Annotated in this window: 112 protein-coding genes and 7 tRNA genes (1 of these 119 cut by a window edge); 78 read left to right on the top strand and 41 right to left on the bottom strand. The window is 61.0% G+C overall.

Going from position 1 to position 112,438, the window contains the following annotated elements; translation table 11 throughout:
* Positions 1-211: 211 nt before the first annotated feature.
* The 5 genes from NPS46_RS07965 to NPS46_RS07945 all read left to right on the top strand — a co-directional run bounded on the left by NPS46_RS07965 (position 212) and on the right by NPS46_RS07945 (position 8,474).
* Positions 212-916, top strand: coding sequence for a response regulator transcription factor (locus NPS46_RS07965; protein ID WP_274105898.1), 705 nt, complete (start codon positions 212-214; stop codon positions 914-916).
* Between the two features lie 41 nt (positions 917-957).
* Complete coding sequence (locus NPS46_RS07960) at positions 958-3,324, top strand: ATP-binding protein (protein ID WP_274105896.1); 2,367 nt, start codon at positions 958-960, stop codon at positions 3,322-3,324.
* A 301-nt stretch (positions 3,325-3,625) separates the two neighbouring features.
* The gene (locus NPS46_RS07955; RefSeq protein ID WP_337994237.1) at positions 3,626-5,839 is read left to right on the top strand and encodes a type I secretion system permease/ATPase; all 2,214 of its coding nucleotides are present in this window, start codon (positions 3,626-3,628) and stop codon (positions 5,837-5,839) included.
* Positions 5,836-7,083: an HlyD family efflux transporter periplasmic adaptor subunit gene (locus tag NPS46_RS07950; RefSeq protein WP_274105893.1), complete on the top strand. Its 1,248-nt coding sequence runs from the start codon at positions 5,836-5,838 to the stop codon at positions 7,081-7,083. The genes NPS46_RS07955 and NPS46_RS07950 overlap by 4 nt, the downstream gene beginning before the upstream one ends.
* 2 nt (positions 7,084-7,085) lie before the next feature.
* A complete protein-coding gene (locus NPS46_RS07945; RefSeq protein WP_274105891.1) occupies positions 7,086-8,474 on the top strand; it encodes a TolC family protein in 1,389 nt (462 codons plus the stop codon).
* A 34-nt stretch (positions 8,475-8,508) separates the two neighbouring features.
* Here the strand turns inward: NPS46_RS07945 and NPS46_RS07940 are convergent, their stop codons facing one another.
* From NPS46_RS07940 to sctN, 10 genes are all read right to left on the bottom strand, one after another.
* The gene (locus NPS46_RS07940) at positions 8,509-12,093 is read right to left on the bottom strand and encodes an Ig-like domain-containing protein (protein ID WP_274105890.1); all 3,585 of its coding nucleotides are present in this window, start codon (positions 12,091-12,093) and stop codon (positions 8,509-8,511) included.
* A 450-nt stretch (positions 12,094-12,543) separates the two neighbouring features.
* Positions 12,544-12,858: a hypothetical protein gene (locus NPS46_RS07935; RefSeq protein ID WP_274105888.1), complete on the bottom strand. Its 315-nt coding sequence runs from the start codon at positions 12,856-12,858 to the stop codon at positions 12,544-12,546.
* Positions 12,859-12,898: 40 nt separating this feature from the next.
* Positions 12,899-13,951, bottom strand: coding sequence for a type III secretion system export apparatus subunit SctU (sctU, locus tag NPS46_RS07930; RefSeq protein WP_274105886.1), 1,053 nt, complete (start codon positions 13,949-13,951; stop codon positions 12,899-12,901).
* Complete coding sequence (gene sctT, locus NPS46_RS07925) at positions 13,948-14,736, bottom strand: type III secretion system export apparatus subunit SctT (RefSeq protein WP_274105884.1); 789 nt, start codon at positions 14,734-14,736, stop codon at positions 13,948-13,950. Before sctT ends, sctU begins: the two co-directional genes overlap by 4 nt.
* The gene (gene sctS / locus NPS46_RS07920; RefSeq protein WP_274105882.1) at positions 14,733-14,999 is read right to left on the bottom strand and encodes a type III secretion system export apparatus subunit SctS; all 267 of its coding nucleotides are present in this window, start codon (positions 14,997-14,999) and stop codon (positions 14,733-14,735) included. The genes sctT and sctS overlap by 4 nt, the downstream gene beginning before the upstream one ends.
* A gap of 2 nt (positions 15,000-15,001) precedes the next feature.
* Complete coding sequence (sctR, locus tag NPS46_RS07915) at positions 15,002-15,655, bottom strand: type III secretion system export apparatus subunit SctR (protein WP_274105880.1); 654 nt, start codon at positions 15,653-15,655, stop codon at positions 15,002-15,004.
* Positions 15,652-16,578, bottom strand: coding sequence for a type III secretion system cytoplasmic ring protein SctQ (sctQ, locus tag NPS46_RS07910; protein ID WP_274105878.1), 927 nt, complete (start codon positions 16,576-16,578; stop codon positions 15,652-15,654). Before sctQ ends, sctR begins: the two co-directional genes overlap by 4 nt.
* Positions 16,575-17,531, bottom strand: coding sequence for a type III secretion system needle length determinant (locus NPS46_RS07905; protein ID WP_274105876.1), 957 nt, complete (start codon positions 17,529-17,531; stop codon positions 16,575-16,577). The genes sctQ and NPS46_RS07905 overlap by 4 nt, the downstream gene beginning before the upstream one ends.
* On the bottom strand, positions 17,528-17,995 hold the full coding sequence (gene sctO, locus NPS46_RS07900) for a type III secretion system stalk subunit SctO (protein WP_274105873.1): 468 nt from the start codon (positions 17,993-17,995) through the stop codon (positions 17,528-17,530). The genes NPS46_RS07905 and sctO overlap by 4 nt, the downstream gene beginning before the upstream one ends.
* Positions 17,986-19,314, bottom strand: a complete 1,329-nt coding sequence (sctN, locus tag NPS46_RS07895) for a type III secretion system ATPase SctN (RefSeq protein WP_274105871.1) — start codon at positions 19,312-19,314, stop codon at positions 17,986-17,988. Before sctN ends, sctO begins: the two co-directional genes overlap by 10 nt.
* Before the next feature lie 91 nt (positions 19,315-19,405).
* Here sctN and sctW point away from each other — a divergent pair, with 91 nt between their 5' ends.
* The 26 genes from sctW (at position 19,406) to NPS46_RS07765 (ending at position 37,701) form a co-directional block, all read left to right on the top strand.
* Complete coding sequence (gene sctW, locus NPS46_RS07890) at positions 19,406-20,341, top strand: type III secretion system gatekeeper subunit SctW (RefSeq protein WP_337994236.1); 936 nt, start codon at positions 19,406-19,408, stop codon at positions 20,339-20,341.
* Positions 20,322-20,597, top strand: coding sequence for a TyeA family type III secretion system gatekeeper subunit (locus NPS46_RS07885; RefSeq protein WP_274105869.1), 276 nt, complete (start codon positions 20,322-20,324; stop codon positions 20,595-20,597). Before sctW ends, NPS46_RS07885 begins: the two co-directional genes overlap by 20 nt.
* 9 nt (positions 20,598-20,606) lie before the next feature.
* Positions 20,607-20,975 carry a type III secretion chaperone SycN gene (sycN, locus tag NPS46_RS07880; RefSeq protein WP_274105867.1) on the top strand — a complete coding sequence of 123 codons (369 nt, stop codon included), beginning with the start codon at positions 20,607-20,609 and terminating at the stop codon, positions 20,973-20,975.
* Entirely contained in the window at positions 20,972-21,337 is a 366-nt protein-coding gene (locus tag NPS46_RS07875; protein ID WP_274105866.1) for a YscX family type III secretion protein, read from the top strand. The genes sycN and NPS46_RS07875 overlap by 4 nt, the downstream gene beginning before the upstream one ends.
* 4 nt (positions 21,338-21,341) lie before the next feature.
* On the top strand, positions 21,342-21,683 hold the full coding sequence (locus NPS46_RS07870; RefSeq protein ID WP_274105863.1) for a tetratricopeptide repeat protein: 342 nt from the start codon (positions 21,342-21,344) through the stop codon (positions 21,681-21,683).
* Positions 21,667-23,787 carry a type III secretion system export apparatus subunit SctV gene (sctV, locus tag NPS46_RS07865; RefSeq protein WP_274105862.1) on the top strand — a complete coding sequence of 707 codons (2,121 nt, stop codon included), beginning with the start codon at positions 21,667-21,669 and terminating at the stop codon, positions 23,785-23,787. Before NPS46_RS07870 ends, sctV begins: the two co-directional genes overlap by 17 nt.
* Entirely contained in the window at positions 23,784-24,218 is a 435-nt protein-coding gene (locus tag NPS46_RS07860; protein WP_274105861.1) for an LcrR family type III secretion system chaperone, read from the top strand. The genes sctV and NPS46_RS07860 overlap by 4 nt, the downstream gene beginning before the upstream one ends.
* 36 nt (positions 24,219-24,254) lie before the next feature.
* On the top strand, positions 24,255-24,539 hold the full coding sequence (locus tag NPS46_RS07855; protein WP_274105860.1) for a hypothetical protein: 285 nt from the start codon (positions 24,255-24,257) through the stop codon (positions 24,537-24,539).
* 11 nt (positions 24,540-24,550) lie between these two features.
* On the top strand, positions 24,551-25,492 hold the full coding sequence (locus NPS46_RS07850; protein WP_274105859.1) for a virulence-associated V antigen: 942 nt from the start codon (positions 24,551-24,553) through the stop codon (positions 25,490-25,492).
* Positions 25,493-25,501: 9 nt separating this feature from the next.
* Positions 25,502-26,002 carry a SycD/LcrH family type III secretion system chaperone gene (locus tag NPS46_RS07845; protein WP_274105858.1) on the top strand — a complete coding sequence of 167 codons (501 nt, stop codon included), beginning with the start codon at positions 25,502-25,504 and terminating at the stop codon, positions 26,000-26,002.
* Positions 25,986-27,137: a type III secretion system translocon subunit SctE gene (gene sctE / locus NPS46_RS07840; protein WP_274105857.1), complete on the top strand. Its 1,152-nt coding sequence runs from the start codon at positions 25,986-25,988 to the stop codon at positions 27,135-27,137. Before NPS46_RS07845 ends, sctE begins: the two co-directional genes overlap by 17 nt.
* A 13-nt stretch (positions 27,138-27,150) precedes the next feature.
* Positions 27,151-27,939 (top strand): YopD family type III secretion system translocon subunit, encoded by a 789-nt coding sequence (locus NPS46_RS07835; RefSeq protein ID WP_274105856.1) that lies wholly within the window; start codon positions 27,151-27,153, stop codon positions 27,937-27,939.
* Between the two features lie 54 nt (positions 27,940-27,993).
* Positions 27,994-28,407, top strand: coding sequence for a YscW family type III secretion system pilotin (locus tag NPS46_RS07830; RefSeq protein WP_274105855.1), 414 nt, complete (start codon positions 27,994-27,996; stop codon positions 28,405-28,407).
* Between the two features lie 293 nt (positions 28,408-28,700).
* The gene (locus NPS46_RS07825) at positions 28,701-29,516 is read left to right on the top strand and encodes a helix-turn-helix transcriptional regulator (protein ID WP_274105854.1); all 816 of its coding nucleotides are present in this window, start codon (positions 28,701-28,703) and stop codon (positions 29,514-29,516) included.
* A gap of 105 nt (positions 29,517-29,621) precedes the next feature.
* Positions 29,622-30,455, top strand: a complete 834-nt coding sequence (locus tag NPS46_RS07820; RefSeq protein WP_274105853.1) for a T3SS regulon anti-activator ExsD domain-containing protein — start codon at positions 29,622-29,624, stop codon at positions 30,453-30,455.
* A gap of 22 nt (positions 30,456-30,477) precedes the next feature.
* Positions 30,478-30,903 carry a YscB family type III secretion system chaperone gene (locus NPS46_RS07815; RefSeq protein WP_274105852.1) on the top strand — a complete coding sequence of 142 codons (426 nt, stop codon included), beginning with the start codon at positions 30,478-30,480 and terminating at the stop codon, positions 30,901-30,903.
* A gap of 8 nt (positions 30,904-30,911) precedes the next feature.
* Positions 30,912-32,687: a type III secretion system outer membrane ring subunit SctC gene (gene sctC / locus NPS46_RS07810; protein WP_425312711.1), complete on the top strand. Its 1,776-nt coding sequence runs from the start codon at positions 30,912-30,914 to the stop codon at positions 32,685-32,687.
* Positions 32,684-33,988: a type III secretion system inner membrane ring subunit SctD gene (sctD, locus tag NPS46_RS07805; protein WP_274105850.1), complete on the top strand. Its 1,305-nt coding sequence runs from the start codon at positions 32,684-32,686 to the stop codon at positions 33,986-33,988. The genes sctC and sctD overlap by 4 nt, the downstream gene beginning before the upstream one ends.
* Positions 33,969-34,154: an EscE/YscE/SsaE family type III secretion system needle protein co-chaperone gene (locus NPS46_RS07800; RefSeq protein ID WP_274105849.1), complete on the top strand. Its 186-nt coding sequence runs from the start codon at positions 33,969-33,971 to the stop codon at positions 34,152-34,154. The genes sctD and NPS46_RS07800 overlap by 20 nt, the downstream gene beginning before the upstream one ends.
* A 2-nt stretch (positions 34,155-34,156) precedes the next feature.
* Positions 34,157-34,408 carry a type III secretion system needle filament subunit SctF gene (gene sctF / locus NPS46_RS07795; RefSeq protein ID WP_274105848.1) on the top strand — a complete coding sequence of 84 codons (252 nt, stop codon included), beginning with the start codon at positions 34,157-34,159 and terminating at the stop codon, positions 34,406-34,408.
* Positions 34,405-34,752, top strand: a complete 348-nt coding sequence (locus NPS46_RS07790; protein WP_274105847.1) for a YscG family type III secretion system chaperone — start codon at positions 34,405-34,407, stop codon at positions 34,750-34,752. Before sctF ends, NPS46_RS07790 begins: the two co-directional genes overlap by 4 nt.
* Complete coding sequence (locus NPS46_RS07785) at positions 34,749-35,330, top strand: YopR family T3SS polymerization control protein (RefSeq protein WP_274105846.1); 582 nt, start codon at positions 34,749-34,751, stop codon at positions 35,328-35,330. Before NPS46_RS07790 ends, NPS46_RS07785 begins: the two co-directional genes overlap by 4 nt.
* A gap of 38 nt (positions 35,331-35,368) precedes the next feature.
* Positions 35,369-35,677, top strand: a complete 309-nt coding sequence (gene sctI, locus NPS46_RS07780; protein ID WP_425312710.1) for a type III secretion system inner rod subunit SctI — start codon at positions 35,369-35,371, stop codon at positions 35,675-35,677.
* Positions 35,678-35,684: 7 nt separating this feature from the next.
* Positions 35,685-36,422, top strand: coding sequence for a type III secretion system inner membrane ring lipoprotein SctJ (gene sctJ, locus NPS46_RS07775; RefSeq protein WP_274105845.1), 738 nt, complete (start codon positions 35,685-35,687; stop codon positions 36,420-36,422).
* Positions 36,422-37,048, top strand: a complete 627-nt coding sequence (locus NPS46_RS07770; protein WP_274105844.1) for a SctK family type III secretion system sorting platform protein — start codon at positions 36,422-36,424, stop codon at positions 37,046-37,048. Before sctJ ends, NPS46_RS07770 begins: the two co-directional genes overlap by 1 nt.
* Entirely contained in the window at positions 37,027-37,701 is a 675-nt protein-coding gene (locus NPS46_RS07765; RefSeq protein ID WP_274105842.1) for an HrpE/YscL family type III secretion apparatus protein, read from the top strand. The genes NPS46_RS07770 and NPS46_RS07765 overlap by 22 nt, the downstream gene beginning before the upstream one ends.
* Positions 37,702-37,715: 14 nt before the next feature.
* Here NPS46_RS07765 and NPS46_RS07760 read toward each other — a convergent pair whose 3' ends face one another.
* The gene (locus tag NPS46_RS07760; protein WP_274105841.1) at positions 37,716-37,904 is read right to left on the bottom strand and encodes a carbon storage regulator; all 189 of its coding nucleotides are present in this window, start codon (positions 37,902-37,904) and stop codon (positions 37,716-37,718) included.
* Between the two features lie 538 nt (positions 37,905-38,442).
* Here NPS46_RS07760 and gbpA point away from each other — a divergent pair.
* The 16 genes from gbpA to NPS46_RS07680 all read left to right on the top strand — a co-directional run bounded on the left by gbpA (position 38,443) and on the right by NPS46_RS07680 (position 52,532).
* Positions 38,443-39,927 (top strand): N-acetylglucosamine-binding protein GbpA, encoded by a 1,485-nt coding sequence (gene gbpA / locus NPS46_RS07755; RefSeq protein WP_274105840.1) that lies wholly within the window; start codon positions 38,443-38,445, stop codon positions 39,925-39,927.
* 112 nt (positions 39,928-40,039) lie between these two features.
* Positions 40,040-40,579 carry a cytochrome b gene (locus NPS46_RS07750; protein WP_274105839.1) on the top strand — a complete coding sequence of 180 codons (540 nt, stop codon included), beginning with the start codon at positions 40,040-40,042 and terminating at the stop codon, positions 40,577-40,579.
* Positions 40,580-40,682: 103 nt separating this feature from the next.
* A complete protein-coding gene (locus tag NPS46_RS07745) occupies positions 40,683-41,153 on the top strand; it encodes a type II secretion system protein N (protein ID WP_274105838.1) in 471 nt (156 codons plus the stop codon).
* Positions 41,154-43,064, top strand: a complete 1,911-nt coding sequence (gspD, locus tag NPS46_RS07740; protein ID WP_274105837.1) for a type II secretion system secretin GspD — start codon at positions 41,154-41,156, stop codon at positions 43,062-43,064.
* Positions 43,061-44,542, top strand: coding sequence for a type II secretion system ATPase GspE (gene gspE, locus NPS46_RS07735; RefSeq protein WP_274105836.1), 1,482 nt, complete (start codon positions 43,061-43,063; stop codon positions 44,540-44,542). The genes gspD and gspE overlap by 4 nt, the downstream gene beginning before the upstream one ends.
* A gap of 2 nt (positions 44,543-44,544) precedes the next feature.
* Positions 44,545-45,756 (top strand): type II secretion system inner membrane protein GspF, encoded by a 1,212-nt coding sequence (gspF, locus tag NPS46_RS07730; RefSeq protein WP_274105835.1) that lies wholly within the window; start codon positions 44,545-44,547, stop codon positions 45,754-45,756.
* Positions 45,757-45,759: 3 nt separating this feature from the next.
* Positions 45,760-46,212 (top strand): type II secretion system major pseudopilin GspG, encoded by a 453-nt coding sequence (gene gspG / locus NPS46_RS07725; RefSeq protein ID WP_274105834.1) that lies wholly within the window; start codon positions 45,760-45,762, stop codon positions 46,210-46,212.
* Between the two features lie 6 nt (positions 46,213-46,218).
* Positions 46,219-46,686, top strand: coding sequence for a type II secretion system minor pseudopilin GspH (gspH, locus tag NPS46_RS07720; RefSeq protein WP_274105833.1), 468 nt, complete (start codon positions 46,219-46,221; stop codon positions 46,684-46,686).
* On the top strand, positions 46,676-47,056 hold the full coding sequence (gspI, locus tag NPS46_RS07715; RefSeq protein WP_274105832.1) for a type II secretion system minor pseudopilin GspI: 381 nt from the start codon (positions 46,676-46,678) through the stop codon (positions 47,054-47,056). The genes gspH and gspI overlap by 11 nt, the downstream gene beginning before the upstream one ends.
* On the top strand, positions 47,053-47,616 hold the full coding sequence (gene gspJ / locus NPS46_RS07710; protein WP_274105831.1) for a type II secretion system minor pseudopilin GspJ: 564 nt from the start codon (positions 47,053-47,055) through the stop codon (positions 47,614-47,616). The genes gspI and gspJ overlap by 4 nt, the downstream gene beginning before the upstream one ends.
* Positions 47,616-48,482: a type II secretion system minor pseudopilin GspK gene (gene gspK, locus NPS46_RS07705; protein WP_274105830.1), complete on the top strand. Its 867-nt coding sequence runs from the start codon at positions 47,616-47,618 to the stop codon at positions 48,480-48,482. The genes gspJ and gspK overlap by 1 nt, the downstream gene beginning before the upstream one ends.
* On the top strand, positions 48,479-49,597 hold the full coding sequence (gene gspL / locus NPS46_RS07700) for a type II secretion system protein GspL (RefSeq protein ID WP_274105829.1): 1,119 nt from the start codon (positions 48,479-48,481) through the stop codon (positions 49,595-49,597). Before gspK ends, gspL begins: the two co-directional genes overlap by 4 nt.
* Complete coding sequence (gspM, locus tag NPS46_RS07695; protein ID WP_274105828.1) at positions 49,597-50,061, top strand: type II secretion system protein GspM; 465 nt, start codon at positions 49,597-49,599, stop codon at positions 50,059-50,061. The genes gspL and gspM overlap by 1 nt, the downstream gene beginning before the upstream one ends.
* 90 nt (positions 50,062-50,151) lie before the next feature.
* The gene (locus tag NPS46_RS07690) at positions 50,152-50,601 is read left to right on the top strand and encodes a CesT family type III secretion system chaperone (protein ID WP_274105827.1); all 450 of its coding nucleotides are present in this window, start codon (positions 50,152-50,154) and stop codon (positions 50,599-50,601) included.
* Positions 50,598-51,761 carry a hypothetical protein gene (locus NPS46_RS07685; protein ID WP_274105826.1) on the top strand — a complete coding sequence of 388 codons (1,164 nt, stop codon included), beginning with the start codon at positions 50,598-50,600 and terminating at the stop codon, positions 51,759-51,761. The genes NPS46_RS07690 and NPS46_RS07685 overlap by 4 nt, the downstream gene beginning before the upstream one ends.
* A 123-nt stretch (positions 51,762-51,884) precedes the next feature.
* Positions 51,885-52,532, top strand: a complete 648-nt coding sequence (locus tag NPS46_RS07680; RefSeq protein ID WP_274105825.1) for a hypothetical protein — start codon at positions 51,885-51,887, stop codon at positions 52,530-52,532.
* Between the two features lie 54 nt (positions 52,533-52,586).
* Here NPS46_RS07680 and NPS46_RS07675 read toward each other — a convergent pair whose 3' ends face one another.
* From NPS46_RS07675 to NPS46_RS07665, 3 genes are all read right to left on the bottom strand, one after another.
* A complete protein-coding gene (locus NPS46_RS07675; RefSeq protein ID WP_274105824.1) occupies positions 52,587-55,481 on the bottom strand; it encodes an autotransporter outer membrane beta-barrel domain-containing protein in 2,895 nt (964 codons plus the stop codon).
* Between the two features lie 643 nt (positions 55,482-56,124).
* On the bottom strand, positions 56,125-57,066 hold the full coding sequence (locus NPS46_RS07670) for a 2-hydroxyacid dehydrogenase (RefSeq protein ID WP_274105823.1): 942 nt from the start codon (positions 57,064-57,066) through the stop codon (positions 56,125-56,127).
* 35 nt (positions 57,067-57,101) lie between these two features.
* A complete protein-coding gene (locus NPS46_RS07665; protein WP_274105822.1) occupies positions 57,102-58,097 on the bottom strand; it encodes a GlxA family transcriptional regulator in 996 nt (331 codons plus the stop codon).
* Positions 58,098-58,213: 116 nt separating this feature from the next.
* On the opposite strand from NPS46_RS07665, the gene NPS46_RS07660 reads away from it, so the two are divergent.
* Positions 58,214-58,759, top strand: coding sequence for a cysteine hydrolase family protein (locus NPS46_RS07660; protein ID WP_274105821.1), 546 nt, complete (start codon positions 58,214-58,216; stop codon positions 58,757-58,759).
* 21 nt (positions 58,760-58,780) lie between these two features.
* On the opposite strand, the gene NPS46_RS07655 is transcribed toward NPS46_RS07660, so the two are convergent.
* Both NPS46_RS07655 and NPS46_RS07650 read right to left on the bottom strand, forming a co-directional pair.
* Positions 58,781-60,271, bottom strand: coding sequence for an MDR family MFS transporter (locus NPS46_RS07655; RefSeq protein WP_274106045.1), 1,491 nt, complete (start codon positions 60,269-60,271; stop codon positions 58,781-58,783).
* A gap of 49 nt (positions 60,272-60,320) precedes the next feature.
* Positions 60,321-61,376: an HlyD family secretion protein gene (locus NPS46_RS07650; RefSeq protein ID WP_274105820.1), complete on the bottom strand. Its 1,056-nt coding sequence runs from the start codon at positions 61,374-61,376 to the stop codon at positions 60,321-60,323.
* A 238-nt stretch (positions 61,377-61,614) separates the two neighbouring features.
* Between NPS46_RS07650 and gltX the strand changes: the two genes are divergently transcribed.
* The 10 genes from gltX to NPS46_RS07600 all read left to right on the top strand — a co-directional run bounded on the left by gltX (position 61,615) and on the right by NPS46_RS07600 (position 67,515).
* Positions 61,615-63,096, top strand: a complete 1,482-nt coding sequence (gltX, locus tag NPS46_RS07645; RefSeq protein ID WP_274105819.1) for a glutamate--tRNA ligase — start codon at positions 61,615-61,617, stop codon at positions 63,094-63,096.
* A gap of 243 nt (positions 63,097-63,339) precedes the next feature.
* Positions 63,340-63,415 (top strand) — tRNA-Ala (locus tag NPS46_RS07640).
* Positions 63,416-63,495: 80 nt separating this feature from the next.
* Positions 63,496-63,571 (top strand) — tRNA-Glu (locus tag NPS46_RS07635).
* Between the two features lie 53 nt (positions 63,572-63,624).
* Positions 63,625-63,700: transfer RNA gene (locus NPS46_RS07630), tRNA-Ala, on the top strand.
* 74 nt (positions 63,701-63,774) lie between these two features.
* Positions 63,775-63,850 (top strand) — tRNA-Glu (locus NPS46_RS07625).
* Between the two features lie 188 nt (positions 63,851-64,038).
* Positions 64,039-64,578: a TetR/AcrR family transcriptional regulator gene (locus tag NPS46_RS07620; RefSeq protein ID WP_274105818.1), complete on the top strand. Its 540-nt coding sequence runs from the start codon at positions 64,039-64,041 to the stop codon at positions 64,576-64,578.
* Between the two features lie 26 nt (positions 64,579-64,604).
* A complete protein-coding gene (locus NPS46_RS07615; protein ID WP_274105817.1) occupies positions 64,605-65,438 on the top strand; it encodes an alpha/beta fold hydrolase in 834 nt (277 codons plus the stop codon).
* Between the two features lie 50 nt (positions 65,439-65,488).
* Positions 65,489-65,929, top strand: coding sequence for an acyl-CoA thioesterase (locus NPS46_RS07610; RefSeq protein ID WP_274105816.1), 441 nt, complete (start codon positions 65,489-65,491; stop codon positions 65,927-65,929).
* Between the two features lie 62 nt (positions 65,930-65,991).
* Positions 65,992-66,951, top strand: a complete 960-nt coding sequence (locus NPS46_RS07605) for a tRNA dihydrouridine synthase (RefSeq protein ID WP_274105815.1) — start codon at positions 65,992-65,994, stop codon at positions 66,949-66,951.
* Positions 66,952-67,065: 114 nt separating this feature from the next.
* Positions 67,066-67,515: an Hsp20 family protein gene (locus NPS46_RS07600; protein ID WP_274105814.1), complete on the top strand. Its 450-nt coding sequence runs from the start codon at positions 67,066-67,068 to the stop codon at positions 67,513-67,515.
* A 125-nt stretch (positions 67,516-67,640) separates the two neighbouring features.
* On the opposite strand, the gene NPS46_RS07595 is transcribed toward NPS46_RS07600, so the two are convergent.
* Positions 67,641-70,919 (bottom strand): PAS domain S-box protein, encoded by a 3,279-nt coding sequence (locus NPS46_RS07595; RefSeq protein WP_274105813.1) that lies wholly within the window; start codon positions 70,917-70,919, stop codon positions 67,641-67,643.
* 75 nt (positions 70,920-70,994) lie between these two features.
* Positions 70,995-71,885: a LysR family transcriptional regulator gene (locus NPS46_RS07590; RefSeq protein WP_274105812.1), complete on the bottom strand. Its 891-nt coding sequence runs from the start codon at positions 71,883-71,885 to the stop codon at positions 70,995-70,997.
* A gap of 155 nt (positions 71,886-72,040) precedes the next feature.
* Between NPS46_RS07590 and leuC the strand changes: the two genes are divergently transcribed.
* From leuC to NPS46_RS07555, 7 genes are all read left to right on the top strand, one after another.
* Positions 72,041-73,459 (top strand): 3-isopropylmalate dehydratase large subunit, encoded by a 1,419-nt coding sequence (leuC, locus tag NPS46_RS07585; RefSeq protein ID WP_274105811.1) that lies wholly within the window; start codon positions 72,041-72,043, stop codon positions 73,457-73,459.
* Positions 73,460-73,469: 10 nt separating this feature from the next.
* Positions 73,470-74,114 (top strand): 3-isopropylmalate dehydratase small subunit, encoded by a 645-nt coding sequence (gene leuD / locus NPS46_RS07580; protein WP_274105810.1) that lies wholly within the window; start codon positions 73,470-73,472, stop codon positions 74,112-74,114.
* 93 nt (positions 74,115-74,207) lie between these two features.
* On the top strand, positions 74,208-74,972 hold the full coding sequence (locus NPS46_RS07575) for a class I SAM-dependent methyltransferase (RefSeq protein WP_274105809.1): 765 nt from the start codon (positions 74,208-74,210) through the stop codon (positions 74,970-74,972).
* Positions 74,973-75,026: 54 nt separating this feature from the next.
* Positions 75,027-76,109: a 3-isopropylmalate dehydrogenase gene (gene leuB, locus NPS46_RS07570; RefSeq protein ID WP_274105808.1), complete on the top strand. Its 1,083-nt coding sequence runs from the start codon at positions 75,027-75,029 to the stop codon at positions 76,107-76,109.
* 54 nt (positions 76,110-76,163) lie between these two features.
* Positions 76,164-77,276 carry an aspartate-semialdehyde dehydrogenase gene (gene asd / locus NPS46_RS07565; protein ID WP_274105807.1) on the top strand — a complete coding sequence of 371 codons (1,113 nt, stop codon included), beginning with the start codon at positions 76,164-76,166 and terminating at the stop codon, positions 77,274-77,276.
* Between the two features lie 151 nt (positions 77,277-77,427).
* Complete coding sequence (locus tag NPS46_RS07560; protein WP_274105806.1) at positions 77,428-78,438, top strand: aspartate-semialdehyde dehydrogenase; 1,011 nt, start codon at positions 77,428-77,430, stop codon at positions 78,436-78,438.
* A gap of 200 nt (positions 78,439-78,638) precedes the next feature.
* Complete coding sequence (locus NPS46_RS07555) at positions 78,639-81,323, top strand: FimV/HubP family polar landmark protein (protein WP_274105805.1); 2,685 nt, start codon at positions 78,639-78,641, stop codon at positions 81,321-81,323.
* A gap of 63 nt (positions 81,324-81,386) precedes the next feature.
* On the opposite strand, the gene NPS46_RS07550 is transcribed toward NPS46_RS07555, so the two are convergent.
* Entirely contained in the window at positions 81,387-82,046 is a 660-nt protein-coding gene (locus NPS46_RS07550; RefSeq protein ID WP_274105804.1) for a M24 family metallopeptidase, read from the bottom strand.
* Between the two features lie 207 nt (positions 82,047-82,253).
* On the opposite strand from NPS46_RS07550, the gene truA reads away from it, so the two are divergent.
* From truA to NPS46_RS07490, 12 genes are all read left to right on the top strand, one after another.
* A complete protein-coding gene (gene truA / locus NPS46_RS07545) occupies positions 82,254-83,078 on the top strand; it encodes a tRNA pseudouridine(38-40) synthase TruA (protein WP_274106043.1) in 825 nt (274 codons plus the stop codon).
* A 63-nt stretch (positions 83,079-83,141) separates the two neighbouring features.
* A complete protein-coding gene (locus NPS46_RS07540; RefSeq protein ID WP_274105803.1) occupies positions 83,142-83,762 on the top strand; it encodes a phosphoribosylanthranilate isomerase in 621 nt (206 codons plus the stop codon).
* Positions 83,763-84,042: 280 nt separating this feature from the next.
* Positions 84,043-84,963 (top strand): acetyl-CoA carboxylase, carboxyltransferase subunit beta, encoded by a 921-nt coding sequence (gene accD / locus NPS46_RS07535; RefSeq protein WP_274105802.1) that lies wholly within the window; start codon positions 84,043-84,045, stop codon positions 84,961-84,963.
* Positions 84,960-86,267 (top strand): bifunctional tetrahydrofolate synthase/dihydrofolate synthase, encoded by a 1,308-nt coding sequence (gene folC, locus NPS46_RS07530; protein WP_274105801.1) that lies wholly within the window; start codon positions 84,960-84,962, stop codon positions 86,265-86,267. Before accD ends, folC begins: the two co-directional genes overlap by 4 nt.
* Positions 86,251-86,883 (top strand): SPOR domain-containing protein, encoded by a 633-nt coding sequence (locus NPS46_RS07525; RefSeq protein ID WP_274105800.1) that lies wholly within the window; start codon positions 86,251-86,253, stop codon positions 86,881-86,883. Before folC ends, NPS46_RS07525 begins: the two co-directional genes overlap by 17 nt.
* 109 nt (positions 86,884-86,992) lie before the next feature.
* A complete protein-coding gene (locus NPS46_RS07520) occupies positions 86,993-87,550 on the top strand; it encodes a CvpA family protein (RefSeq protein WP_274105799.1) in 558 nt (185 codons plus the stop codon).
* A 41-nt stretch (positions 87,551-87,591) separates the two neighbouring features.
* Complete coding sequence (gene purF, locus NPS46_RS07515) at positions 87,592-89,097, top strand: amidophosphoribosyltransferase (RefSeq protein ID WP_274105798.1); 1,506 nt, start codon at positions 87,592-87,594, stop codon at positions 89,095-89,097.
* A 16-nt stretch (positions 89,098-89,113) separates the two neighbouring features.
* Complete coding sequence (locus NPS46_RS07510) at positions 89,114-90,325, top strand: O-succinylhomoserine sulfhydrylase (protein WP_274105797.1); 1,212 nt, start codon at positions 89,114-89,116, stop codon at positions 90,323-90,325.
* Positions 90,326-90,336: 11 nt separating this feature from the next.
* Positions 90,337-91,098, top strand: a complete 762-nt coding sequence (locus tag NPS46_RS07505) for an SDR family oxidoreductase (RefSeq protein WP_274105796.1) — start codon at positions 90,337-90,339, stop codon at positions 91,096-91,098.
* Between the two features lie 161 nt (positions 91,099-91,259).
* A tRNA-Val gene (locus NPS46_RS07500) sits at positions 91,260-91,335 on the top strand.
* A gap of 57 nt (positions 91,336-91,392) precedes the next feature.
* Positions 91,393-91,469: transfer RNA gene (locus NPS46_RS07495), tRNA-Asp, on the top strand.
* A 117-nt stretch (positions 91,470-91,586) separates the two neighbouring features.
* A tRNA-Asp gene (locus NPS46_RS07490) sits at positions 91,587-91,663 on the top strand.
* Between the two features lie 224 nt (positions 91,664-91,887).
* Here NPS46_RS07490 and hypE read toward each other — a convergent pair.
* The 17 genes from hypE to NPS46_RS07405 all read right to left on the bottom strand — a co-directional run bounded on the left by hypE (position 91,888) and on the right by NPS46_RS07405 (position 106,094).
* Entirely contained in the window at positions 91,888-92,922 is a 1,035-nt protein-coding gene (hypE, locus tag NPS46_RS07485; RefSeq protein ID WP_274106042.1) for a hydrogenase expression/formation protein HypE, read from the bottom strand.
* Between the two features lie 29 nt (positions 92,923-92,951).
* Positions 92,952-94,091: a hydrogenase formation protein HypD gene (hypD, locus tag NPS46_RS07480; RefSeq protein WP_274105795.1), complete on the bottom strand. Its 1,140-nt coding sequence runs from the start codon at positions 94,089-94,091 to the stop codon at positions 92,952-92,954.
* Entirely contained in the window at positions 94,088-94,321 is a 234-nt protein-coding gene (locus NPS46_RS07475; protein ID WP_274105794.1) for a HypC/HybG/HupF family hydrogenase formation chaperone, read from the bottom strand. Before NPS46_RS07475 ends, hypD begins: the two co-directional genes overlap by 4 nt.
* Positions 94,312-95,475 (bottom strand): carbamoyltransferase HypF, encoded by a 1,164-nt coding sequence (locus NPS46_RS07470; RefSeq protein WP_274105793.1) that lies wholly within the window; start codon positions 95,473-95,475, stop codon positions 94,312-94,314. The genes NPS46_RS07475 and NPS46_RS07470 overlap by 10 nt, the downstream gene beginning before the upstream one ends.
* Entirely contained in the window at positions 95,468-96,475 is a 1,008-nt protein-coding gene (gene hypB, locus NPS46_RS07465; RefSeq protein WP_274105792.1) for a hydrogenase nickel incorporation protein HypB, read from the bottom strand. Before hypB ends, NPS46_RS07470 begins: the two co-directional genes overlap by 8 nt.
* A gap of 20 nt (positions 96,476-96,495) precedes the next feature.
* Positions 96,496-96,843 (bottom strand): hydrogenase maturation nickel metallochaperone HypA, encoded by a 348-nt coding sequence (locus NPS46_RS07460; protein ID WP_274105791.1) that lies wholly within the window; start codon positions 96,841-96,843, stop codon positions 96,496-96,498.
* Positions 96,836-97,909: a HoxV gene (locus NPS46_RS07455; protein ID WP_274105790.1), complete on the bottom strand. Its 1,074-nt coding sequence runs from the start codon at positions 97,907-97,909 to the stop codon at positions 96,836-96,838. The genes NPS46_RS07460 and NPS46_RS07455 overlap by 8 nt, the downstream gene beginning before the upstream one ends.
* 2 nt (positions 97,910-97,911) lie before the next feature.
* Positions 97,912-98,403 (bottom strand): [NiFe]-hydrogenase assembly chaperone HybE, encoded by a 492-nt coding sequence (gene hybE, locus NPS46_RS07450; RefSeq protein ID WP_274105789.1) that lies wholly within the window; start codon positions 98,401-98,403, stop codon positions 97,912-97,914.
* Entirely contained in the window at positions 98,387-98,620 is a 234-nt protein-coding gene (locus NPS46_RS07445; protein WP_274105788.1) for a rubredoxin, read from the bottom strand. The genes hybE and NPS46_RS07445 overlap by 17 nt, the downstream gene beginning before the upstream one ends.
* Before the next feature lies 1 nt (position 98,621).
* Entirely contained in the window at positions 98,622-99,467 is an 846-nt protein-coding gene (locus NPS46_RS07440) for a hydrogenase expression/formation protein (RefSeq protein ID WP_274105787.1), read from the bottom strand.
* A gap of 14 nt (positions 99,468-99,481) precedes the next feature.
* Entirely contained in the window at positions 99,482-99,964 is a 483-nt protein-coding gene (locus NPS46_RS07435) for a hydrogenase (RefSeq protein ID WP_274105786.1), read from the bottom strand.
* On the bottom strand, positions 99,961-100,311 hold the full coding sequence (locus NPS46_RS07430; protein WP_274105785.1) for a HypC/HybG/HupF family hydrogenase formation chaperone: 351 nt from the start codon (positions 100,309-100,311) through the stop codon (positions 99,961-99,963). The genes NPS46_RS07435 and NPS46_RS07430 overlap by 4 nt, the downstream gene beginning before the upstream one ends.
* 1 nt (position 100,312) lies before the next feature.
* On the bottom strand, positions 100,313-100,960 hold the full coding sequence (locus NPS46_RS07425) for a HyaD/HybD family hydrogenase maturation endopeptidase (RefSeq protein ID WP_274105784.1): 648 nt from the start codon (positions 100,958-100,960) through the stop codon (positions 100,313-100,315).
* On the bottom strand, positions 100,957-101,640 hold the full coding sequence (cybH, locus tag NPS46_RS07420; protein WP_274105783.1) for a Ni/Fe-hydrogenase, b-type cytochrome subunit: 684 nt from the start codon (positions 101,638-101,640) through the stop codon (positions 100,957-100,959). Before cybH ends, NPS46_RS07425 begins: the two co-directional genes overlap by 4 nt.
* 46 nt (positions 101,641-101,686) lie before the next feature.
* Positions 101,687-103,543, bottom strand: coding sequence for a nickel-dependent hydrogenase large subunit (locus NPS46_RS07415; RefSeq protein ID WP_274105782.1), 1,857 nt, complete (start codon positions 103,541-103,543; stop codon positions 101,687-101,689).
* Complete coding sequence (locus tag NPS46_RS07410; protein ID WP_274106041.1) at positions 103,540-104,655, bottom strand: hydrogenase small subunit; 1,116 nt, start codon at positions 104,653-104,655, stop codon at positions 103,540-103,542. Before NPS46_RS07410 ends, NPS46_RS07415 begins: the two co-directional genes overlap by 4 nt.
* A gap of 383 nt (positions 104,656-105,038) precedes the next feature.
* Entirely contained in the window at positions 105,039-106,094 is a 1,056-nt protein-coding gene (locus NPS46_RS07405; protein ID WP_274105781.1) for a HoxN/HupN/NixA family nickel/cobalt transporter, read from the bottom strand.
* A 207-nt stretch (positions 106,095-106,301) separates the two neighbouring features.
* Between NPS46_RS07405 and NPS46_RS07400 the strand changes: the two genes are divergently transcribed.
* Entirely contained in the window at positions 106,302-107,252 is a 951-nt protein-coding gene (locus NPS46_RS07400) for a bifunctional GNAT family N-acetyltransferase/nucleoside diphosphate kinase regulator (protein ID WP_274105780.1), read from the top strand.
* A 45-nt stretch (positions 107,253-107,297) separates the two neighbouring features.
* Here NPS46_RS07400 and NPS46_RS07395 read toward each other — a convergent pair whose 3' ends face one another.
* The 5 genes in view from NPS46_RS07395 to NPS46_RS07375 are tightly spaced (at most 13 nt apart) and all read right to left on the bottom strand, a layout consistent with a single transcriptional unit that may run on beyond the window.
* Positions 107,298-108,611: a sensor histidine kinase gene (locus NPS46_RS07395; RefSeq protein ID WP_274105779.1), complete on the bottom strand. Its 1,314-nt coding sequence runs from the start codon at positions 108,609-108,611 to the stop codon at positions 107,298-107,300.
* A gap of 4 nt (positions 108,612-108,615) precedes the next feature.
* Positions 108,616-109,071 (bottom strand): nickel-responsive transcriptional regulator NikR, encoded by a 456-nt coding sequence (gene nikR / locus NPS46_RS07390; RefSeq protein WP_274105778.1) that lies wholly within the window; start codon positions 109,069-109,071, stop codon positions 108,616-108,618.
* A 13-nt stretch (positions 109,072-109,084) separates the two neighbouring features.
* Positions 109,085-110,542 carry a nickel-dependent hydrogenase large subunit gene (locus NPS46_RS07385; RefSeq protein WP_274105777.1) on the bottom strand — a complete coding sequence of 486 codons (1,458 nt, stop codon included), beginning with the start codon at positions 110,540-110,542 and terminating at the stop codon, positions 109,085-109,087.
* Positions 110,543-110,553: 11 nt separating this feature from the next.
* Complete coding sequence (locus NPS46_RS07380; RefSeq protein WP_274105776.1) at positions 110,554-111,558, bottom strand: HupU protein; 1,005 nt, start codon at positions 111,556-111,558, stop codon at positions 110,554-110,556.
* Positions 111,558-112,438, bottom strand: partial view of a sigma-54-dependent transcriptional regulator gene (locus NPS46_RS07375; protein WP_274105775.1) — the 3' portion only. Its footprint extends 583 nt past the window's final position; 881 of the gene's 1,464 nt are visible here — the last part of the coding sequence; its start codon lies beyond the right edge, outside the window; it ends in the stop codon at positions 111,558-111,560. The genes NPS46_RS07380 and NPS46_RS07375 overlap by 1 nt, the downstream gene beginning before the upstream one ends.

The following is a 112,438-nucleotide window of genomic DNA, read 5'->3' as shown; positions in this document are numbered from 1 at the left end:
ACATGCAGTATTTGTGTGAGAAATTTAACAGGCATGGATTTTTAGAGTCCTGGCTCTATTTGTGTCGGAGGATAGTTGTTCGGTAAAGTGCAGTGAAGCCGAATTTCGGTGTTTTATTGTTTTCTACTAACTCCCTGTTTTGGTGAGTGTTTTCAAGATCTGAAGTGGCCGTAAGGGCCTCAGGTCAATGATGTTTGCACGAGGTATGGCAATGGAGTTCTCACACGTTTCCCCGCTTCGCATCGCGTTGCTCGACGACCATGCGATGATTCGCTACGGTCAGGCCACCCGCTTTGCTCAGGAGTCCGATTTTCTCATCGTGGGTGAGTATTCAAGCAGTCGTGGGCTGCTTGAAGGCTTGAGGACGATCAAAGTGGATGTCCTGGTGCTTGATTATTCATTGCGCCCGGACGAGTTGGATGGCTTGAACCTGATTCGTCTGTTGCGTCGACGTTACCCACAGATGCGCATCGTGATTTCGTCTGCACATGAGCATTCGGCGACAGTGCAATTGATCATCAGGGCCGGAGTGCAGGGATTTGTTGGCAAGACCCAGGACATCGAGAGGCTGATCGAGGCCGTTCGGGTCGTGGCGGCAGAGCGGATATACCTTGATCCCTTGATGACTGCCGAATTTGATCCGGCCTTCAAGATCGAGGCAACGGATGGCGATCAGGGCAATGAGCTGGGCCTTGAAGGTCAGGACTCGGTATTGGTCCGCAGCGCCAGCTTGTCCATCCGCGAGCGTGAAGTGTTGCGCTGCTGCCTGGAGGGCATGTCGGTGACGCAGATCGCCGGCAAGTTTTCCCGCAGTATTAAAACCATCAGTGGTCAGAAACAGGCAGCTTTTCGCAAGCTGGGTGTGAAGAACGATACCGAAATGTTCAAGCTGCATGCGCACTTAGGCGGTTTCTGAAGATGGCGTGGGGTAGGAGCAGGTACTTGCTTGGAGCAATAGTGTGGTGGGTCTGGGCAAGCAGTGTTCAGGCACATGAACTGGCGGAGTTCTCCGAGCAGGAGCGCGCCTGGATTGCAGCCCATCCGGTGGTGAGAATTGCGGCGGAGCCGAATTTCGCGCCAGTGGAGTTCATGGAGAATGGCGTATACAAGGGCGTCAGCGCAGGGTATCTGGATGCCATTGCGCAGCACACCGGGCTGCGTTTCGAAGTGGTGTCAGAAGAGGGCTGGGTCGTTGCGCGGAAACTGATGGTCGAGGGCAAGATTGACCTTTTACCGGTGATTTCCAGTGATGATATCTATGGTCCCACCTTGCCGCCGATGAATTTCAGCCGGCCCTATATGACGATCGATGTCGTCGCGATCACGCGCAAGAATATTCCGGTGATTTTCCGGGCGCAACAACTGCAGGGTAAAACGATTGTCGTTAAATCTGGAAGCCGTGTTGAAAAGCTGTTTCGCGCGTCCTATCCCGATGTTCAGCTAATCAGCGTGACGACCCCGCAAGAGGCTTTGAAGGCGGTGGATGAATGCCTGGCTTACGCAGCGGTTGGCCTGGGCGATAATCTGCTGCCCGTTATGCAGAGTGATTACGATAAAACACTGGCTGTGGCAGGGGTACTGACCGAGTTCTCCGGGACCTTCTCTATGGGCATACGCCAGGATCAGCCGGAATTGTTTTCGGTCGTTAACAAGTCGTTGGAATCGCTGACGGCTGATGAGACCGATCTGATCGATAAACGCTGGATTGATACGCTTTATTACAAAAAGCCCGGCTATAGAGTGGCCCTCGATAACTACTTACCGGAAATCCTTCTCGGGGGGCTGGTACTGCTGCTGTTGCTGACGCTGTCTTACCGTGAGCGTTTGCTTAAGCGCAGGGCGATACGCAGTGAGTTGGAGAAGTCCAAGTTCCTCGCTGTCATGAGCCATGAAATCCGCACCCCAATGAATGCCATTTTCTCCTCGCTGGAGTTGCTAGAGCGCAAATCGCTCCCCGCCGAGCATGAACAATTGGTCAAGTTGGCTACTGGAGGCGCGCGCAATCTCCTGCGCTTGCTCGACGATGTACTCGATTATTGCAAGCTGGAGGCGAAAAAAGTTTCGATTGAACTTCGTCCAACGAACTTGAAGACCTTGCTGGAGCAGGTCATTGATATGGCGCAACTGAGTTGTAAGCACAAACCGGTCAAGATCGACCTGCGGGTGCATTCTCAGGGTGGGTTCAATGTATTGATTGATTCGGCGCGCTTGCATCAGATCGCCAACAATTTGGTCTCCAATGCCGTCAAGTTCACCGAAGTAGGACACATCGATGTCGACCTGTTGTTGCAGTTCAACCCAGGCAGTGAGCAATATGGAACGCTCAAATTTACGGTGACCGATACCGGCGTGGGCATTGCCGAGGATCGCCAGGAAGAGTTGTTTTCGCCCTTCACCCAAGTAGGTCCCATGAGTACCTCGCGGGTTGTTGGGACCGGTCTGGGGCTCACCATCTGCAAGGAGTTGGTCGGCTTGATGGGCGGGAGCATCAGCCTGAAGAGTTTTGCTGGCGTGGGCACGCGAATCGATGTCGACCTGCCGATAGAGTTCATCGATGCGAAACTGGTGCGCGAAGAGTATCAGGGTGGGGGGCATACGGATGGCCTGTCAGCGGCCTTGAATATTCTGGTGGTAGACGATCATCCGGATAACCTTGCGGTTATCGAGCGTCAACTGATGGAGCTGGGTTACAGCTCAGTGCTGGTCGACACCGGGCAGAAGGCCTTGGATAGTTGGCGCGACAATCACTTCGATCTTATTTTACTGGATTGTCAGTTGCCGGATATCGATGGCTATGCGGTCGCCAGGCATATCCGTGAGCATGAATTCAAGGAAGGTGGTTTTACGCCGATTATTGCCATCTCAGCGCTACATGGTGGCAATCACCAGCAGGCATGCACCGAAGCGGGAATCGATGGCGTTTTGGCCAAGCCTATTCGCCTCAAGGAGCTGGCGGAAATGATTGAGTCGTGGTGTGCCGATATGTTGCCAAGCGAATCGCTCCACTCGGATGACAAGGCCTTGAGTATCGTCAACTTGGTTGAGCCTTCGGCTCAGGCAGAACTGCATGAACGGTTCCTGTTGACCACCGAGGAGGATCTCCAGGCGCTGAAATTTGCCATCGGCGTACGTGACTGGCCTGCGGCCAACAGACTCGCCCATCGCATTAATGGTGCTTCACTGATGCTGGGTCTGCATCGTATTTCTGTCTTGGCGGCGCAAATGGAGCGCAGCACGGAAGACTATGTCATTGTCGATAGCAACGAAATGGAAATCTTGCTGAACAAGTTGAATGTTGCGGTCAGTATCGCTTCAAATAAGTAACTTCCTACATGGTGGAACTTAAGTTTTCCATGAGCCTTTAGGTTTAAACATCTGCGTATATCGTTTGAGCGTGCCCAAGATTTTCATTATTTAGCATTCTTGGGGTTATTGAGTCATTTAAGACGAGTCCTGTTCTACGCGTCGAAGCCAGCCCGCAAACTCGCTGCCCTCTAGCGCGGTGCCCAGCCTGTTAGTGGGTATCAGCGCTTTTTGTTTTCTTTCAACTTCCCTTGCTTCCTACCGTCGGTTGCACAGTGCAGCGGGGGGGGGGGCAGGGGAAACTGCGAGTAGAGCGACGACGATGGACAGTGCGACCGCTACCAATTTTTGTGAATACGATTCCCCCGTCCCGGTCTTGAACAACGATGACAGCCTACTCGCCTGCGTGAGTTGGATCTGCGATTACTACGGCGTTGGTAAAAGTCCTCAGGCCCTGATGGCGGGGTTGCCCAGAGGTCCGCGGTTGTTGCCTTCTCTGGCGGTCGAGGCGCTTGCAGGGGCGGGGCTGCTCTCGGGCTTGAGCGTTCGCGCCCTGCCGGCCCTGCCGCAGCAATTGTTGCCGATCATTCTGCTCTGCAAGGAACAGAGCGCCTGTGTGCTGACGGGATACCGCCAAGTGAGCGATGGGCAGGGCAAGCAGGTATCGCTGTACCAGGTGATCATTCCGCAGATCAGCCTGGAAGCGGTGGAAATGGACTCGGCCGAGATGGATCGGTTGTATGCCGGACACGCACTAATGGTCAAGCCAGCGGCCAAGGTCGATCAGCGTGCCGGCGAGGAGAGTCTGCAGCCTGCCGGGCATTGGCTGTTGAGCACGCTATGGCGCTACCGCAGTTACTACCGCAGTGCGGCCATTGGCGCCGTGCTGATCAATGTGCTCGCATTGGCGAGCATTTTTTTCACCATGAATGTGTATGACCGGGTTGTTCCGAACCAGGCGTTCGTGACGTTATGGTCCCTGGCCATTGGCGTAGTCATGGCGATGGTCTTCGAGGCTGTGGCGCGTTATGTGCGTGCCCACCTGCTGGATATGGCGGGCAAGAAGGCCGACCTGGTGCTCGGCGCGCTGCTGTTTCGCCAGGCCATGGCGATCCAGATGGAGCACCGTCCCGCGTCGGCCGGTTCGTTCGCCAATCAATTGCGTGAATTCGAATCGGTGCGCGACTTCGCAACGTCGGCCACGCTGGCGGCGATTTCCGACCTACCGTTCGTATTGATGTTCGTCGCCGTGATCTTTCTGGTGGGTGGACCGTTGGGCTGGGTACCGACGTTGTTGATCCCCCTGATTGTCCTGGTGTGCCTGATTGTTCAGTGGCCACTGGCCCGGACGATGAGCGAAAACCTGCGTGAGTCTTCGCTCAAGCAAGGGGTGTTGATCGAGTCCATCGAGGGCCTGGAAACGCTGAAGGCGGTCGGGGGGCAGGCGCATATGCAGCGCCGATGGGATCACTTCAGTGCACTGTCGGCGGCGACGGCCATGAAGTCGCGCAGTCTGTCGAGCCTGGCGACAGGCGTCGTGGCGTTTTTCCAGCAGGTGCAGACGGTGGTGCTGGTCGTCAGTGGGGTTTACCTGATCGCGGCGGGGGAACTGACCATGGGGGCCATGATCGCGACGGTCATGTTGGCCGGGCGGGCAACCGCTCCGTTGGGCCAGGTGGTTGGCCTGGCGGTGCGTTTTCAGCAGGCCAAGGCGGCGTTGCAGTCGCTGAACCGGCTGATGGCCCTGCCGGTGGAGCGTGACGCGGGTCATGAGTACCTGGCGCGGCCGGCATTGAGTGGTCAGTTGTCGCTCAAGGGCGTCGGCTTCGCTTACCCGGCTCCGCCACTTCAACCCAAGCCGCCAGTGCTGCGACACGTCAGCTTGAATATCGCGGCAGGCGAGCGGGTGGCCATTCTCGGGCGTATCGGCAGCGGCAAGTCGACGCTGTTGCGGGTAATGGCGCGCCTCTATGCCCCTGTAGAAGGGCAGATGTTCAGCGATGGCCTGGCGGTCAACCAGATCGATCCGGCCGATTGGCGTGCGGCGGTCGGTTATGTGGGCCAGGAGGCGCGGCTGTTCTATGGCTCCCTGCGTGAGAATGTATTGATCGGCTGCCCGCAGGCCAGTGCTGAGGAGTTTCTCCATGTGCTACGCCTGACCGGCCTGGATCAGGTGGCGGCCCGTCATCCACTGGGTATTCATTTGCCGATTGGCGAGATGGGCGAAGGTCTGTCGGGGGGCCAGCGCCAACTGGTGTCCCTGGCACGCAGCCTGCTCAGCCGGCCGAAGATGCTCCTGCTCGACGAGCCGACCAGTGCGATGGACAGCCAGACCGAAACGAACTTCCTTGAGCATTTGCTGCGCGCCAGCGCCGGACAGACGCTGGTGCTGGTCACCCATCGCCCCAGTGTGCTGGCACTGGTCGATCGGTTGATTGTCATGGAGGAGGGCCAGGTGGTGATGGACGGTGCGAAGGAGCAAGTGCTGAAGGCGTTGTCTCCTGCGACTGCCGAGCGTGCGGGAGAGGCTTCGTGATCGCCGCTCTGTTGAAGCGGCGCAAGACCGGCGCGGCCCCACTGCAGCCGGGTGACAGTGTGTTCATGACTGACCTGAAGGCCTCCCTGCTGAACCAAGTGGCGCCCGGTTCCAGATTGATTCTGCAACTGATCGGTGGGGTGTTCTGTGTGGGGTTGGGCTGGGCGGCACTGGCCCGCGTCGAACAGATTACCCTGGGAGAAGGCCTGGTTGTTTCCCAGAGTCGCGAGCAGGTGATCCAGAGCCTGGAGGGCGGCATCCTGGCGCAGATGAATGTCAGTGAAGGCGATATCGTCGAGCAGGGCGCGCCGTTGCTCAGGATCGATCCGACCCGAGCCGAGTCCAGCTACCGGGAGTCATTGTCCAAGGTGTTGGGCTTGAGGGCTGCGATCAGCCGCCTGCGGGCCGAGGCTTATCAACAACCTCTGCGGTTCGATGAGCAGGTGAGCGCCGAGGCCGATCTGGTTGCCCAGGAAACCCAGGCCTTTGAAGCGCGTAAACGCGCACTCGATAACAGCCTCGATGCCTTGCAGCGCAGCCATCGTTTGTCGCTGCACGAGATCCGTCTGGTCGAACCCCTCGCGGCAAAGGGCCTGCTCTCCGAGGTCGAGCTGTTGCGCATGCGACGCCAGGCCAATGAAATCCACGGACAGATAATCGAGCGCGGCAATCGCTATCAGGCGGAGGCCAGTGCGGAACTGGCGCGTCTCGAACTGGAGCTGGCCCAGGCCAGCGAGCATCTGGTCGGGCGCAGCGATGTCGTCGAGCGCACGACCCTGTTCGCGCCTTTGCGGGGCACGGTGAAGAATATACGCAGCCATACGATTGGAGGCGTGATCCAGCCGGGTGCGCCGATCCTGGAGCTGGTGCCACTGGAAGACCAACTGCTGGTCGAAGGGCGGATTCGCCCGGCCGACATCGCGTTCCTGCAAGTCGGCCTGCCGGTCATGGTCAAGATCACCGCCTATGACTACAGCATTTATGGCGGCCTGGAAGGGGTGCTCGAACATATCAGCCCCAGCACATTGAAGGATGATCAGCGGGCGGCCTCGGGACGCCCCGACGATAGCTATTACCGGGTGCTGGTGCTGACCCGCAGCAATGCGTTGCAGGCAGCAGGACGCAACTTGCCGATCATTCCCGGGATGTTGGCGAGCGTGGAAATTCGTACGGGCGAGAAGACGATTCTCGAGTATCTGCTCAAGCCCGTGCTCAAGGCTCGTGAAGCCTTTCGGGAGCGTTGAGGATGAGCACGATGAGCGGTTTTATCCTTGATCTACGTCTTTATGCCAAGCATGTGTTGTGGAGCGGGGCGTTGCTGTCGAGTACCGGGTTGGCCGATACGTTGCCAGGTGTTTCGGCTCAGGCCCTGATCACGTTGCCCGAGCTGCGGGGCGCTCACGGGCGCGGTATCACTGGGCCGACACAGAGTGAGTTGAAGCGGGTGTTTCTGGGCGCAATAGAGGCAGCGCTGGCGCGCAGCCATGCCCTCGGCGGGGCCCGGGCAGAACATGAGGCGGCATTGGCCGATGTCGATGAGATCAAAGGCAGGCGCTGGCCCCAGGTGGACCTTGGCAGTCAGTCCAGAGCCCACCAATTTGGAGGCGGGGCATACAGCGACCATGCAACAAATGGTGGCGTTAATGTACAGGTGACAACGTCGGTTTTCGACTGGGGTTACTTGGGCACATCTATCGAGAGCCGCCAACAGACGGCCATGGCCATGGCGTTGCGCATTGACGCCGAAGCACAGCGAGCGGCCCATGAAGTGACGGCCACGCTGATCGAGTTGGGCAAACAGCGGTTGATCGTCCAGTTGAGCGAGCAATATGCCAGCCGCCTGCGTGAGTTGGTGGCGATGCTTGCCGAAGTCGTGATCGCCGACCCTGGCCGCAGTAGTGAATTGACCCAGGCCAAGGCGCGCTTGTTGCAGGCAGAAGCGGCACTCGATACGGCACGCACGCGCGTGGCTGATCAGCAGGTCAATCTGCACAAACTGGTGGGTGATAGGCACGTGGCGCTCCCGGTCGGCCAGGAGTGGAATCTGCACCCGGGGGATTTACCTGCACTGTTGGGCGACATCCCTGATCATCCCTTGGTGCAACAGGCCAGGTCCCGGACGGCTGCCGCGCAGTTGGAGGCCGAGGCGGTGAAGGTCTCCGCACTGCCGCAGTTGAGCTGGACCATCAACAAGTCCACCCGTGAAGATGCCTGGGGGCGTGAGCAGCCCTGGCAGACAGCGCTGTCGGTGAACTGGCCGATCTTTCGTGGGGGCGCGGTGCGTGCCGCCGAACGTGCAGCCTTGCAGCGTGCCGAAGCGGGTCGTCAGGAATTGGAACAACTGCGCCGTGATCTTGAATACAGCCTGCGCACCGCGCATCAGGAGGCTTTGGCGCTGTTTGAAAGGGCCGAGCTATTCCAGGCGTTGACGCTGGAGAGCGAACAGATCCGCGGCGATTTTTTCGAGCAGTGGTATCACTTGGGACGACGCACATTGCTGGATGTGCTTTCGGCGGAGAGCGACTACTACGGCAACCGGGTCAGCGCAGTGAGCAATCGTTTCGATGCTTATCATGCGACCGTTCGCCAGTACTCCAGCGCAGGCTCCCTGTTCAAATGGCTGCGCTCAAGGTAATGAGCGCAGCGCAGGGGGAGGGGAAGAACGGGCTTCAGGCCGCGTAAGTATCCAGTTGCACGAGCTCGATAGCGGGGCTGAAGGACACGTCGCCGGCCACGCCTTCACTGCTCGGCGTATCGACGCTGTGCCAGGAACCTATCTGCGCCAGGGTCAGTTCCGGCAACGCGTCACCCTGGGCCGGAGGTGGCTCGGCAAACAAGGCGTCATCGACCGGAGCCATCAGCACCTGGGTCAATGTGAGGGAAATGGCCGGGGAGAGAGGCAACTGATGATTATCGCCCTGAGCAAGTGGGGCGTCGCTCATCAGGATCAAATCGCTGTGGTTTTCTGTGAGTTGATAACTCAATGATTTGCCCCGGCTCTGCGCTACAATGGAGAGTTCGTAGGCATCGCTTTTCGGTCCCCAACTGCCATTGGGCATGATCGGTTGAAGGGTGAACGTGTGTTTGCCCAAGCTCAAGGCCGCCGGCATTTCAAAGAGCCAGTTGCCCAGGGCGTCGGCACGTACTTCGCCGATCCAGAGTTTGTCGTCGTACACCCGGAGCGTCTGGTGGGCGAGTGCTCCGCCGCCCGTCAGCGTCGGGCGATTGTCATCGGTGATACCACCGGAAGCCACCATACCCTGATTCGGGCCGACATCATCATAGACCCCTTGAATGAGCGGTTTAGCACTCTCCACGGTGAAACTGATCGACTCGCTTTGCAGGCTTTTGGTGCCATTGCGATAGTTGACTTGAATCACTAGTTCGTGGGAGCCAATGGTCAGGTTGGCGGAGGGTTTGAAAGTCCAGCTGCCCCGAACATCGATGTTGGCCGTGCCGATCTGACGACCGTTGTCGAAAATCACCACATGACCCATCAACGGATGCAGGCCGCTGCCGCTGAGGACCGGGCGGGCATCATCGGTACTGCTGCCTGCTGCGATGGGGCCACGGTTATTGCCTTCGGTATCGAAGACGGCATCGATGACCGGCTTCATGCTGGGTGAAGTGACAATGCTGGTTGGGGTGTCGCTGGTCGCCCGTTCGATGTTGAAGGCGAAGGGATCGCTTTGCGCGCTTTGGTGACCGGTGTTGTAGTTGATTGCCACCGTAAATTGGTGATGACCCTGGGCCAGGATGTGGCCGGGGGTGTACAGCCAGTTGCCCAGTGCGTCGGGGGTGATGACGGCGATGTTGCGCCCATCAAGGAAGATACTGACCGATCGAGCGGTCTGGGTATCCACCTTGCCAAACAGGCTTGGGCGCGTATCGTCGGTGTAACCTCCGTGGGTAATGAGCCCCTGGCTGACCCCGACGTCATCATAGAGACCGTCGATAACCGGCCGTGGGCTGACGGCTTTGAAGTTGAATACATAGGGTGAGCTGTGTGGGCCCTCGCTGCCGTCTGGCAGGACTGCGCGCACGGTCAGCGTATTTATGGCCTCCTTCCAGGGGCTCTTGGGTTCGAATAGCCATTTCCCCAGGGCGTTGCTGCGGACCCGTCCAACGGGCTCGCTCTGGCCGAACGTGTAGATGACAACCTCCTGGAAGGGCTGGGCGCCACTGCCGCTGAGTATGGCGTACATGTCGTCGGTTTTACCGCCATGGCTGACCAGGCCGCGCTCGAGGCCAACTTGATCATGAATGCCTTCAATCTGCAGTACCGACTGGTTGTGCAGGGTTAGGTGAATGACATAGGGCTGGCTCAACTCGCTTTTGCTGCCATCGGGGTGGCTTGTCTGCACGGTGAAGCGGTGTTCCCCCTGGCTTAGGCCGGAGGGCTTGAAATTCCACTGACCCAGGGCATTGGCGTGGGTTTTGCCGATTTCCTGGCCATTGTCGAAGATCGTGACCAGTAGGTAGGGTTCCAGGCCGGCGCCACTAATGACTGCGCGTGCGTCATCGGTGTGACCACCGTTCGAGATCAAGCCCGTTTCGCTGCCGAACTCATCGTAGATCCCCTGAATGCTCGGTCGGTTGCTGCTCGGGGCGATGACCGTGATCAGAAACGGTTCGCTTGGCTCGCTGGGTTGGCCATTGGGGGTGATCGCGCGCACGGTGATGCTGTGTTGGCCAGGGGCGAGTGGCTCCGTGGGGTCATAGCGCCAATGGCCGTCAGCGTCCGAGCGCACTTGGGCGATTGGACGATTGTTGTCGAAGAGCGTGATCAATTGATTAGGAAGCGGGCTTTTACCAAAGATGGCCGGGCGGTTGTCATCGGTCACTCCGCCATTGGCGATCGCTCCTTGTTCACTGCCGACATCATCGATGACGGTGTCGATCACTGGACGGCTGGATGCAGTGCTTTCGATCATGAGCTCGAAAGGCTCGCTGGGCGGACTGAGACTGGCGTCGACACGGGCGACACGAATGGTCAGCAGGTGTAGGCCATTGCCCAGTTCGGTATTGGGCTTGAAGCTCCACTGCCCTCGGGCATTGGCTTGGGCACTACCGATTAGCAGGCCGTTGTCGTAAACGTTGACCCACTGGTTGGCCAGCAGCCCACTGCCAAACAGCGCCGGTCGGGGATCATCGGTGATGTCGCCACTCGCGAGCAGGCCCTGCTGTGCGCCCATCGAGTCATAGACGCCGTCGATGACCGGCTTGAGGCTCGCCAAGGGGGTGATGGTGAGAGTGAAGTTATCGCTGAACGGACCGAGGCTGCCATTGGGGTAGCTCACCCGGATCTTGAACTGGTGCTCGCCGAATTCGAGTGGCGTGGGAGGTTCGAAGGACCAGCGCCCCTGGTCATCAGTGCGCACGTGGCCGAGGATCTCATTGTCGAGGTAGACGGTGACCAGTTGCTGGCTCTGGAGGCCACTACCGATCAAGGTCGGTTGGCGATCATCGGTCATGCCGCCATGGGTGATACCTCCCTGTTCCTGGCCGAAGTCATCCAGTACGCTCTCTATCACTGGTTTGAGGGTCGCCTGCGGTTCGATCTGGAGGGTGAAGGGCTCGCTTGGATGGCTGACACTGCCGTCCGGATAGTTCAACTGCACGGTGAAGCTATGCTTGCCGCTGTGCAGCGAATTCGTTGGCCGGAAGCACCACTGGCCGGTCGAACTGGTCCGCTCTTGGCCCAGAACCTGGCCATTGTCGAAGATCGTGACCACAAGCCCCGCAGGCAGCTTGCTACCCAGTAGGGTTGGCCGGGTTTCATCGGTCACGTCGTCCTTGCTCAGCAGGCCGGTCTGCTCCCCCGTGTTGTCGTAGATACCATCGATCGTCGGCTGGATAGGCGTGCGCGGTTCGACGGTGATTAGGTACGGATCGCTACTCTGACTCTGGCTGCCATCGCGATCAGTAAGTCTGACGGTAAAACTGTGGTCGCCCAAGCCAAGGGGGGCCTCAAGTCGGTACTTCCAGCGTCCTTCGGCATTGGTTTCGGTATGACCAATCAGTTTGTCATGGTTGTAGAGCGCAACAGTCAGATTGGCGGGCAGACCACTGCCGATCAGCGTCGGTATGGTGTCCTGGGTCTTGCTTCCGCTGGCGATGGGGCCTTGGTCGGAGAGCAGGGTGGCGATGCTCGGCTTAAGCTCCGTTACCGCATAAAAGAACGTAGATAACGAATGCTGCAAGGGTGAGTGATTGCTCAATGAAAGATGCTCTGATTCAGGACGGATAGGCATTTACTAGTTTCCTGCTAGTGGTTTTTTGGGAGAGTGGTTTGCGCGCTGCGCGGCCAACACGGCCAAATGCTTGGCCAGTAAACGTGGCTTGTTTTATTGAGGTGTCGGGTGGCTCTGGCGTTAGTTTTAGTGATGGATAAGGCCGGGTGAGCTGCCGAGCGAAGAAGATATTAGTTTGGCTTTTATAGGTGTTGTGAAAGGCTTTGTAAGTTGTTTTATATGATGGTTTGTTGTTTTTAATCTTTAAATTGAAGCCTTGTTTAAAGGCATTTTCTTAAGCGGATAAACAACAGCGGAGTAAGTTGAGAGGCGTCGTTTTCGAGGTGTGCTTTATTGAAGCTGGGTTAAGGGTTCTTTGTCTTATTAGTTAACGGTATGTCGACACAAAAAATTATGGGGCGGGTGTGTTCGCTGTTCGAGACACAAATGTTTAATGTTGTGCGTGATTTCTTACTGGCTTTGCAGGGGTTTCCGACGCTTCCAGAAGAAATAAAAGCCGGCGGTCAACGGGTAATTGATCGGCGTCGCCCCAGCACTGCCTTGAGCAACATGGTGGATGGCGCGCAAAAGCGATTGCACTGACACCAGTTCCCAGCCCTGGGCGCCCATCGCACTCAGTTGGCTTTCATATTCGGGGGCTTGGCACAGGGATTCGGGTATGGGCTGTAAGAGTAATGGAGAGTCGCGTTTGAACAGCCAGAAGCCCTGGCTTTCGACGCGATACTCTACGGGGAGGTAGGTCGTGGTATGTTCATAGGTCGGCATGGTGGGCAGGCTCGCAGAGGGGTTGAGAGGCCCCGGCTTGTTAGTCGGGCTGGTCCTTTGCCTGGCTTTCCAGCCAGCGCAGAACCTCGGCAGTGGTCTGGATCAGGTCGGCGGGGATGTACTGATCAATGAGGCCGTCGCGGTACAGGGCTCTGGCCAGGGGGATGCGCTGCAATACCGGAATGCCTTCCTCCTCGGCAATCTGGCGGACTCGCAGGGCCACGGCATCGGTGTATTTGAGCGTGACAATCGGTAGCGGGGTCTCGCCGCGTACATAGCGGATGCCGACGGCAATGTGGTTGGGGTTGGCGACGATGACCGAGGAGCGTTTGACGTCGGCGCGGATATTGCCCCTCTGGAGTTCCTTGCGCAGAGCGCGGCGTTTTGACTTGATTTCAGGGCTACCCTCCATCTCCTTGCGCTCCCGGCGAACTTCGTCCTTGCTCATGCGCAACTGCTTGAGGTGCTGGTGGCGTTCAAACGCATAGTCGGCCAGCGAGATCATCGCAAACCCCAGGGCGCACAGCAGTAGCATCTGTTCGAGCATCAGCCCTACGACCGGCGCGATGCAGCGGATACTGCAGCCGGGCAGCATGATCAACGAGCTCAGATTGCCCCGCAACGTAATCCAGACCAGGAGGGATAGCAGGACGACCTTGAGGGTCGACTTGAGTAATTCCATCAGGTTCTTGATTGAGAAAATCTTCTTTGCGCCCTCCAGCGGATTGATCTTCTTCAGGTCCGGCTTGACCGATTCCAGGCTGAACAGCAGCCCGTACTGGAACAGATGAGCGCCGACCACCACCACGGCGGCGACCAGCAGAAATGGCAAGGTAATGTAAGCCAGTTCCAGCAGCAGGTTTTCCAGGACCAGGTCCAGAGCCTGGAGAAAAGGCAGCTTGATAAACGCAGCAGGCAACAGCATCAGGTTGCCGAGGTGCGCCAGGTAGTAATCGGAAAAAACCATCAACATGCCAATGAGGCTAAGGATCAGGGCGCTGGAAACCACTTCGCGGCTTTTGGTGACCTGACCTTTCTTGCGCGCATCGCGCAGCTTTTTGGGGGTGGGCTGTTCGGTCTTTTCTCCACTCATGGGTTTTCCAGTACTGGGCGTAGTAGCCGCAGAGGATCGAGTGCAATCAGTAGGCTGTCGACGGCATGGCCCATCAGTGTGGTGACGTAGATCACCAGCAACGCACTGGCAATCAGACTCTTGATGGGCATGGCAAGGATGAACACGTTGAGCGAGGGGGCGAACCGGCTGATCAGTGCCAGGCCGAATTCAGCCAGGAACATGGCGATCAGTACGGGGGCCGCAAACAGCAGGCACAGGCGCAGCAGTTGGGTGAACTGGTTGTAGAAGAACGCGACCCATTGGCTGCCGATCTGGGGAAAAAAACTGCCGATCGGCCAGGTTGCATAGCTCTGATACAAGGCCCCGATCAGCATCAGGAAGCCACCGCCGGAAAAAAACAGGGTCGTCAGGGTCTGGGCCAGCAAAAGCCCGGTGGGGCTGGTCTGGTTGCCCAGCATCGGATTGAGGGTCGAGGCCATCGAAGCCCCGCGCTGGTTATCGATGATGAAGCCGGCAGCCTCGATGGCCCAGAAGGGGACGGTGGCGATAAAGCCGATCAGCAAGCCCAGAAGCACTTCCTTGCCAATCAATAGCGCCAACTCGTAGCCGGCGATGGCGGGTGGCAGGGTGTGGGCGACCATCGGAAATGCATACAGGGCGAGCGAGCAGGCGACACCGTTGCGTACCAAACCGCCTCCGAGCATTTGCCGGCTGAGGATCGGCATGATCACAAAGCAACTGAGGATCCGCGGCAGCAACAGCGTATAGGCGAGCAGCAATTGCTGGAGATCCTGAATGCTCATCGAACACGCGCAATCTTGTTGAGAATCAGCTCGCCGAAGGCATGCAGTTCGTTGCCCATCCAGCCTGCGGTGACGAACAGCACCACCACTACGCCGATCAGCTTGGCGACAAAACCCAATGTCTGCTCCTGTATTTGGGTTACTGCCTGGACCAGCGAGACCAGCGTACCGACGATGGCCGCGATCAGCACGCAGGGCATCGACAGGATCAGTACCAGCCACAGCGCCTGGGCTGTGAAATGCAGGATTTCGGCGTTGTTCATGCTCAGCCTCCGTAACTGGTGACCAGGCCGTGGGTCAGCCTGGTCCAGCCGTCGAGCAGAACGAAAAGCAGCAACTTAAAGGGGAGCGAGATGGTCATGGGGGACACCATCATCATCCCCATTGCCAGCAGAATGTTCGAGATGATCAGGTCGATAACGATAAAAGGCAGGTAGATCAGAAAGCCGATCTCGAAGGCTCGCGTCAGCTCGCTAACGGTAAAGGCCGGTAGCAGAATCAGCAGGCTGTCCGGTTCCAGGCGGTCAGCATATTCCTGGGGCCAGACCTGGCGTGTGCTGTCGACGAAAAAGGTGTGTTCACGCGTCATGATCTGGCGCTTGAGAAACGCACGGTACGGCTCCATGCCTTCGTCAAGGAAGCGTTCGACCGAGGCCGAGTCGCTCAGGCTGACATCGTGCTCGCGCAGATAGTCGTGCGTCGCGAATCCCACGGGGGCCATGACGTAGATACTGAGGATGATCGCCAGACCATACATCGCCATATTAGGCGGGATTTGCTGCACGCCCAAGGCATTGCGCAGCAGGGAAAAGACGACGGTCATCTTGATAAACGACGTGGCCATGACCGCGATAAAGGGGACGAGCGCCAGCAAGGCCAGGCCCAGGATGAGGTTGAGCTCGTCGGGTAGCTGGATCATGGTGCGCTAGCCTGTAGCAGGCGTACAACGCGTACTCCCAGGCGATCCTCGATATTGACCAACTCGCCGGTACCCAGGCATTGCTGGTTGACCAAAATGCGTACTTCGCCGTTCAGTGGGCAGGCTAGATCCAGCAATGTGCCGGGCTGCAGGGTAGCGAGTTGGTGCAGATCAACGGTCTGGCGACCGACTTCGAACGTCACCTGTACGGGCAGTTGCTCAAGGTCGCTCAATGGGTCCGCGAGGGGAGGTTGAGGGGTTGAATGCATGGCGATGAATTCCAGTTGACGGTCACTAGGGTGAAAGAGCCCCCACGGGCGGGCTTCGACCAGCCCCAACAGTGGCGAGCGGGTTTCGTGCCCGGGGGGTAATAGCAGCAGGTCGCCCAGGCGCAGCGACAGCAGTTCAGCCGGGGTCAGGGCGACGGGCCCCCATTGCAGCGATAGGCTCAGCGGCACATTGGTCTGTTCTTTAAGGGTCCGCCTGGGCAGCTTCGCCAGTACTTCATCGGCGCCACTTTCGAGCCAGAGCTTGAGTTGTTCGCCGCCGTGGACAAGGGTGACGCACAGCCCCGGAGCAACTTGTGCAGCAACCTCGATGGTCTGGATGTCCTGCCAGACCAGCCCCGGCAGGGTATTGGCTGCTTCCAGAACGGCCAGTTGCAGTGCCGGCGGTAGGCTGTCGAAAGCTGCTTCCTGCAGATGCGGTGCCAGCCATCGGGCTAGCAGTGCCCCCTGGCAGGTCAGGTGCAGCAACTGACCTTGCCAGTGCAGCGACAGTCGTCGGTCGAGTGTCGTACACGGGGCCTCGATGCTCAGGTTGGCGTGTCCCTGCGCCAGCGCAAAGTGCTGTTGTCGCGTAGCGAGCCGCTGCTGAAGCAGCCATTCGCGCCGCTCGACACGGGGTAGTACCAGTGCGTTCATGGCTCCGGCTCCCATTCGTCTTCAAGTTGGCGCCGCTGGCGCGAGCGTTGCTCCGCGTCTCCCGAGTCGGCAAAGGCCAGTTGAGTCTCCTGGCCGGGGTTGAGCTTGTTCAGGCGTTCTAGCAGCTCGCCCCGGGCCTGCTGCAAGTGCAGCAGGGTGCCCGAACTGGCTTGCAACTCGATGTAAAGCACTCCTCGGTGTTGGGCCAGTTGGATCTCCACGGTGCCCAGATGTTGTAGGTTAATCTGCAGCAATGTGCTGTTGCTTGCGCCAGGGCTGGTATGGCTCTGGATGCGGGCCTGCATGGCCGTCAGCAGTTGTTCGAGATCCTTCTTGAGTGCGGCCGTCTGCGGTTCGGCGAGCAGTTGTGCGAGCAATCGATCGCCTGGAGTCTGGTTGGGCAGTGCCAAGGCAAGGGGCTCGAGAGCGCTCTGGGTTTTGTGCTCTGTGGACTGGCTCTGGCCCAGGAGCGCTTCCAGGGTCTTGAGGGTTGATTTGTCGAGGAGCAACTGGCGTGCACTGATATTGGGGGTGTCGGGCGTGGCCTTGGCTTTATTGGCGCTACCCTTGCGGTCTTGCACCTTGTCCCGGGGCTTTTTGTTGGTGGGCTGCCGTGGCGCGTTGGCTTGTGCGGCATCGGTGCTGGCCTGGTTGCTGGACGAGTCGCTGTCATGACTGGGGTCACGCCTTTCATTGAGCGGGCGTTGCTTGAAGGTGTGTCCGGGTAAGGAGGCGGTACTGCGTGACTCTGCGGGCCGCGGTTTATGCTCGGCCAGAGCGCTGTATCCGCTGTATCGGCTCGGTTGTCGGGCCTGTTCCTGGGCGTCTTTGTCGGCTCGCTGACGCATGGCGTGTTCGAACTCGACCTGGCGGCTGCGATCCACTTCGCCTGGCCGGGCGTTATCAGGTACACGTGCGGTCGGTTCGCAAGGCGGTGGGAGAGTGGGAATCATAGGGGAGCTTCCTGGCGGCGGAACTCGGTGAGTTCCTGTTCTTCTTTGAGTTCGAGTAGAAATTTTTCCTCGGCCATCGCCTGCTGGTTGAACTGACGAAATTTCTCGACCTGGTACTGCGCCTTGACCAAATGTTGGCTGGCGCTTTTCAGTTGTTCGCGCTCATGGGCCAGGACCTGATCAAGTTCTATAAGGTGTTGTTCCAGCGCCGCTTCCTGTTCTCGCAGCGAGGCCACTTGTTGTTGCCATTGTTCGAGTTGGCGGCGGTTGAGTGGCTGTGCCTGACATTGTTCGAACAGGCGGGTTTCTTCACTCTTTCGCCAGAGCCGGTAACGCTGGTAGTCGGCCTGGCCTTGCTCACAGCTCAGCTTGGCGACCTGCACGCGGCCCTGTGCCTGCTGGTTCTGGCGCTCGGCTCGCTCGACGCGCAGGTCCTTGATACGTGTCAGGGTCTTCAGCGGCATTGGCTGAGCGCCTCAAGCTGGGCTACGCACTGCGTCAGCTCGCTGAGTTCGTGGGTGCCCTGGCGTAGCCAGGCGCGGATCGCGTCCATCTTCTCGATGGCCTGATCGGCCACTGCATCCTGGCCCTGTTGGTATTCGCCGATTTTGAGCAACAGCTCGACTTCTTCGTACTTGGCCATCCACTCGCGGATCTGGTTGGCGCTCTGGCGGTGGGCGCCGGGTACGATCTGGTTCATCACGCGGCTGACCGAGCGCAGTACATCAATGGCCGGATAGTGGTTGGCCGAGGCCAGCTTGCGTGACAGGACGATATGGCCATCGAGAATGGAGCGGGTTTCTTCGGCGACGGGCTCGCTCATATCGTCGCCCTCGACCAGCACCGTATAGAGGGCGGTAATCACGCCCTTGTCCGATTGACCGGCGCGTTCCATCAGGCGTGGCAGTTCGGCGAAGACTGAGGGTGGAAAGCCGCGCCGGGTGGGCGGCTCACCTGCCGCCAGGCCGATCTCGCGCTGGGCGCGGGCGAAGCGGGTGACCGAGTCCATCAGTAGCAGCACCCGTTGGCCCTGATCGCGAAAGTATTCGGCAATTGCGGTGGCGACAAAGGCCGCCTTGACTCGCTCCATTGCCGGACGGTCGGACGTGGCAACCACCAGGACTGAGCGCTTGAGGCCTTGCTCGCCCAAGTCGGATTCGATGAACTCGCGAACTTCCCGGCCACGCTCGCCGACCAGGGCGAGGACGATCACGTCGACATCGGCATTGCGCATCAGCGTTGCCAGCAGGGTACTTTTTCCTCCGCCGGCGGCGGCAAAGATGCCCATGCGCTGGCCTTCGCCGCAGGTCAGCAGGCCATCGATGCTGCGGACGCCGAGGGAAATCGGCCGCTCGATCAAGCGCCGGCTCATGGGGTCGGGGGCATCTCGGTACACCGGGTACCAGGCCTTGGGTTGGCCCAGGGGAGGCCCCTGCAACGGTCCGCCCAGGCCATTGAGTACCTGGCCAAGCAGGTGCTCGCCCACGCCGACCATGTGCATGGTGCCGGTTGGGCTGACTTCGGTGTTGGAGGAGATACCCAGCATGTCACCGAGGGGCGTGAGCAGCGCCTGATGCTGCTGAAAACCGATGACTTCGGCCATCAGTGACAGCGAGTTGTCCGGATTGCGCAAATGGCACAGTTCGCCAATACGTACACCTGGGACCACGGCCTTGAGGAGGGTCCCCGTGACCTGGGTGACCCGGCCGCGAATCTGGATCAGCCGGGTCTTGCTAACGGCTTCCTGTAACTGGCCGGTGATATGTCCGAGGGAAAGGTGCATGGGAATCAAGGCTGATAGGGCTGACAGCCACTATAGGTAAAGCCCTGAAGCGTGGATTGCAGGATCGGTCGCAAGTTTGTAGGTGCTGTTGATGGGGTTCGCTAAAAATAAACGGCGGATTCTGGCGGCGACAATAGGGTGGGTGGGTGCACTCTCTGTGGTCCGTAGTGCTGGTGAGAGCTTTTGTATGTCTTCTGGAGTCGAGAGTCCCAATCAAGTTCCCTTGGTCGAGCATGCGAGGGGTTTTGAGAGTCAGAGTTCCCAACAGGTCTCGCCGAGTCAGTCCCTCGCCGATATCAGTGAAGAGGTGACGTTTGCCTTTTCCGAGCGCGTCGGCCGGGATTTGTCTCGTCGTCTAGTGTCCGATGGGCAACTGCGCCTGAGCGAGGTGCAGGAGATGCTCGAAGAGTATTTGCGCAGAGTCCCGGACTTGGAGCGCCAGCAGCGTCTCGAGGAGTTGGTCGCTCAGTTGAGCAGCGGTGCCCTGCACAATCTTGAGAAGCTCATGGCCTATCTGCAGAGTTTTTCCAGTGAGGTCAGTCATCAGTTCGTGGCGCTGGCTTGTGCGCGGCGGGCATTGGCGCAAAAAGCCGGTACCGAGGCCTTGCTCGGCCTGATTGATCAGGCGTTGCTGAAAATGAGCGGCGAGCATGGCGAGGCCATCGAGCTTGGTCTGCGTATCGGGCCATTGGCGCAGGAGGCTGAAGCTCAGGGCGTGGGCGATATCCAGGCACTGCGTGACACCTATCGCGACGCCATTCAGGACTACAAGGGGCTCCGTGCGGCTTGGGAGGACGTGATCCAGCGCTTCGGCAGCGTCAGTCTCGAGGGTGTCGCAGCCTTTATGCTCAAGGCTCTGAGTGCCGATCTCGATAGCCAGCGGACACCGCGTGATTCGGTGCAACTGGAATTGATCATTGGTGATATGCGCAAATTGCGGGAACTCAAAAGCTTGTATTTGCAGGTCCAGGCGCTCTGGAGTGCAACGATAACCAGGGAGCAAGGCCATGGCATTCGGCCCTTTTGAGTTGACCGGTGAGCTGATCACCCTGATCGATAAGCGCTGGGCCACTGTGCAGGATGTCGAGCGCTTGCTTGCCCCGCTGCACATCGTTGACCCGGTGCATAACGTTCATTGCTTTCGTGAAATCAAGCGGCTGATTCGCCTGGTGCCGGTCACGGTCTTTGTCGACGAGGAGCAGCGCCAAAACCTGCTTGATATGTGTCAGTTGGCACTGGATCGGGCTATCGAACGTGAGGAATCCCAATGTCCACAAGAGTAGGGCTGCGTCATGCGCTGGGTTGATGAGGCGCTGGTCCAGTTCTGCCAGAGCCAGGGTGTCAGCGTGTCGGCGCCGGTCGCGGACTTGATCCAGTTGGAGTTCCAGGCCTGGACTCTGCACTTGGAGCGTCATGCTCGTAGCCTGACGCTATGGGTTGCGCTGGAGTTGCCTTGGCATATGCACTACCAGGCACTCAATCGTGCCCTGGCTCTGACCTATAGTCGGACCGGGCCGGGGCTGCCGCTGCGTTGCGGTTGGGTGCGGGACAACGGTCTGTTGTTGTTTATCACGCTGGGCGAGCGGCGGGTCACGGTGCCGGTGCTGGAGGAGGCGCGGCGCACGCTCTCCCGAGCGCGAGAGGCGGTGCTTGCGCCGTGACGAGTATTGATCGATCGCTGCTCGGATTTACGCCCCTGCCTGATGTTGGCCTGGTGCCGGAGTATGTCAGCCTGCCGGAGCGCCATACGCTGCCGCCCGATGGGCATGGCGTCGAAAGTCACTTCGACGCGCTGTACCCCACGCACCAGGGGGAGCGGCAACTGCTCGCGTTTGCCCGGCCCAGCGAGGGGTTTCACGATCTGCTGCGGCCACAGGCTTTTTGCCAGGCCCTGACACAGTTGCGCCAAGCCCTTGACGGTTGTGAGTTGCCTGCTCTGGTGGCCGCCGCCAACTTTCTGAACGAGCGTGGTCAAGACGAGCAGTTGCTCAGTCTGGCTCGCCATTTGTTGCATAAGGCGTGAAGTGATGATGTTGAAACCCATCGAACGGGATGCGTTGCTGCTGCTGGGCTGGCTGCATTTGCAATGCGGACATGCGGCGCGCGCACGCACATTGATTGAGGCGTTGCTGGCCCTAGAGCCGGCACATGTGGCGGCGCGCAAGATCCTGGTGGTGTGCCTGTTGCACCTGGAGGAAGGCGCTGCGGCTGAGCGAAGTTGCGAGCTGTTACAGCGCGCCCAGGAGCAGGATCCGGCGTTGTGGCTGTGCCTGAGCAGGGCCAAGCAATTGCAGGGGCAATCCGAGGAAGCGCGCATGATTCACGAGTCGTTCCTGGTTCGACGGGAGCGCCATGCCATTGCTTACTGATTGGTTAGGGCGCCTGGGGGAGCGTAAGGACATCATGCTGGCGGTGCTGTTGCTGGCAGTGGTCTTTATGATGGTGCTGCCACTGCCGCCCTTTCTGCTGGATATTCTGATCGCTCTCAATATGACGATCTCGGTGGTGTTGCTGATGATGTCGGTCTACATCGGTTCGCCCCTGCAATTTTCGGTATTTCCAGCGCTGTTGCTGATCACCACGTTGTTTCGTCTAGCGCTATCGGTCAGTACCACGCGGATGATCCTGCTTGAAGGGGATGCGGGGCAGATCGTCCAGACCTTTGGCAGCTTTGTGGTCGGCGGTAATCTGGTGGTTGGCTGTATTATTTTCCTGATTATCACCATCGTGCAGTTCCTAGTGATCACCAAGGGGTCGGAGCGGGTGGCTGAGGTCAGTGCGCGCTTTTCCCTCGACTCTATGCCGGGTAAGCAGATGAGTATCGACGGCGATTTGCGCGCCGGGGTGATCGATGTTGGCGAGGCACGTGATCGCCGCGCCAAGATCGAAAAGGAGAGCCAGATGTTTGGCTCGATGGATGGCGCGATGAAGTTCGTCAAGGGCGATGCCATCGCCGGGCTGATCATCATTGTGGTCAATATTCTCGGTGGGATTGCCATTGGCGTGATGCAAAAAGGCCTGAGCGCGGGTGAGGCCCTGCAGGTCTATGCCGTGCTGACCGTTGGCGATGGCATGGTCACCCAGATCCCGGCGCTGCTGATTGCGATCACGGCCGGCATTATTGTTACTCGCGATGCCAGCGATGACTCGGCCGACCTGGGGAGTGACATTGGCGAGCAGGTGCTGGCACAGCCCAGAGCGTTGCTGATCGGTGGTACGTTGCTGATGCTGTTCGGCATGATTCCCGGTTTTCCAAGCATGACGTTCTTTTTGCTCGCTTTATTGGTAGGGGGCGGAGGGTATTGGGTCATTTATCGTCGACGTAGTCAGGCGGCCGAGGCGGTGCAGGACCTGCCAGCTTTGCTGGCCCAGGGGGCGGGAGCGCCATCGGCCAAGCCGCGCTCCAAGGCCGGAGCAGCGAAGACCAAGAGTGGCAAGTTGGCGGACAAAGAAGAGTTCGCCATGACCGTGCCGTTGCTGGTCGATGTCGATGCCGCGATCCAGCAGGATCTGGAAGCCTTGTCGCTCAATGACGAACTGATCAAGGTTCGTCGTGCCCTTTACCTGGATTTTGGCGTGCCGTTCCCGGGCATTCATTTGCGCTTCAATCAGGGGCTGAAGGATGGCGAGTATCTGATCCAGCTACAGGAGGTGCCGGTGGCTCGCGGGCAATTGCGGGTCGGGCAATTGCTGGTCCAGGAAACCGCTGCACAGATGGAGTTGCTTGGCGTGCCCTGCACCGAAGGCGAGGCGCTGCTGGCCGGCAAGCCGGTACTCTGGACGGCGGCTGATCAGCGGGAGCGGCTTGAGCGCGGCGGCTATGCGTTTTTGGGTATGGACCAAGTGCTGACCTGGCACCTGTCCCATGTCTTGCGCGAATATGCGGCGGACTTTATCGGTATCCAGGAAACCCGCCACCTGCTTGAGCAGATGGAGCAGAGTTACTCCGAGCTGGTTAAAGAAGCCCAGCGCATCGTTCCCTTGCAACGTATGACCGAAATACTCCAGCGTCTGGTCGGTGAAGACATCTCGATCCGCAATCTGCGCGCGATTCTGGAGGCCATGGTGGAGTGGGGGCAGAAGGAGAAGGATGTTGTCCAGTTGACTGAATACATCCGTAGCAGCCTCAAACGCTACATTTGCTACAAGTACTCCAGCGGCAACAATATGCTGCCGGCCTATCTGCTGGACCAGGAAGTCGAGGAGCAGATCCGCAATGGTATTCGCCAGACCAGTGCCGGGAGTTACCTGGCGCTGGATCCGGAGGTGACCCAGGCATTTCTCGATCAGGTTCGCCTCACCGTCGGGGATGTCGCGACAATGCAAAGCAAGCCGGTGCTGGTGGTGTCCATGGATATCCGTCGCTATGTGCGCAAGTTGATTGAAAACGACTACCACGACCTGCCGGTACTGTCGTATCAAGAGCTGACCCAGCAAATCAATATCCAGCCATTGGGGCAGGTCACGCTGTGAGCCCGGACCTGATCGGTACCTGGTTGCAGGAGCAGGGTCATGAGGTGCGTGCGCACCATCTGCGCAAGACGGCCATGCAGATCGGCTGGCGCTTTGTCCATCGCGGCTGCGAGGTCGCCTGGCGATGCGAGGGGCGGCGGGTGTGGATCATCATGGTCCGTCGCGTAGAGCAGCGCAGCGGTCTGGGCAATCCGTTCTCTGCATTGTATTGCCTGGCTGATGCCGTAGCTGCGGTGCTCGGGGACGGTGCCACGCTATATGGCAATGTCCAGGTACTTGCCGGCAGCCCGTTGGACGGTGCCAGGCTGGGCCACTTCTATCGATTCTGGACCGGTGCGCAGGAGCCCCAGCCTGGCTGGTTTGAGCTGGAGGCTGTGCAGGTGCAGTCGCTGCGGCAAATAAGAAAACAACAAATGTTCGACGCCCCCTGACAGTGCTCACTAGATTCAGTCCCTAGCATGGGGCTCATGGACAAATACCAACAGCAATACGAACAGACTTGTCGTGCTGCGAAACAGGCTATTGAAAGCAGCGAGCAACGCGAAGCGCTGTTGCAGGAATTATGGCAAGGCTTACAACTCTCCCCAGTGGTCAGCGAGCTGATTTTTCGTCCTGGCAATCCAGAGTTGGCTGGCGCGGCTGAAAACGAGTTGCTGCTGCAGGTGCAGCGTCTACGTGGCGACTCCGCTAAGGGGCTAGCGCAGGGAGTGCGTCCCCTGCGTCCGGTGGCTGTGCGCGGACTGATAATTTAAAGGAGTCGACGATGTCTATGCAGGTTAGCAGTGACAACTCATCTTGGGATGCAGTTATTCAGGAAGTGCAAGGCAAGCCTCAGGCGACTTTGGTTGAAGAGCGGAAAAGGACGCTTGAAGCGTTGTTGGCTTATGTAAAGGGGCTGGGAGTTTCTTTCTCAAAGGATGGCAGCGCCGTTGATGACGAGTTGCTGGAAAAAATACTGGCCTATTGTTTGCCGCGGTTTTCCCCTGTGAAGGATGGCTATGTCGAGAAGCAACTTGAAGCCGGTATAGATACCTTCAAAAGTCTGCTCAAGGCCTATCAGGGAGGAAGCCTCGGTGTGCCCCTTGAACTTAGAGATTTTATCGCGCTGGCTTATGCTTCCCTATCGAATGAGCGTGTCGATGGATATACATTGGATGCTTACCTGGGGAGTATGAATAAAACGTTCTCGGATCGAGAAAGGTTCACGGCCGAACTTAAAGCCCAGACGGCGGAGTTGCAGATATATAGCAAGATCCAGTCGCACGTCAATGCTCAGCTGGCTAAGGGCGAGGGGGCAATCGATATCACTCGTGATCTCGATCTTTTGGATCGGACCTTGTACGGCTACGCGCCGACGGACGACAAGTGGTTGGAGAGTGCCGAGTACAAGTTTATGAAGGCGCTTGATACCGGGCAAAAGAATACGCTGAGCATCGAGGAGTTTCTTGTTGGAGGTCCTAAGGAAAGTGGTGCCGTCGGCGCAGAGCAGTTGCAGCATGTTTATAACTTTAGCAAGGAAAACAATCCCATCGCCAGTTTCGCCACCATGGTGAATGATCGTTCGCGTCCGATTAATGACAAGGTGCAGGAAACAACCGTTCAATTAAATGATGTGAGTGCTCGTTACAACTCTGCAATTGAAGCCATCAAGCGCTTTGTTGATAAGTTTGCCAGTGTAATGAGCGATATTTTACGTGGCATTTAAGGGGGGGGCATGAGTTCTCAGCACACCGGTGCAGTAGAAGACAGTGAACGTGAGCTGGAGGCATTTCTGAGTGATGGCGGGACCTTGGCCATGCTTAGAGATATCTCCAGTGACCAGCTTGAGCAACTGTACTCGTTAGGGTTCAACCAGTATCAGTCCGGAAAGTGGGAAGAGGCGCACAAGGTCTTTCAATCCCTGTGTGTGCTGGATCATTACGATCCGCGATTTTTTCTCGGTTTGGGCGCCTGCCGCCAGTCCATGGGGCGTTTCGAGGAGGCGGTGCAAAGTTACAGCTATGGCACGCTGCTCGATATCAATGAGCCAAGATTTCCCTTCCATGCTGCTGAATGCCATGTGCAGATGGGGGATCTAGCGGCGGCCGAGAGTGGTTTTTACATGGCTCAGTCGCTGGCTGTCCAAGCGGAACATGCGGTTTTGGGCCAGCGTGCCAAAGAGATGCTGGAAACGGTAGTTGCCAAAATGGAGGGGAACAATGAGCGCAACAATTGATCGCGATATGGGATCGGTGTGGTTGCCTTTCGAGCTTGTAACACCGCAGGCGAAAGAGGCTTCGCCGCACGAGGCGATTCTGCAGGTCAGCCAGGTTGTCAACGAGAAAAGGGCTGATGCATCCCCCTCTGGCGTCAGGCTTTCCAGTCCTTCGCCTGGGCTGCAGATGACGGGGGCGGCTGAGCGTGAGTCGCTGGAGCGGCTTTTTGAGCGCGTTGGGCAAGATATCGGGCGGGTGGGCTCGATACTTTCCGGCTTGAGTGTGTCGCGGTTTACCTCGCCGGACACTTTTGCTGTCGAGTTCGCGGCGGTAATGGACGGCCTTTCCAGTGTCCAGAAAAAAAATCAGTTGCAAGAAATTGAACGTGCCCGCCAGCAGAACCTGCAAACGATAGAACTCAATGCCGAGAAGCTGAAAGAGGCGCTGGAGACCGCCAAGGAAGCACAGAAGTCTGGGCTGGCGGCGAAAATTTTTGGCTGGATCAGCGCCGTCGCTTCGATTGTGGTGGGCGCGGTCATGGTCGCGACGGGGGTTGGTGCTGCTGTAGGCGCCTTGATGATTGCCGGAGGCGTGACGGGCGTCGCTAATCAGGCGGTCCAGGAAATGGCGAAGGCTGGCTTGATCAGCCCCGCGGTCATGGAAAAACTGGGTCCAACCCTGATGGTCATCGAGGCCTTGTGTGCGGTGATTGCTGTGGTAGTGACTTTCGGGGGAGCGGCAGCGGGGGCCGTTGCGCGATTGGCGGGCAAACTGGCCAGCCGTGTGGGCGCCAAGTTGGCGGAGACGATGGCTAGCATCAGTGGAAAACTGGCAGGCCTGGCCGGTGATGTCGCCAAATCGAGCTTGAATGGCGTCAAAGTTGCTACGCAGGCCACCGAAACGGTTTTGAATGTCGGCACAGGGGTTTCTCAGTCGGTGGCCTCGGGCTTGAGCGCCAGGGCTACTGATGCCGCTGCTGACGTAAAGGCATCCCGCGCCGAGATGGCAGTGCTGGAGATGTTGCTGGAGAGGATTCGCCAGATGTTGCAGCAGATCACCGAGGCGGCGTCAGGCGTCATGCAGCAGATACTCCAAATGATGCATGCTCAGGATGCCAGCTTACATAACGTAACCAGTCGCCCGGCGACTATCTAAAGAGGGCTTCATCATGTCTGATGTATCAGTGATATCAACGATGCCTGTTACGTACGATTCGGAGGTTGTCTGGCAGGGGCAGTCGTTGGCTGGCGCGACGCCAACCCGCCATGTTGCCTCGGATCATATTGCCTCGAATCCGGTGCAAACCGTACGCAGACCTGCACCTGAGTTAGACGTTCCGCTACAGCACTACGATGTCAGGCAGACGGGCGCGTTGATTGGTGCTCTTGGAGAGAGCATCGCGTTGCTGTTGATGCTGCTCAAGTTCTCGCGTGAGAGTCGTGAGCAGGCCGTTATGCTACGCGATGTCGAGAACCGATCCATGATTTTTGCGCAGAAAGCCCAAGCTGCGGAAATGCGCAAAGGGGTCGGTGTGATGATCGCGATGGCTGTCGTTTCTGGTGTGATGGCGGTGGGTTCGGCAGCTGTCGGAAGCTGGGGGGCATATAAAAACGGCAAGGTGGTTGGCATGGAAAAGGCTTCTGAAAATGTCGGGGTGAACCCCTTGCGTTCCATGGAGCATGAATTCACTCACCGTTCTAACAATGTCCAATCCCTTAATGCTTTGAACCAGTCGAGCGGACAAGTGGCCAATAACGCTCTGCAGGGCAAAGATAAGGGCTTTCAGGCAGCGGCGAAGGGATACGAAGTGGACTCCACAATGGCGCAGCACGAGAAGCAGAAAGTGGATGATCGTCTCGGCTTCAGCACTACGTTTATGAAAGACGTTATCCAGATACTGCAACAGCTTACCCAGAGCCATAACCAGGCCTTGCGAACGGCGGCTGGCGTGGTTTGACGATTGAAGGTCGTTATCGCTACTCGGGATGGGGCGGATAAGCGATCGCACTTTATGTATATGAAGTGCGGTCGCTTGTTTTTGAGAGGGGTCTGGCTCGGCATCTGGTTGTTTGTCGCGGGTTGTAGCCAGCAGCCTTACGAGACTGATGCGCCGTTGTTCGACGTTCGCGGCAAGGTTCTGGTCGAGCGCGGGATTCAACGTTCGGCGCAGATCAGCCTGCGTTTGTATACGTTGGTTGACGGTCGGCCGCTGTCCATTGCAGAGGCTCGCTACACCGTCAATCTGCTGCCCATGCACTTTGCATTCAGGCTGGCCACCTTGCCTCAGGGGCAAGGATCGTTATGGCTGCGTAGCGAGTTGCGCTGGCGCGACAGCACTGTGGTCCAGGCGCGCAGCTGGCAGCCGGTGGTGGCTGGCGAGACGGTGCTCGTTCGTTTGCGTACGCTGTCCGATATTCCCGATTGATGGCGCTATAAGTTGGTTGCGGCACGAAGTTGGTTGTTGAGGCGGCTCTAGTATATAAGCCTAATTAGTGTGTTAACTCTATTTCCTGGCTGCTGCTCTGGAAGGTGGGGTGGTATAAGGCTGCGTGGAGTTTTCCTACTAAAATAAGAGTTATCTTACATTTGCTGGGTTGTTTTTGTTGTAGGATTGTGGGGTGTTAATGTAGATATTTTGTAATTGAAGGTTGATTAATTGCAGAAAGTTCAGGGGTGTTAAGTTTTTTGGCCTGAGCCTGCAACTTTGGGAATACTAATATGCAAGTTGCCGATGTGTATGAGCAGTCGCAGTTAGCGCTGTGTCAGTGGGCTATTCCCGTGTTTGAGTTTTTCTCCGCCTCGGAAGATGGGATCTACGTCGTCATTGAGGGGGAGTTGAGTGTTCAAGACTTCAATACGACATTCAATCTATTGCCTGGTGAGTTGATTTTTCTACGCCGTGGCAACTACATCGTGGGGACTGGTGGGGGCGAGGCCCATCTTATGTGGATCCCGCTATCCGCAGCCTTTCTGCAAAATTTCGTGCAGCGTTATGGTGCCTTGCTGGCAGAGATAGAGCGATGCGAAGAGTCGCAGGGTGGCGGTATCGCATTTTCAAGCACGCCCCTGCTTATAGACTGTGTAGGGTGCCTGAAGGGCTTGCTGGCCCACGACTACCCACCAGTGCTGGCTTCTTTGCGTATCGAAGAATTGTTGATGCTGATGGCGTTCAGTGCGCAGGGACCGGCCTTTATGGCTGTGTTGCGCCAGCAGAGCAATCGGCATGTCGAGCGCCTGCAACGATTCATGGAGAAGCACTATCTGGAAGAATGGCGCCTGGGCACTTTTGCCAAGGAGTTTGGCATGGGGCTGACCGCGTTCAAGGAGTTGTTTTCGGCGGTCTATGGCGGGTCGCCGCGTGCGTGGATTAGTGAAAGGCGTATTCTGCATGCGCACCATCTACTGTTGAATACTGAGCGAAGTATTGTGGAAGTTGCCATGGAAAGTGGGTTTTCCAGTCAGTCTTATTTCACGCAAAGTTATCGTCGGCGTTTTGGTTGTACGCCCAGTCGTTCTCGGCAGATAAAGGGTTAATTTTTTGTTGTTTGATCATAAGGAATGATCAAGGTCGCTCTGTGAGTGTGGGTGGCGGATGAGACCTGTTTGAGTGGTTAGGAAATATAACAGTCAAGGCAGACTATGAATCAGGAAGCTCATACTTATAACCCTCGCTATCGGGCCTTCATGTCTGTTCAGGCGGCGATTGAAAGCAGGGAATGTCCATTGTTCGTAAGGCTTGAAAACGATTGTTCAGGCCCGTTGTTCAAACAGTGCGCAGGCTTGAGTGGATGGCAACTTAAGTTGTTGAAGCGGTTCTTGCATCGCGCGTCGCTTGATCAATTGTTGCGCTCCCGCTGGTTGCAGCGGCGGGTTAATCGGGGGGTGTCTGTTACGCGAGAGGATATGCGCAACATCCTCCATTTGGCTCGACGCAGGAATGTGAATTGGGATGGTCTGTTACCGGAGCGAATCAATCTCGGCTCCTGTGAGTCCATGGTCGCCTTCGTACTGGTGCCGGTGCTTCAGTGGTGGGAAAGCCAGTACGACGAAGTTGCAGTGACCGGTGGTTGTGATTTAGCGCGACTGCAGGTGCATTTTCAGCAGTTACGAGCCCACGAGGCGTTCTGGCGACAGGCGCTGGCAGTGGCTCCGGAGTCGAGTCGGGTGCAGTTGGAGGGGGCTGGGCAGCGTCAACTCAAGGTGCGCTCTGAAATTGCCAGCCTGGTGAGCAGGCTGGAGGCGCTGTCTCACTGGTCAAGACAATCTTGGACGCAGTGGGAGCGAGGCATGGAGCATTACCTGGCCTCGGGGCAATTGGGGGCTTTTCATCCGGTGCCCTTGGTGCTGGCCCCATTCTGGGAAGCGCTGGAGTCGCTGGGTAAGGATACGCAGGCAATGGAGGCAGTACGGACATGGCTATACGAGAGGGATCTATGCCGGGAACAGGACCATTTGTACTGGTCGAGCGCATGACAACCCCCCTTAGCGAGGAAACATGGATCAACTATTGTCACGCCTGGCTGAGCGTATCGGCCAGGCCCCGTTTACAGCCGATACTGCTGGCCGCTACCACGTATGCATTGATGGTCATAGCGTAATTATCGAGCGCCAGGGCGCGGACCTGGTGGTGACCAGCCCGTTCAATTACTCATTGCCAGCCGATTCCTATCGTGCCCGCGGGCTGCTGATTGACCTGCTCAAGCAGGTGACGAGTTGGGCGCGTAGCTGCCCTCAGGGCATCGCCATCAACGAGCTGGGGAATCTGGTGTTGCAGGCGCGGCTGGCGTTCGACAGCCTGGAGCTCGATGAGCTCGAACAGGGCCTGTGCGCCCAGGCTGGAATCCTGGAAACGCTTGAGCCCTGGCTGCTGCAGGCCTCGTCGGATGTTGTGCTTGCGAGACCGACGATATGGCGCCCTTGAAGGTATTCATCAAGCGCCTGGCGCTGGCCTTGGTGCTGACTTCCACGGCGCAGGCTCAGGAGCTCGACTGGCCTGAGGTCCCTTACCGCTACATGGCGCAGGGCGAGAGTCTGCGCGATGTGCTGATTCATTTTGGCGCCAACTATGACAGTTCGGTGATTGTCAGCGATCAGGTCAACGACCAGGTCAGTGGCCAGTTCGATCTCAAGACCCCCAGTGCTTTTCTGCAATTGCTGAGTTCGTTGTACAGCCTGACTTGGTACTACGACGGCAGCGTTCTTTACGTCTTCAAGTCCACTGAAATGCAATCACGGCTAGTTCGTCTCGAGCAGGTGGGGGCCGCTCAATTGAAGCAGGCACTGCAGGCTTCGGGGATCTGGGAGCCGCGTTTTGGCTGGCGCGTGGACGCCAGTGGTCGCCTGGTCTACGTCTCTGGTCCGCCGCGTTACCTGGATCTGCTGGAACAGACTGCGCTCGCGCTGGAGCAGCAGTACACGCTGCGCAGCGAGAAAACCGGCGACCTCTCAGTGGAGATCTTTGCACTCAAGTATGCGGCGGCTGAAGATCGCCGCATCAAGTACCGCGACGATGACATTGAGGCGCCCGGTGTGGCAACGATCCTTTCGCGGGTATTAAGTGAGGCCAACGTGGTATCGGTCGACGGTACCGCGCAAGCGCTTCCACATGCGGCAGCTTCCGGGCGTGCCGTGATCCAGGCCGAGCCCTCGCTCAATGCCATCGTGGTGCGCGATACCCAGGAGAGAATGCCGATGTACCGGCGTTTGATCGCGGCGTTGGACCGTCCTTCGGCGCGTATCGAGGTCGCGCTGTCGATTGTCGACATCAATGCCGAAAATCTTGCCGAACTGGGGGTGGATTGGCGTGTCGGGGTGAGCCTGGGGGCGCGCAAGCTGATTGATGTGCGCACCACCGGCGGGAGCGGCGAAACAGGGCAGAATGTCGGCGCGAGCTTGATGGACAGCCGTGGCCTGGATTATCTGCTGGCGCGGGTCACCCTGCTGGAGAGCCAGGGGCGTGCGCAGATCGGTTCACGTCCGACCCTGTTGACCCAGGAAAACACCCTGGCGGTACTCGATCACAGCGAAACCTACTATGTGAAAGTCAGCGGCGAGCGGGTCGCCGAGCTCAAGGCCATCACCTACGGCACTATGCTGAAAATGACGCCGCGGGTCATTCAGTTGGGGGATCGCCCTGAAATCAGCCTGAGCCTGCACATTGAGGACGGTAACCAGAAGCCCAACAGCTCCGGGCCTGACGGTATCCCGACGATCAATCGCACGGTGGTCGATACCGTGGCCCGTGTCGGTCATGGGCAAAGCCTGCTGATCGGCGGAATTCACCGTGATGAGTTGAACGAGAGCCTACGCAAGGTGCCGTTCTTGGGGGACATCCCTTATCTGGGGGCACTGTTCCGTTACAAGTCCAACAATGCCCGGCGCTCGGTACGGCTGTTCCTGATCGAGCCACGTTTGATCGACGATGGCGTCGGCCACTACGTGGCCCTGAACGGTCGGGGCTATATGGATGATCTGCTGAAGGTCGATGAGTTGTCGAATAGCAGCCTGGCCTTGCGTCAGGCCGTTAGCGTTCATCAATGCCAGGCGCTGGACACCGCTCGCGAAAGCCAAAAGGGCCTGGCCCAGGCCGGCATCGACTCGGCGTTGAGAGCCTGCCTGCGCAATCAGGGCGAGCCCGGCTGGCGCGTTGAACGAGGTTGCGAAGCAGGGCTGGAGCATTGCATGCAAGGCAGTGTGCAGCCATGAGTTGGAAAATTCGCTTCTACAGTGGCCTCAACCAGGCCGTGGATGTGCCGCTTGACGAAGGCCGAGTGCTCATTGGCACGGATCCTCTATTGGCCGATCTGGTGTTGGTCGATGCAGGTCTGGCCGGGGTTCATCTGGTCCTTGAAGTCGATGCCAAAGGCGTGCGGCTGCTGGACTGGGCGGCCGAGCACAGCCCGCTTCAGGCCGGTATGCCAGTCGTGGCAGGCCAGGCCCTGGCGCCCTTCTCTGCGCAGGAGTGCGGTTCCCTGTTGTGGGCGTACTGCGAGCGCGGGCAAGAATTTCCCGCGCAACTGTCAGTTGCAGGTGGTGCTCAGGAGAGGGGTAGCGCAGCCGGTTTCAAGGCGCGCTGGGGGGCATGCATTCTATTGGGCAGCAGCGTCTTATTGCTGGTTCTGGTCGCGAGCCTGATGAGTGATCCCTGGGCATCGGGGCATAACGCAATTGCGCTTGAAGCTCCGGAGCAATTGGTGCGTGCGTATCTGCGTGAGCGGCAGTTGCTCCAGGTCAGCGTTGAAACGCGTGAGGACGGGTTATCCGTTTTGCACGGCTATGTCGAAGACAACCAGAGCCGCCTGGCATTGCAGCAATACCTCGAGCGCAACCACCTGGGCTATCGGCTGGAGGTGCGCAGCATGGAAGAGATCCGCCAGGCGGTGGACGTGATTGTGCACCGCCTTGGCTTTCGCCAGGTCAGTAGCAGCAATGGCGAGCAGCCGGGCTGGATACGCCTGACGGGCGAGCTTGAGCGCGAGGATGAAACCTGGGCACAGATCGGCGCGCTGCTCAAGGCAGATGTTCCGGGCTTGCTGGGTGTGGAAAACCAGGCGCGCCTGGCGGGTGCGCCTCTGCGCCGTCTGGAGCAGTTGTTGCAGGACGCCGGCCTGGGCCGGCTGCTGGCGCTGCGCGATCTAAGCGAGCGTATTGAGCTCAGAGGGCTGCTGAATGAGGCACAACTCCAAAAATTCTCCGAGCTACAGCGTGAGTTTCGTCGTGAGTTTGGAACTCGTCCCGCACTCGAGCTGATCAATCGCGCCGATCGGGGCGCGAGCGAGAAGTTGGAGTTTTCGCTGCGCTCGGCGTCATTCGGGCATGTGCCCTATGTCGTGCTCAATGACAACCGCAAGTACCCGGTAGGGGCCCTGACCCCCCAGGGAGTGAGGGTGCTGGCGATTGAACCGGGACAGATTGTGGTTAGCAAGGGCCAGCAGCAATTCATTATCAATTTAAAGGTAGGGGTGTCCCATGATGACGGAGCTCGAAGTGCGCCTGTCCGAGGCTGATCCGGCCTATGCAAAACAGTTGCAGGAGGAACTGGAGCAAGCTTGCGGCGAGTGCAAGCGTGAACTCATGCGCGGAGGGCCTCCAAAGCCTTATCGGCAGTTGGAACTCAAGGCCCGGGCGCTTGAGGCCGCGATCAGCATTCTTCATACCATCAAGAGGGGTTAATTATGAGTATGGGCTTTGATAACAGCGCCAACAACACCCTTGATGCCGTCGTCGAGAAGCTCAAGGAGCAGGCGGATGCGGCGAACAAGGAAGTCAATGCAGCGATCGATAAGCTCAACGGCGGCGCGGATAACCCGGCGCTGTTGGCTGACCTGCAGCACAAGCTGAATAAATGGTCGGTGATCTACAACATCAGTTCTACGGTGAGTCGCTCGATGAAGGACCTGATGCAAGGCATCCTGCAAAAAATATGAACCGTTCATTGACCTCTCTTGTCGCGGAATTGGCATTGGCCGGAACCGGCCAGCATTGTCATGAACAGGCCGAGCAGATCGCCGACTGGCTCGAGCACGCCGGGCAGGCCGAGATGGCGTGTTGCATTCGTTTGTCCAGCCTGGCCAATCAAGGGTTCTATCGCCAGGCCCTGATTCTGGGACAGGACAAGGATTGGCCAGCGATCGCGCCTTGGCTGGCACTTTGCGAGTGGCACCTGGGACTGGGCAGTGCCCTGGACCGCCGCCTAGCGCTGCTGGACCACAGTGACGACCCAGCCTTGCGCGAGTTCGCCCGGGGCATGCGTGATCCGGAGGGTGAATGAACCGTATCGACTTCTCTTCACCCCCTCCCTTGGCGCCAGTAACGGCCTCTGAAAATCGCGCCGATCCGCAGCAGGCGCGGCAGTTTGAGCGTGTGCTGGACAGCCCGGCACCGGTGCCGGCTGCGGCGTCGGTAGTCGAGACAGATGCACGCTTGAAGCGTTGGCTGGAGGGCGCGCCTTTGGCCACGGTAATGGCTGGACTTGAGCGGAGCCGACAACGAGATGTGCTCTGGCAATGGTATCGCCAGGACCTGTCGGGGCAGCCCGAGTCGCGCCGGGTGGAACTCAGGGAGGCGCTGATGGGCGGTGTTGCCGGGCGCTGGTTGGTGCAGTTCGCTGAGCCGCAGGCGGGGCCTGAGCTTGATCGGCTTGCGCTCAAGGCCCAGCTCAAGGAGTGCGCACCGTTTGGCAAACAGCAGGAAACCCTGTTGCTCAATGTACTGGAAGAGATCAAAGGGGTCGCTGGTAGCGAGTACCTGGGCGGATTGATCAGGCGCGAACTGCAGGTACAGATTCCCTTGAACGCGATGGTCGACAATTTGATGCGTAATACCCACAAACCTGATCTGGAGTCGTGATGAGCATTGCTGTGGATGTTGAAGCGGTCACCGCTGGCATGGACAAACAGACGGAGGAGTTGGGCTCGTTTGCCCTCGACCCGATGCATGTCGCCGAGTTCGAAGGGGCCATGGGGAAAACGGGCAATCTGGGGGGCGGCTTGCTGAGCGAGATCGGGCAGATCAAGGAGCAGTTCACCCAGGCCAAGCGCGAGCTTGAGGTGCGCTTGGCTACTCCCGGCGATAACCCGGCCAGCCTGATGCAAATGCAGTGGTCGCTGATGCGCATCACCATGCAGGAGGAGTTGTTGGCCAAGACCGTCGGGCGAATGAGCCAGAGCGTTGAGACGCTGCTTAAAACTCAATAGGTGATGCGTGAAAAGACTGAATCGGGCACTGCTGTTACTACTGGTGATGATGCTAGCCGGTTGCAAGGTTGAACTCTATACCGGGGTCAGCCAGAAGGAAGGCAATGAGATGCTTGCGTTACTGCGCACCGAAGGTATCTCCGCGACCAAGCAGGCCGACAAGGATGGGCGCATCAAGCTGCTGGTCGAGGAGTCGGATATGGCGCAAGCGGTCGATACGCTCAAGCGAAAGGGCTATCCCCGCGAGCGCTTCTCCACAATCAAGGATGTATTTCCCAAGGACAGCCTGATCTCGTCTCCCCTGGAAGAGCGCGCCCGGCTTAATTATGCCAAGGCCCAGGAAATTGCCCGGACCCTCTCCGAAATCGATGGGGTGTTGGTCGCACGGGTGCATGTGGTCTTGCCGGAGGAGCGAGAAGGGCTCGGGCTTAAATCCTCCGTGGCCTCGGCGTCGGTATTTATCAAGCATGCTGCCGATATCCAGCTCGATGCCTATGTGCCGCAGGTCAAGCAGTTGGTCAACAACGGCATCGAAGGGCTGAGCTATGACCGTATCAGCGTCGTACTGGTGCCCTCCCAGGACGTTCGCCAGGTGCCTCTGGCGCCACGTCTTGAAAGCCTGTTTTCGATTCAGGTGGCCCCGGAGTCCCGTGGGCGTCTGCTGTTTCTGGTGGCACTGATGGTCGCGCTGGTGCTGATCAGCAACCTCGCCCAGTTCATATGGCGACGTGACAGGGGGCGGTAATGGCGCTGTTACTGACGCCTTACCAACTGCGTTTTTGTCCGGCACGCTATCTGGATGAGCGCCATCTGTCCGGCTCGATCCGTGAAGTCCTGGCAGGGCTCGCGCAGTGGCGCGAACAGAGTCGTCTCAATGCCTGGTTACTGGAAGAACTGTCGCTCAGTACCGACTTCCGGATGCCTGAGGCCCTTGGCGGCCTGGCCCTGTATCCGCAAGCGGCATTTGAATTGACTCTGGGTTATCTGGGCGGGCTGCTGCATGGCCAGGCCATGCGTCAGTTGCTGCGTGCCAGCGATGTGCAGCCTGTGCGCGAGGCGATTGGCGAGGCGGGGCATCGTTATTGTCTTGAACAGCTTGACCTGATTATTGGCCGCTGGCCGGCCGGGTGGCAGCAGCGACTACCGCACGGGTCTTTGCAGGGGTACTTCCAGGCTTGCGGTCTGCAATTCTGGTTGTTTGCGCTGGGTTCGGTGGATGAAGGTTATACACGTCGACTGGCCCTGCGGCTGGCGCCGCATGCGCAGTTGTCAACGTTGCTGGCGGATGCCGAGAACCAGCCATTGGCCAGAGCCCTGTGTTTGAAAGTTGCTCGACAAGTGAGTCCTGAATGCTTCCATTTATTGAAATAAAAGCCGAGCGCATCCTCTTGGCGCCCGAGCAGGTGTTGCTGCGCAGTGCCGATTATCAACGCTATCTGATGGCTGATGAGCTGCTTGAGGTTGCGCGCCGGCGGGCCGAAGACATTGAGCGGGGAGCCGAGGAGATTTACGAAGAGCAGAAGCAACTCGGCTGGCTGGCCGGGATGGAGCAGGCGCGTACGCAGCAGGCTGTGCTGATTCAGGAGACTCTGTTGCAGTGCAATGACTACTATCGCCGCGTCGAAGAGCAGATGAGCGAGGTCGTGCTGCAGGCCGTGCGCAAGATCGTTCGTCAGTTCGACGACACCGAGTTGACCTTGCAGGTCACTCGCGAAGCCTTGTCGCTGGTCAGTAACCAGAAGCATGTGATTCTGCATGTGGAGCCGGATCGGGTGACAGAGGTCCGTGAGCAGATTTCCCGGGTGCTCAAGGACTTTCCCGAAATCGGTTACGTCGATGTGATCGCCGATGCTCGCCTGGGGCAGGGCGGTTGCATGCTGGAAACCGAGGTTGGGATCATCGATGCGAGCATCGATGGGCAACTGATTGCATTGCAAACGGCGCTGAAGCAGCAATGGGCGCAACATGAACTCGGGATCGAGTCTTGCGATAACTCGTCCCCAGGCACCTCCCCAATTGCCTGACGGCATGAGCTGAGTTATTTCGAACGATGTAAAACAGTTTTACTACTGAGGGGCGGGTTGCATGCAATGTGCTTCCCGCCCTGGTAAGTATCGAGAAACGTCACACCCAGTTTGATGCTGTGCTCCCGCGTATCGAGGATGGTAATCAGGATATTACCGTCAATGCGGATTGATTCTTTGGTCTGGCGAGAAAGTACCAGCATGATTTAACTCCCTGAAATGTAAGTGTCAACCAGTTTGTTACGGCGCGTTGGCCGTGTTTCCGATTCTGTGGGGCGGGCCACTATGTAATTGGTGAGGGTGTTGTCGGGTGTGGCTGCAGTATGTTATTTGTTTTGTCAGGCTGTCTAATTATTTATAGTTTGTGTTTCTATGGATTGGATCCAATCTTTCCATGAGGCTGTTTTGTGCGATATGGGAAAATTCTCAAAAGAAACTTTTTGATTATTAGTGACGTTGGTTTATAAATTTTGATCGTGTAGGGTTGTTCCTACGAGTTGGTCTGTAGGAAGTTTTCGTTACGCACTTGTTCTTGTTTGTCATGAACTCCTTTCGTTTTTGTAAGTGTCTCTTTCTGGGGCATTTTTTAAGTGTTGGGTTTTAATGGTTTTTTGAAGGATTTGTTTCCGCGAATAAGGATTTTTTGCGGATATTAAGCGGTATGAATGCGTTGTTATAAGTCTTTAGGATGAAGGCTTGGCGGCGATTTAAACAATCTGGAGATATACATTGAAAAGTTCTATGTTCAAGTTAAACGCACTCTCGGGGATCATTTCCTCCGTGGTTCTGATGGGCGGCATGCTGGCCAGCCAGAACGTGGTAGCACACGGCTACATGACCAACCCTCCCGAGCGCGCTCTGCTGTGCCAGCAGGGTAAAAACACGGGCTGTGGCGACGCACAGTACGAACCGCAAAGCGTGGGTGAGGTGCTCAAAGGCTTTCCGGCAGCACATGGCGCGGTGGACGGCGAGATTGCCAGCGGTTCGCACACCAAGTTTGCGGCCTTGGATCAGCAGTCGGCCAATCGCTGGCACTTGAACGAGATCACGGATCGCGCGATCAAGTTCGACTGGTTCTACACTGCAGCTCACCTCACCACCAAGTGGGAGTACTTCATCACCAAGAACGGCTGGAATCCGAATGCGCCGCTGACGCGCGCCCAGTTCGATCTGACCCCGTTCTGTGGCTATGACGGTAAGCACCTTGCACCGATTGAAAGCGGTCAAGCGGGCGGTCGGGGCCCGGCCAAGGAGAAGCACGACTGCACCATCCCGAATGATAAAAGTGGTCATCACGTGATCCTTGGGGTCTGGACCGTTGGGGATACTGACAAAGCGTTCCACAAAGCGGTTGACGTGAATATCGTGGCGGGTGATGCCGGTGATACGGGTGTGGTTGCACCGGTTGATGGCTGGTCCAGTGTCGGCGCCATCAACGCGAACAGTGATTTGAAAGTCGGTGACAAAGTGACCGCTCGCGCCTTTGTGGGCGGTGCGGAAAGCGCCCAGTTCAGCGTGTCGATCACCATCGAATCGCCAGAAGAAGGTCAGTCGCAGAACTGGGCCTTCAAGCTGGCTGAACGGGTCAATGCCACCCAGACCCTGATTCGTGCCGGTGTCCGTGATGCCGAAGGCGAAATCAATCCGGTCAAGGGCAGCAACCAGTTGTTCGCCAAGGCTGAAAGTGGCGTGACCACTTTCGAAATGCAGATCGAGTACAAAGGCGATCCGGATGCAGCGATGCATATTCACAGCATTCAGCCTGAATTCGCTCTGGAAAACGGTCGTGCCAAAGTTGATTTCAGCGTGATGGGCAACCGTGATCTGGAAGTCAAAGCCACGGTATTCGATGCCAACAACAAGCAGGTTGGTTTCACCAAGCAGTCGGTGACTGGCGGTACGCAAACCATTACCGTGGATGTTGCCAGCAAGCCGGGTGACCACACGCTGGTGATGATCGCTACCTCTGCAGATGGTCGTCTGAGCTTCCAGGAAACCAAGGGCTTCAAATTGACCGGTGATGCTGAAAGCGTTTCGGGCGATTACGACGCTGTGTATCCGGAAGGTATCAAGTCCTATAAAGCTGGCACTGTAGTTCTGCAGCCAGCCAACGGCAAACTCTACGAGTGCAAACCGTTCCCGTATTCGGGCTGGTGCCAAGTCAACAGCCATCACTATGTGCCAGGCGTTGGTTCGGACTGGACGGACGCGTGGATCGCCAAGTAAGTTGATTTAGAGCAACTCCGGATGGCGCCATGCACCATTCGGAGTTGTTTTTTCTAGAGTGCTGGTAGGTTGTTAATGTATGGAAATAGTTAAACGAAGGACTCATTACTCATTGCCGCAGATACTCTTGCATTGGGTGTCGGCGTTGGTGATTCTGTGGACACTGTCCAGTGGTTTTTATGTGGCGATGGCCAGTGTTCTGCCAGAGACAAAAGCGCTTATTGGTTATATCAACGTATCACTGACAGCGTTGTTTATTCCTGTGTTTGTAGTGCGCGTTTACTTCTTTTTTGCCCATAAGATTTCGCATCGTAGCGACTCCGGCCGCTGGGCTGTTTATGCCGCATGGTTAGTGCATGTCGCGCTGTATGTCGTGACTGCGATTGTATTGGCGACCGGTGTGTTGATGATGACGCGTGATATCGATGTCTTCGGCTGGGTGTCCTTAACCCAACCGATAACGGATCCCTATTGGACGCAATGGTTTGAAGATATTCATATTTTTTCCTGCATGTTGTTGAGTGTATTGGTGGCCTTGCATATCGCGGCGGTCATCAAGCATGAATTCCACGGGACCCGGGTGCTGCGGCGCATGTGGCCACGGCGGTCATCTGGTGTACGCATCAATCTGTGTGAAGGCGACAGTGTTTAACGCAGACACCTTTAAACCAGCCCTTCTGCGTGATGCCTCAAGCGTATCTCGCAGACTCTGGCTGTCGCGCCTGGTACTGGTCTGTCTGGTCCTGGTGTACGCCGTGTACCTGTTGCGCGATGAACTCCAGGCACGCGCTGCGCGCGTCATGGTGCCGACCACGGCAACGACGGCTCCGGCTCCGCTGGTTGTGGCCCCCCCCCTGAATCTTTCCGCGCTGCTGATCGTGCTGGGACTGCAAGCCCAGGGACCCCTGGCGCGCAGCAGTGAGGCGTTGCGTCTGCAAGCCAGTTTTGTCTCCCCTGATGGCGAGTCCCGTGCCTTGTTGGCGGGTAGCGGCGGGGCGCGTGTTTATCGGGTTGGCGAGCGTTTGCCGGGGGGCAGCGTTTTACGTCGAGTCGAATCCGATCACGTGGTGCTCTGGCGCAATGGGCGTGAGGAGTCGCTGGCGCTGGGCTCTGGCGCCTCAGCCCGCCACCTGCTGCGCGAGGCCGTTACCCCGGACGCCGGCGAGCGTGATAACGCCCGGCGTTACATCCGTCCCATCGTCGAGCAGTTGCAGGGTAATGATTGAATGAACAAGGCAAAAAACAGCGTACCGGGCCTTCTGATCCTGTCTGCGCTGGTTATTTTGAGTTGGGCCGTCACGGGTGTGGCGCTGGCTCGTGAGACCCAGTGGCAGTTGGCGATGCAGGATGCCGAATTACGTGACGTGGTCGAAGAAATGTCCTCGATTCTGGATACCACGGTGATTCTCGACCCCCGCGTCCAGGGGCGTATTACTGTTCTGTCCAAGCAGGCGCTGGATCGCGAAGGCGTTCGCCGGCTGTTTTACTCGGTACTCGATGCGCATAATTTCACCGTGATCGATGAGGGCGACCGGATTCTGATCACGCCGGCCGCTGAGGCCAAGAGCCGTGCCAGCCAATCAGGCAGTGAAGCGAATACTGCCGATACCCAGTTCGTGACCGAGGTCATTGAACTCAATGCCAGCCTCGCGGCGGATCTGGCGGGCCTGATGCGTCCGCTGGTTTCTGCCAGTGGCCATATTGGTCCCTCCGTATCAGCCAATGCGGTGGTGGTCACCGATAACGCCGCCAATGTCCGACGTGTCGCCAGAATCATTCGCCAGTTGGACGCGGGGGGCAAAAGTGTCCATGGCCTAGTGGATCTCAAGCACGGTCGAGCCCAGGAAATTGCCCGGCTGATGGAGCAGTCCCTTGGCAAGCAGGCGGCGGAGTCCGGTGCACAGGTGATCGCCGATCCACGGGGCAATCGACTGGTCGTGCTGGGCACTGCGCCTGTGCGTCAACGCCTGACGGCCCTGGCGCAGTCGCTGGATAAGCCGACGGCCACGACCTCGGATAACGCCCGGGTTATTCGTCTACGTCACGGGGATGCCAAGGCGTTGGCCGAAATGCTCGATGCCGTGGGGCAGCGCCTCAAACAGCAGGGTGTCCCTGGAACCGGCAAGGAAGCCGGCGTCGCCAGCGATGTGGTGATCCGGGCCGATGAAAGCCAGAACGCGCTGGTGGTGATTGCGGAGCCGAGCCAGGTCGAGGCCATTGAGAATATTGTCCGCCAGCTCGACCAGCCACGCTCTCAAGTTCTGATTCATGCGGCGATTGTGGAAATCTCCGGCGATATTGTCGATGCCCTTGGGGTGCAATGGCAGTACACCGGCGGTGATGTCCAGGGAGGGATTTCCTTTCCCGGGACCGGTATCAAGATCGGCGGGGTGGGTGGTGGTGGCAAGAATGCCTTGCCCGAAGGCGCAGTGCTGAATATCGGTAGTGATCGCTTCAGTGCATTGGTCTCGGCATTGGCGAGTAACAGTCATAGCAACGTGCTGTCGACGCCGAGCCTGTTGACGCTGGATAACCAGCAGGCGGAAATCCTGGTCGGCCAGAACGTGCCGTTCAAAACGGGCTCCTACACCACCTCGGGCAGTGGTTCGGACAATCCCTTTACCACGGTAGAGCGCAAGGACATCGGCATCAGCCTGAAGATCAAGCCGCATATCAATGAAGGCTCGCTATTGCGCCTGGAGGTCGAGCAGGAAAGTTCGGAGATCGCGCCGACCGTATCAGGGCAGAATTCTTCGGACCTGATCACCAACAAACGCATGCTCAAGAGCACCATCCTGGCGGATGACGGCGAGATCATCGTGATCGGCGGGCTGATTAAGGATAGTGTGCGCACCCAGGAAAGTGGCGTACCGCTGCTGCGCAGCATTCCTTATCTAGGAGCCTTGTTTCGCTGGAATAAAGAGATCCAGGAAAAGACCAACCTGATGGTGTTCCTGCGCCCGACCATTGTACGTAGCCGGGAGGATATCAGCGAGATCAGTGAGGCGCGTTACAACGCGTTGCGTGAATTGAGCCGGCCCGGTAAGCACAAGGACAACTCCCTGTTGCTGCCCCGCGATCCACAGCGAATGTTCGACGGCGGTGGTCAGCCGGACGAAGAGGGCGAGGCGCCATGAGTGCCTCTGCGGTGGGGCAGGAGCGCCTGCCGTTTGGCTTTGCCCGGCGTTTTGGCGTCGTGCTCGAGGGCTCGGGTGAACCCTTGACGCTGCTGATGCGCGCCGATACGCCCTTGACTGCGGTGGCGGAGGTGCGCCGCTGGGCCGGACGCGAGCTGGTGTTGCGGATCGTCGAAGCCGAACCGTTCGCCGCCCGTCTGGCCAGTTGCTATAGCGAGGGGCAGAGTGCGGCCGAGCAGGTGGCCCTGGGGCTGGACGATGAACTGGACCTGATGAGCCTGGCCGATCACTTGCCCCAAACGGCGGACTTGCTCGAGCAGGAAGGCGATGCGCCGATCATTCGCCTGATCAACGCCCTGCTGAGCGAGGCAGTACGTGAAAAGGCCTCGGATGTGCATCTGGAAACCTTCGAGCAGTATCTGTCGGTGCGTATGCGTGTGGACGGCCAATTGCGCGAAGTGCTGCGACCCAAGCGTGAATTGGCGACCCTGCTGGTATCGCGGATCAAGGTCATGGCCCGGCTGGATATCGCCGAAAAGCGCATCCCCCAGGATGGGCGAATAGCCCTGCGCCTGGCGGGTCACGAAGTCGATGTGCGGGTCTCCACGCTGCCCTCGGCCCATGGCGAACGGGTGGTGTTGCGTCTGCTCGACAAGCAGGCCGGGCGTCTTGATGTTACCTGCCTGGGCATGCCCGCTGACACCCTGGCGCGGTTCCGGCAGATACTTGGCCGGCCCCACGGTATTTTCCTGGTGACCGGGCCGACTGGCTCCGGCAAGACCACCAGCCTGTACGCAGCCCTGACCAGCCTCAACGATCAGACGCGCAATATTCTCACGGTCGAAGATCCGATCGAATACCACCTGCCTGGCATTGGCCAGACGCCGGTCAATCCCAAAGTGGACATGACCTTTGCCCGCGGTTTGCGGGCGATTCTGCGTCAGGACCCCGACGTGGTGATGGTCGGCGAGATCCGGGACCAGGAAACCGCAGAAATTGCCGTGCAGGCGTCGCTGACCGGACACCTGGTGCTTTCGACCCTGCATACCAATAGTGCGGTGGGGGCGGTGACCCGGTTGGTGGACATGGGGGTGGACAGTTACCTGTTGGCTTCGTCACTGGTGGGGGTGTTGGCCCAGCGCCTGATCCGTACCCTGTGCAGCGAGTGCAAGCAACCCTATACCGCCGATGCGGCGCAATGCCTGCGCCTGGGCCTGCCCGCCGATGCCGCGGTACGCCTGTTCCAGGCTCGGGGGTGCGGCCACTGCCAGCAGGGCTACCGAGGACGGATAGGGATCTATGAGTTGCTGAGTATCAACGCGGACCTGGCCCGGCTGATCCATAACGGCGCCAGCGAGCCTGAACTCGCCTGTGCGGCACGGACAAGCTCGGCCAGCCTGTTTCAGGACGGCCAACGGCGAGTGCTTGAGGGCGCCACCAGCCTCGATGAGCTGTTGCGCGTGACGCAGGAAGACTGACGATGCCGACCTACGATTACCGCGCCCAGGATGGCAACGGCCGATTTTGTCGAGGCCAGCAGGAGGCTGACAGCCCACGGCATGCGCGCCAATTGTTGCGTGAGCGTGGGTTGTTGCCGACGCAATTGAAGCCGGCCCAGGCCGCCGGCCAGCGAGGGGCCGCGGCGGGCCGTGGTGTGCGCTTGAGTGCCAGCGAACTGGCTTTGCTGACCTTGCAACTGTCGACCCTGATCCAGGCAGGGCTCCCGTTGGAGGAGGCCCTGGCTGCAGTGGCGGCGCAAAGTGAGAAGCGCCATGTCAGCGGGTTGCTGGCGGCCGTGCGCAGCCGGGTCCTGGAGGGCCATTCTCTGGCCAATGCCCTGGCCGGTTTTGCTCGGGCATTCCCCGAGCTGTATCGGGCCACTATTGATGCGGGGGAGCGCTCCGGTCATCTGGGCCAGGTTCTGGAGCAGTTGGCCCAGTACACCGAGGCGCGGCGCCTGTCCCGCCAGCAGATTCAGCAGGCGCTGGTCTATCCGTTGATCCTGCTATTTGCCTCGCTCTCAATCGTCGGTTTCCTGCTCGGTTATGTGGTGCCCGACGTGGTGAAAATTTTCATCGACAGTGGCCAGCCGTTACCCGCGCTGACCCAGGGCATGATCACCCTGAGCAGTGGCCTGCGCCATTACGGTGTGTTGATGCTGGTTGTATTGCTGGGCCTGGGGGGCGCGATGGGCTGGCTCCTGCGCCAGCCCGGCCCGCGCCTGCGCTGGCATGCGCTGCTGCTGCGCCTGCCCTTGGTGGGCGGAGTCCTGCGGGCCATGGAGGCGGCACGCTTTGCCAGCACCCTGGCGATTCTTGGCAAGAGCGCCGTCCCTCTGGTGGACGCTCTGACTATCGCTGCTGCAGTGATCGGCAACCTGACGATCCGCCAGCGTATGCACGCCGTGGCGTGTTCCGTACGTGAGGGCGGCACCCTGACTCGCGGCCTCGAACAGAGCGGCGATATCCCGCCCATGATGCTGCACATGATCGCCAGTGGTGAACGGGCCGGCGAGCTGGACAACCTCCTCGCCAGAGCCGCAGAGCAACAGGAAAAGACCCTGGCCACGCGCATTGCGCTGGTGGTCAGCCTGTTCGAGCCGCTGATGCTGGTGCTGATGGGCGCGGTGGTGCTGTTGATTGTCCTGGCGATTCTGTTGCCGATCCTGAGTCTCAACCAACTGGTGAATTGATCCATGAAGCATTTTTGTACTCCAAGCAAGGCCCGCGCCCAACGCGGTTTTACCCTGATCGAAATCATGGTCGTGGTGGTGATTATCGGTGTGCTGGGCTCGATTATCGTGCCGCAGTTCATGAGCCGCCCCGACCAGGCCAAGGTCACGGCCGCGCGCAGTGATCTGCAGGCCATTGCCACGGCACTGGAGATGTACCGACTCGACAACTTCAACTATCCCTCTACGCAGCAGGGGCTAGAGGCCCTGAGCGTGCGCCCGGCCGGTACACCGACGGCGAAGAACTGGAACCCCCAGGGCTATCTGAAAAGCCTGCCGCTTGATCCCTGGGGCACGCCTTATCAGTACCTGAACCCGGGTGTGCGCTCGAGTGGCTACGATCTTTTTTCCCTGGGGGCCGACGGTTCACCGGGCGGTGACGGTTATGCGGCCGACATTGGCAACTGGGCCGAGTAGGGGCGTATGCCGGAGTCACGCGGTTTCACCCTGATCGAGTTACTGGTGGTAATGGTGCTGGTCGGCCTGCTGGCCGGGATGCTCGGTTTGTCGGTATCGCACAGCCCGGCGCGTCAGGCGCGCGAGGAGGCGGCACTGCTGATGCAGCAGTTGCAGAATCTGCGTGAGCAAGCGGTGCTTGAAGGGTGCGAATACGGTGTACGCATCGAGGTCGATGGTTATCGGATGATGCGCTTCGAGGCCCCCGCATGGAGAGTGCACGGTACCGCGCGTCGCTTGCCGGCCGGCCTGTCCATGCGCCTGGAACTGGATGGGCAAACCCTGTCGTTGGGTACTCAGCTCGACCGTCCGCAGTTGTTGTTGCTCAGCAGTGATGAAACCAGTGCTTTCGCGGTGCATTTTGAAAGCGTCGAACAGCGCTGGTTGAGTGTGTTCGGCGATGGACTCGGGGAGCCGATTCTCCATGAGCCGTAAGCCTGGGGTGAATGCGCAACGCGGTTTTACGTTGCTGGAAGTCATGGTCGCGCTGGCCGTGTTCGCGACCCTGTCGGCGGCGGTATTTTCCGCCAGCCAGTTTGTCTTGAGCCGTGGCGCTGCACTTGAGGAGCGGCTGTTTGCCACCTGGCTCGCCGATAACCAGTTGAACGAGCTGTCGCTGCAGGCTGGGCTCAGGCCCGGCCATCAACGCCTTGACCGCCATTTCGCCCAGCGTGACTGGTGGCTGAGCCAAACCATCGAGCGCTCGACCGACCCGCGCTTGTACAAGGTGCAACTCAGTGTCGGACGTACAGAGAGCGACCAGCCGTTGCAGCACGTCACCAGTTGGCTTGCGGTGGTGCCATGAAGTGCATGCAACGCGGTTTTACCTTGCTCGAACTGGTGATTGCCATGGCTATCTTCGCCTTGCTCGGGCTGGGCAGCTGGCAGCTGTTGCAGAGTGTGTTACGCACAGAGCGCAGCACCAGCAGCCATCAACTCGAACTGCGCAGTCTGCAGCGTGCGGTGGCTTTGATCGAACGTGATGCCATGCAGGTTGTCGTGCCCGCCAATCGGCGAGGTATGACGTTGCAGGGCAATCAGTTGAATTTTCAGCGTGGTAACTGGAGCAATCCGCTGGATCAGCCGCGCAGTGAACAACTGGAGGTCAGTTATCACCTGGATAAACAAGGTGTGCTTTGGCGTGACAGTCGGGGCCTGGAGGCATCGTCGTTACGTCGTCAACCAGTGCTCCAGGGCGTCAGCGGGTTGAGCTGGCGCCTGTATGACGCCAATGCCGGCTGGCGTACCGAGTGGAGTGCCACCCGGGCCAAGACCTCAGGGCAACCGCGGGCACTGGAAGTCAGTTTTACGGTCGGGCGCTTCGAGCAGATACGGCGCGTGTTCCTGCTACCGGAGGGGCGGTGATGGGCCAGGGTCAGCGAGGTGTTGCGCTGATCAGCGTATTGCTGGTGATGAGTCTGGCCCTGCTGCTCACCGGCGCCATGTTGCGCAGCCATCGTTTGCTGATCGCGACGACAGCCCAGCAGATCCATCAGGTGCATCTGCGTCAGTTAAGCCTGGCAGGAGAGCGCTGGGCCCGCGAGCAGCTTGGGCAAGGGCCGAGTGACGAGGATAGCAAGCGTCTGCGTACTCACCTGGGCCAGGCCTGGGCCCGGGAAGAGATGCCCCTGGATGTCGACGGCGGCAAGGTTCAAGTGCGGATCGTGGACCTGGCCGGCCGCTTCAATCTCGGCACGGTTTTCCGGGGCGGGAAAGTTGACCCGATCACGTTGGGACGCTGGACACGTTTGCTCGAACAACTGGATATCCCGCCATTCGCCATGCCTGAGCAAGCCACTGGCGGGCTCGATAATTTCAGCCAACTACGTTTGTTGGCCGGCGTTGACGGTCGGGCCCTGGCGCTTCTCCGACCCTGGGTAAGTGTATTGCCCACGGCGGCCAGCCTGAATGTCAATACTGCTCCGGCCCAGGTCCTGGCCAGCCTGCAAGGCGTGTCGTTGGCTCGTGCGAACCAACTGGTGAGTCAGCGCCCGGCAGAGGGTTACGCCAGTGTGCAGGAATTTTCCCAGAGCCAGGCACTGGCCGGGCTCGATATTGGCAGTCATGGACTGGGGGTCGACAGCCGCTGGTTTCGCGTCAGTGTAGATGCCGAGCTGGGCGGGCAGCGCATGCGCCTGATCAGTGATTTTGAACGCAACGACAAGGACCATCGGTTGCGCCTCCTGCAACGCCAGTTTCTGGCCCCGAACTCAAGCGAATTCCCTTTATGAATATGTGGCTCTACCTGACCGCCGAGGGCCTGGATAAGACACCCGACCAATGGCCAGTGGAAACCTGGCAGGAGGGCGAGCCGATTCAGCGCCTGAGCCTGGGTGAAGCGGCTATGGGGCTGGCGGGGCACTCCGTGTCCCTGATGTTGCCGATGGAACTGTGCAGTTGGCTGCGTAGCGACAAATGGCCCGGGCGTCGTCGGCCTACGACACAGGCCCTGGCATTTGCCATCGAGGACCAGTTGGCGGGGGAGCTCGACACCCTGCATCTGTGTGTCGGCCAAGCCGATCGCGAACGGCGGTATCCGATGTTGGTGATCGAACGTGAGCGTTTGCGCAATCTGCTCGGTTTTTTGCGCGAACGCGGTGTACGCCCTGTGTCGATTCATGTGGATGCCGAGCTGTTGCCCCGTGATCAGCCCTGTATGGCCTGGTGGGGCGGGCGTTGGATTGTGGGCGGGGCACTTGAGGCCCGTCTGGCCTTGTCAGCGCAGGCGCTGGATGACGCCCGCGCGCTATTGCCTGGCGATTTGACAAGCCTGGGTGATGGCGACGAAGCCAGTGCGTTGCAGGTTCGCCAGACCTTGATGGCCGGCTGCGGCCAGGCGATTGATCTGTTGCAGGGTGAGTTTCGCCAAGCGCGGTGGTCTTGGTCCTGGCCATGGCAAGGAATGGCAGCGGCGCTGCTGGCCGTCTTTCTGCTGGCCTGGGGGGCGACTCAATACCGCAGCCAAGGCCTTGAGGCCGCGGCGCAAACGCTGCAGAGCCAAGCACTCGAGCGCTTTGCACAGCTCTACCCCGAACAGACCCGGATCATTGATTTGGCGGCGCAATTCAAGGCGCTGCAAGGCCATGGCAAGGCGCCTGCCCCCACCGCCATTTCGCGTTTGGTGCGTTTAAGTGAGCAAGTGCTGGGTGGCGGTGATGTTGACGTGCAACGTATCGAGTATCGGTTAGGGGATGGCTGGCGCCTGCAACTGAGTGTTGGCGGTTTTGCCGAGCTGGAGCGCCTGCGCGAACGGGGTGAACAGAGTGGGTTGGCGGTGCGCATCAGCAACGCCAGCAAGGAGCAGAACCGGGTCCAGGCCCTTTTGACGCTTGAGGAAGATCGTTGATGAAGAAGGCGATAGCCAAGATATCGGTGTGGCTTAGCGGGCCCTGGAGCCGGCTGGGCCCACGGGATCGGCGGATGCTTGTGCTGCTAGCTGTTGTATTGCTAGCAGTGCTGCTTTGGCAGGGGCTCTGGCAGCCGGCCCAAATGCGCCTGGCAGGCGCCGAGCGGCATTATCAACAACATTGGGAACTGGCGCGCGCGATCAGTGCCGCTATCCCGCAGCGCAGCCGAGCCTCGGCATCGCTAGGGCCGGCTCAGGTCAGTGAGACGGTGGCCGCGGCGGGGCTGGAGCTGGAGCAGTTGAATGTCGACGCTAGCCTTGTGCGTCTGACCTTGCGCGGTGATGCGCTGGCGTTGCTGACCTGGTTGGAGGGCATGGAGCGTCGTGGGGCGATCTTGCAAAACCTCGTGTTGGAGAAGCGCGCGGCGCAGCTTGAGGCGAGTCTGGGGTTGGAACTGCCGTGAGAGTGATAAGAACGACACCCGAAGATGACATCGCTGCCCACTTGCAGGCGCTAGGCTGCGCCACCTCAATGTTTGTAAAGGGACACTGCAATGAGTAGCGAGCACATGGTGAGCATCCTGAAGGAGTGTGGCGCCAGAATGGGGATTGTCGACTGGGCGTTCAATGAGCATGGCCTGTGTCATTTCATGGTGGACGATAGTCGATTGTTTTCGCTGTACCACGATACAAACGAGGGCACTGTGGTGCTGGTGGGTCAGTTGCTGAGTGAGCTGCCCGAGCAGGTTGGTGGGCCGTGGCTGGAGCGGTTGCTGAGTATGGCGCTCAATCCCATGACGGGGGCGGGACCGGGAGTGGGGTGGGACCCTGAACTTGCCCTGGTTGGCTATCACACGCTCAATGCCTCGCGGTTGTGCGTTGAGACCTTCGAGGTCGCGTTGGCAGATTTTATTGACTGGATCAATGCGCTCTCGCAGCAACTGGATGCCCTTGAAGTTTCACACGGCATACCTCGCGCACGTGAAGGGCAAGTGTTGATATGAAAAAATTCAGGAGCGTCTCCAGCCTTAGACAAACCAGTGCCTATACCAGGGAGGTCATTCAGGCGGCTGGATTGTTGAAGGTGGGGCGTCGAACCTATGAAGTCAGGCCAGCCCTGCAGCAGGTTGTGCCAAAACTTGGCGGGAGTGCCTGTGACAAGTTGATGATGGGTCTTGAGCGACTGTTTGGCGCCAGCGAGAAAACCGAAGTTGCCTGTTTGACGCAATTGCTCTTCGACACCTCCTGTGCACGCAATCTGCGTTTGCGTGCTCCCTCTTCGGTGGAGCAGGGCAGGATTGTCTTCAAGGACACCAGCCTGCACAGCGCTGAACAGGTACTGGGTCGGTTGATGCTGTGCAGTGATGCGCAGTTGGCATTGTCTGCCGAAGGTGAGGTCAAGTTGCTGTTTGAGCGTGCGATCTGTGAGGTGCTGCTCAAGTGCTCTGCGGGTCGCATCCTGCAAGCCTTGGTGCAGGAGAAGGCCGCGTATGTACTGCTCAGGAAACAGTTGCCGTCGGTCAGTTTGGAGCGGTTGCGCGAAGAGGGCGGGATCCAGGATGCCCTGGCGCAACTGGAAGCGATCCTGCGAGCTGAGCTCGGCCAACTCAACGCGGTTCGTGCGCATCAGGCACGACTGCTCAAATGCGACCTGGGGGCGGCCCGGTTTGTTGCCGTGCTTGAAGAGGGGGACTTCAATCCCGAGGGGCTTACGGGCGATGTCGAGCGTGCTGCGCTTTGGGTCTTGAGTTCATCGCGTTTTCATTGTGAAACCCGCTCGCCAGACGAGCAGCGTGATCAATGTCGGCAGTTGTTGGCTGAATACGCCGCAAACGGCCAGTCGTTGATCGATCCGGCGGTGCTTCGGCATTTGCTGAGCCGTTTGTTGCCTGGCTTGAAAAAGGGCTTTCGCGCTCCTGTCTTCAGTGAGGGGCGGCGTTTGTCCAGTGTGATCGGCGATGCGATGTTGGAGCGGCATCTGGGCCTGCTGGATGAGCGGCATGAGTTTCTGGGCAAGCAGTTATTCGCTGCGGTGATGGCTTATCAGGGCGAGGAGCAGATGGCACGTCTGTTATATGCCATTGAAGAGCTGCGCCAGGCTCGGTTCAGGCCGCTGGCAAGGTCTGTTGAAAGGGCCCTACATGGCCTGCCGTGGCCTGTTTAAAGGGTGTTTGGGAGCGATCCGGTTGTTGGTGGGGCGATGTTGCCAAGATCATTTATTTGGGGAAACGGCTTTGGGTCCCTGTCCAAAAGTTATCGATAGATCTTCAAGTAAAGGGTTGAATGTATGCTAGTTACCGGAAGTGCAGAGTCGATCTCGGTCAGTGCTACTGACGAAACGACTCAAAGCGAGGCCGATCAGTCGATTCGCAAGCAGCTCCAAAGTGTTGTAGAGCAAAAGTATGTGCTGGTTTTCAGCGGTTTTTCAGGGGCGGGTTACAAGGATGAGGCAGGTGTCGCAGCCTTGATGACCTCGATTATCAAGTCCCATGTGCTGGAGTATGGCGCACACAATGTCGTCGTCGTGGCTGGTGCAACTCCTGAGGGTATAGGCAAGGTCTACGAGTTTGCTCGGGAGCAGCAGGTGCAGACTCTGGGCATTGTCTCCAATCAGGCCCAGCCGTCGGACACTTCTGAGCATTGTCAGACGTCGGTTTTTGTCGACGACCCCGAGGGCAACTGGAAGGTACTGTCCTCTGAGGGTAAATCCTACATAGTCTCGGTCGCTCAAATGGGTCTAAGCGGTCAGATTGTCTTTATTGGGGGCGGAGAAGTGGCGGCTTCGGAGTTGAATGAAGCGCTAGAATTGAAGATTCCCATGCAAATCCATTCCCATTACGAGCCCAAGACGAGTAGCGGCCGGCCCGACCTGCGGCAATGGTGCAATAATAATTCAGATTTGCTGGAACAGGAGGGTGTTGTTCATCACGGGTAATTGAGCCGGTATCCGTTGACCGGCTGGTATCAGCCGGTCAACGCAGGGGTGCCGTCACCACAGATGGCGATAGCCCAGGCTTATGGCCCAGGGTTGTTCGATACCCTTGCCTTTGGCGTACTCGGCATCCAACGTAACCCACTGCCGCTCGCTGACTCCCAACGCCGCTCCCACCGCGACTTCGCCGCGCTCTCCCAGGCGTTCTGACTTGAGATTGAGTCCGTTGACCTTCACTTCACTGTGCCCGGCGTGTTCGTTGACCCAATCGCCCTTTAGGTAGGGCTGTAGCGTCTGTCCGGTACGCGTTGTCAGGGTGGTGCCCAGCATAAGCCCAATCCGGCTTTGCAGTGAGTCCAGAGCGTCGGCCTGAACCTGCAAGCCGTTGGAGGCCGTGTAGCGGGCACGTTCCTGGCGTACGGAGGCGAGCTGCAGGCTGGGTTCGACAAACAGCTTGGAAAGCTCGAAGCGTTTTCCCACGTCGATCGCCAGGCCGTAGGCATTACTTGCAAAAGCCGCGGTAATTTTGTCACCCAGATTATCGGGGCTGTGCAGGTCGTTGTCGTATCGGCTGTAACGAGCCAGGGCATCGACATACAAACCGTCGGTATGCAGGAAACTGGCATAGAGCCCAAGGGTTTTGTTGTTGATCGTGCCGTTGGAGCCCTCGCCAAAGCCCTGGCGGGAATCACTTAGGCCGACCAGGCCACCAAGCAAAAGTTGCCCGGAGGCGAGACCGACGGACCGGTCCGCCCCGATCTGGGTGCCGCGAATGGTCTGTTCGAAGGGCCGGCTACTACCGGTGTCGTGTGCGAGGCGGCGATCGACCGCACGTAGCCAGAGGCCGCTCTGGTCGTGGTTGCTGCTGCGCAGGTCAGCAAAGCGCTGGCGCAATGGTGTGGATTCACTGCTCCACAAGGCCGCCCTGGCGGTCTGTGATGCGACGGCGGCATTGGTGCCCTTGCTCAGGCGCGTCGGCTCGAGTGCTCTTGGGTCGTTTGCCAGTACCCAGTTGGGGCCGGCTTGCTGCAAGGTGTAGCGCAAGGCGCCGACATCGACATGCCCACCCTGCAAGGAAAATCCTCCGGTGCCGCCATTGCCCTCTACGAGTGTGATCTGAGCGTCGGTCTGGGTCGGCTCATGGCCGGAGTCGCGGACATGCAGACGATGCTGGCCGTGGGTCTGCCCCTCGATAATCAAGCGATCGGCCTGTTGATTGGCGATGCTGCTGTTCAGATGAAAGTGGCCGTTGCCATTCAGGTCACCGGCGACTCTGAGTGTTTTAAAGCCCGGCGTGGTGGCGAAGGCCAGCGTTCCCGAATGGTCGAGCCCGGAAACCTTCGAACTGGCGCGCAGTTGCCAGTGGCTGCTGGTGTCGATCAGCATCCGCTCGCGGCTCTGGACAGCAGCGTCGAGAGCCGAGCCGGCGCGCAGTTCGACTGCGACCGTACTGTTGGCGTCGGCCTGGATATCGCCGTGGGCTCGCGTGTTGTTCAGTTGCAGCCGGACATGGCTGCCTGCACCGCTATTGTTCTCGGCCGCACCCACGAGCATGCCGCTGCCGGAAAGTGCCAGGCTGTTATTCAGGGTTACTTCCAGGTCGCTGCCGGAGGCGAGTATGACCTCACTGCGTGCGGCCTCGAGCCGGGCACTATCGATGATCGCGTTGCTGGCCTTCAATGGATCGTTGTGGCTGGCCTGGATAACGGCGGCCTGGTCGCCACGGGTTTGCAGGCTGCCACCCAGCATCCTGAAGCTGGCGCCGCGCACAAGATTCAGGCCATTGGCCTGGTCTGCGTGGGTACTGATGTGCGAATGCGCGATCTTGAGCGTCGATTGGCTACCTTGAGCGCCGAGGGCGTGTGCGAGGCCGCCGTGCGTGGTGACTGTGGAGTGGCTCAGGTCGATGTCGCCACCGGCCAGTACGATGGCTCCGTAGCTATCGCTCCCGTGTGTTGTGACCTGCATGTTGTGGGCGAACAGGCCGGGCTGGGAACTGATGGCGAGCAGCCCGTGGGCGTTGCGTCCGGTGGTGTCGATCTGGCTGTGGCGGATGTTGGTCAGGCCGCGATTTTCCAGGGCATTGGCATTGTCGCCTTCGGTGAGGATTCGGGTGGCGCTGACATCGAGTGTCGAGCCAGGGCTCATCACCTGCATGCTCCGCTGTCGCTCTCCTTGGGTGTGGTAGCTGCCACCGACGATGGTGACATCGGCGTTGGTGTTGCTGTCGATCAGCGCGAGATTGCCATCGGCGCTGCTGACATGGACATCGTTGAGCACGGCCGAGGCGCGGGAGCCTGGCGACCCAATCACGTAGAGCAGATGACCATGATCAAGGCTGACGTTGGCGCCGTTGACCAACAGGTTCGAGTCCTGAACGCGCAAGGTTCGGCCATTGCCGGTGGCGGTCAGGTTGTCCATAACGACCTGCGAGTCGCTCTGGAGCTGGACAGCAATTGAGTCGTGCGCACTGATATGGATACTGGCATTTCGCACTGTTGCATTGGACTCACTGGCAAAGAGCCCGGCGCTGGCGGTGCCATGGACCTGGATCCGCGTGTTGTCGCTGGTCAGCGTGGAGTTCAGTAGCGAGATACCGAAGCTGCTGGTGCCGTGTCCGGTCAGCTCGGCATTGTCAACGCGCATCTGTACCTGGTTCCTGGACTGGATCGCGGTCGAGTGCTTGCCGAGCGTCGTGACCTGGGTGCCATCGATGTTCGCGATTGTGCCCGATCCTGTTGAGTAGAGGCCCGGGGAGGCGGTTCCGTGGGTGGTGACCTGACCTCCGTTGAGGCTCACGCGGCCTTCGAGGGCGACGTTAACCCCTTGCGACTGGTCACCGTGGGTGGTGATGGTCGCACTGTCGAAATTGAGGGTGCCTTTGTGCTGCGCAAGTATTGCGTTGGCGTTGTCATCGTGGGTACTGATCTGGGTACCGGGCTGGATGTCCACGACACTGCCGTCGCCTTGTACCGTAATAGCGGATTTACCCGGCCGATTGCCCGTGATAGTGCCGGAAATAGATTCCGTAGTGCCATTATCAATATGTATATAAGAAGCGGTAATGGCATGGGTGTCACTGGCTGGAATTACAAGTAGGATTATAAGTAACGAGCTTCCCGGAAACGAGTAGGAGATTGTTCTTTTCATAAGTGATCCTTTGTGATTGCAGTACTATGGCTCGAGTGTGCCCAGGACGCCGGGAGTTAAAGTCTTGAGTTATTTATGTCGCGGGGTAGTGGCTTGCTGGGCGCTGAGTAGCCCCAAGGTTAAATGGAGATTTTCATCGCTTTCCAGCCCGGGCAGGGCGCTGGCTGGGCCTGTCAGAGCTGGTTCTGGAGCTGGGTTCAGCTGACGAATTAATATGCCGGTTAAAAGCGCGATTTATATGCAGTTAGTCGCGTGCGTACTTGGCTGCTGGGTGTTGTTTATTATGATTTGTATTAAGTGCGGCGGGTGTCGGCTGTTATAGCTTGGAAGTTGAGAAACTTCTGATAGTGAGGCGAGTTATTTTGCTCGAGTGCGCACCGATGCGCTCGCGAGTCGAATGGCGAGGGCAGAGGGGCAGAGGGGCAGAGGCGGACAGGGGGAGAGCTCAGTCCAGCATTATTGGGGTTAGAACCGGTTGGCCAGCAAAGAACGCCGACAGGTTCTCACCCACCAGGCGTACGCTGTCTTCCAGCGCCTCGGGGGACAGGCCCGCGACATGGGGCGTTAGGACCACATTGTCGAGGATCTTGAGCGAATCAGGCACACGGGGTTCATCTTCGAAGACGTCGAGGGCTGCGCCAGCGATCAGCCGGTGTTGCAGGGCCTCGATCAGATCGGTGGTCACGATCACGCTGCCGCGGGCGACATTAACCAGAAATCCTGAAGGCCCCAGCGCCGCGAGCACCGCCTGGTCGACCAGCCCCCGAGTGCCGCTGCCGCCGGGAGTGGCGATCACCAGGAAGTCAGAGCAATGCGCCAGCGCCTGGGCGGTGGCGCAGTAGGCATAAAGCGCGTCTTCACGCGGACGGCGATTGTGATAACTCACCGTCATATCGAAACCGAGGGCCGCGCGTTTGGCGATGGCCAGCCCGACGGCACCCAGGCCGAGAATACCCAGGCGTTTGCCGGCCAGGGACGGGCACAGGCGCTTGCGCCACTCGCCGCGCCGGACCGAGGCGTCCGCCTGGGGAATATCGCGAACCAGGGCCAGCAACAGTGCCAGGCTATGGTCGGCCACCGAAGAGGCATTGACGCCGGCGCCATTGGTGACGGTTATGCCCCGAGCGTGCGCGGCGTGAAGGTCGACCTGTTCATAGCCGGCACCGATCACGCAAATAATGCGCAGGCGCGGGAGTGCGGCGATTTCCTCGGCGCGCAGTCCCAGCGGGCCACGGGTCAGCACAGCGTCGATGTGCGGGCCTTCACGCTGAATGGCCGCCGCGCGTTCAAGGGGCGTGGTGGCCAGAATCAACTGATAACCCAGGTTCTCGAGGATCGGCAGGTAGTCGTGAAGGGTTTCTACCAGCACCAGCACGGTTTTGTTCATAGAGCACGCCACTCGTGATATCCGGACGGGAGGTGTCAGGCCAGAGCCGCTTGGGCGTTGGCGGGTGCGCCGAAGCGTCCCCGATAATCGCTGGGCGACAGGCCGGTGATTTTCCTGAACGTCGAACGAAAGGATCCAGGGTCCTGATACCCCACGCTCCAGGCGATCTGGTCGACGCTGCGCTGGGTGAATTCCAGCAGGGCGCGGGCCTTGCCGATGCGCAAGTGCTGACAGTAGCGGGTGGGCGTGAGGCCGGTGGCGGCGCGAAACCGGCGTAGGAACGTGCGCTCTTCCAGAGCCGCCTGTCGGGCCATGGCAGCCATATTGACATCGACGGCACCACTGGCCTGGAGCCAGTGCTGGACCTTGAGAATGGCTTCGTCGCCATGATTGAGAATGGGCGCGAAATTACCCGCGCATTCGCGCCGGTCGTTGTGTTCAATCACCAGAAAACGCGCGGTCTCGCTGGCGATGCTGGGGCCGAGCAAACGTTCGACCAGGCGCAGGCCCAATTCGGCCCAGGCCATCAGCCCGGCGCTGGTGAGGATGTCGCCATCGTCGATCATTGGCTGCTCGGCCGCGACCTTCAGCCGTGGATAGCGCTCGGCCAGTACCTGCGCATGGTTCCAGTGGGTGGTCACGGTCCGGCCATCGAGCAGCCCGGTTTCCGCCAGGAGAAAGACCCCCAGGCAGACCGAGGCGAGGGCGGCGCCTTCGCGGTGTCGTTCATGTAGCCAGAGGGTCAATGGGTGCAGAGTCGCTGCGGGCGGCAGGTCGAACAGGGAAGGGGGGATGAGCACGGCTGCCGGGTGCCCGGCGGATTGTGGCAGGCTGTCGAAGACTCGCTGCGGTGCCGCCTCGTCCAAGGCTTGCCAGTGGCTGATCCGCAATTGTGGTAGCTGGGCCGTGGGTTGCTGGGCGGCGAAGCGGTTGGCGACCGTGAGCAGGTCGGTCAGCCCATGCACGGCGGCCATTTGGGCGCCGGGATAGAGCAGTAGGCCGATCTCGGCGACGGCGTGGCGGGCGTCCATTGTCAGTTTTCCCCTCGATTATGTCGGTCCGGCCAATGCCCAGTGGACGGCGCGGGCCCGATACTGCGCTCAAGGTCATACAGTAACCGAACCCGGTCCCCTACGAGGAGCTTCAGATGTCCAGCAGAGCACTTATTGTCGTTGATATTCAGAATGACTATTTCCCCGGCGGCAAATGGCCGCTGAGCGGGGTCGAGGCGGCCGCCGACAATGCCGCGCAAGTGCTTGCCGCAGCGCGTGCGGCAGGCGATCTGGTGGTGCATGTGCGCCATGAGTTTCCTAGCGCCGATGCGCCGTTTTTTGTTCCCGGTAGCGAAGGCGCGCAGATTCACCCCAAAGTCCGGGCCCAGGGCGAAGAGCCGGTGGTGCTCAAGCATCAGATCAATGCCTTTCGCGATACCGAACTGGCCGGGCTGCTGACGGAGCACGGGATCAAGGAGTTGGTGGTGGTGGGCAATATGAGCCATATCTGCATCGATGGCGTAACCCGGGCTGCCGCGGACTTTGGCTATCAGGTTACGGTGGTTCACGATGCTTGCGCCGCCTGCGATCAGACATTCAACGGCCTGACCATTCCGGCGGCGCATGTGCACGGGGCCTTTATGGCCGCGCTGGCTTTCGGCTATGCCAGTGTGGTCTCGACGCGCGAGCTTCTGGCCTGATGCCAGGCCAGCGCCCGGCTATCAGTGAGCCTCACCGGCCTTGATGCCTGCCGGCAGCGCCTTGGTCAGCAGCACCGCCAGCATACTGATGCCCAGGGCAATGCCGACAAAGTGGAACGCGTCGTTGTAGGCCATGATCGAGGCCTGCTCATGGGCAATCTGGTTAAGCTTGCCCAGCGCCGCGGTTTCATTGCCGAGTTTCTCGGTGAACAGGGCCAATCGCTCGGCGACTTGCGGGTTGCTGGGCACGATGGCTTCGCGCAGGTAGTCGAAATAGGTCTTGGTCCGTGCGTCGAGCAGGGTTGCCAGGAGCGCAATACCGATGGCCCCGCCGAGGTTGCGCAAGATATTGAACAGGCTGGAGGCGGACCCGGCGTCCTGAGGCAGGATATACGCCGTGGCGATCAGGGAAATGGTGACCATGATCAGCGGCTGACCGAGGGCGCGGATGATCTGGATCTGATTGAACTGCGGTCCGGCGAAATCCGGGTTGAGCACCCCCGAAGAAAAACTCGCCAGGCCGAAGAGGCCGAAGCCCAGGGTGCAGAGGACCTTGGGCGAAATGTATTTCATCAGCTTGGGGACCAGCGGAATCAGGAACAGCTGGGGCACGCCCATCCACATGATGACTTCACCGATCTGCAGCGAGTTATAGTTCTGGATCTGTGCCAGGTACAGCGGCAACAAGTAGATCGACCCGTACAACCCCACGCCCATCCCCAGGCTGGCAATACTCGACAGGCCAAAGTTGCGGTTGCGCAGGATGCGCAGGTTGATCAGCGGATTGGGCCTGGAGAACTGTACGATCACAAAGGTGATCAGGCTGCACAGGGCAATGCTGCCGAGGCTGACAATCAGCGTCGACTCCAGCCAGTCCTTGCGATGACCTTCTTCGAGAAAGACCTGCAGGCAGCCAAGCCCGATCCCCAGGCTGACAATCCCGGCATAGTCGGTGTTCTTGAGCAACTCCCAGTGCGCGGCTTTTTTCTCCAGGCCATAGAGCAGTCCGCCGATCATCAGCAGGCCGGGCGGGATATTGATATAGAAGATGTATTCCCAGCCCCAGTTTTCGGTCAGCCAGCCGCCCAGGGTCGGGCCAATGGAAGGTGCGAACGTGGCGGTCATGGCAAACATCGCCATGCCTTTGGCGCGGTGGTGCTCGGGCAGCTTGATCAGAGTCAGGGTGAAGGCCAGGGGAATCAGCGCCCCACCGGTAAAGCCCTGCAAGGCGCGAAACACGATCATGCTTTCCAGGCTCCAGGCCATGGAACACAGCAGCGAGGCAAACAGGAAGCCGAGGGACACCCAGACGGCCAGCCGGCGTGCGGAGAGCAACTGCACCAGCCAGGCCGTCAGGGGGATCATGATGATCTCGGCGACCAGATAGGAGGTGGAGATCCACGAACCTTCCTCCAGGGTCGCCGACAGTGCGCCCTGGATATCCTTGAGCGAGGAGTTGGTGATCTGGATGTCGAGCACGGCCATAAAAGCGCCGAGCATCACACTCATCACCGCAATCCAGTCGCGCCGGGTCGGTTCGCCGACTGGGCGGATCAGTTGATCACCGGCCATTGTCAGTGGTGTTCGGGTTCTGGATATTCACTTTGACGGTGACCGACATCCCCGGGCGAATGCGCCCGTGCAGCGGGTTATCGGCAGCGAAGGTCAGTTTCACCGGGATGCGTTGCACCACCTTGGTGAAGTTGCCGGTGGCATTGTCTGGCGGCAGCAGGCTGAACTGTGCCCCCGAAGCGGCGAACAGGCTGTCGACCCGGGCTTCGATCGGAGTGTCGGGATAGGCATCGAAGATCAGCGTGGCTTTTTGCCCAGGCTGCATGTGGCCGATCTGGGTTTCCTTGAAGTTGGCCTGGATCCAGATGTCCTGGTCCGGAACGATCGACAGCAGGTAGGCGCCGGCCTGGACGTACTGGCCGTTACGGGCCGAACGCTGGCCGACCAGCCCGCTGATCGGCGCATGGATTTCGCTACGGGTCAGGTTGAGCTCGGCTTGGGCCAGGTCGGTGCGGGCATTGGCGATCTGTGCGTCGAGGCGCTTGATTTCGGCATTCAGGGCATTGACCTGCTGGCGCTGGCCTTGCAGGTCCGCCTGGGCCTTGGCGACCTGAGAGCGGGCGATATGGTTGTCGGCCGAGAGCGTGGTGACCCGCTCCTCGGAGACATAGCCGGGCTTGCGCAGGGTCTGGGCGCGGGACAGGTCGATCTGCGAGCGCCCCAGGCTGGCCTGGCTAGAGGCAACCTGGGCTTCGCCGGCAGCGATCAGGCTGGCCTGTTGGGTCAGTTTGCTCGTGGCTTGCAAGCGTTCTGCCTCGCGGGTGGCGAGGGTGGCGTTGGCCCGGTCGACGGCGAGGCGGAAATCCTCGCTGTCGAGGCGCACCAGCAACTGGTCTTTTTCCACATGCTGGTTGTCGGCGACCAGGACCTCGTCGATGCGGGCCGCCAGCTGGCTGGACACGCGGGTGATTTCACCCTGGACATAGGCGTTGTCGGTGCTTTCGTAGAAGCGTCCCTTGAAGAACCATTCGGCAAAAAAGCCTAGGGCGGTCAGCAGGACGACCAGCAGGAAAATAAACAGGCGACGCTTGAGTTGAGCAGGCATGGGCAGGCTGTATTTAGAAATGTAAGTAAATTTTACAGGATTTATCGCGGAAAAATCCGCGCCCGGCGCAATGCTGGGCAAATGCCATTAATGGAAAAAGGCCCGTTCCAGAGGGCTCTGGTCTTTGCTGGTACCAATCTTGGCTTATATGCCCTCTACCTGCGGTCGTGCGCTGGAGCCGCAGTGGCCGGGCCTGTTACCATTCGCCCTTTGTTTGAACTCCACTTCGGGACTTCCCATGACCACCGTTCGTACTCGCATCGCGCCATCGCCTACCGGCGATCCCCATGTTGGCACCGCCTATATCGCCTTGTTCAACTACTGCTTCGCCAAGCAGCATGGCGGTGAGTTCATTCTGCGAATCGAAGACACCGACCAGTTGCGCTCGACCCGCGAGTCCGAACAGCAGATTTTCGATGCCTTGCGCTGGCTGGGCATTACCTGGAGCGAAGGTCCGGATGTGGGCGGCCCTCATGGCCCGTACCGGCAGAGCGAGCGGGGCGCGATTTACCAGCAGTACGCTCAGCAGTTGATCGACCTAGGCCATGCCTTCCCCTGCTTCTGCACGGCCGAAGAGCTGGACCAGATGCGTGCCGAGCAGATGGCCCGTGGTGAAACCCCACGCTATGACGGTCGTGCGCTGCTGCTGTCGGCCGAGGAAGTGCAACGTCGCCTGGCGGCGGGCGAACCCCACGTGATCCGCATGAAAGTGCCGAGCGAAGGCGTTTGCGTGGTGCCAGATATGCTGCGTGGCGATGTCGAGATCCCTTGGGATCGCATGGACATGCAGGTGCTGATGAAGACCGACGGCTTGCCGACCTATTTCCTGGCCAACGTCGTCGACGACCACCTGATGGGCATCACCCACGTGCTGCGTGGCGAGGAATGGCTGCCATCGGCGCCCAAACTGATTCTTCTCTACGAGTACTTCGGCTGGGAGCAACCGCAACTGTGCTACATGCCGCTGCTGCGTAACCCGGACAAGAGCAAGCTGTCCAAACGCAAGAACCCGACCTCGGTCACGTTCTACGAGCGCATGGGCTTTATGCCAGAGGCCATGCTCAACTACTTGGGGCGCATGGGCTGGTCGATGCCGGACGAGCGCGAGAAGTTTTCGCTGCAGGAAATGGTCGACAACTTCGACCTGTCGCGGGTTTCCCTCGGCGGGCCGATTTTCGATATCGAGAAACTGTCCTGGCTCAATGGCCAATGGTTGCGTGATTTGCCCGTGGAAGAGTTCGCCAGCCGGATCCAGACCTGGGCGTTGAATCCTGAGTACCTGATGAAGATCGCGCCGCTGGTGCAGGGCCGCGTAGAGACCTTCAGCCAGGTCGCGCCCCTGGCCAATTTCTTCTTTGCTGGCGGCCTGCAACTGGACGCCAAGTTGTTCGAGCACAAGAAGCTGTCTGGCGACCAGGTGCGCCAGTTGATGCAACTGATCCTCTGGAAGCTGGAAAGCTTGCGCCAGTGGGAGAAGGACAGCATTACCGGGACCATTCAGGCGGTTGTCGATTCCCTGGAGTTGAAGCTGCGTGATGCCATGCCGCTGATGTTTGCCGCGATCACCGGGCAGGCCAGCTCGGTGTCGGTGCTCGATGCGATGGAAATCCTTGGGCCGGACCTGACCCGCTTCCGTCTGCGCCAGGCATTGGACCTGTTGGGTGGTGTGTCGAAGAAAGAAAACAAGGAGTGGGAGAAGCTGCTCGGCGCTATTGGCTGATACTTGCCCACGCCGGGCGCGGAGTGAGCGTCCGGCGTGGGTAACGTGTTGTAGGTGCTGTTGCAGGGCGCCAGGGCCTCTGTCGGCCCGTGGTGACTCCCGTGCGGAGTGAATCTGCCCCAGGTTTTACGGGGGGAGAGCGGTAAGTGATTGTTATGTCGGCAAAAAATTTTCAAATTTGTTGAAAATAAATTTGACAGCTTCCCGATACGCCCTTAAGATTCGCCCCGTCCTCACCGATGAGGGGCTATAGCTCAGCTGGGAGAGCGCTTGCATGGCATGCAAGAGGTCGACGGTTCGATCCCGTCTAGCTCCACCAAATTGTACAGTTCAAGGTCTGGCCACACCGGCCTTGAATCGATCAGACTCAGCCTGATCACGTTGTATAGAAGGGTTTGCGTCCCCTTCGTCTAGTGGCCTAGGACACCGCCCTTTCACGGCGGTAACAGGGGTTCGAGTCCCCTAGGGGACGCCAGTTTTACAGAAGCTTCATCGTCTGATGTCGCTCCGCCGCGAGGCGATAAATCTGGGGCTATAGCTCAGCTGGGAGAGCGCTTGCATGGCATGCAAGAGGTCGACGGTTCGATCCCGTCTAGCTCCACCAATTTACAGTTCAAGGTAGGCCACACTTGCCTTGAATCGATCAGACTCAGCCTGATCACTGTTAGAAGGGTTTGTGTCCCCTTCGTCTAGTGGCCTAGGACACCGCCCTTTCACGGCGGTAACAGGGGTTCGAGTCCCCTAGGGGACGCCACGTTTACCCGCTCTGCGGGATTTTTAAGGGTCATTCAATTATTGAATGACCCTTTTGTTTTTCTGGCGTTCGCCAAATTCTTTTCCGTCTTCCTTATTCCCTTTCTCGCGTTTGTCATTCCTTGCAGAAAAGCCTTGCGGATAAATATTACATGGATAATATTCTGTTCATAATATTTGGAGGCCGCGATGAACGACAAGAAAGCTCAAACCCGCGAACGGATTTTGCAGGCCGCCAGTGCTGCATTGGTTCAGCGCGGATCGGCCGAGCCCAGCGTCAGTGAGGTGATGGGGGCGGCGGGTCTTACGGTTGGCGGCTTCTACGCGCATTTCGACAGCAAGGACTCGCTGATGCTGGAGGCCTTTTGCCAATTGCTCAGCCAGCGCCGCGACCTCATCGCGCAAGTGGATGAGGATCTTACCGGTGAGGAGCGACGCTCGCTGATTGCGGCGTTCTATCTGTCGCGCAAACACCGTGACTCTCCCGAGCATGCTTGCCCGCTGCCGGCGGTCGTGGGGGAGTTGGGGCGCCTGCCCGAGGGGTTTCGCCAGGCATTGAGTGAGCATATTGAATTGATGGTCGCGCAATTGGCGGCGGGGCCCGAGGACACCGACAAGGTGCTGGCGGACCTGGCATTGATGGTGGGTGGGCTGGCGCTGGCGCGTGCGCTGGGGCCGGGTGATTTGTCTGATCGGATGTTGCGTGCTGCCAAGTCGGCAGTGGTCTGAAGCGGGTTCTAGTCGGGGTGCAAGCGATGAAGTCGTTAAGCTGGATTCGGGGTATCAATGCAACGTTGGGGCGCCTGGCACCGGCGATGGCGGCCAGCCAGATGCGTATGGTCTTTTTGACGCCGCGCACGCGTGCGCCGCGCGACTGGGAGCTGCCGTTGCTGGCGAGTGGTGAACGGATCACTCTGCGCTTCGGTCTTTCGGCCTTGCGCTGGGGGCAAGGGCCGACGGTTCTGCTGATGCACGGTTGGGAGGGGCGGCCAACCCAGTTCGCCAGCCTGATCGAGGCGCTGGTGGCCAGCGGTCATAGCGTGGTGTCGCTGGAAGGGCCGGCCCATGGCCGTTCTCCCGGTCGGCAGGCGAATGTGATGTCGTTTGCCCGGGCGCTGCTCGAAGCGTCGGCCGAGTTGCCGCCCTTGAAGGCCGTAATCGGTCATTCCATGGGGGGTGCCAGCGCGATGCTGGCGGTCCAGTTGGGGCTGCGTGCGCAGCATCTGGTGTGCATCTGCGCGCCGGCCAGGGTGTTGGGCGTCCTGCGGGGTTTTGCCAAGGTGGTGGGTTTGCCTCCCAGGGCGCGTTCGGCGTTTGTCCGGCAGATTGAAGAGGGCGTCGGAATGAGCGCGGAATATCTGGATGTGGCGCACTACCGGCTGGATATGCCAGGGCTGATCGTGCACGCCGAGGACGACACCTTCGTGCCGGTCGATGAGGCCAGCAAGATCCATCAGGCCTGGCCTGGCAGTCGTCTACTGGTGCTGGAACAGGGCGGGCACCAGCGGGTCCTGGCCGACCCGCTGGTGGTGGCCGGGGTATTGGCATTGCTCGCCGATCAGGCCTCGGCCCAGCGCCAAACCGCTTGATGCTTGGGGTACACTGCTCCCCGTCGTTCTTACCGGACTGGGAGTAGTGCATGGCTTGGGCTTGGGATCGGGCATCGCCCTTTATCATTGATCTGCAGGTGGGGGCCGAGGATATTGACGGTCTCGGCCACGCCAATAATGCGGTGTATGTGAGCTGGCTTGAGCGCTGCGGCTGGCGGCACTCCCAGCGCCTGGGGCTGGACCTGGTCGAGTATCGGCGCCTGGATCGGGCCATGGCCGTGATTCGTCACGAGATCGATTACCTGAGCAGCGCCTATGAGGGCGACGAATTGCAGTTGGCAACCTGGATTGTCGACTGGGATCGGCGTTTGAAGATGACCCGCCATTTTCAGTTGGTGCGCCCGGCAGATGGAACCACTCTGTTGCGGGCCCAGACCACCTTTGTCTGTATCGAGTTGTCCAGTGGCAAGCCCAAGCGCATGCCGGTCGAGTTTGTCGACGGCTATGGTGTTGCGGTCATGCCGGCGTGATACGTACCGATCCGGTGCGTAACCCAGTAGACTGCCGCAGGTTTTTTTTCCGAGATTGATTCATGCAAATTGCTTTGGCGCCCATGGAGGGGTTGGTCGACAACATCCTGCGTGACGTGCTGACCCGTGTTGGCGGCATCGATTGGTGCGTGACCGAATTTATCCGGGTCAATGATCGCTTGTTGACCCCTGCCTACTTCCACAAGCTCGCGCCCGAGCTGCTGACCGATGCCCGTACGGCGGCAGGTGTGCCACTGCGTGTGCAGTTGCTGGGCTCTGATCCGGTCTGCCTGGCTGAGAATGCCGCGCTGGCGTGCGAGCTGGGTTCGCAGGTGATCGACCTCAACTTTGGCTGCCCGGCCAAGACCGTCAACAAATCCCGTGGGGGTGCGGTGTTGCTCAAGGAGCCTGAGTTGCTCCATGCCATCGTTGCCCAGGTGCGACGCTCGGTGCCGGCGCATATTCCGGTGACGGCCAAGATGCGCCTGGGCTTTGATAGCCCGGATGGTGCGCTTGTGTGTGGTACGGCGCTGGCCGAGGGTGGGGCGCAGCAGATCGTCGTGCATGCGCGGACCAAGGCGGACGGCTACAAGCCTCCCGCCCATTGGGAGTGGGTGGCGCGCGTGCAGGAAGTGGTCAAGGTCCCGGTGTTCGCCAATGGCGATATCTGGTCGGTGGATGATTGGCGTCGTTGCCGCGAAATCAGTGGTGCCGAAGACATCATGCTGGGGCGGGGGCTGGTATCGCGACCCGATCTGGCTCGCCAGATCGCTGCTGCACGAGCAGGAGAGGAGGTGGTCGCCATGAGCTGGGCCGACCTGCAACCCATGCTCCGCGAATTCTGGGCCCAGGCAGAAAGCCAACTGACACCACGTTCGGCCCCAGGCCGATTGAAGCAGTGGCTGGCTATGCTGACACGTAATTACCCGCAAGCCATGACGCTGTTCAATGCCATGCGGCGGGAAACCGATTGCGCGGCGGTCGGGCGTCTGGTCAATGCCGATTGGGTTGAGGCGGCCTGAAAAAAATCTGCGAAAAGTCTCTTGAAAAGTGTTTGTCGGTCCCTATCTAGGGAGTACGCGATGCCGAACTCGGGTCGCGGAGACAAACACTCGCTGACTATCAGGAGACTGATCATGACCAATGCATTTTCCATGGCGCCACTGTTTCGTTCTTCCGTGGGTTTCGATCGCTTTAATGACTTGTTCGAAACTGCAATGCGTAATGAGCCAGGCAGCAGCTATCCGCCCTACAACGTTGAAAAGCATGCTGATGATCAATATCGCATCGTGGTTGCAGCCGCAGGCTTGCGCGAGGAAGACCTGGAGTTGCAAGTCGAGAACGGTGTATTGACCATTAGCGGTGGCAAACGTGAAGCCTCTCCCGAGAGCGTCACCTATCTGCACCAGGGCATTGCCCAACGGGCATTCAAGCTGTCGTTCCGCCTGGCTGACCATATCGAGGTCAAGTCGGCCGGCCTGCGCAATGGTCTGTTGAACATCGACCTGCTACGGGTTGTGCCTGAAGAGGCCAAGGCCAAACGTATCCCGATCAATGGGGTACAACAGGCCGCTTTGCAGAACTGATCGTTAAGTTCTGCAAGGAGAGTGATCTTGGCAGGCTGTGTGGAAACGCGGCCTGCCAAAGCCAAAAATCCCCCTTATCGAGAGATGCGGGGGATTTTTTTTACCGTCCAGGGCAGCCGAGCCCCTTACTCCAGCAGCTTCTTGAACTCGGCAATCGGTACTGGCCGGCTGTACAAATAGCCCTGGTAAAGATGGCAACCCAACCCTTCGAGAAACTCCAGTTGTTCGGGCAGTTCGACGCCTTCGGCGATCACCGCCAGCCCCAGGCTGCGTGCCATGGCGACAATCGCCCGGATGATCTCCGCATCGTTCGGATCGAAGGTTGCATCGCGGACAAAAGACTGGTCGATCTTCAACGCATCTACTGGCAAGCGCTTGAGGTAGGTCAGCGAGGAATAGCCGGTGCCGAAGTCATCCATGGCAAAACCGACCCCGAGTTTCTTCAGGCGACGCATTTTGCTGATGGTGTCTTCCAGGTTCTGGATCACGATCCCTTCGGTGATTTCCAGTTTTAGCAAGGTGCTGGGGACGCAGTAAGTGTGCAGGCTGCGCTCGACCCGTTCGACAAAGTCGCTCTGGCGGAACTGGCGCGGGCTGATGTTGACGCACAGGCTGAACAGTTTGGCGTCGATCAGGCCTTCCTGCAGCAGCTCGCCAAAGGTGCGGCAGGCTTCGTCGAGAATCCAGGTGCCCACCTCGATAATCAGGCCGCTGTCTTCCAATACCTTGATAAATTCCGCCGGCGATTGCACGCCCAGCTCCGGGTGCGTCCAGCGCACCAGCGCTTCGGCGCCGACGATACGGTTGTCCCGTGCATCGATTTGTGGCTGGAAGTGCAGGGCAAATTCGCCTCTGGCCAGCGCCTGGCGCAGGTCGTTTTCCATGCGCAGACGCTTGCTGGCCGCCTTTTGCATGGTGCTGTGAAACATCTGGGTGACATTGCGCCCCGAATCCTTGGCCCGGTACAGGGCGATATCGGCGCGCTTGAGCAGGTCGGCCGGGGTGCTGCCATGGTCGGGAATCAGGGCCACGCCGATGCTCGGGGTGACTTGCAGGCGCTGGCCATCAAGAAACATCGGCTCGGCCAGCAGTTCGCGCAGGGTATCGGCCAACTCGCGGACCTGTTGGGTGACTTCGGCGCGCGAGCCTTCGAGACCGCTGAGCAGCACTACGAATTCGTCACCGCCCAGGCGCGCCACGGTGTCTTCGATGCGTACGCTGGCCTCCAGGCGTGCCGTGATGATCTTCAGGACGGTGTCGCCCACCGGATGGCCGAGCGAGTCATTGATGTGCTTGAAGTGATCAAGGTCCAGAAACAGCAGGGCACCGCGCAGGTTGTGACGCTTGAGCAGGGAGATCTGCTGGCTGAGGCGGTCCATCAGCAGCGCGCGGTTGGGCAGGTTGGTCAATGGGTCGTGGTAGGCCAGGTGGCGAATCTGGGCCTGGGCATTTTTCAGCAGGCTGACATCCCGGGCGGTCAGTAGCAGGCATGCGGTTTCATTGAGGGTGATGGGCTCGACCGAGACTTCCACGGTCAGGGTGTCGCCGCGCTTGTTGCGCCCGATCATCTCCCGGTGCGTGACTCGGCCACGCTCGCGCAACTCGCCCAGCAGGGCGGTGCGCTGGGACTCGTCGGCCCACACGCCCAGCTCGTAGACGGTGCGTCCGACCACCTCGGCGGCGTGATAGCCGGTCAGTCGGCAAAAGCCGTCGTTGACCTCCAGATAGCGTCCCGAATCGCGCTCGCTGATGGTGATGGCGTCGGGGCTGGAGTGAAAGGCCTTGGCGAATTTTTCCTCGCTGGCCTTCAGAGCGGCTTCGGCGCGCTGTTGCTGGGTGATGTCGCGCAGCGTGGTGACGATGCACGGCTGGTTCTCGACGACGATCTGCCGGCTGGAAATCACACAGGTCAGTGCTTGGCCGTTCTTGTGGTGGACAATCACCGCGACGTTGTTCAATGCCTGATTGCGGATGACTTCCTGGATACGCAGCAGGCGGTTGGCCGTGTCGCCCCAGAAGCCGATCTCGTCGGCACGTCGATCACGGATCTCGTCGGCCAGCCAACCAAAGGTCTGGCTGAAGCTGGGGTTGATCTCGATAAACTGCCCGTTTTTCTGCAAGGTCACGCAGATCGGGTCCGGGCTGGCCTGGAACAGGCTGGCGAATTTTTCTTCGGAGGCGGTGAGGCGCTGTTCGCGTTCGACCTGCTCGGTGATGTCGAGCAGGGTTCCGGCCATGCGCAAGGGGTGGCCATCGGCATCACGATACAGGCGGGCGCGGCTTTCCAGATAGCGTGAGGCGCCGCTTTCCAGCTGCACCCGGTAGGTCATCTGGTAGTTGCCCGCCGGGCCTTCGCGCAAGCTGCGATAAGCCTGGCGCATGCTGTCGCGTTCCTCGTCGGGAACACCTTCGAAGAAGGCATCGAAGGGCTCGTGAAACGCCTGGGGCTCCAGGCCATGCAATTGCGCCGCCCGGGCCGAGCCGTAGAGCATGCCGCTGGGAATGTGCCAGTCCCAGGTGCCCAGTTGGGCCGAATCCAGCGCCAGGTCGAGGCGCTCCTGGCTGTCCTTGAGGGCCTGTTCGGCATTTTTGCGCTCGCTGGTGTCAAGAAAGGTGCTCAACAGGTAGGCCTGGCCCTCCAGTTCGACCCGCTGGGCGCTGAGAATCCCATCCAGGATCCGCCCGTCACTGGCACGGAACCGCACCTCCTGGCTGATCGGTTCGCCCCGGCGCTGGGTCGCGCGGATCAGTTTCTGGCGTTCCTCGGGGTCGACCCACAGGCCGATCTCGACGGTCGTGCGGCCCATCACGTCCTGTAGCGGCCAGCCGAACAGGCTTTCGAAATACTGGTTGGCCTCGCTGATCAGTCCATCTTCCTGGCGCGTGAGCAGGACCATGTTCGGGCTCAGATGGAAGAGGGTGGCGAAGCGCTTTTCCGAGCTGCTCAATGCGTGTTCGCGCAAGCGCTGGTGGGTCGTTTCGCGAATAACACCGATCATGCGCGGCTTGCCGCTTTTATCCGGGACCAGGCTGCCGTTGATTTCCAGCCAGTGCAGGCTGCCGTCCGGCCAGAGAATGCGGTGATGCATGGCTTGTTCCAGCGGCTCGCCATTGAGTACTGCGTGAAAGGCGCGCAGGGTGCGCTGACGATCTTCCGGGGCTAGAAGGTCGAGGTAGTCCAGGTTCTGGGGCAGGGGGTGGCGCGGATCGAAACCGAACAGCGCTTGGGTGCCGCGGGACCAACTGACCTGGCCGCTCTCTATATCCCAGCTCCAGGCGCCCAGGCGAGCGCCATTGAGTGCCGCGAGGAGTTGCGGGGCGCTTTCCCAGCTTTTTTCCGACTCGCCCGGATCGAGGGCGTGAATGCGCGGCAGCGGGGGGTGGCGGTCAGCGGGCTTGGGCATGGGCAACAGTCCTGGATGGGCTGGATGGAACGTTTACCGCACGTAAAGCTTTTTGGCTATATCTGCCTTGGTTCTTTATAGCGAAGAGAGGCTGCTATCGATCTGTCCATCGAGCAGGGCCATGAACGCTCTGGCGGCATTCGACAGCGTCCGCTCGGTGTGCAGGATATAGCCTAGCTGGCGAGTCAGCTGTATGCCCGGCAAAGGAAGTCTCGCTACCTGCTCGTCGAGCATGGTGCGCGGCAACACGCTCCAGGCCAGGCCGATGGACACCATCATCTTGATGGTTTCCAGATAGTTAGTGCTCATGGCGATGTTCGGCGTCAGGTGCTGGGCTTCGAACAGGCGCTGAACAATATGGTGGGTAAAGGTGTTGCCGCCCGGAAAAACCGCTGGATGGTGGGCAATATCGCTGAGGTTGACCGGACCCTGTGTCGCCAGGGCGTGTTCGGGGGCGACCACAAAGTCCAGCGGGTCGTCCCAGACCGCCACGGCGCGTACCAGGGCGTGAGGCTCTGGCGCCAGGGTAATGACGGCCAGTTCTGCACGTCCGTGGAGGATTTCCTCGTAGGCAACCTCCGAGTCGAGAAACTGGATATCCAGCGCCACCTGCGGATAACGCCGGGTAAAGGCGCGCAGCAGGGGGGGCAGGCGATGCAGGCCGATATGATGGCTGGTGGCCAGAGTCAGGCGCCCACTGACTTCGCCAGTCAGGTTGGTCAGCGCCCGGCGGGTGTCATCCAGCACATTGAGGATCTGGTAGGCGCGTGGCAGCAGCGCGCGGCCGGCTTCGGTCAGGCCGACTTCGCGGCCCAGGCGATCGAACAGGCGCACCTTGAGCTGTTGTTCGAGCCCGGCGATCTGCTTGCTGATCGCCGGCTGGGTCAGGTGCAGGCGCTCCCCGGCGCCGGAAAAACTGCCGGTTTCGGCAATGGCGATAAAGGCGTTGAGATTGGCCAGGTCCATGTCTTTCGGATTCCTGTTGGTTATCCAAAGTATAAAAAATATGAATTTGAGTTATTGACTCTAACCCCATAGCATCGACCTCACAAGCCACAGGGTTATTGAGAACATGCCTCAATAAGCCACGGCATAGAAACAAGCTGATGAGGAACCGTCTGATGGCCGGCAAAACGCTCTACGACAAGCTCTGGGATTCGCATTTGGTCAAGCAGCGCGACGATGGCTCGGCGCTGATCTATATCGATCGTCACATTATCCACGAAGTGACCTCGCCCCAGGCCTTTGAGGGCTTGCGACTGGCCGGGCGCAAGCCTTGGCGCATCGATGCCAATATCGCCACCCCGGACCATAACGTGCCGACCACGCCGGAGCGCAAGGGCGGTATCGAAGCCATTGCCGACCAGGTGTCGCGCTTGCAGGTACAGACCCTCGACGACAACTGCGACGAGTACGGCATCACCGAGTTCAAGATGAATGACGTGCGCCAGGGCATCGTCCACGTGATCGGCCCGGAGCAGGGGGCCACCTTGCCGGGCATGACGGTGGTCTGCGGTGACTCCCATACCTCGACCCACGGCGCCTTTGGTGCGTTGGCCCACGGTATCGGTACTTCCGAGGTCGAGCATGTGCTCGCGACCCAGTGCCTGGTCGCCAAGAAAATGAAGAATATGCGGGTGTCCGTCGAAGGCGTATTGCCGTTTGGCGTGACCGCCAAGGACATCGTCCTGGCCGTGATTGGCAAGATCGGTACCGCCGGTGGCAACGGCCACGCCATCGAGTTCGCCGGTAGCGCGATCCGCGCGTTGTCGGTCGAAGGCCGCATGACCATCTGCAACATGTCCATCGAAGCCGGTGCGCGGGTCGGCCTGGTGGCCGCCGACGAGAAAACCGTCGAGTACGTCAAGGGCCGGCCGTTCTCGCCCAAGGGCGCCGAATGGGATCTGGCGGTCGAGGCCTGGAAGGACCTGGTCTCCGATGCCGATGCCCAGTTTGACACCGTGGTCGAACTCGATGCCGCTCAGATCAAGCCACAGGTCAGCTGGGGCACTTCGCCGGAAATGGTCTTGGCCGTCGATCAGAACGTGCCGGATCCTGCCCGGGAAATGGACCTGGTCAAGCGTGACTCCATTGTGCGGGCCTTGAAGTACATGGGCTTGAGTGCGAACCAGGCGATTACTGATATCCAGCTGGACCGGGTGTTTATTGGTTCGTGCACCAACTCGCGTATCGAAGACCTGCGTGCCGCGGCCGTGATTGCCAAGGGCCGCAAGGTGGCCTCGACCGTCAAGCAGGCGATCGTGGTGCCGGGCTCTGGCCTGGTCAAGGCCCAGGCCGAGTCCGAAGGCCTGGACAAGATTTTCCTCGAAGCCGGTTTCGAGTGGCGTGAACCAGGTTGCTCGATGTGCCTGGCGATGAACCCGGACCGTTTGGAGTCCGGCGAGCATTGCGCGTCGACCTCCAATCGCAACTTCGAAGGTCGCCAGGGCGCCGGTGGGCGTACCCACCTGGTCAGCCCGGCCATGGCCGCCGCTGCCGCGGTGACCGGTCGTTTCGTCGACGTCCGTGAATTGATCTAAGGAGCGCAGCATGAAAGCTTTTACCCAGCACACTGGTCTTGTCGCGCCACTGGATCGTGCCAACGTCGATACCGACCAGATCATTCCCAAGCAATTTCTCAAGTCGATCAAGCGCACCGGCTTTGGCCCGAACCTGTTCGACGAGTGGCGCTACCTCGACGTGGGCCAGCCGTATCAGGACAACTCCAAGCGGCCGTTGAACAAGGACTTCGTGCTCAATGCCGAGCGCTACCAGGGCGCCAGTGTCTTGCTCGCCCGGGAAAACTTCGGGTGTGGCTCGAGCCGTGAGCACGCGCCTTGGGCGCTGGAGGAGTACGGTTTTCGCAGCATCATCGCGCCGAGCTACGCCGATATTTTCTTCAACAACAGTTTCAAGAACGGCTTGCTGCCGATCATCCTCAGTGATGCCGAAGTCGATGAGTTGTTCCAGCAGGTCGAGGCCAACCCTGGCTATCAATTGCAGATCGACCTGGCCGCGCAGACGGTCACGCGTCCGGATGGCAAGGTGTTGAGTTTCGAGATCGATGCGTTTCGCAAACACTGCCTGCTCAACGGTCTGGACGATATCGGCCTGACCCTGCAGGACGGCGATGCCATCGCCGCCTTCGAGGCCAAGCACCGTGCCAGCCAGCCCTGGTTGTTTCGGGATGCCTGATGTTGTTTGATTGCCAGCCGGCACGCTCCTGGGAGCGTGTCGGTTAGCGAATACAGTCCCTCTGGACGCCTTCGCCATTAAAGGAAGCTCACCATGACCCGCAATGCCCACAGTGCCGTTGTCCAGAAGCAGTTCGGTGAACAGGCTGCCGCCTACCTGAGCAGTGCCGTGCATGCCCAGGGCACTGAGTTCGCACTGCTGCAGGCCGAGTTGGCCGGGCAGTCCGCGGCCCGTGTGCTGGACCTGGGCTGCGGTGCCGGGCATGTGAGTTTTCATGTGGCGCCCCTGGTGGCCGAGGTGGTGGCCTATGACCTGTCGCAGCAAATGCTCGATGTCGTTGCCGGTGCCGCGGTGGATCGTGGTCTAGGCAATATCGTCACGGTAAAAGGCGCGGCGGAAAGCCTGCCGTTTGCCGATGGCGAATTCGACTTTGTCTTCAGTCGTTATTCGGCGCACCACTGGAGCGATCTCGGCCTGGCCCTGCGCGAAGTGCGCCGGGTATTGAAGCCGGGCGGGGTGGCCGCCTTTATCGACGTAATGTCGCCTGGTAGCCCATTGTTCGACACCTATTTGCAGAGTGTCGAAGTGCTGCGCGACACCAGTCATGTCCGCGATTATTCAGCGGGCGAGTGGTTGCGCCAGGTCAGCGAAGCCGGTTTGTTCACTCGTAGCAGCAGCCGCCAGCGTTTACGCCTGGAGTTCCGCTCCTGGGTCGAACGCATGCGCACCCCCGAGGCGATGCGGGTGGCGATCCGCGCGTTGCAGCAGGCCATGGGCGCTGAAGTGCGCGAGTATTTCGAGATCGATGCCGAAGGCTCTTTCAGTACCGATGTCCTGGTGTTGTGGGCCGAACGCTAATAATTTTCCGTGCGCGCCCCCGGCGGGCGTGCCGACAGATGATATGAGGAACGCATGAGCAAGAAGATTCTGGTTCTCCCGGGCGACGGTATCGGTCCGGAAATCATGACCGAGGCGGTCAAGGTGCTGGCCCTGGCCAACGAAAAGTACGACCTGGGCTTCGAAATGGAACACGACGTGATTGGTGGCGCGGCCATCGACAAGCACGGCGTGCCATTGGCTGATGAAACCCTGGCCCGTGCCCGTGCCGCCGATGCGGTACTGCTCGGCGCCGTGGGCGGTCCTAAATGGGACACCATCGAGCGTGATATCCGCCCGGAACGCGGCCTGCTGAAGATCCGTGCGCAACTGGGCCTGTTCGGCAACCTGCGTCCGGCGATTCTGTACCCGCAACTGGCCGACGCCTCGAGCCTCAAACCGGAAATCGTCTCGGGCCTGGATATCCTGATTGTTCGCGAACTGACCGGCGGCATCTACTTTGGTGCTCCGCGTGGCACTCGCGAGCTGGAAAATGGCGAGCGCCAGTCTTATGACACCCTGCCGTACAGCGAAAGCGAGATCCGCCGCATCGCCCGTGTCGGTTTCGACATGGCGCGGGTTCGTGGCAAGAAGCTGTGCTCGGTAGACAAGGCCAACGTCCTGGCCTCCAGCCAGTTGTGGCGTGAAGTGGTCGAGCAGGTGGCCAAGGACTACCCGGATGTCGAACTCAGCCACATGTATGTCGACAATGCCGCCATGCAGTTGGTACGTGCGCCGAAGCAGTTCGACGTGATCGTGACTGACAACATGTTTGGCGACATCCTCTCCGACGAGGCGTCGATGCTCACCGGTTCCATCGGCATGCTGCCGTCCGCGTCCCTGGATGCCAACAACAAGGGCATGTACGAGCCTTGCCACGGTTCGGCGCCGGACATTGCCGGCCAGGGCATCGCCAACCCGCTGGCAACCATTTTGTCGGTCTCGATGATGCTGCGTTACAGCTTCAACCTGAATGCTGCGGCCGATGCGATCGAGCAGGCGGTCAGCCTGGTTCTGGACCAGGGCTTGCGTACCGGCGATATCTGGTCCGCCGGTTGTGCCAAAGTGGGGACGCAGGAAATGGGCGATGCAGTAGTCGCCGCGCTGCGGAATCTGTAATCTTTCGGGCCCACCGCTCAGACGGTGGCCCACTTTTGTATAGGTGTAGTTGCGATGAAACGTGTAGGTCTGATCGGTTGGCGCGGTATGGTCGGTTCCGTGCTCATGCAGCGGATGCTGGAAGAGCAGGATTTCGATCTCATTGAGCCGGTGTTTTTCACCACTTCCAATGTCGGTGGCCAAGGCCCTTCCGTGGGCAAGGACATTGCCCCGCTCAAGGATGCCTACAGCATTGACGAGCTCAAGACCCTCGACGTGATTCTGACCTGCCAGGGTGGCGACTACACCAGCGAGGTTTTCCCCAAGCTGCGCGAAGCCGGCTGGCAGGGCTACTGGATTGATGCCGCCTCCAGCCTGCGGATGCAGGATGATGCGGTCATCATTCTTGACCCGGTCAATCGCAAGGTCATCGACCAACAGCTCGATGCCGGGACCAAGAACTACGTGGGCGGCAACTGCACCGTCAGCTTGATGCTGATGGGCCTGGGTGGCCTGTTCGAAGCCGGTCTGGTGGAGTGGATGAGCGCCATGACCTACCAGGCGGCGTCCGGTGCCGGCGCGCAGAACATGCGTGAGCTGATCAAGCAGATGGGCGCGACCCATGCCGCTGTCGCCGATCAACTGGCCGATCCGGCCAGTGCCATCCTGGATATCGACCGTCGTGTGGCTGAAGCCATGCGTAGCGATGCCTACCCCACCGAGAACTTTGGTGTGCCGCTGGCCGGCAGCCTGATTCCGTGGATCGACAAGGAGCTGCCTAACGGTCAGAGCCGTGAAGAGTGGAAGGCCCAGGCCGAGACCAACAAGATCCTGGGGCGCTTCAAGAACCCGATCCCGGTCGACGGTATCTGCGTGCGCATCGGTGCCATGCGTTGCCACAGCCAGGCGCTGACCATCAAGTTGAACAAAGATGTACCGATCGCCGATATCGAAGGGCTGATCAGCCAGCACAACCCCTGGGTCAAGCTGGTGCCGAACCAGCGTGAGATCAGCATGCAGGAACTGAGTCCGACCAAGGTCACGGGCACCCTGAATGTCCCGGTCGGTCGTCTGCGCAAGCTCAACATGGGTTCGCAGTTCCTCGGTGCCTTCACCGTGGGCGACCAACTGCTGTGGGGCGCGGCCGAGCCGCTGCGTCGCATGCTGCGGATCTTGCTGGAACGTTGATCTGACGCCTGTCACCCGGGCCCGCGACTCGCAAGAGTGGCGGGCCTTTTGTTTGGGCGCGCCTAACCCCTGTGGCAAGTGGCTATAAATTGCCTGCTTGGCCGCTCACGGGTAAAGTGCCGCTCCCCCCGTTCCGCCTGAGGTAGATCCCATGAGCCAGACCTTCGACATTGCCGTGATCGGCGCCACCGGCACGGTGGGTGAAACCCTGGTGCAGATCCTCGAGGAGCGCGACTTCCCGGTCGGTGCCCTGCATCTTCTGGCCAGCAGTGAGTCGGCGGGGCATTCCGTACCGTTTCGTGGCAAGAACGTGCGGGTGCGTGAGGTCGACGAGTTTGATTTCAGCAAGGTTCAACTGGCATTTTTCGCCGCCGGTCCGGCGGTTACCCTGAGCTTTGCGCCGCGGGCGAGCGCGGCGGGTTGCGCGGTTATCGATCTGTCCGGCGCCTTGCCGTCGACCCAGGCGCCGCAGGTGGTGCCCGAAGCCAATGTCCAGGTGCTGGCTGGCCTGTCCAGGCCGGTGCAGGTCAGCAGTCCGAGCCCGTTGGCCACCGCCCTGGCCGTGGTCTTGGCGCCCCTGGGGACATTACTGGAGGTGCAGCGTGTGACGCTGACGGCTTGCCTGGCCGTTTCCGCCCTGGGTCGCGAAGGGGTGAGCGAGCTGGCCCGGCAAACCGCTGAGCTGCTGAATGTGCGCCCGTTGGAGCCGCGCTTTTTCGACCGGCAAATGGCATTCAACCTGCTGGCCCAGGTCGGCAAGCCCGATGCCCAAGGCCATGGGTCGCTGGAGAAGCGCCTGGTGGGCGAGTTGCGTGAGCTTTTGGTTACACCTTCGTTGAAGATTTCCGTCACTTGCGTTCAAGCTCCAGTGTTTTTTGGCGATAGCGTCAGTGTGTCGTTGCAGGCAGGTAGTGCTGTGGACCTGGCGGCAGTCAACGTGGCGCTGGAAGCGGCTGCGGGCATCGAACTGGTCGAGGAGGGGGATTATCCGACCGCGGTCGGCGATGCAGTCGGTCAGGATGTGGTCTATGTTGGCCGGGTGCGTGGGGGGATTGATGACCCGACGGAACTCAATCTGTGGCTGACCTACGACAACGTCCGCAAAGGCGCCGCGCTAAACGCGATACAGGTGGCTGAGTTGTTGATAAAAGACCATCTGTAAAAGATACTTGGCACCAATTTGCAGAATGATTCTAGCCTGGCGCTATGCTCAGGCGGTTGTTGGAAGTGAGCTGACACCAGGCGCTTGCACGACCTTGACGAAATAAGCGCGCTTGAGCCTAGTCGGGCCGGGCGCAGTGCCTTCAGGCAGCGCAACGTTTTTCTCGCTGGCCGAGGAATGTACATACAAAGGATGAGGCTATGGTTCAAGTTCGCAAACTGGTGTTAGCAATAGCGGCCGCCTCGGCGCTGTCCTCCGGTATGGCGCAGGCACTCGAGTTGGGGGAACTGACCCTCAAGTCGGCTACGAACCAGCCGCTCCTGGCGGAAATCGAATTGCTCGATGTTGGCGGGCTCAATGTCTCCGATGTGGTGCCGAGCCTGGCATCGCCCAAGGCCTTCAGTGATGCGGGGGTCAATCGCGAACAGTTTCTCGATGACCTGACCTTCACCCCGGTCCTCAATCCGGGTGGTCGCAGCCTGGTCCGCGTGACGTCCCAAAAGCCGTTGCCCGAAGGTTATCTGCGGCTGCTGGTCCAGGTGCAGTGGCCTAACGGCCGCCTGATGCGCGACTACAGCGTGTTGCTCGATCCGGCCAAGTATGCGCCGACCGCCCCACCAGCCGCTGTGGCTCCGGCGACAACGCCAGGCAATGCATCGGCATCTAATGCATCGTCCTCTGCCTCGCCTGCGACCAGCCAGCCCGCCGAATACAAAACCGCTGCGCGCGATACCCTTTGGGAAATTGCCGCACGCAACCGTAATGGCGCTTCGGTCCAGCAGACCATGCTGGCGATCCAGGCGTTGAATCCGGGCGCGTTTATCGATGGCAATATCAACCGCTTGAAAGCCGGCCAGGTATTGCGCCTGCCCGACCCCGTGCAAAGTGCCAGCCTGACACAAACGGCGGCGATCGCCGAAGTGGCGGCGCAAAACGCCGCGTGGCGCCAGGGGCGCCGCACCGGGGCGCAGGGGCGTCAGCAGGTGGATGCCACCGGCCGTGCCGGCAATAAACTGGCTCCGGCCAAGGCGGCAGGCAAGGACAGCCTCAGCCTGGTTTCCGCCGAGTCCGGCAAGGCCCGTGGCAAGGGCGCTGCGGGCGATAGCAAGAATATCGGCAATAAGCTGGCCGTGACCCAGGAAAGCCTGGATGCAGCGCGGCGCGACAATGCCGAGTTGAAAAGCCGCATGGCCGATCTGCAAAGCCAGTTGGACAAACTGCAGCGGCTGATCGAACTCAAGAATGACCAATTGGCCAAGTTGCAGGCTGCGGGCGAGGGCGCAGCGCCGGCAGCGAATACAGCAATGCCGGCCGAGCTGGTTGCCCAGCCTGCTCCCGCGCCGGTAGTTGCGCCTGAAAGTGCGGCGCCCGAGGCCGCTGCCGCTCAGGATGAGGCGGATGCGACCAGCGCGAAGAAGCTCGACGATTTGCTGGGCAGCCCATTGCTGCTGTGGTTGATCGGCGGCTCCAGCGTGCTGGTGCTATTGCTTCTGCTGCTCCTGTTGGCCCGTCGTCGCAAGGCGCAGCTCGAAGCCGAGAAACATGTGCGCATGGCCCGGGCGCTGGCGGAAGAGACCGATTTTTCCGCTGACCTGGACCTGCCGCAAAGCAGCTTCGAAGGCCTTGAAGTGCCAGCGGCCAGCGTCAAGCTGAATCCAGCTCCAGCTCCAGCTCCAGCTCCAGCTCCAGTGCAGGCAACACCTGTGCCGGCGCCTGCTCCTGCTCCGCTGCCAGCACCAGTCGTAGCTGCGCCGGTCGAGCGATCTTCCGATGCGTTGGAGCAGGCCGAGTCCCATATCCAGCGTGGCCATTTGAACCAGGCTGCCGAGGTGTTGGAAGAAGCGATCAAGCTGGAGCCGGCGCGCAGCGATTTGCGCCTCAAGTTGATGGAAGTTTATGGTCGCCAGGGTGATCGTGATGCTTTTGTCGGTCAGGAGCGCCAACTGATCGCTACGGGCGACAATCATGCCCAGGTTGAAGAGCTGAAGAGCCGTTTCCCGGCCATGGTCGTTGTGGCCGCGGCTGCGGGTCTAGGCGCTGCCGCGGCAGCGGCCGAGCTCGATGCGCAGTACGTCAAGGAACTGCTGCTGGACGAAGAGCTTGAGCCTGAGCCACAAGCTGCCCCTGTCGTTGAAGCGCCAGAGCCGGTCGTGGCCGATGACGCGTTCGCCGCTCTTGAAGATGATCTGCCTATCGCGGACATCGACGGCCTGGATGCCGAGTTCGACCTGAGTCTGGATGATCTCGACCCGCCTGCGGCAGGGGCCTCGGCCGAAGTGCTTCCTGCCGAAGTGCCGCTCGATGAATTTCCGCTGGACGATGACCTGGACTTCGAATCCGTGCTGCAACAGCAGACCGAAGCGGCGAAAACCCTGGAAGACTTGTCGGATTTCGACCTTGATCTCGACCTGGGCAGTGACGATGCCTTGTCCAGCTCGGCCGAAAAAGACTTCCTGCTCGGCCTTGAAGACGAGTTGAAGGATCTTCCTGCCACCGAGCCGTCTGCGGCTGATCCGGCTTCGCTGGATGACCTGACCCTGCCGGCGGATTTCGATCTGTCGTTGGCGGACGAGCCCGAGGCACCCAATGCCTTTACCGCCGAGCTGGATGATGTCAACGCCGAGCTGGAGCGTCTGTCCAAGACCCTGGAGCAGGCGCCGATCACCACGCCGAGTTTTGGTGCCGACGATGCGTTGGGCGATGACGAGACCGAGTTCGACTTCCTGTCGGGTACCGACGAGGCGGCGACCAAGCTTGATCTGGCGCAGGCGTTTCTGGATATGGGCGATGCCGACGGCGCTCGGGATATCCTCGACGAGGTGCTCAAGGAGGGCAATCCTGGCCAGCAGAAAGAAGCTCAAGAGATGCTTCTGCGTCTGATCTGAGCCAGTAGTGCTTAAACGATAACGGCAGCCCTAGGGCTGCCGTTATCGTTTAAGCGGCCTTGCCTAGAACAGCAGGTCTTCGTAGAACGCACCGAAGGGCCGGGTAGGGTGGGCAATCTGGATTTCCAGGATCCACAGGCCGACATTCGGGCAGGCGTCGAAGTCGCCCAGGTCGCCGGCGCGGTAGATCGCGTGGGGAAAGTCGCTGACCCGGTGCCCCTTGATCTCCAGATTGAGGCGCCAGCCCATGGCCTCGGCCTGGCTGTGCGCATAACGATACAGTTGTGCGCCTGCCACCCGTTCGGTGCGCCAGAAGTCATGTACCTTGTCGAAGAGCGTCTTGGCCGCGGTGGCGCAGGCGTGCATCGCGGCATCCTCGCCCGTGGTGAACGTCGCGCCGCAATCGCCTTCATGTCGATCCCAGACCACGCCCAGGTCAATAAAGAAGATATCGTCGGTGCCCAGTTGAGGGTCGCCCTCGGAGCGCTGCTTGAAGGTTTTCAGGGTGTTGACGCCAAACCGGATCAGCAAGGGGTGCCAGATGCGGTCCATGCCCAGGTCCTTGAGTACCTGCAGGCCCATGGCGCGGGCCTCGGATTCGAGCATTCCGGGCTGGATGCGACGAGCCATGGCGTCGATGGCTTCCCAGGTCATGCGCTTGGCGTGGAGCATGCCTTCCAGGTGATAGGCCTGGCCTACGGCTTCTTTTTGGGTGGTGGTCATGGATCGGGTCTCAGTCGGCTCGGTGTTGTTGGTTTTCGCTATATTGTTTTGTATATAGCGGTGTGAGCCGCTCCTGCGCAATGCCTGTCTGGTTATTTAAAGCGCCCAAGTCCATGGCGTCTTCGCGGGCGGGCTTTATAATGGCCGCCTTTTGCGCACATCACGGGCTTTGAGTTCTTGGCAAATATAGATAACGCGGCTGCCGAAATAGCCGCCGCAGGCTTTTTCAGAATCGCCCTGGGTGTTGAGTACAAGGGGTCGCGCTACCACGGCTGGCAGCGTCAGGCCAGTGGCGTGCTGACGGTCCAGGAAACTCTGGAGAATGCGCTGTCGAAAGTGGCGGACTCGCCGGTTTCCCTGCTGTGTGCCGGGCGTACCGATGCCGGTGTGCATGCCTGCGGGCAGGTGGTGCATTTCGATACCCAGGCCGAGCGTTCGCTGAAGGCGTGGGTCATGGGCGCCAATATCAATCTGCCCCATGACATCAGTGTCAGCTGGGCCAAGGTGATGCCGGCGGACTTTCATGCGCGTTTCAAGGCGATTGCCCGGCGCTACCGCTACGTGATTTACAACGATCAGATCCGTCCGGCGCACCTCAATCAGGAAATCACCTGGAACCATCGGCCGCTGGATGTTTCGCGCATGGCCGAGGCCGCCAAGCATCTGGTGGGTACCCATGATTTCAGTGCATTTCGGGCCGGGCAGTGTCAGGCCAAGTCACCCATCAAGGAAGTCCATCATCTGCGGGTGACGCAGCACGGCAAAATGATCGTGATCGATATTCGTGCCGGGGCCTTTCTGCACCATATGGTGCGCAACATCGCCGGGGTGCTGATGACCATCGGTGCCGGCGAGCGGCCTGTGGAATGGGCGCGCGAGGTGCTGCAGAGCCGAGTGCGCCGTACCGGCGGGGTCACGGCCCATCCTTATGGCCTGTATCTGGTGCAGGTCGAATACCGCGACGAGTTTGAGTTGCCCGAGCGCTTTATCGGCCCACACTTCCTGACCGGCTTTGCCGAACTTGACGGCTGACGCCTGGAAAACCATTTGCTAACATCCGGGACTTTCTCGCCGCAACCCTGGGGTTTTTACGCCATGCCTGCCGTTCGCAGCAAAATCTGCGGCATTACCTGTATCGAAGACGCATTGGCGGCGGTCGAGGCGGGGGCCGATGCCCTCGGGTTCGTGTTCTATGGCCCCAGTCCGCGGGCCGTCAATGTGTTGCAGGCGCGGGCGATCATTGCCGCCTTGCCGCCGTTCGTGACCACGGTCGGACTGTTCGTCAACGCCAGCCGTTGTGAGCTGAACGAAACCCTCGATGCCGTACCGCTGGACCTGTTGCAGTTCCATGGCGACGAAGCGCGCGAGGCGTGCGAGGGCTACCACCGCCCCTATATCAAGGCGCTGCGGGTCAAGGCTGGCGACGATATTGCGGCCGCCTGTGCAGCGTACCCCAGTGCCAGCGGGATTCTGCTCGACACCTTCGTGGAAGGGGTTCCCGGTGGAACCGGCGCGGCGTTTGACTGGTCTCTGGTTCCTCAGGGGTTGAGCAAGCCGATCATCCTGGCCGGTGGCCTGTCGCCGGCCAATGTGGCCCAGGCGATTGCCCAGGTCCGCCCATATGCCGTGGATGTCAGTGGTGGTGTCGAGCGGAGCAAGGGGATCAAGGATCCCGAGAAGATTCGTGCGTTTATGCAGGCCGTTCGCGGCGGCTGAGTAGTCCGATGTGACGGCTGGCAGTCTGCCGCCGTCCATCTTTACCGCTGCAACGATGCAGAAGGGCCCGGTAGTCAGACGGGCCGAAATTGAACAGGGCAGTCATGCGCGAGCCTGGCTGTCCGGATGGCCGGGAGTGGCATTCGAAAGGTTGGGTCGGCATCGCGCCGACCGTGCCGTCGACCGCGCTGATCGGCACCTAACATTGAATTGAGCTCAAGGGCATACACGGGGCTGCGAACGGTCAGCGTTCGGGTCGCCGGTACTGGAGAAAGAAAGCATGAGCAACTGGTTGGTAGACAAACTGATCCCTTCGATCATGCGTTCCGAGGTGAAGAAAAGCTCGGTACCTGAAGGCCTTTGGCACAAATGTCCGTCCTGCGACGCTGTGCTTTATCGGCCGGAACTGGAAAAGACCCTGGACGTCTGCCCCAAGTGCAACCACCACATGCGTATCGGCGCGCGTGCCCGTATCGATATTTTCCTCGATGCCGAAGGCCGTAGCGAGCTGGGCGCGGACCTGGAGCCAGTGGATCGCCTGAAATTCCGTGACAGCAAGAAGTACAAGGACCGCCTGGTTGCGGCCCAGAAGCAGACCGGCGAAAAAGATGCCCTGGTGTCCATGAGCGGTACGCTGCTGGGCATGCCGGTGGTGGTCTCGGCCTTTGAATTCTCCTTTATGGGCGGCTCCATGGGTGCCATTGTCGGCGAGCGCTTCGTGCGTGCGGCCAACTACGCCCTGGAAAACCGTTGCCCGATGGTCTGTTTCTCGGCTTCCGGCGGTGCGCGGATGCAGGAAGCACTGATCTCGCTGATGCAGATGGCCAAGACCTCGGCCGTGCTGGCTCGCCTGCGTGAAGAAGGCCTGCCGTTTATCTCGGTGTTGACCGATCCGGTCTACGGCGGGGTTTCCGCCAGCCTGGCAATGCTGGGCGATGTCATCGTCGGCGAACCCAAGGCGCTGATTGGCTTTGCCGGCCCGCGCGTGATCGAGCAAACCGTACGCGAGAAGCTGCCCGAAGGCTTCCAGCGCAGCGAGTTCCTGCTGGAGCACGGCGCCATCGACCTGATCATCGCACGCGGTGAGCTGCGTCCGCGGTTGGGCAATCTACTGGCCCAGATGATGGGGCTGCCGACGCCAACGTTCGTGCCTGCACCTGTTGAGGCTATCGTGGTTCCGCCGGCTCCTGCCAACCTATGACCGAGCGCACTCTGGGCGACTGGCTGGCCTACCTCGAGCAATTGCACCCTTCGGCCATCGATATGGGGCTGGAACGCTCGCAAGAGGTGGCCCGCCGCATGGGGCTGAGCCGGTTGGCGCCCCGGGTGATTACCGTAACCGGGACCAACGGCAAGGGCTCGACTTGTGCCTTCGTCGCGTCCCTGCTGCGGGCTCAGGGGCTCAAGGTTGGCGTTTACAGCTCACCGCACCTGTTGCGCTACAACGAGCGCGTGCAGGTCAACGGTGTCGAGGCCAGCGATGCCCAGCTGTGCGAAGCCTTCGCGGCCGTTGAAGTCGGGCGTGCCGATATCTCCCTGACCTACTTTGAAATGGGCACGCTGGCGGCCTTCTGGCTATTCCAGCAGGCCGGTCTTGACGCGGTGGTGCTGGAAGTCGGCCTGGGCGGGCGGCTGGATGCGGTCAATCTGGTCGACGCCGATATCGCGCTGGTGACCAGCATTGGTGTCGATCATGTCGATTACCTGGGCGATAGCCGTGAATCCGTGGCCTATGAAAAGGCCGGGATCTTTCGCCAGGGCCGTCCTGCGCTGTGTGGCGATCTGAGCCCGCCGCAGCCGTTGCTGGAGAAAGTGCGTGAGCTGGGTTGCCCGTTCTTCCTGCGCGGTCGTGATTTCGATCTGGGTGTCACTGACCAGCACTGGCAGTGGCGCGGCCAGGATGCGCGCGGACAGGTCGTCGAACTGCACGACCTGCCACTGCTCGATCTGCCGATGGAAAACGCCGCCCTGGCGTTGCAGGCTTATCTGCTACTCGATCTGCCGTGGCAGGCCGAGACCCTCATCACCGCCCTGCAGGCTACGCGTGTGGTCGGGCGCCTGGATCGGCGGGTGTTCGAGTGGCGTGGCAAGCGCCTGAATCTGCTGCTCGATGTTGGTCACAACCCTCATGCCGCGCATTATCTGGCCGAGCGCCTGGCGCAACGGCCGGTGCCCGGTCGGCGGCTGGCAGTGTTCGGCCTACTGGCGGATAAGGATCTTGATGGCGTCCTGGCGGAGTTGAGTGCTAGTGTCGCGCACTGGACGGTCGCGCCGCTGCCATCACCGCGCACGCGTCCGGCGGCGGATCTGCAGCAGGCGCTGCAGGCGCGCGGGCTACCGGTCGGCGCTTACGAAAGCGTGGCCCAGGCCCTGGAGGCGCAGGCGGAACAGGCTGGCGTCGAGGATGAAATCCTCTTGTTCGGATCATTTTATTGTGTGGCCGAGGCGCTGGAATGGCTGGCTCGGCGCATCACGGAGGACGCGGCAGATGGCAGTGCTGGATAAGGCATACAAGCAACGGATGGTCGGCGCGCTGGTATTGATCGCGCTGGCGGTGATTTTCCTGCCGATGCTGTTCTCGCGTGAAGACGAGCTGCGCCAGGTCAGCGTCGAAGTGCCGGTAGCGCCCCAGATGTCGGCGTTGCCGCAGGTCGCGGTCGAGCCGGTGGCGGTGCCCGAGCCGCAAAGCCTGCCCGAGGAGCCTGTCCCGGGCGATGAGCCGTTGGCGGATATGGCAACGCCCGAGGCACCTGTCGCCACGCCGGCGCCGGTCGTCGCGCCAAAACCTGTGGCTGCGGCACCTGTGGTCAAGCCTGCGCAGCCGGTGGCTACGGCGCCTGCCAAGGCGGACACGGGGACCAATCGTATCGATGCCAATGGCCTGCCCATCAGTTGGTCGGTGCAACTGGCCAGTCTGTCCAGTCGGGCCAGTGCCGAAAGCCTGCAGAAAACCTTGCGCAGCCAAGGCTACAACGCCTATGTGCGTTCCGCTGGTGGCATGAATCGGGTGTTTGTCGGGCCGCTGATCGAGCGTGCCGAGGCCGACCGTCTGCGCGATCTGCTCGGGCGTCAGCAGAATCTCAAGGGTTTTGTCGTACGTTTCCAGCCTGAGCGCGGCTAGGTCGGCTGATTGAAGGGCTGGCTTAATTGAAGCGCGCCTGCAATCGCCGCTTACCGCCAGCCAAGGGCTCTGCTAAAATGCGCCGCCTTATCCGTCTGTAGGCTGCACCGTGCCATTTACCTGGGTTGATTGGGCGATTGTTGCAATCATCGCCGTCTCCGCTTTGATCAGTTTGAGCCGAGGTTTCGTCAAGGAAGCCTTGTCGCTGCTTACCTGGATCGTGGCCGGCGTCGTGGCCTGGATGTTTGGTGGCTCGTTGTCCGAGTACCTAGGCGGTTATATCGAAACTCCGTCAGCCCGCGTGATCGCGGGCTGCGCCATTATGTTTGTCGCGACCTTGCTGGTCGGCGCAATGATCAATTTTCTTATCGGCGAACTGATTCGCGTCACCGGGCTCTCCGGGACCGATCGATTCCTGGGCATGGCCTTCGGCGCGGCGCGTGGCGCGTTGCTGGTGGTCGTGGCAGTCGGGCTGTTGAGCCTGGGGCCGGTACAGCAGGATTCATGGTGGCGCGAGTCCAGGCTCGTGCCACAATTTCTATTGGTTGCCGATTGGTCCAAGAACCTCATTCTGGGGTGGAGCAGTCAGTGGCTAGCCAGCGGAGTCAGCGTACCCGCTGATATACCGTTCAAGGAACACCTCTTGCCGGCGACAACGGCGCAGTAGGTTGTGTTCAGTTCAGATCCATTAAGTAGGGGTTGCGTCGCATGTGTGGCATCGTCGGTATCGTCGGTAAGTCGAACGTCAATCAGGCGCTGTATGACGCGCTAACCGTCCTCCAGCACCGCGGCCAGGACGCTGCCGGTATCGTGACCAGCCATGATGGCCGGTTATTCCTGCGCAAGGACAACGGCCTGGTCCGTGATGTATTCCATCAACGACATATGCAGCGTCTGGTCGGTCACATGGGGATCGGCCACGTCCGCTACCCGACCGCTGGCAGCTCGACTTCGGCCGAAGCCCAGCCGTTCTATGTCAACTCGCCGTATGGCATCACCCTGGCGCACAACGGCAACCTGACCAACGTCGAGCAGTTGGCCAAGGAGATTTACGAATCCGACCTGCGCCACGTCAACACCAACTCCGATTCGGAAGTGCTGCTCAACGTCTTCGCCCATGAGCTCGCCCAGCGCGGCAAGTTGCAGCCGACCGAAGAAGATGTCTTCGCCGCCGTGACCGACGTGCACAACCGTTGCGTCGGCGGCTATGCGGTGGTGGCGATGATTACCGGCTACGGCATCGTCGGTTTCCGCGACCCCCATGGCATCCGTCCGATCGTCTTCGGCCAGCGTCATACCGACGAAGGCGTTGAGTACATGATCGCCTCGGAAAGCGTCTCCCTGGACGTGCTGGGCTTTACCCTGATTCGCGACCTGGCACCCGGCGAAGCGGTCTACATCACCGAAGAGGGCAAGCTGCATACCCGTCAGTGCGCGGTCAACCCGCAACTGACCCCGTGCATCTTCGAACACGTCTACCTGGCCCGCCCGGACTCGATCATCGACGGCGTCTCGGTGTACAAGGCCCGTCTGCGCATGGGCGAGAAACTGGCGGAGAAGATCCTGCGCGAGCGTCCCGAGCACGATATCGACGTGGTGATCCCGATCCCGGACACCAGCCGCACTGCCGCTCTGGAGCTGGCCAACCGTCTGGGTGTGAAATTCCGTGAAGGCTTCGTCAAGAACCGCTATATCGGCCGCACGTTCATCATGCCGGGCCAGGCTGCGCGCAAGAAGTCGGTGCGCCAGAAGCTCAACGCCATCGAACTCGAGTTCCGTGGCAAGAACGTGATGCTGGTGGATGACTCCATCGTGCGTGGCACCACCTGCAAGCAAATCATCCAGATGGCCCGTGAAGCTGGCGCGAAGAATGTCTACTTCTGCTCCGCTGCACCGGCCGTGCGTTACCCCAACGTCTACGGCATCGATATGCCGAGCGCTCACGAGTTGATCGCACATAACCGTACCACCCAGGACGTGGCCGATCTGATCGGTGCCGACTGGCTGGTGTACCAGGATCTGCCGGACCTGATCGAATCGGTCGGTGGCGGCAAGATCAAGATCGAGCAGTTCGACTGCGCGGTATTCGACGGCAAGTACGTCACCGGCGATGTCGACGAGGCCTACCTGAACAAGATCGAGCAGGCGCGTAACGACGCCTCCAAGGTCAAGACTCAGGCGGTCAGCGCCATTATCGATCTGTACAACAACTGATTGGGGAGTAGGCGGCATGACGCAGGATTGGGATGCCGGTCGGCTGGACAGCGATCTGGAAGGTGTAGCCTTCGATACCTTGGCCGTGCGTGCCGGCCAGCACCGTACGCCGGAAGGCGAGCACGGTGATCCGATGTTCTTCACTTCCAGCTACGTGTTCCGTACCGCCGCCGATGCGGCGGCGCGGTTCGCCGGGGAGGTGCCGGGCAATGTCTATTCGCGTTACACCAACCCGACGGTACGTGCTTTTGAAGAGCGTATCGCGGCCCTGGAAGGCGCTGAGCAGGCCGTTGCCACGGCCACGGGAATGGCCGCGATTCTGTCGGTGGTAATGAGCCTGTGCAGTGCCGGTGACCATGTATTGGTCTCGCGCAGTGTGTTCGGTTCGACCATCAGCCTGTTCGAGAAGTACTTCAAGCGCTTCGGGATCGAAGTCGACTATGTACCGCTTGCCGAGCTGGCCGGTTGGGATGCTGCGATCAAGGCCAACACCAAGCTGTTGTTCGTTGAGTCGCCCTCCAACCCGCTGGCCGAGCTGGTGGATATTGCCGCGCTGGCCGAAGTGGCTCACGCCAAGGGCGCGCTGCTGGTGGTGGATAACTGCTTCTGTACGCCAGCCCTGCAGCAACCGCTGAAGCTGGGCGCGGACGTGGTGGTGCACTCGGCGACCAAGTTTATCGACGGCCAAGGGCGTTGCATGGGCGGTGTGGTTGCCGGGCGCAGCGAACAGATGAAGGAAGTGGTGGGTTTCCTGCGCACGGCCGGGCCGACGCTGAGCCCGTTCAATGCCTGGATCTTTCTCAAGGGCCTGGAAACCCTCAGCCTGCGCATGCGTGCGCATTGTGCCAACGCCCTGGCGCTGGCCGAGTGGCTGGAGCGCCAGGAGGGCATCGAGAAGGTCCACTACGCCGGGCTCAAGAGCCACCCGCAACACGAACTGGCCCAGCGTCAGCAGCGTGGTTTCGGGGCGGTGGTGAGCTTCGAGGTCAAGGGTGGCAAGGAAGGTGCCTGGCGCTTTATCGACGCCACTCGGCTGATCTCCATCACCGCCAATCTGGGTGACAGCAAGACCACCATTACCCATCCAAGCAGCACCTCCCACGGCCGTCTGGCGCCGCAGGAGCGTGAAGCGGCCGGGATCCGCGACAGCCTGATCCGCGTTGCCGTGGGCCTGGAAGACGTGGCCGACCTGCAGGCCGACCTGGCGCGTGGTCTGGCTGCGTTGTGATCGAGTGGTCCATGGACGCGGCCGTTAGCCATAACGGCCGGGTCGCACTGGTGACCGGTGCGGCACGGGGTATCGGGCTGGGCATCGCCGCCTGGCTGATCTGCGAAGGTTGGCAGGTGGTGCTGGCCGATCTCGATCGGGGGCGTGGCGCGAAAGTGGCCGCGACCTTGGGCGAGAATGCCTGTTTTATCGCCATGGACGTGGCCGACGAAGCGCAAGTCGCCCAGGGTGTTGCCGAGGTGCTGCGCCGCTTTGGGCGCCTGGACGCGCTGGTCAGCAATGCCGCGGTGGCGGATCCGCACAATATGACCTTGGAAAGCCTCGACCTGGCGCACTGGAACCGCGTACTGGCGGTCAATCTCAGTGGCCCGATGTTGCTGGCCAAGTATTGCGCGCCGTACCTGCGTGCGCACTGCGGGGCGATCGTCAACCTCGCCTCGACCCGTGCCAGCCAGTCCGAACCCGACACCGAAGCCTATGCCGCGAGCAAGGGTGGGCTGGTGGCCCTGACCCATGCCCTGGCGATCAGCCTGGGCCCCGAGATTCGGGTCAATGCAGTCAGCCCGGGCTGGATCGATGCACGCGACCCTGCCGTGCGGCGGGCTGAACCGTTGAGCGAAGCCGACCATGCCCAGCACCCGGCGGGCAGGGTAGGGACCGTGGAAGATGTCGCGTCCATGGTTGCCTGGCTGCTTTCCAGGGGCGCCGGATTCGTCACGGGCCAGGAGTTCGTGATCGATGGCGGCATGAGCCGCAAGATGCATTGGGACTAGGCAGCCGCACGCGGCAAGCAGAAGTCGTCGGCGCTCTGCATGGGATCTGGCTTGCCGCTTCACGCTTGCCGCTGTTGTTTGCGCTGTTTTTAAAAAACTTCAAGCGGGCTATTGACTTAGGTTCGTTACCTGCGTAAATTTCGCGGCCTCAGCGAAGCAAAGGGTGATTAGCTCAGCCGGGAGAGCATCTGCCTTACAAGCAGAGGGTCGGCGGTTCGATCCCGTCATCACCCACCACTTCTTGAGGCTTTCGCAAGAAAGCAGGACGCTTCCAAGGGAGCATCCGACCGACGCGCAGCGGTAGTTCAGTCGGTTAGAATACCGGCCTGTCACGCCGGGGGTCGCGGGTTCGAGTCCCGTCCGCTGCGCCATATTTGTACAGATCGGCTTTGCCGGTCTGAGATTGAAAAGCACCGAAGCTTTTCAGTCACGGGTTTAAAAGCTGTACCAGATTTAACGATTCAAACGGACGCAAGTCCGAGCGATACGCAGCGGTAGTTCAGTCGGTTAGAATACCGGCCTGTCACGCCGGGGGTCGCGGGTTCGAGTCCCGTCCGCTGCGCCATATTTGCTTCGAGGCCCTTTGAACACCTCGAAGCTACGAAGAAAGCGACCTTAGGGTCGCTTTTTTCGTTTCTGACATTATCCAGCCGGCCTTCGAGCAAAAAGGCCAGGTGTTGGAGGGGCACGGTGGCGTGAATCTGCTCGGGGCTGGGAGCCTTCCAGTGGCTGAACGGTCAGCAGCCAGCGACAAACGCAAGGAGGCAACCGCCGATGCCCCCCTGGCGATCAACAGATTCGCGGTAATTGCTCCCCGGACAGCCAATCCACAATGCGCCGGCCGCCAAAGCGGGTGCGCATCTGCACAAAGCCGTGGGCGTCTTCCTGCACGCTGCCGATCTGCACGGCGTCCCGGCCCAGGGGGTGCTGGCGCATCACGTCGAGCAGCGAGCGGGCATCGGCTTCGGCGCAGATGGCCACCAGCTTGCCCTCGTTGGCGATATACAGCGGGTCCAGGCCCAGCAGTTCGCAGGCGGCATCGACCTGAGGCAACACCGGGATCGCCGCTTCATCGAGCAACATCCCCACCGAGGATTGCCCGGCGATTTCATTCAGGGTCGTGGCCAGGCCGCCCCGGGTCGGGTCGCGCAAGACGCGGATGCCTGGCACCACTTCCAGCATCTGCGCCACCAGCCCGTGGAGGGCGGCGCTGTCCGAGCGGATCTCGGTGTCGAACTCCAGGGATTCGCGCTTGGACATGATCGCCACGCCATGCTCGCCAATGCTGCCCGACAACAGGATCACATCGCCGGGTCGGGCCCGGTGCCCGCCGGTGTCGATACCGGCAGGCACCACGCCAATGCCGGTGGTGCTGATAAATACCCCATCGCCCTTGCCGCGCTCGACCACCTTGGTATCGCCGGTGATGATCGGCACGCCGGCCGCCCGCGACGCGGCGCCCATGGCGTCAGCAATACGCTTGAGATCGGCCAGGGGGAAGCCTTCTTCGAGAATAAAGCTGGCCGACAGATAGAGCGGGCGGGCGCCGCTCATGGCCACGTCGTTCAGGGTGCCGTGGACCGCCAGGCTGCCGATGTCGCCGCCGGGGAAAAACAGCGGGGAGACGACGTGGGCGTCGGTGGCCATGACCATTTTCTCCCCGGGTGCCAGTGGCGGGACAAACACCGCACCGTCGTTGCCCTCGCGCAGCCAGGGATTGTCGAAGGCCTTGAGAAACAGCTCCTCGATCAATTGCGCCGAGGCACGCCCGCCGGCGCCATGGCCCATATCGACCCGGCCGTCGCGCAGATTCAGGGGCCGCACATAACCCCGTTTGACCGTTGGCGATGCGTTCATAGGGCCTGTACCTCGATATCTTTGTAGCGCCCGTAGGCATAGTGGGCGGCGCAGGCGCCTTCGTTGGAGACCATGCATGAGCCCATGGGGTTTTCCGGGGTGCAGACGGTGCCGAACAACTTGCAGTCGATGGGTTTTTTCTGCCCGCGCAGTATCGGCCCGCACTCGCAGGCCTTGTGGTCCGGCACCGGCTGATAGCTGAGCCCGAAGCGCGCTTCGGCGTCAAAACGGGCGAGGGCCGGGCGGATCTTCAGGGCGCTGTGGGCGACCTCACCCAAGCCGCGCCATTCAAAGCTGGGGCGCAGCTCGAAGACCGCGTCCATCAGGCCTTGGGCCGCGAGGTTGCCGTGGCGGTCGACCGCGCGGACAAATTCATTTTCCACCTCGGCGCGGCCTTCATTGACCTGGCGGACCAGCATCAGGATCGCCTGCATCACATCCAGCGGTTCGAAGCCGGCGATCACCACGGGCTTGCGATAGCGCGCGGCAAAATCCTCATAAGGCTGCGAGCCGATAATGATGCTGACATGGGCCGGGCCGACAAAGCCTTCCAGGTGCACGGCGGTGCTCGCGTCGAGCTCGGGGGCGGCGAGGATATGGGCGATGGCGGCGGGGGTCAGCACGTGGCAGCAAAGCACGCTGAAATTATCCAGACCACGGGCGGCGGCTTCGCGGATCACCAGGGCGGTGGGCGGCGTGGTGGTTTCAAACCCGATGGCAAAGAACACCACCTGGCGCGTCGGGTTGTCCGTGGCGATCTTCAACGCATCGAGGGGCGAGTAGATCATCCGGATATCACCGCCCTGGGCCTTGGCCCGCAGCAGCGACAGGCCGGCGGAGGCCGGTACGCGCAGAGTGTCACCGTAGCTACAGAGAATCACCCCCTCTTCCAGGGCCAGCTTGACCGCCAGGTCGATGCGCCCGATTGGCAGCACGCACACCGGGCAGCCGGGGCCGTGGATCATCTGCACATTGGCCGGCAGTAGGTCGCTGACGCCATAGCGCGAAATGGCATGGGTATGGCCGCCGCAGAACTCCATAAAGCGGTAGTCGCGTTCGGGCCGGGCTTCGGCGCGTATGCGGGCGGCTATGCGCTGGGCTAGCTCGCCGTCGCGGTATTCGTCGATGTATTTCATGGGGTCTGCGCTTGGGCCTGGTTCAGTTCGGCAAACATGTCCAGCGTGCGCTGGGCTTCTTCGGGGTCGATCAGGCCCAGGGCGTAGCCGACATGGACAATCACGTAGTCATCGAGCTGCGCTTCGGGTACCAGGGCCAGGGAGATCTCCTTGCGGATCCCTCCCAGGTCGACCACGGCGATCTGGTGGTCGCGCAATTGCACCACCCGGGCAGGAATGGCTAGGCACATGGGGGCGGTTCCTCAAGGGGCAGGGCAATCGAGTGGGCCAGGTCTGGCCAGTGGCTGGCGACCCAGGCCTGGCCCACGGCGAGGCCGGCATCGCCGCAGGACACAGCCTGGGCGCTGTAGACCCGCAGGCCCCGGGCTTTCAGATGTTGGGTCAGGAGGCGACTGAGCAGCCGATTGGCGAAGCAACCGCCACCCAGGGCCACGGGCAGGGAACGCCGGCCATGAGCGACCCAGTCGGCCAGCGCGGCGGCCAGGGTCAGATGGAAGAGCGCGGCGCCTTGCGCACTGCGGCCCTGGTCGGCCAGGTCGAACAGCCGGCTCAGCAGGGGGCGCAGGTCGAGCACCGACTCGGCGGTGATCGACCACAAGCCGCTGACGGCGGGAGCGCAGTGCTCGGTCAGGTACTCGCTGGCCAGTTTTTCCAGGGCCATGGCGGCCTCGGCTTCGAAGTCCTGGCGCACGCTAAGGCCGAGGATCCCAGCGGCCACATCGAACCAGCGTCCGGCCCCGGTACTGAGCGGGCAGTTGAGCTGGCGCTCCAGCATCAGGGCGACGGTATTGGCACTGCGCTCGCCCACGAGCGGGCCCAGGCGTGCTGGAATCTCGGCGGCCCGCCCTAGCAGGTGCAGTGCCGCTGCCACCAGTCGCCAGGGCTCGCGGGCCGCTATATCGCCGCCCGGCAGCGCCAGTGGCCACAGATGCCCCAAACGGCACCAGGCCTGGGGCGCGACCCAAAGCAGTTCGCCGCCCCAGGCGGCGCCATCGCTGCCCAGGCCGACACCGTCCAGGGCCAGCCCCAAGACCGGTTCGTTCAGGCCGTGCTCGGCCATCAGCGCGCCGATATGGGCGTGGTGGTGCTGCACGGCGAGGCTCGGTACTTGCAACTGGGCGGCCACGGCCAGCGCCCGCTGGGTGCTGTAGAAGTCCGGGTGTAGATCGTGGGCCACTGCGCGCAGCGGCTGGCGGGTCGCGGCCAACAGGCGTTGCAGGGACGCGTCGAGGTCCAGGCAGCTTTGCGGGTCGCCCAGGTCGCCATGCACCGGCGACCAGTGCACCTGGTCGTCTTCGAGCAGGCACGCGGCATTTTTCAGCCAGGCGCCACAGGCAAGTACCGGAGGGCCGTCGACCGGCACGGGCAGTGTCTGTTTATGCACCTGCGGCGCCCTCGGCCTTGAGCGCGGCCAGCTCGGCCTCCAATGCGGCGATCCGCGCCGCGCGCGGGTCGCTGGCGGGGGCGCCGGCCAGCAGCCAGTCGAGCCAGGCATCCATGCCGCTGCCATCGCGGGCGCTGACCTGTAGCACTTGCAGGGCCGGGTTGACCTGGTGGGCGTAGTCCAGGCAGCGCTGCACATCGAAATCCAGGTGCGGCAGCAGGTCGATCTTGTTGAGGATCATTAGGCGCGCGGCGGCAAACATGTCCGGGTACTTGAGCGGTTTGTCCTCGCCTTCGGTGACCGACAGAATCGCCACCTTGCCGGTTTCGCCCAGGTCCCACAGGGCCGGGCAGACCAGGTTGCCGACATTCTCGATAAACAGCAGCGCCGCTGGCCCTTCGCCCGTGCGCGGTGCGTGATGGTGGTGGGGCTGATGGACCTGCACATGGCGGTGCGCGTGGGCGTCGATGGGGGTCGGGCCGTGGCTGTGGCTCGCGCCATGCAGGGCATCGTTGAGGGGCAGGCGGGCATAGGCCTCGCTGACCATCCGCGCATCCAGGTGACAGCCCTTGCCGGTATTGATCTGGATGGCCGCTACCCCGGTTTCGCGAATGCGCTCGGCATCGTGGCGGGTTTGCTGGTCGCCTTCGATCACCGCCAGGGGCAGTTGTGGATGGCGTTCGCGCAGCGCCCGCAGGGTGGCGCACAGCAGGGTGGTCTTGCCCGAGCCGGGGCTGGACACCAGGTTCAGCGCCAGTACGCCGTGGGCGGTGAAGTTGTCGCGGTTGCGTGCTGCATGGCGGTCGTTTTCGCCCAGCACATCCTGCTCCAGGCGAATGGTCCGCGCCTGGCTCAGGCCCGGCACCGAGACCCGCGCCGCGCCGGCGCCGTAATGCAGGTCGCCATGGGCATCGACCTGCACATCGTTCTGCACCTGGGGTCGGCCTGAGACGGGTTTATCGTGGGAGTGGTCCGAGCTGCAACCGCACACAACGCACATGATGGTTCTCCAGACAGTGATCAGTGATCCTCGACCTGCAGGTCGAGAATGCGTAATTCGGTGCCGCCGTTGGGTTGCAGCCAGAAGCCTTGGCAATGGGGGCAGGGTGCGCCCCGTTCGGCCAGGGGCACGCTGCTGGCGCAGTCCAGGCACCAGGCCTGGCCTTCGGGTTCTTCGATGTCGATGCTGGCGCCTTCGAGCAGGGTGCCGGGCGCCAGGGCCTCCAGGGCGAAGCGCAGGGCGCGGACCTCGACGCCGGACAGGCGCCCGGCCTCCAGGCGCAGGCGGCTGACCCGGACAAAAGGGTCCTGGCGGGCGGCAGCTTCGACGGCATTGAGAATACCGCCAGCCAGACTGACTTCATGCATGGTCGTCGGGTCCTGGTTCGGCGCTCGGATGGGGCGCCAGGGTAAACGGAATACACGGGTCGTAGGCTGCCATCAACAGGCGCGCCTGGCGCTCGCTGCGGGTGGTGCCGGGCGCCAAGGCCGCGAGGGCCCGGGCCAGCGCTCCGTGAGGGTGCAGATTCCATTCGGTGGGTGCAATCACCTGATAGTCGCAAATGCGTCCGCCCGATGCTTCAGGCTCCAGGCAGACGCGGTGGATCAACAGTCCGCGGGCGGTCTCGCTCCAGGCCAGGCCCTCGCCGGGGGCCAATTGCAGGGCGCCCATGGCCAGTTCTGCCGGCTGGGGCAGGGCCAGGCGAGCCAGCTCGGCGACATGGGCGCCCAGGCGCAGCCAACTGGAGTCGAATTGCTCGGGCGCGGCTTGCGCCTCGCGGGTCCAGCAGCCGGTTTCACAGGGCAGGCCCTGCAGGTCCGGGTGCTGGGGAAAGTCCAGGGTGCTGCGCAGTCGTTCGGCGATATAGCCCAGGCTCGCGCTGGCATTGGCGCCGCGGGTGCCCAGGCGCAAGGGCCTGACAGCCAGCGGGAGATCATCGTCCCGGCAGGCGGCCAGCGCGGCGGCCAGCCAGTGTCCGCTGCGCTGGGTCCAGGCTCGCAGGGTCTGACGCGGGTCGGCCTGCCATTCGCTCAGCCAGGTTGCCAGGGGGCTGTCGAGCCAGGTACTCATGGTGGCTTCGGGGGCCAGTTCCCATTCACGCAGGACTTCGATCGCCGGTGGCGTAAAGCCGAGCCGGGCCGGCCAGTCGATCACCAGGCGACGCAGGTGTTCGCGGCGATTTTCGGCCTGGAGCGCCTGGAGCGCCAGCGGGTCGAGCTGGGGCGTGCCCTGGCGCGCGGCATTCACAGCCAGGCGTGCGGTCAGCCGATGGGCCTGGCCGCACAGGCTGTAGAGCAGCGGCAGACGTTGGACGGCGGCATCGCCAGGTTGGCCTCGCAACAGGCGTGCGGCGAGCAGGGGGCGGCTGCCGACGATCGCCGGCTGTTGCCCGGGACGGATCAGCAGGGAACCGCCGAGGCGTGACAGGGCCATGCTCACTCGCCAGCCCCCGCAAGACGCCCGAACAACAGCGCGCGGCGGTTCAGCACCGGGCGTGAGGGAGGCGAGGGGGCCGGCGGCTCGCGCAGCAGGCGCAAGACTTCTTCGGCTGTGGCCAGGGCGCTCGCCTGATCGGCGAACTCCAACACTGGGGAAAACAGCGAGCAGCTTTCATAAGGCCCCAGCAGCTCATCGTCGACGCCGATAAAATCCAGCGTTTGTTCACCCAGGCGCCGGCCACGGGAGGCACCGGGGGCCAGTGGGGGATCGTCGGTCGTGCTGCGCCAGATCAGGTTCATAAACCAGGGGGTCAGCAGGATGCCCAGGGTGCCCGGTGGTGCGGGCGCCGCGGCATCGATCTGCGGGGCAAAGCCGATCGCGGCCACCTGCAGGCGCGGGTTGAGTACCGGGACGCCACGCATGCGTGTGTCGGCAATGTGCTCGAAGCGCGCCGTCAGGGCGAGGGCCCAGTCAGGCGGCGGGTTCATCGATCACCATAAATTGCTCGGCGGCGCCGTCGCAGGTTGGGCAGCGCCAGTGCTCGGGCAGTTGGGCGAAGGGCGTGCCGGGCGGGATCTGCCAGACCGGATCGCCTTCGGCCGGGTCATAGACCCACCAGCAGATCTTGCATTCCAGGCGTGTCGCCGCGTCGATCCGGGCGTTGTCGCCTAGGTAGCTGCCTTCGAAGCCGTTCAGCTCGCTCATTTCACTGGCCCTCGAACCATTGGATCACGTCTTCGAAGCGTTCCAGCGAGTCGCTGAGGTCTTCCGGCGCGGCGCAGATCACTTCCGGCAGGTCGGTGATCTCGATGGTGTCGAGGATCATTGCGTCCTGGGAGTTGAAGTAGGTCAAACGCCAGACATTGGCGACCTGCGTGCTGCTGATGCGGCAATTGCCATAGCCCCGGGTCAGGGCCAGTACCGGGCCGCTGCCCAGGCACTGGTCGAGAAAACCGACGTCTTGCTCCGACAGCGGCAGCAGTGTCAGGTTGATCACATGGGCCGGATGCCCGCTTTGCCAGTGCTGCGCCTGGTCTTCGATCTCGGTCAGGATCGACGGTGCGTTCATCACGCCGGCGGGCAGCTCGGCCGGCAGGTCGAACGGCAGCGGCCGGGTGCCGACCCGGGCACTGGCGCGCAGATGGGCGGGTGCGGCCGCGACGTCGACACGGTCCTCGTGCTCGCCGACCGTGCGCCAGATCCCGGCAAAGATTGATTCCTGGATCCGCTGCGCCGGCTGTTCGCCGACCCGGATACTGACTTCGCCCTCGCCCAGCAACTGATCGAGCAGGGCCCGGTCGCCGACGCTATAACCGCTCAGGTCGAGGCCGGGGGCCGGTTCGCCCCGCACGGCCAGGCGCAGGTGTTCGAGCAGTATTTGCAGGGCCTGGCGGGCGCCGGGCTGCTTGTCCAGTTCTTCCGGTTCCGGGAGCATGGGCAGGCTGTGGGTGTACATGCCCTGGGGCATGCTGATGTATTCGAGCACCTCGTCCTCTTCGGGCTGCGAGCCGGGGCCGATATCCATCAGGGGGATGTATTGCAGAGGGTCCATGGGGCTCTCCCGATTCACTGGCAACCTCCGGTCACGGGGTGATCCGTGGTGTTCAGCAGGGCGATCCGCGCATTGCTCTGGTTCAGGGCCTGCTCGGCCAGGCGCAGGTAATCGTCCCAGTCGTGCATGCCGTCCAGGACCGTGACATAGCCGCCATCGCGCAGCCAGACCAGGGTCGGCCAGCGGCGCAGGGCAAAGCGCGCGGCAATGGTTTCCTCTTCACTGCGCTGGACCACGCCGATGCGCACGTGGCGCCCATGGCGGCGGGCGACTTCGCGGCGCAGCTCGGGCAGGACCACCGCGACATCCAGGGATTCGGGGTGGCGCACCGGGTCACCGCACAGCAGCAGCCAGCACTCGCCGCCGTCGGCCAGCCAGGCGTCGAGGTTGGCGCTGTCGATCCAGTGGGCGTCAAATTCGTCCACCAGGCGGCTGATCAGGGGCGGCACGGCCGGCGAGGTCGGGATGGGGGCCATGAAGACCGCGGAATCGCTCATTTCAATTCACTCTTTAATGGGCCGGGTGTCGGCGCGGGCTGGCCGAGCAGGGCGGCCAGTTGTTCGCCGCTGAGGGCCGAGGGCAGGCTGAAGGGCGCGCTGTCGGCGGCCTCGGACCCGGCGCCGAACAGTGCCGCGTCGAGCAGGGCCAGGGTCGCGTTGATTTCTTCGGCACGTTGCGGATCGAGGCGCTCGCGGGCGGCATCGAGAAAAATCAGCAGCCAGTCGCCGGGCGCGCACGGGCCGACCAGGGCGGTATCGATGCGCCGGCGCTGGCCCTGGCGGTCATGGCACAGGGCGAAGCCGGTGCTGGCGCTGAGTACCTGCATGGGCAGGCCGATGCACATCTCAGCGCTGCCTGGCGAGGATGCGTTCGTCACCGATCCGGCAGGCCTGCTGCTCGGAAGGCCGTTCGCTTTCGTAGCGCTGGAGTTGCAGGTGCGGCAGGGTCACCGCGTCATCGCCGGTCAAGGGCTCGGCGCGCTTGCTCGGCGCCGCGCCCCAACTGTCGAGCACCCGCACGGCTTCGTCGAGGGCCAGCTCCAGGGCGGCCTTGACGCTGGGGCGCAGGCTGCCGCCGTAGTCCATCATATGTTCGGGCTGGCAGCCGATCAGCAGGACTTTTTCGGGGTAGTGCCCGGTCAACTGGGCCAGCATCAGCACCTCCTGGAAGCCGGTCTGGTGCAGGCTGAGCTTCTTGATGCCGAGGAACTTGGGGACCTCGTCGTCGGCGATGAATTTCAGCTCGCCGGGGGCCAGGTTGTAGTCCACGGCATCGAAGATCAGCAGGTAGTCGGCCTGCTGCACGTGCTGGATCAGGTACAGGCCCTGGGTGCCGCCGTCGATCAGGGCCACATGCTCGGCAAACTCGTAGCGCTGTTGCAGGGCTTCGACGCAGCGTACGCCAAAGCCTTCGTCGGCCCACAGCAGGTTGCCGATGCCGAGCACGGTGATGCGCGGCGTTTGGGTGTCGGGAAGAGCGGTCGAGGACGTCATTTCTTATAGGTCTTGTAGCCGGAGATCATGGCGCCGACCAGGCTCAGCCGGCCGCCGATTTCTTCACGCACGGCGGCGTAAACGTGGAGTGCGACAAACAGCAGGATCAGCCACATGCCCAGGTGGTGCAGGGTGTGCACGTTCTGCGACTGGCCCAGTAGCGGCAGGACCCAACCAAACATGCGCTCCTGCCAGGAGCCCATCTGCGAGCCCTCGCCGTACAGGGCGAAACCGGTCAGCAGCATAAAGAGCGAGCCGAGCATAAAGATAAAGAACATGGCAAAACGCGACAGCGGGTTGTGCCCGAACATCGGCGCCGGGACCGGGCCGATAAACAGGTAGTAGCGCAGCCAGGCGCCGAAATCGCGCCAGTAGGCGCCGTTCAGGACCGGCACCCAGAACAGCTCGCGGGCGTGGTGGTTACCCACCAGGGCCCAGTAGGCCCGCCCGATGATGCCGATGGCGAAGAGGTACGCGGCGGCAAAATGGGCAAAGCGGATATAGCCCATCACGAAATGGTCGCTGGCTTCGCCCGGCTGTGTCGGCAAGGGCGAGCCGATCAGGTAGCCGGTCACGGCCAGGACCACGATGCACGCGGCGTTGACCCAGTGCCACAGGCGCACGGGGGCCTCGTAGACATACTCCGAGGGGGGCAGAAGACCTTCAGTAGGTTGGCTCATATCGTCACCTCCAAGGGCCGGCGCTGGCGGCGCCGGCCAGCTGTACTCAGCGGACCTTGACCGTGCTCAACTCTGCGCCATCCTCGCTCATCACGTGGGTGGCGCAGGCCATGCAGGGGTCGAAGGAGTGCAGGGTGCGCAGGATTTCCACCGGCTGGTCGGCCACCGCCACCGGGGTGTTCATCAGGGCGGCCTCGAAGGCGCCGATCTGGCCCTTGGCATCGCGGGGGCTGCCGTTCCAGGTGCTCGGCACCACGCACTGGTAGTTCTCGATGCGCCCGTCCTTGATGCGAATCCAGTGGCCTAACCCGCCCCGTGGTGCGGCCACGGTACCGACGCCCTTGGCTTCCTTCGGCCAGGTGGCCGGGTCCCATTTCTCCACATTGGCGGTGGCCCGGTCGCCATTGCGGATATTGGTCATCAGCTCAGTCCAGTCATCGACCATCATCTCGGCGCAGTACTCGGCTTCCAGGGCCCGGGTCAGGGTCCGGCCAATGGTGCTTGGCAGTACCTGCTTGGCGCTGTAGTCGGTTTCGGGCAGGCCCAGCAGCTTGGGGACGCCGTGGTTGACCGCTGCCAGGGAGCTTTCCAGTTGCTCCTTGACCCGCTGGCAATGCGGGTTGCCCTTGAGGGCATGGGCGTAACCGAGGATGTAGCGGGCCAACGGGCCGACTTCCATCGCATGGCCGCGCCAGCGGGGTGACTTGACCCAGGAGTACTTGGCGCTTTCGTCGATTTCCTCGATGGCGGTGCGACTGCCCTTGGTCTTTGCCCCTAGCTCGTAGTGGGCTTCGGTGATGCCGTCCCAGGGGTGCAGGCCCTTGTCGTTGTCCGGGTAGTTGTACCAGGAGTGGGTGACGAACTCTTGGACCTGCTCGGGATCGCGCGGGTCGACCGGGAGGATCTCGTCCCAGTTGCCATTGAGGATCGCGCCGCCCGGCAGTTGGTTGGTGCTCTCGTCGTAATTGACCTTGGCGTAGGTGCCGTAGTCCATGACGTTGCTGGCGGCCAGGCCGCCGCCGTGCAGCCAGCCTTTCTGTTTGTAGATGGTGCCGATGGCCAGCACATCCGGCACATAGACATTGCGGCAGAAGGTCAGGGCTTCATCGATGCGCGCGCGGACAAAGTTCAGCCGCTCCATGTTCAGTGGTGCGCCGGCCGCCAGGTCACCGTCGATATTGATGGCGCAGGGCACGCCGCCCACCAGGTAGTTGGGGTGCGGGTTCTTGCCGCCGAAGATGGTGTGGATCTTGACCCACTCTTTCTGCAGGTCGAGGGCTTCGAGGTAGTGGGTCACGGCCATCAGGTTGGCTTCGGGCGGCAGTTGGTACGCCGGGTTGCCCCAGTAGCCGTTCATGAACGGGCCGAGCTGGCCGCTTTCGAAGAATTTCTTCAGGCGGTTCTGCACATCGCGGAAATAGCCCGGCGAGGACAGTGGATGGGACGGCGAGACTTTCTGTTGCAGCTCGGAGGTCGCCTTCGGGTCGGCCTTGAGTGCCGAAACCACGTCCACCCAGTCCAGCGCATGCAGGTGATAGAAGTGCACCGCATGGTCGTGGACCTGCAGGGTCTTGGCCATCATTTCACGGATCAGGTGGGCGTTGGGCGGGATGCGGATACCCAGGGCATCTTCCACCGAGCGGACCGACGCCAAGGCGTGGCAACCGGTGCACACACCGCAGATACGTTCGACAAAGGCCCAGGCATCGCGTGGGTCGCGGCCCTTGAGGATAACTTCGAGGCCGCGCCACATGGTGCCGGTGGAGACCGCATTGCGGATCACGTTATTGGCGTCGAGGTTGACCTCGACCCGCATATGCCCCTCGATACGGGTCACGGGGTCGACGACGATACGCCGGCCGGTGTTGTTCAGGTCGAAACCCTGGGTCGAGTAATTGCTCATTGATGGTTGATCCTGTCGTGCGATGGGGCATCTGACGAAGCGCTGGAAGCCTGGTTGCCCGCGCGCTTGAGCGCGGTCACGGCGGCGTGGGCGGTGATCGCGGCGCCGACCACGGCCCCGGTGGCCAGGCCGATCTGGTCGGCGTTGGCTTCCACGCCGAAGACGTTGATATCGGTCAGGCGGTTATAGAACGAGCCCTTGTCCCAGAAGCCTTCCTCCGAACAGCCAATGCAGCCATGGCCGGACTGGATCGGGAAGCTCGTGCCGCCGTTCCAGCGCACGGTGGAGCAGGCGTTGTAGGTGGTCGGGCCCTTGCAGCCGACCTTGTAGAGGCAGTAGCCCTTGCGCGCGGAGTCGTCGTCCCAGGCCTCGACAAACTGCCCGGCGTCGAAGTGCGGACGGCGATAGCATTTGTCGTGGATGCGCTGGCTGTAGAACATCTTCGGCCGGCCCTGGCGGTCGAGTTCGGGGATGCGGTCGAAGGTCAGCATGTAGGTGATGACCCCGGTCATCACTTCGGCAATCGGTGGGCAGCCAGGCACCTTGATAATCGGTTTGTCGGTGATGACCTTGTGGATCGGTACGGCCTGGGTCGGGTTCGGCTTGGCCGCCTGCACGCAGCCCCAACTGGCGCACGAGCCCCAGGAAATAATGGCCTTGGCGTCCTTGGCGACGCGGCGCAACTGCTCGATAAACGGCTTGCCGCCGATGATGCAGCTCATGCCGTCCTGGTTCAGTGGCGGGTTGCCTTCGACCGCGAGGATGTAGTTGCCCTTGTACTTGGTCATGACCTCTTCAAGGATCGCTTCGGCCTGGTGCCCGGCCGAGGCCATCAGGGTGTCGTCGTAGTCCAGGGAGATCATTGACAGCACCACGTCCTTGGCCAGCGGATGCGCGGAGCGGATAAAGGATTCCGAGCAGCAGGTGCATTCCAGGCCATGGAGCCAGAGCACCGGGGTGCGCGGCTTGTTCTCCATCGCCCAGGCGATCTGCGGCATAAAGGCCGGGCCCAGGCCCAGGGAGGTCGCGGTCAGCGAGCAGAACTTGAGAAAGCTGCGCCGGGAGATGCCCTGCCTGCGCATCACCTCATAAAACGTTTCGATCACGGATATTTTCTCCCCAGGGTCTGGCGTTGAGTACGCCCGAGCACGGGCCGGCGGATGGCTGTCGGGTGCGCGGGCGTGGATGGCAACGGTTGGGTGCCATCGGTTGTTTTCTGCGTTATCTGAAGGGCAGTGCAGCCGGGCGCGACGGTAAGGCAGGCTGCAAGCGGCATGGGTCGTTCAACTGGATAAGGCAAGTTGAGGAGGTCAGTACAAGACCTGTGCCATTTCGTCGCGGGGTCGCCTACGACTTTGGTCTAGGCGCTGGCCCGCGGGTTTCAAGGGGGATGGGGCAGGGAGAGACGCGCAGGTGGGGGGGCGGCATCAGCGTTTGTGGAAGGTAGGTTTGCATTGCTGCCGGCAAAGTGAAAACCAACCTTCCACTGCCGTCTTCAAGCAGCGCTGTACTCCAGGCGGTCATAGCCCTTGTAGCGATAGAACAGCAGCGAAGCGATCCAGGTCGTGGCAAACAGGCCGACGATCAGGTAACCGATCAGCCCGAAGTCTTCGTTCACGGCAGCGACAAAACCCCAGAACGCGCCTTCCAGGCCCAGGTGTTCACCGATCAGGCCCAGTGCCTCGACCCCGCCGATCAGCAGCGCCACCAACACCGAGATCGAGGTGATGGTCAGGTTGTAGTAGAGCTTGCGCGCCGGCTTGACCATGGCCCAGCGATAGGCGCCGGTCATCATCACGCTGTCGGCGGTGTCGACCAGGGCCATGCCGGCGGTAAACAGCGCGGGGAAGACCATGATCGAGGCCAGGGGCAGATGCTGCGCCGCCTGGGTGGCGGAGATGGCGAGCAGGCCGACTTCGGTGGCGGTATCGAAGCCCAGGCCGAACAGGAAACCCAGGGGGTAGAGCTGCCAGCTGCGGTTGATCAGGCGGAACAACGGGCGGGCGGCCCGGGCAATAACGCCGCCGCCGAGCAGCGCGGCGTTGAGCTCCTGCTCACCGAGACGCTCGCCCCGGCGTACCCGGCAAAAGGCCTGGTAGACCGAGCGCAGGATCACCAGGTTGATCAGCGCGACCAGTAGCAGGAACGTGGCCGATACGGTGGTGCCGATCAGCCCGCCGATGCCGTGGAACGCCTCCAACTGGTCCTTGAAGGCGTGGGTGGTCAGGGCGATAAACAGCGTGGCGAGGATCACGATGGTGCTGTGGCCCAGGGAGAAGAACAGGCCGACGCTGGCGGTGGGCTGGCCCTGTTGGATCAGCTTGCGGGTCGCGTTGTCGATGGCGGCGATATGGTCGGCATCGACGGCATGGCGCAGGCCAAAACTGTAGGCCAGGAACGCGGTGCCCAGCAGCAGGGGGAAATCGCGAAAGGCGACGAAGGCCCAGATCCACACCAGGACATTGACCACCACCAGGGCGGCCAGAATCAGCGTGGCATGGCGCTTGAACAGGGGCGAAAGAGGGGCTGAGAGAGGGGCAGGGGCAGACATGGGCACTCCGTTCGTATGAAGTTTTTTTTATTCTTCATACAAGCGGCATGCCAAGGTGCACATGCAGGTGTTTGCCGCGCTGGATTGAGCGGAGCAAGACTGCCGCACCGCGTCATGACAAGACCTCCACACTTGAACACTTGGTCGATTCGGCATTCCTCGTGTTATGCCTTAAGATAGCCGGTTGCCGAAAGAACCGTCATCGCCATGAAGGGCTTTCATCCTTTAAAAAGAAGTGTGGTGACGATGAACAAGCCTTTTATTTCGCTGTGCCCTGAAATTACCCGGGCGCACGCGCTGACGTTGATGGATTGGTTGGAGGATGAGCGGGTTACCTGCTATCTGAGCGACTCGCGGCATGTCTCCCGTTCCATCGAGCAAGTCATCGATCGGACTCAATTGCCGATCTTGACCCATCTATTCAACCGGGGCGGCCGTTTCTTCATGGCCTATGACCGGCATGACACGCCAGTGGGCTTTGTCCGCCTCATCAAGACCGGCGCAAACTGCGAGATCGTCCTGGTCATCGGCGACAGCGACAAATGGGGTCGCAACCTGGGCGTGCGGACGATCCGCGAGGGCATGAAACTGGCCTTCCTCGACATGCGGGCCGAGAAGCTCATCGCCAAGATCCACCCGGACAACGCGCGCTCGCTGAAAGCCTTTCTGCGCAGCGGTTTTGTGCTTGAGAGCGAAACAACGACCTTGAAGTCATTTGCCATGACGGCGGGGCGCTATCTACAGCGCTTGCGCGAAGGGGCCGTTAGCGACGCCACCAGGATCTACATCACTGAAATCGACAAGGCCCGGCTTGAGAGCCTGATCGCGCTCGAGCAAGGCCCGGCCGTGGTTGAACTCGAACATGAGCTTGAGCGCGCCATTGTCGTCAAGCCTCAGCAGGTGGCGTGCAATGTCGTCACGATGAACTCCAGGGCGTTGCTGCAGCTGGACGACGAAGAGATCGAAGTGGCCTTGGTCTACCCGGAAGACGCGGACAGCAACGCCGGCAAGCATTCTGTGTCTTCCGATATCGGTGCTGCCATCCTGGGCTATCAGGAAGGGGACGCCATCGATTGGCGAATTGCTGATCGGACCCGCCGGATCGAGATCAGGAAAGTGCTTTACCAGCCGGAGGCTGCGGGCCATTTCCACCTGTAGTTGCGGCTTTCGCCCAGTGTTCATCCGCCAGGCGCGAGGACGCGGCTAGACCGGCAACTGCAGCACAAACTCGGCCCCGCCCAGCGGATGGTTGCTCACGCTCAGGCGTCCGCCGCAACGCTCGACAATGCTGTAGCTGATGGACAGCCCCAGGCCGGTGCCCTTGCCCACCGGCTTGGTGGTGAAAAACGGCTCGAAGACCTGTTGCAGGTGTTCTTCGGCAATCCCCGGGCCATTGTCACGCAGGCGCAGGGTGGTCCCGCCGGGCTCCTGTTCCAGCTCGATCCACAGCCCGGGCCGTTCCTGGCCGGCGCTTTGGGCGGCGTCGTAGGCGTTCTGCATCAGGTTCATCAGCACTTGCAGCAATTGCCCGCTATTGCCATGAACGCAGATGTCGGCGCCGGGTTGCCATTGCACGTGCAGGTCCGGGGCCACGCCTCGGCCAACCCAGTGGATCGCCCGCTCGATCACTTCATTGAGTGACACCTCGCCCAGCGCCTCGCGATCCACCGCCGAGAAGCGCTTGAGCGCGCTGACGATATCGGCGGTGCGCTGCGCGCCTTCCATGGTGCCGTCGACCAGCGACGGCAGGTCGGCCAGCAGGGGGTCGATCCGCAGTTGCCGGCGCAAGGCCTCGCGATCGGCGAGGCAGGCATCGCCATGCACGGCTTCGAGATAGCGTTGCAAACGCTCGCGATAACCGCCCAGCACATGGGCATTGGCCAGGACAAAGCTGATGGGGTTGTTCAGCTCATGGGCGACCCCCGCCACCAGGCGCCCCAGGGACGCCATTTTTTCCGCGTGCAGCAGTTGTTGCTGGGTGCGCTTGAGAGCTTCATGCGCTTCGTGCAACTGGCGGTAGGCGTGCTTGAGTTCGCCCAGCGGCCGCCCGACCAGGACATGGCCGATGCAACGGCCATTGGCGGTGCTGCGCACGGTGCAACTGATGTCCACGGGCAGCGCCGCGCCGTCGCCACCCAGGAAGTTCACTTCCAGGGTGGCGCTGGCGCCACTGCGGCGCAGGCCGGCCAGGGTCGTGCGCAGGCGGTGGTCGCTGTCGGCATCGGCCAGCAACCCGTACAGCGGGCTGCCGAGCAGGGCCTGTTCGTCGCGCCCGACCCATTTGCGCAGGGCGTGGTTGGATTCCTCGATGGCGCCATTGAGGTCGCAGGCCAGCAGTACATCGGACATTGAGGAGAGCAGCCCGGCGATAAATTGCTGGGACTGTTCGAGCTCGGCGTTCTTTTCCTCCAGGGCGATTTCATCCTGCACCAGGCGCGAGTAGACCTCGTCCATTTTGCCGATCACTTCCAGCCAGGCGTCTTCGTCTAGGGTGCCGGGTGGTGGCTTGCGTGTCATGGCCTCAGCTCTTGGGATGCAGGTGCGGATGGGCATGGTCCTGGCCGTGGGCGTCGTGGCGCTCTACCGGGATCAGGTTAAGCCGGCCATGGCGCACGCCACGTTCGGCGCACAGGCGCTGGGCAAAGGCCCGCACCTGGTCGGCCGGGCCTTTGAGCAGCAGGCTTTCCAGGCAGTGGTCATGGTCCAGGTGACAGTGCTGGCTGGCGATGGTCAGGTGATGGTGGTCGTGTTGCAGGGCCATGACCCGTTCGGCCAGGGTCCGGGCATGGTGGTCGTAGACAAAGCTCAGGTTGGCCACGCAGTGCGGCGCCTGGTCCTGCTCCAGCCGGGCTTGTTCGATGTGTTTGCGCAGGATGTCGCGCAGGGCTTCCGAGCGATTGCCGTAGCCCTGGGCGCGGATCAACTGGTCGAGGTCTTCGGCCAGGCGGTGGTCCAGTGAAATGGTCAGACGTTCCATGGCGTTTCCCGGGTCAGTGCACCGTGCAGACCATGCACGGGTCGAAGGAGCGAACAATATGCTGCACGGCCACCGGGGTTTTCTCGCCGGGCCGTACGGGTGCGCCCTGCAAGGCTTGTTCCAGCGCGCCGGGCACGCCGTGGGCATCGCGCGGGGAGAAGTTCCAGGTGGTCGGGGCAATGATCTGGTAACCGGCGATCCGCCCGTTTTCCACCCGCAACCAGTGGCCCAGGGCGCCCCGTGCGGCTTCGTTGAGGCCGACGCCCTGGCCGTGGTCGGGCAGGGACGCCGCCAGGTAGTAGGGCTCGCCGGGGCGCAGGGCCAGCAGCCAGCTTTCCATCAACGGTACCACTTGGGCCAGTTCCAGCAGGCGCGCCAGCACCCGGGTATAGACCGAGGCGCCGCAGCGCGCCACCGCGTCGCGGATCAGCGGCTGGCCGGCGACCAACTGGCGGGCAATGGCGCCGGTTTCCAGTACGCGCCCGTCCAGGCGCGGGGCCTTGTTCCAGGTATAGCCGCCGGCCTTGTCGGCCTCTGGCAGGGTTTCGCCCTGGCTCGGGTGCAACGGCCCGGCCTGGTCATCCAGCCAGGCATGGCTGGCGTCTTCGGCAATACTGTCCAGGTCCAGCGCTTCGGGCTGGCCGGTCCCGGCATTCCAGACGCCGCGGGGGAACACCAGGCGCCCGCCGGGCAGCGGGTAGGCGCCATAGGACATAAACAGCCCGGGCCCCTGGCCCATCTGTGCCAGGGCGCAATCCTCGACCATTTCCAGAAAGTGCCGCAGATCGCCCTGGCGCGGGGCCTGGGCATACCAGTCCCAGAGCTGGCGCTCCGACTCCAGGGTGCTAATCAGTTCCAGGGGCGCGGCGAACAGCTCGGTTTCGAGAAACTGGCGGAACTCGCGCACCCGGGTCAGCAAACGCAGGCGTTCGGCGCTGTCGATGGCCCGGGTCGAGCCGCCCGGCTGGATTGAGCCGGTATGCGGCCACTTGCCGCCCAGGGTGCCGATCAGGTCGAGCCAGCGCTTGCGCGCGCCGATGGCCAGGCGCTGCTGGCTGCCGGTATGGGGCGTGAAGCGCGCCAGGGCGGCAGCATGCCAGGGCCGGTCGGCATAGATGGGGCGGACAAAGTCGGGCATGAAAAACAGATAGAAGTGGCTGAGATGGTCGGCCAGGTTCTCGGTCGCGGCCATCAGGTTGATCGCCAGCAGGCCATTGTCCGGCGGCTGCACGCCGGCGAGCGCGGCGAGGGCGCGGGCCGCGCTGATCGATTGCGAGACCGAGCAGATCCCGCAGATGCGCGGCGCGTAGACCAGTGCGTCGAGGGGCGCATGTCCGGCGAGGATCTGTTCGAAGCCGCGAAACATGGTGGCGTTGACCTGGGCCGAGCGGACCTGGCCGGCCTCGATTTCCAGCTGGACTTCCAGGTCGCCTTCGACCCGATTGAACGGGCCGACCAATAGCCGTGACATGGGGCGCTCCTTCAGCGGCGTGGCGTGCGAATGGCCGGGGCGATCAGGGCATGATCGGACGTGGCGTTCTGTTTGACCCGTTTGGGCGTCGCCGATTTGGACAGGGCCGACAGCGCGACAAACCAGGCTTTGGGCATATCGGTCGGCAGGCCGATGGGGATCCCGGCGAGCTTGGGGGTCAGGCCAAAGGCGTGCCCCGGCTCCTCGAAACCTGGCGCGGTGCAGTTGATACAGGCGTAGCCGCCACGCGTACACGAGCCTTCACCGTTCCACAGGCGGGTGTTGCAGTCGCCGTGGGCCTGGGTGCCCTTGCAGCCGAGGTTTTCCATCATGCAGCCCAGGTCGGAGGGTTTTTCCGCGCTGGCTTTGTATTCGTAGTATTCGTTGCGGGTGCAGCCGTGATGCACCAGTTGGTCGGCGTAGAAACGCGGCCGGCCAAGGGCATCCAGATCGGCTTCGGCAAACAGCCCGGCGGCCAGGGCCATCAGCGTGTCGGTGACCCAGCCAGGGTGGGTCGGGCAGCCGGCGACATTGATCACCGGCAGGCCCTGGCGCGAGCGGTAGTCGCTGCCCAGCAGGCCGCCGCGCTGGTCGCCGTCAAACTGCAGGCCACAGGCATCGGTGGGGTTGCTGCCCGCCGCAGTAATGCCGCCAAAGGCCGCGCAGGTGCCGATGCCCAGGGTGTATTCGGCCACGGCAGCGAGGCGGCGCACCCAGTCGATCATCGGCGTCGCGGTGCCGGCCAGCATGTGGAAGCGGCCGGTACCGTTGGGCCCGCGCAGCAGCGAGCCTTCGATGCACAGACCGTGCAGCGGCGTGCGGCCGTTCAGGCAGTCGTCGAGGATGGCCAGCACCTCGTCGCCGCTTTCCAGGGACAGGGAGGGGTGCCACAGCAACTCGATTCCGGCGCTGCGCCACATCCCTGAAAAGTCCTGGGTATCGGCGCATAGCAGCGACATATTGCAGCCGCCACAGCCACCTGATTGCAGCCAGAGCACATTGAAGGGCGTCTTCATCAGGATTCCTCCAGGCCCAGACGGCGCAGTTTCTGCCGCAGGCCGACCCGCGACAGGCCCAGCTCGCGGGCGGTATGGGTCTTGTTCCAGCGGTTGCGCAGCAATGACTCGCGCAGGATGTTCGCCTCGATGGCGTCGAGCTGCTCCTGCAGGGTGCCTGCTGACGGGCCGATGCGCGGCGTGCCAGCCGCGGTATTGCCCGGTGCGCCCTGCATGACCCTCAGGGAAAAGTTGCGCGCGCCCAGGCGCGGGCTGTCGGCCAGGGCGGCGGCGCGGAAAATCTCGTTGCGCAGCTCGCGGATATTGCCCGGCCACGGATAGCCGATCAGGCTGGCCAGGGCATCGCCCTCCAGGCTCAGCTCCGGCAGGCCCAGCTCCTGGCGGGCATCGTCGAGCAGCTTGTGGGCGATGGGAATGAGGTCGGCACTGCGTTCGCGCAAGGGTGGCAAGGCCAGGCAGACGCCCGAGAGGCGATAGTAGAGGTCACTGCGAAAACGCCCGGCGCGCACTTCTTCTTCCAGGTCGCGATGGGTCGCGGCGATCACCCGCACATTGACCCGTACCGTGCTGGTACCGCCCACGGGGCGCAACTCGCCTTCCTGCAACACGCGCAGCAGCTTGACCTGGAAGGCCGGCGAGGTGTCGCCGATTTCGTCGAGCAGGACGGTGCCGCCTTCGGCTCGCTGGAACAGGCCGATATGGTCCTGGTGCGCGCCGGTAAAGGCGCCACGTTTGTGGCCGAACAGTTCGGATTCGAGCAGGGTGTCTGGCAGCGCCGCACAGTTTTCCAGGACAAAGGCCTTGTCGGCACGCGGGCTGGCGTAGTGAATGGCCCGGGCCAGCAACTCCTTGCCGGTCCCCGATTCACCGAGTAGCAGCA

Source organism: Pseudomonas putida, from assembly GCF_028682395.1.
GTDB classification, from domain to species: domain Bacteria; phylum Pseudomonadota; class Gammaproteobacteria; order Pseudomonadales; family Pseudomonadaceae; genus Aquipseudomonas; species Aquipseudomonas putida_AB.
Note: the sequence above shows the minus strand (reverse complement) of the source record. Positions and strands in the feature narration are given on the sequence as shown.

Excerpts from the sequence above, each read along its gene's own strand:
- NPS46_RS07615 (WP_274105817.1), top strand. The coding sequence starts at position 64,605 with ATGAAGTCGTTAAGCTGGATTCGGGGTATCAATGCAACGTTGGGGCGC.
- NPS46_RS07505 (WP_274105796.1), top strand. The coding sequence starts at position 90,337 with ATGGACGCGGCCGTTAGCCATAACGGCCGGGTCGCACTGGTGACCGGT.
- NPS46_RS07425 (WP_274105784.1), bottom strand. The coding sequence starts at position 100,960 with ATGACGTCCTCGACCGCTCTTCCCGACACCCAAACGCCGCGCATCACC.
- sctF (WP_274105848.1), top strand. The coding sequence starts at position 34,157 with ATGAGTATGGGCTTTGATAACAGCGCCAACAACACCCTTGATGCCGTC.
- gspE (WP_274105836.1), top strand. The coding sequence starts at position 43,061 with ATGAGTGCCTCTGCGGTGGGGCAGGAGCGCCTGCCGTTTGGCTTTGCC.
- NPS46_RS07660 (WP_274105821.1), top strand. The coding sequence starts at position 58,214 with ATGTCCAGCAGAGCACTTATTGTCGTTGATATTCAGAATGACTATTTC.
- NPS46_RS07430 (WP_274105785.1), bottom strand. The coding sequence starts at position 100,311 with ATGTGCATCGGCCTGCCCATGCAGGTACTCAGCGCCAGCACCGGCTTC.
- NPS46_RS07610 (WP_274105816.1), top strand. The coding sequence starts at position 65,489 with ATGGCTTGGGCTTGGGATCGGGCATCGCCCTTTATCATTGATCTGCAG.
- NPS46_RS07905 (WP_274105876.1), bottom strand. The coding sequence starts at position 17,531 with ATGATTCCCACTCTCCCACCGCCTTGCGAACCGACCGCACGTGTACCT.
- gltX (WP_274105819.1), top strand. The coding sequence starts at position 61,615 with ATGACCACCGTTCGTACTCGCATCGCGCCATCGCCTACCGGCGATCCC.
- NPS46_RS07620 (WP_274105818.1), top strand. The coding sequence starts at position 64,039 with ATGAACGACAAGAAAGCTCAAACCCGCGAACGGATTTTGCAGGCCGCC.
- NPS46_RS07440 (WP_274105787.1), bottom strand. The coding sequence starts at position 99,467 with ATGGACCCTCTGCAATACATCCCCCTGATGGATATCGGCCCCGGCTCG.
- sctO (WP_274105873.1), bottom strand. The coding sequence starts at position 17,995 with ATGCCGCTGAAGACCCTGACACGTATCAAGGACCTGCGCGTCGAGCGA.
- NPS46_RS07770 (WP_274105844.1), top strand. The coding sequence starts at position 36,422 with ATGGCGCTGTTACTGACGCCTTACCAACTGCGTTTTTGTCCGGCACGC.
- gspG (WP_274105834.1), top strand. The coding sequence starts at position 45,760 with ATGAAGCATTTTTGTACTCCAAGCAAGGCCCGCGCCCAACGCGGTTTT.
- sctU (WP_274105886.1), bottom strand. The coding sequence starts at position 13,951 with ATGAGTGGAGAAAAGACCGAACAGCCCACCCCCAAAAAGCTGCGCGAT.
- sctR (WP_274105880.1), bottom strand. The coding sequence starts at position 15,655 with ATGATCCAGCTACCCGACGAGCTCAACCTCATCCTGGGCCTGGCCTTG.
- NPS46_RS07680 (WP_274105825.1), top strand. The coding sequence starts at position 51,885 with ATGCTAGTTACCGGAAGTGCAGAGTCGATCTCGGTCAGTGCTACTGAC.
- gspI (WP_274105832.1), top strand. The coding sequence starts at position 46,676 with ATGAGCCGTAAGCCTGGGGTGAATGCGCAACGCGGTTTTACGTTGCTG.
- NPS46_RS07415 (WP_274105782.1), bottom strand. The coding sequence starts at position 103,543 with ATGAGCAATTACTCGACCCAGGGTTTCGACCTGAACAACACCGGCCGG.
- hybE (WP_274105789.1), bottom strand. The coding sequence starts at position 98,403 with ATGAACCCGCCGCCTGACTGGGCCCTCGCCCTGACGGCGCGCTTCGAG.
- gspH (WP_274105833.1), top strand. The coding sequence starts at position 46,219 with ATGCCGGAGTCACGCGGTTTCACCCTGATCGAGTTACTGGTGGTAATG.
- NPS46_RS07845 (WP_274105858.1), top strand. The coding sequence starts at position 25,502 with ATGAGTTCTCAGCACACCGGTGCAGTAGAAGACAGTGAACGTGAGCTG.
- gspJ (WP_274105831.1), top strand. The coding sequence starts at position 47,053 with ATGAAGTGCATGCAACGCGGTTTTACCTTGCTCGAACTGGTGATTGCC.
- NPS46_RS07595 (WP_274105813.1), bottom strand. The coding sequence starts at position 70,919 with ATGCCCAAGCCCGCTGACCGCCACCCCCCGCTGCCGCGCATTCACGCC.
- asd (WP_274105807.1), top strand. The coding sequence starts at position 76,164 with ATGAAACGTGTAGGTCTGATCGGTTGGCGCGGTATGGTCGGTTCCGTG.
- sctE (WP_274105857.1), top strand. The coding sequence starts at position 25,986 with ATGAGCGCAACAATTGATCGCGATATGGGATCGGTGTGGTTGCCTTTC.
- NPS46_RS07605 (WP_274105815.1), top strand. The coding sequence starts at position 65,992 with ATGCAAATTGCTTTGGCGCCCATGGAGGGGTTGGTCGACAACATCCTG.
- NPS46_RS07940 (WP_274105890.1), bottom strand. The coding sequence starts at position 12,093 with ATGCCTATCCGTCCTGAATCAGAGCATCTTTCATTGAGCAATCACTCA.
- sctD (WP_274105850.1), top strand. The coding sequence starts at position 32,684 with ATGAGTTGGAAAATTCGCTTCTACAGTGGCCTCAACCAGGCCGTGGAT.
- NPS46_RS07685 (WP_274105826.1), top strand. The coding sequence starts at position 50,598 with ATGAAAAAATTCAGGAGCGTCTCCAGCCTTAGACAAACCAGTGCCTAT.
- NPS46_RS07650 (WP_274105820.1), bottom strand. The coding sequence starts at position 61,376 with ATGCCTGCTCAACTCAAGCGTCGCCTGTTTATTTTCCTGCTGGTCGTC.
- NPS46_RS07690 (WP_274105827.1), top strand. The coding sequence starts at position 50,152 with ATGAGTAGCGAGCACATGGTGAGCATCCTGAAGGAGTGTGGCGCCAGA.
- NPS46_RS07790 (WP_274105847.1), top strand. The coding sequence starts at position 34,405 with ATGAACCGTTCATTGACCTCTCTTGTCGCGGAATTGGCATTGGCCGGA.
- NPS46_RS07850 (WP_274105859.1), top strand. The coding sequence starts at position 24,551 with ATGTCTATGCAGGTTAGCAGTGACAACTCATCTTGGGATGCAGTTATT.
- NPS46_RS07965 (WP_274105898.1), top strand. The coding sequence starts at position 212 with ATGGAGTTCTCACACGTTTCCCCGCTTCGCATCGCGTTGCTCGACGAC.
- NPS46_RS07870 (WP_274105863.1), top strand. The coding sequence starts at position 21,342 with ATGATGTTGAAACCCATCGAACGGGATGCGTTGCTGCTGCTGGGCTGG.
- NPS46_RS07760 (WP_274105841.1), bottom strand. The coding sequence starts at position 37,904 with ATGCTGGTACTTTCTCGCCAGACCAAAGAATCAATCCGCATTGACGGT.
- NPS46_RS07935 (WP_274105888.1), bottom strand. The coding sequence starts at position 12,858 with ATGCCGACCTATGAACATACCACGACCTACCTCCCCGTAGAGTATCGC.
- NPS46_RS07555 (WP_274105805.1), top strand. The coding sequence starts at position 78,639 with ATGGTTCAAGTTCGCAAACTGGTGTTAGCAATAGCGGCCGCCTCGGCG.
- purF (WP_274105798.1), top strand. The coding sequence starts at position 87,592 with ATGTGTGGCATCGTCGGTATCGTCGGTAAGTCGAACGTCAATCAGGCG.
- NPS46_RS07435 (WP_274105786.1), bottom strand. The coding sequence starts at position 99,964 with ATGAGCGATTCCGCGGTCTTCATGGCCCCCATCCCGACCTCGCCGGCC.
- gspD (WP_274105837.1), top strand. The coding sequence starts at position 41,154 with ATGAACAAGGCAAAAAACAGCGTACCGGGCCTTCTGATCCTGTCTGCG.
- NPS46_RS07815 (WP_274105852.1), top strand. The coding sequence starts at position 30,478 with ATGGATCAACTATTGTCACGCCTGGCTGAGCGTATCGGCCAGGCCCCG.
- gbpA (WP_274105840.1), top strand. The coding sequence starts at position 38,443 with ATGTTCAAGTTAAACGCACTCTCGGGGATCATTTCCTCCGTGGTTCTG.
- NPS46_RS07670 (WP_274105823.1), bottom strand. The coding sequence starts at position 57,066 with ATGAACAAAACCGTGCTGGTGCTGGTAGAAACCCTTCACGACTACCTG.
- leuC (WP_274105811.1), top strand. The coding sequence starts at position 72,041 with ATGGCCGGCAAAACGCTCTACGACAAGCTCTGGGATTCGCATTTGGTC.
- NPS46_RS07765 (WP_274105842.1), top strand. The coding sequence starts at position 37,027 with ATGCTTCCATTTATTGAAATAAAAGCCGAGCGCATCCTCTTGGCGCCC.
- gspM (WP_274105828.1), top strand. The coding sequence starts at position 49,597 with ATGAAGAAGGCGATAGCCAAGATATCGGTGTGGCTTAGCGGGCCCTGG.
- NPS46_RS07445 (WP_274105788.1), bottom strand. The coding sequence starts at position 98,620 with ATGAGCGAGCTGAACGGCTTCGAAGGCAGCTACCTAGGCGACAACGCC.
- NPS46_RS07600 (WP_274105814.1), top strand. The coding sequence starts at position 67,066 with ATGACCAATGCATTTTCCATGGCGCCACTGTTTCGTTCTTCCGTGGGT.
- NPS46_RS07405 (WP_274105781.1), bottom strand. The coding sequence starts at position 106,094 with ATGTCTGCCCCTGCCCCTCTCTCAGCCCCTCTTTCGCCCCTGTTCAAG.
- NPS46_RS07475 (WP_274105794.1), bottom strand. The coding sequence starts at position 94,321 with ATGTGCCTAGCCATTCCTGCCCGGGTGGTGCAATTGCGCGACCACCAG.
- sctN (WP_274105871.1), bottom strand. The coding sequence starts at position 19,314 with ATGCACCTTTCCCTCGGACATATCACCGGCCAGTTACAGGAAGCCGTT.
- NPS46_RS07510 (WP_274105797.1), top strand. The coding sequence starts at position 89,114 with ATGACGCAGGATTGGGATGCCGGTCGGCTGGACAGCGATCTGGAAGGT.
- cybH (WP_274105783.1), bottom strand. The coding sequence starts at position 101,640 with ATGAGCCAACCTACTGAAGGTCTTCTGCCCCCCTCGGAGTATGTCTAC.
- NPS46_RS07825 (WP_274105854.1), top strand. The coding sequence starts at position 28,701 with ATGCAAGTTGCCGATGTGTATGAGCAGTCGCAGTTAGCGCTGTGTCAG.
- sctI (WP_425312710.1), top strand. The coding sequence starts at position 35,369 with ATGGACAAACAGACGGAGGAGTTGGGCTCGTTTGCCCTCGACCCGATG.
- folC (WP_274105801.1), top strand. The coding sequence starts at position 84,960 with ATGACCGAGCGCACTCTGGGCGACTGGCTGGCCTACCTCGAGCAATTG.
- NPS46_RS07560 (WP_274105806.1), top strand. The coding sequence starts at position 77,428 with ATGAGCCAGACCTTCGACATTGCCGTGATCGGCGCCACCGGCACGGTG.
- sctQ (WP_274105878.1), bottom strand. The coding sequence starts at position 16,578 with ATGAACGCACTGGTACTACCCCGTGTCGAGCGGCGCGAATGGCTGCTT.
- NPS46_RS07785 (WP_274105846.1), top strand. The coding sequence starts at position 34,749 with ATGAACCGTATCGACTTCTCTTCACCCCCTCCCTTGGCGCCAGTAACG.
- accD (WP_274105802.1), top strand. The coding sequence starts at position 84,043 with ATGAGCAACTGGTTGGTAGACAAACTGATCCCTTCGATCATGCGTTCC.
- gspL (WP_274105829.1), top strand. The coding sequence starts at position 48,479 with ATGAATATGTGGCTCTACCTGACCGCCGAGGGCCTGGATAAGACACCC.
- NPS46_RS07885 (WP_274105869.1), top strand. The coding sequence starts at position 20,322 with ATGGCATTCGGCCCTTTTGAGTTGACCGGTGAGCTGATCACCCTGATC.
- sctV (WP_274105862.1), top strand. The coding sequence starts at position 21,667 with ATGCCATTGCTTACTGATTGGTTAGGGCGCCTGGGGGAGCGTAAGGAC.
- NPS46_RS07525 (WP_274105800.1), top strand. The coding sequence starts at position 86,251 with ATGGCAGTGCTGGATAAGGCATACAAGCAACGGATGGTCGGCGCGCTG.
- NPS46_RS07835 (WP_274105856.1), top strand. The coding sequence starts at position 27,151 with ATGTCTGATGTATCAGTGATATCAACGATGCCTGTTACGTACGATTCG.
- NPS46_RS07550 (WP_274105804.1), bottom strand. The coding sequence starts at position 82,046 with ATGACCACCACCCAAAAAGAAGCCGTAGGCCAGGCCTATCACCTGGAA.
- NPS46_RS07820 (WP_274105853.1), top strand. The coding sequence starts at position 29,622 with ATGAATCAGGAAGCTCATACTTATAACCCTCGCTATCGGGCCTTCATG.
- NPS46_RS07945 (WP_274105891.1), top strand. The coding sequence starts at position 7,086 with ATGAGCACGATGAGCGGTTTTATCCTTGATCTACGTCTTTATGCCAAG.
- NPS46_RS07395 (WP_274105779.1), bottom strand. The coding sequence starts at position 108,611 with ATGACACGCAAGCCACCACCCGGCACCCTAGACGAAGACGCCTGGCTG.
- NPS46_RS07400 (WP_274105780.1), top strand. The coding sequence starts at position 106,302 with ATGAAGGGCTTTCATCCTTTAAAAAGAAGTGTGGTGACGATGAACAAG.
- NPS46_RS07385 (WP_274105777.1), bottom strand. The coding sequence starts at position 110,542 with ATGTCACGGCTATTGGTCGGCCCGTTCAATCGGGTCGAAGGCGACCTG.
- sycN (WP_274105867.1), top strand. The coding sequence starts at position 20,607 with ATGCGCTGGGTTGATGAGGCGCTGGTCCAGTTCTGCCAGAGCCAGGGT.
- hypD (WP_274105795.1), bottom strand. The coding sequence starts at position 94,091 with ATGAAATACATCGACGAATACCGCGACGGCGAGCTAGCCCAGCGCATA.
- gspK (WP_274105830.1), top strand. The coding sequence starts at position 47,616 with ATGGGCCAGGGTCAGCGAGGTGTTGCGCTGATCAGCGTATTGCTGGTG.
- leuB (WP_274105808.1), top strand. The coding sequence starts at position 75,027 with ATGAGCAAGAAGATTCTGGTTCTCCCGGGCGACGGTATCGGTCCGGAA.
- NPS46_RS07955 (WP_337994237.1), top strand. The coding sequence starts at position 3,626 with ATGGACAGTGCGACCGCTACCAATTTTTGTGAATACGATTCCCCCGTC.
- NPS46_RS07830 (WP_274105855.1), top strand. The coding sequence starts at position 27,994 with ATGTATATGAAGTGCGGTCGCTTGTTTTTGAGAGGGGTCTGGCTCGGC.
- sctT (WP_274105884.1), bottom strand. The coding sequence starts at position 14,736 with ATGAGCATTCAGGATCTCCAGCAATTGCTGCTCGCCTATACGCTGTTG.
- NPS46_RS07380 (WP_274105776.1), bottom strand. The coding sequence starts at position 111,558 with ATGAAGACGCCCTTCAATGTGCTCTGGCTGCAATCAGGTGGCTGTGGC.
- sctS (WP_274105882.1), bottom strand. The coding sequence starts at position 14,999 with ATGAACAACGCCGAAATCCTGCATTTCACAGCCCAGGCGCTGTGGCTG.
- gspF (WP_274105835.1), top strand. The coding sequence starts at position 44,545 with ATGCCGACCTACGATTACCGCGCCCAGGATGGCAACGGCCGATTTTGT.
- leuD (WP_274105810.1), top strand. The coding sequence starts at position 73,470 with ATGAAAGCTTTTACCCAGCACACTGGTCTTGTCGCGCCACTGGATCGT.
- NPS46_RS07455 (WP_274105790.1), bottom strand. The coding sequence starts at position 97,909 with ATGGCCCTGTCACGCCTCGGCGGTTCCCTGCTGATCCGTCCCGGGCAA.
- NPS46_RS07855 (WP_274105860.1), top strand. The coding sequence starts at position 24,255 with ATGGACAAATACCAACAGCAATACGAACAGACTTGTCGTGCTGCGAAA.
- NPS46_RS07665 (WP_274105822.1), bottom strand. The coding sequence starts at position 58,097 with ATGGACGCCCGCCACGCCGTCGCCGAGATCGGCCTACTGCTCTATCCC.
- NPS46_RS07460 (WP_274105791.1), bottom strand. The coding sequence starts at position 96,843 with ATGCATGAAGTCAGTCTGGCTGGCGGTATTCTCAATGCCGTCGAAGCT.
- NPS46_RS07590 (WP_274105812.1), bottom strand. The coding sequence starts at position 71,885 with ATGGACCTGGCCAATCTCAACGCCTTTATCGCCATTGCCGAAACCGGC.
- sctW (WP_337994236.1), top strand. The coding sequence starts at position 19,406 with ATGGGGTTCGCTAAAAATAAACGGCGGATTCTGGCGGCGACAATAGGG.
- NPS46_RS07540 (WP_274105803.1), top strand. The coding sequence starts at position 83,142 with ATGCCTGCCGTTCGCAGCAAAATCTGCGGCATTACCTGTATCGAAGAC.
- hypB (WP_274105792.1), bottom strand. The coding sequence starts at position 96,475 with ATGTGCGTTGTGTGCGGTTGCAGCTCGGACCACTCCCACGATAAACCC.
- NPS46_RS07575 (WP_274105809.1), top strand. The coding sequence starts at position 74,208 with ATGACCCGCAATGCCCACAGTGCCGTTGTCCAGAAGCAGTTCGGTGAA.
- nikR (WP_274105778.1), bottom strand. The coding sequence starts at position 109,071 with ATGGAACGTCTGACCATTTCACTGGACCACCGCCTGGCCGAAGACCTC.